Source organism: Epibacterium sp. HA2-3, assembly GCF_055693725.2.
This window is the reverse complement of the sequence record NZ_JBVFUL020000003.1, coordinates 1-115,343: the sequence shown is the minus strand read 5'-3', so window position 1 is coordinate 115,343 and position 115,343 is coordinate 1. Positions and strand designations below refer to the sequence as shown.

The following is a 115,343-nucleotide window of genomic DNA, read 5'->3' as shown; positions in this document are numbered from 1 at the left end:
GCCCACATTCGCCAGATTGCTGGTATGACTACGGGCTTATACTTGATCCGGCAAGAAAACGGCGATCGTGCCTTTAGCTATTGGAGAGAAACATCTGCTGCGCGGCAGCTCGCTGATGATCCAGCAGCCTTGGCACGAGCATTGCAAGAGGCCGATTTGGTCTGCCTGTCCGGTATTACACTAGCCATTCTATCACCCAAGGCGCGCGAAGTACTTTGGGCGGCAATTACAGAATCTGGTGCGCAGGTTGCTTTTGATCCCAACATCAGACCAACACTGTGGAGTAGCCAAGAAGACTGTCGTGCTGCTCTGACGTATGCGGCGGTGCGATCTGATGTGATCTTGCCCAGCTTTGACGACGATGCTGCGCTGTTTGGGGATGTCGCGCCTCAAGCGACGGTGGCGCGTTACACACGCCTCGGTGTAGGGGAGGTCGTGGTGAAAGATGCAGCGCGTCCTGCGATCTATTCCGGCTCTGACGGCACTTTAGAAATCGCCGCCGACAGACTGGCGGTGCCCGTTGTTGACGCGACGGGTGCGGGTGACTCTTTTAATGCGGCATGGCTCGCCGCTCGCTTGCAGGGCGCTGCACCCAAAGAGGCCTTGATTGCTGCGCACAAGCATGCGGCGTGCGTTTTGCAAGTGTCCGGAGCGTTGCTCGTTTCGTAACATCCCAAAGCTCTGGCCAAACTAACGCTCAGAACTTAAGGAAACCGCACAGCCGCGCCATTCAATTCTCATGAACCGTAGTACTCACATGCGCGACTTGAGAGTGGTATGTTTTCAGTCTCTTGCCGGCGACAGGCCCAGTGACAAACTGGAGAGGCTGTTTGTTCTTACTGTATTTTCCGCCGTATGGTGTAATAAATCTTACGCTGCCTGCCGAAGAAAAGGTCAAAGAACAGGGGCGTTGCGGTGACTGCCGTGTGTGATGCCGGTAGCCCTGTTGAGACGAGACGAAGGACGTTGCCATGAAGGTCGAAGATACAAAACTCTCTGGTGTGAAAATCCTGACACCGGCGCGGTTTGGTGATGCGCGCGGTTTTTTTTCCGAGAGCTGGAACCGCAAGCGCATGGCTGAACATGGCCTCGATCTGGAGTTTGTGCAGGACAACCACTCCATGTCCGCCGATGTCGGCACTATTCGCGGTCTTCATTTCCAGGCCCCGCCCCATGCCCAGGACAAGCTTGTGCGCTGTGGGCAGGGGGTGCTGTTTGACGTGGTGGTCGATATCCGCAACGGCTCGCCCACTTATGGAGAATGGATCGGAGTGGAGCTTTCGGCCGAAAATGGCCGCCAACTCCTGGTGCCCAAAGGTTTTTTGCACGGGTTCATCACCCGCGCGCCGATGACCGAGATCATCTATAAATGCACCGATTACTACGCGCCCGAGTGCGACGGGGGGGTGCGCTGGGACAGCTGCGGGATTGATTGGGGCTTTGATGGCCAGCCGATCCTGTCGGAAAAAGATGCCGCCGCGCCCAAGTTTGCGGATTTGCAAAGCCCCTTCGTATTCTGATCCGATGCCTGCCTTGACCGCGCCTCAAGCCCATCGCGCCTATCTGGAGCGGACCCGCTTTGGGGCGCTGGATGGGTTGCGGGCGCTGGCGATCGGGGGGGTCCTGATCCATCACAGCGCTCTAGCGCAGGAGGCGGGCGCGTGGTCGCGTGGTTTTCTGGGGGTGGATCTGTTCTTTGTGATTTCGGGATTTTTGATCACCACGCTTTTGTTGCGCGAGCGCGACCGGGAGGGGGCGATTGCGCTTGGGGCGTTTTACTGGCGCCGCGCGCTGCGCATCCTGCCGCTCTATTATCTGGTGGTGACCGTGGCTGGGATCTATTTTGTGATCGTCAGCGGCCATTGGGAGGCCCTGAAGATCTGGCCAGCCTATTACCTGTTTTTTGCCAATTTCCTCACCGAGCATATTCCGACGCTCTATCCTACCTGGTCCCTGTCAATCGAGGAGCAGTTCTATCTCTTGTGGCCACTGGTGCTGATCTGGTTGCCGCCGCGGCTCTGGGGGGCGGTGGTGCTCTTGGGGGTGGTGCTGAATGTGGTGGCCGTGAGCGGTGTACTCAGGACCTTTGGGGTCGTTCCGTTTGAGTTGGGCCCGCTCTGGGTGCATTTGCCCGATGCCACCTATGCGCCGCTCTTGTTGGGGGCGGGGCTAGCGTTAATGCTGCATGATCCGCGCGGGTTTGCACTTGTGTGGCGTCTTTTAGGTGGTGCGGGGATGCCTTTTGTGGGGCTTGGGGTTTTGTTGGCGCTGGTTTTTTTGCTGTTGCCGCAGGTACTGGCGGGCTGGCCCTATCTCTTGGTCCATTTGGCGATGACCGGTTGGCTGGCGACATTGGTGCTGCGTGAAGACAGCTGGCTACACGGGATGTTGCGTCTGCGTCCCTTGGTGCGCATCGGCATGGTCAGCTATGGTATCTACCTGTTGCATCTGATGGTTCTGCATATGGTGCGCCTTGCGGGCGAACCGCTTGGGTTTGCGCAGGACAGCGCGATCTTTCTTCTCGCATACTGGGGCGGTACGTTTCTTTTGGCGGAGGTAAGCTTTCGCTATTATGAGAGATATTTCCTGCGCTTGCGCCACAAGCCGCTGGGGCGGATGGGAGCCGTGCGCGCGGGACAGTCAGACTAACGACACCGCAGCCCTTTGGGTTTGTGGACCACAAATGGTTGGGCAAGGAGCAGACCCATGAAGATACTGGTGACGGGCGGTGCGGGCTTTATCGGCTCTGCGGTGGTGCGCCAAGCGATTGCGGCAGGCCATGAGGTGGTCAACTTGGATGCGCTGACCTATGCGGCCTGTCTGGACAATGTCGCCAGCGTCGCCGAGAGCCCGTCTTATGTCTTTGAAGAGGCCGACATTCGCGATCGTGCCGCATTGGACCGGATCTTTGCCGAACATGCACCGGATGCTGTGATGCATCTGGCCGCCGAGAGCCATGTGGATCGTTCCATTGATGGGCCCGGTGATTTTATCGAGACAAATGTGACCGGTACCTTCAACATGCTTGAAGCTGCGCGCAAGTTCTGGATCGCGGTGGGAAAACCTGCGCGGTTTCGCTTCCATCATATCTCGACCGATGAGGTCTATGGCAGCCTGCCGACCGACAAATCGGTGATGTTCACGGAAGAGACCGCCTATGATCCGCGCTCGCCCTATTCGGCCTCCAAAGCCTCGAGCGACCATCTGGTGCGCGCCTGGCATGAGACCTATGGGCTGCCGGTGGTGCTGACCAATTGCTCCAACAACTACGGCCCCTTCCATTTCCCCGAAAAGCTCATCCCGGTGGTGATTTTGAATGCGCTCGCCGGTAAGGCCCTGCCGATCTATGGCGATGGGTCCAACATTCGCGACTGGCTCTATGTGGAAGATCACGCCGATGCGCTGTTGCTGGTGCTGCAGAAGGGCGAAAACGGGCGCAGCTATAATGTGGGCGGCGAAAATGAGCGCACCAACCTTGAGCTGGTGGAAACGCTTTGTGCGATCCTTGATGACAAGCGCCCGCGCGAGGATGGGACATCCTATAAGGAGCAGATCACCTTTGTGACGGATCGCCCCGGCCATGATGCACGCTATGCGATTGATCCTTCTCGTATTCGCACCGAGCTGGGCTGGCGCCCCTCGGTAACTGTCGAGGAAGGTTTGGCGAAAACGGTGCAATGGTATCTCGACAATGAGGATTGGTGGCGTGCTCTGCAGTCCCGCAAGGGCGTGGGCGAGCGTCTGGGTGTTCAGACATAAGAGCGGCCCTGATGGGCAGCGGCCTCCGGCGGAGGTATTTGGGAAAAGATGAAGAAGGGGCGGATATGAGCATCCTTGTGTTTGGGGCAACCGGGCAGGTGGCTCGGGAATTGGCGCGTCATGAGGGGGTGATCTCTGTGGGGCGGGAGCAGGCGGATCTGTCGGATCCTGGCGCCTGTGCTGCGCTCATTCGCGAGACTGCGCCCGAGGCCGTGATCAATGCCGCTGCCTATACGGCGGTCGACAAGGCCGAAACCGAGGAAGAGCTGGCCACCGTAATCAATGGCGCGGCCCCCGGGGCGATGGCGGCGGCCTGCGTGCAGATGGGCATTCCATTTGTCCATATCTCGACCGATTATGTCTTTGCGGGCACTGGTGAGGCGCCCTGGCAGACGGATGATCCGGTGGCGCCGCCCAATGCCTATGGCCGCAGCAAGCGCGCCGGCGAAGAGGCGGTGATTGCGGCAGGCGGCACCTATGCGATTCTGCGCACCTCCTGGGTGGTCTCTGCCCATGGCAATAATTTTGTAAAAACCATGCTGCGCCTTGGGGCCGCGCGGGCGCAGGTGTCGGTGGTGGCGGACCAGATCGGCGCGCCCACCCCTGCGCGCGACATCGCAGAGGCCTGCCTCAAGATGGCGCGTCAGCTTGTGTTAGAGCCTAAAAAGTCCGGCATCTACCATTTTCAGGGCGCACCCTATGTGAGCTGGGCGGGCTTTGCGGCAGAGATTTTTGCCATCAGCAATCTGGCCTGCGAGGTTGTGGAGATCCCCACCACGGACTATCCCACCCCCGCTGTGCGGCCGCTGAACTCCCGACTGGATTGCACCACGTTAGAGACTGTTTTTGGCATCCCGCAGCCCGATTGGCGCCGCGGGTTGCAGGATATTTTGAAGGAGCTCGCAGAGTGACGCAGCGCAAAGGCATTATTCTGGCCGGAGGCTCCGGCACCCGGCTTTATCCGATCACCATGGCTGTCTCCAAGCAGCTCCTGCCGCTTTATGACAAGCCGATGATCTACTATCCGATCTCGGTACTGATGCTGGCGGGTATTCGCGAGATCTGCGTCATCACCACGCCGCAAGACGCCGATCAGTTCCAGCGGCTCTTGGGCGACGGCAGTCAATGGGGCGTCAGACTCACCTATGTGGAGCAACCCAGCCCCGATGGTCTGGCGCAGGCCTTCATTTTGGCCGAAGAGTTCCTCGCGGGGGCGCCCTCGGCGCTGGTGCTGGGCGACAACGTCTTTTTTGGCCATGGGTTGCCGGAGCTTCTGGCGGCGGCGGATGCCAAGGAGGCAGGTGGCACCGTCTTTGGCTATCATGTGGCGGATCCCGAGCGCTATGGCGTGGTGGCCTTTGATGGCGACGGGCGCGCCCATCAGATCATTGAAAAACCCGAAGTGCCGCCGTCGAACTACGCGGTGACCGGGCTCTATTTTCTGGACGGCTCTGCGCCTGCGCGCGCGCGCGAGGTCCAGCCCTCGGCGCGGGGCGAGCTGGAGATCACCGATCTTTTGCAGATGTATCTCAATGAGGGCAGCCTCTCGGTCGAAACCATGGGACGGGGCTATGCCTGGCTTGATACGGGTACGCATGGCAGCCTTCTGGATGCGGGCAATTTTGTGCGCACCCTCCACGAGCGTCAGGGTCTGCAGACCGGTTGCTTGGAGGAGATTGCCTATCACGCGGACTGGATCAGCCGCGACGCGCTGGCAGAGCGGGCGGAGCTTTTCAAAAAGAACAGCTATGGTCAGTATCTGAAACGACTGTTGGGCTGAGGCGGGGCGGATGAAGATCCTTTTTGTGCATCAAAACATGCCTGGCCAGTATCGCGAGCTGGTGCGCTGGCTTGCGGCACAGGGAGGGCATGAGCTGGTGTTTCTGAGCCAGCGTGGGGGTGTAAAAATCCCGGGTGTACATACGCTGGTCTATACGCCCTTTCATGTACCCGCAAAGGACGCTTTTGGTCTGTCCAAGGACTGGGAAGCCGCGGCAGGGGCGGGTTTTGGCGCCGTGCAAACGATGCAAAAGTTTGAGCGCAAGCACGGGTTTCGCCCTGATATCATTCTTGGTCATACCGGCTGGGGAGAGCTCAGTTTTTTTAAGGATCTGTGGCCGGATGTGCCGATCCTGGGGTTCTTTGAATATTACTACAGCATGCAAGGTGGCATGGTGGGCTTTGATCCCGAACAGCCTCCCGGACCCCATGCGCCCTACTTCAATCGCGCCCGCAATGTGGTGCCATGCCTCAATCGCGATGTGGTGGATCTGGGGCATGTGCCGACGCTCTGGCAGCGCGATCGCTTTCCGGCGTCCTTTCACGACAAGATGTATGTCTGCCACGATGGCATCCGCGCGGATCGACTGCATGCCAATCCCGAGGCGCAGCTCTCGCTGGGCCGGTTGGAGCAGCCCATTTCGCGCGGCGATGAGATCGTGACCTATGTGGCACGCAATATGGAGCGGGCGCGTGGCTTTCATATCATGATGCGGGCCCTGCCGGCCATTCAGGCCGCGCGGCCCAATGCGCGTATCCTGATGATTGGTGGCAATGAGGCCTCTTACGGGCGTGAAAGCGAACACCCCGGGGGGCTGCGCGGCGAGATGGAAGCGGAGGTCGGCCAGTATGTTGACTGGAGCCGGGTGCATTTCCTGGGCCGGGTGCCCTACGGGGATCTGTGCCAGATCATTCAGCTGTCACGCTGCCACATCTACCTCACCATGCCCTTTGTTCTGAGCTGGTCGCTCTTGGAGGCAATGGCGATGGAGGCGACGATCGTGGCCGCCGATGTGGAGCCGGTGCGCGAGGTGATCACCCATGGCGACACCGGGCTTTTGGTGGATTTCTTTGACCCCGAGGCGCTGGCGGCCCAAGTGGCCGAGGTGCTGGCGCGCCCGCAGGATTTTGCCAGCCTTGGCGCGCGCGCCCGGGCGCGGGTGATGCAGGACTATGATTTCCTGACCCGCTGCCTGCCTGAGCACCTCAGCCAGATCAACCGGCTGGTGCCCTCCGCGCGGCCGATCCCGCTCCCCGAAGGGTAGGGCGCGGGCGCAGCTCAAGGCCCCATTGGGGCCATGAGACGCCCGTTGGTCGGTACATTAACCGGCAACCGCGGTGGCGATGATCTGGTCGATCGTTCCATCCGCCATCATCTCGGCAAGGGCGCGATCCATTTCGGCGATGAAGCCTTCCGCCTCGGCGCCCTGCCAGCTGGCGCGAAAGCCGATCATGCTGTTTTCGACCGAGGTATCAAGCACCTGGGTGATGCCACTGATCCCCAGCGCGGTGATGGCGATTTCTGCGGTCAGCTGCTCTTGCACGTAGCAATCAATGCGGCCCGCGGCGAGTTTCTTCAGGTTGAGATCGGTGGTCGGCGCTTCCTGAAGCGAGATGAGACCACTGGCGACCAGATCAAAGAACGCCTGCCCCGGCGTGCCAAAGCCGGCGTTATTGCCAAATGTGAGTCCTTTGAAATCCTGCGGATAGGACCAGCCCGCCTCAGCAACCCCATCCCGGCAGTAGACCGCGACATTTTCGGTGAAGGGGGCGGTTGAATAGGTGCCGATCCAGGGGCGGCTGTCGGGTTTGTAATAGGTGCCAACAAGCCCATGGGCCTGCCCGCTCTCCACCAGGTTTACAGCGCGCGACCACGGCACAGCTTCCAGCACCACGTCATAATCGCCCTCGATGCGGCTCAGGGCCTGGGTGATCACCTCGGCCCAGATGCCGGTGGGTTGTTTGCCATCCTTGGTCATATAGGGGGCGTAGGCTTCATCTTGAACCAGACGGATGGTCTCGGCCCAAACGGGAGCAGAGCACAGGGTGCCGATACAGGTGATCAGGGCAAAAAAACTACGAAGGGGCATGCGCATTCCTTTCGATGGCAAGACTGCGGTCCCCGTTTGCTTATGCGATCTGCATTAAGATCCGCTGAAAGCGCAGGGGGGCAGTCTCTGCACTCTGGTTTCCAGAAACCGGCGCGCAGCGTCATGGGGAGCGGTTTTTATGGCCTGCTCATAGGCACAGCGGGCGTCCCCGATATGGCCTTCCTGTGCCAGCACATGTGCCATTGCCGCATGCCATGGTTGAAACTGTCCCAGGTCATCCTCTAGGGCACGCAAGTGGTTCAGGGCCTGAGCGCCTTGCCCCAGCTCTGCCATCACCACCGCCTGGTTGAGTGCCACCACCGGGGTTGGCTCAAACCGCCAGAGCGCCTGGTAGAGCAGCGCCATCTGCGCCCAATCAGGCTTTGGGCGCATCATGTGGCAATCCGCAAGGGCGGCCTTGATCTGAAACGCGCCGGGCTGGCGGCGCAGAACCGCCTGTGCCAGCAGAGCCTGCGCCTCGGTGATGGTCTCATGGTGCCAGAGGCTGCTGTCCTGGTCCTCGATCGGGCGCATCGCCCCATCCGGGCCAATGCGGGCGGCGCTGCGGGCTTCGGTCAGCAGCATCAGGGCCAGCGCCCCCTCGATTTCGGGATCATCCGGGCGCAGCGCGCACAAAAGCCGCGCAAGATAGATCCCCTCGCGACAGAAATCGCGCGGGCCTGCCTCCTCCTGCACATAGCCGGTTGTGAAGATCAGATAGAGCGTGGAGAGCACCGTGCCGAGCCGTTCGGACCACTGGTCGGGCTCTGGCACCTGAAACCCGATGCCTTTGGCACGGATCTTGGCCTTGGCGCGGGACAGGCGCTGGCCCATGGTCTGCTCGCTGTCGAGAAAGGCCGCGGCAATGTCGCGCGTGCTCAGGCTGCAGACCGTGCGCAGGGTCAGGGCGACGCGGGATTTTTCCTCCAGCGCCGGATGGCAGCAGGTGAAGATCAGCCGCAGGCGCGCATCTGGGATGGTCTCGGCCTGCTCTGCCGCGTCTTGGTCGGGGGCAATCAGCCCCAGATCCTCTGCCTTGCGCCCCTCGCGCTGGCGGCTGCGCAGCTGGTCGATCCCCTTGTTGAACCCTGCCCGCATCAGCCAGGCCAGCGGCGCATGAGGCACGCCGGAGCGGCCCCAGTGTTTGAGCGCCGCAATCACCGCCTCCTGCAGAGCGTCTTCTGCCAGCTGGATATCCCCGAGGCGGACGCTCAGGCCCGCCAGCAGCCGCCCCCTGTCGCGGCGCATCACATCATCGATGACCTGCTGCACGGCGATGGCACTGGGGACGGCATGTGTCATGTGCGTCAGCCTGCGGGGTTATAATCCATCAGGGGGCGCACCTCGATGGTGCCAAAATGCGCCACCGGGATCATTGCGGCATATCTGAGGGCGGTGTCCAGATCGGGCACATCAATCACGTAATAGCCGCCGAGATGTTCGCGGGTTTCGGCAAAGGGACCATCCATGGTTTCGACCTTGCCGGAGGTGATCCGCAGCGAGGTCGCGGTCTCGATCCCCTGCAAGCCTTCGCCGTCCACCATGACACCATCGGCGTTCATTTTTTCGCTGGTGGCGGCAAAACCGGCCATCATCTCATCGAACTCAGGCGTGCCATAGGCGGGTTCCCGGTCCGGGGCGGCATAGATCAGAAGCATGTATTTCATAATAAAATTCCTGTTTTTCTCTCAGTGTTCTTGGCCCGCGCTCCTCCCCTTTTTGCCGTCTCGGACGGGTCTGTGCCCGGGAGGCGCCCGGAAGGTGACCGGGAGGCGTCTGGGAGGTGTGGAACGGGACCATGCCCCTAGGACGTTTATGCGTCGCTTTTTTCGACAGGGGTGAAAAAAATTCTGCCCGGCGCAAGGCCTGCCTTGGGGGCCAGTGCTGCGCCGCCGCCCGGCAGGCGCGCGGCACTGGCCTTTCCCGGCCGTGCCGCCTACACAAGAGCCACATGCCACCCCGACGGAGACCGCGCCATGACCCCGCGAGAACTGACCTGTGATGAAACCCTTGCCGAAATGGCCCGCGTGCTGACCGTGGAGGCCGCCGCGCTGACTCAGATGGCTTCTGAGGTGGGCGATCCACAGCTCAAGGCGGTCGAGATTCTCGAGGCCATGGAAGGCCGTGTGATCGTGTCGGGCGTCGGCAAATCCGGCCATATCGGCAATAAGATCGCCGCCACCCTGGCCTCGACGGGGACGCCTGCGCAATTTGTGCATGCCACCGAGGCGAGCCACGGCGATCTTGGCATGGTGACGCCGCGCGATGTCTGTCTGGTGATCTCCAATTCCGGCGAAACCTCCGAGCTGGCCGATATCGTCACCTATAGCCGCCGCTTTGCTATTCCGCTCATTGCCATCACCCGCAAGGCCGACAGCACCCTCGCGACCCAGGCCGATGTGGTGCTGCTGCTGCCCGATGCGCCCGAGGCCTGCGGCATCGGCATGGCCCCCACCACCTCGACCACGGCAACGCTGGCGATGGGGGATGCGCTGGCGGTGGCCCTGATGAAACGGCGCGGCTTTGAGCGCGAGGATTTCAAGGTCTTCCACCCCGGCGGCAAGCTCGGCGCGCAGCTGATGCTGGTGGATGGGCTGATGCACACGGGCGAGGCGCTGCCGCTGGTGGCGCCAGAGACACCGATGACAGAGGCGCTTTTGATCATGACCGCCAAGGGCTTTGGCCTTGCGGGGCTGGTCGAAGGTGGCCGCCTCACGGGCATCATCACCGACGGCGATTTGCGCCGCAATATGGATGGTCTGATGGCGCGCAGCGCCGGCGAGGTGGCCACCCGCGGCCCCAAGGTGATCCGGCGCGGTTCGCTGGCCTCCGAGGCGCTCCACGACATGAACAGCCGCAAGATCTCGGCGCTGTTTGTGCTCGATAATGAGGACCGGGTGGCGGGCTTGCTGCATATCCATGACTGCCTGCGGGCTGGGTTGGCTTGATGTCGCCGCTTGCGTGCCTATTGGCGCCATCGACATTCTAGCACTGCGTCACCTCATGCCTGGCCAGTCCGCAGACTTTTGGTTTGAACTGGAACCGATGGAGACTATGAAAAGCCGACGTTGAGAAAGCTGGGGCCAAGCGTTTCAGTGGAGGATGTTGACCTTGAATATGCGTGCGTGTTTAAGGCGGTCGTATCGGATGCGGTAGCTTTTGAAGCTACCTAAAATGTTAAGGATAGTAGAAAATGGCCACACTGAACATTGACGGCAAAGAATACGATACTGAACAGCTATCTGAGGCTGCCCGCGAACAGTTGGCGAGCATTCAGCTAGTAGACCAAAAACTTGCTCAACTTCAGCAAGAAGCTGCGATCCTGCAGACTGCTCGCAATGCGTATGCGCAAGCCCTTCAGGCAGAACTGCCTAAAGAAAGCTGATAGTGCCTTTACGCACCGGGGGCCATTAGCCCTCGGAGTATGGCAGGGAAGCTTGCAAAATGGATATGGCTCAGGGGGCAGAGTTTAATCTTTTGAGGCGTTTTCTTGAGCAAGGATCATAGTCGGGGCGCAGGAGCTTTCTCTGCCACAGCTGTACTTGGCCAGCAGGGAGAGTGATCATCTATCAGCAGATGGAGAGGCGCAGTTGTCTTAAGGCCACTTACGCCTTGGGTCCCGGTATGCTCTTCTTTCCTTCCGGTATCTTTGATCCTTTCATCGTCGAAGATCAAAAGACCTGTGACTCGCAGTATGTGTCAGTGCCCAAGTTGCGAATGGTCGAGCACCTCCTGAGACCTAGGGGTTTGGCGTAGGGACTGGTGCTTGGATCGTGCTACTGGGAACACGGTTCTGTCAAACCAAATGATTTCAGTCTGCGAGACTGATCCGTGAGCCTTGTAAGCGCCTAAATGTCTGATTCAGGATCAAATCTAAAGGTGAAGATTTCACGGTGCGTAACTCAAGCAATTTGAAACACTAAGAAAAATTGACGAGCCTTCCAAGCTCATCTCGCTTGTTTACGCGATCAAAAACTAAAAGACAGCCTCAAAGCGGCGTCACCGTCGGCAGTGCATAAAGTGTGAGTGGTGGCACTAGCGTCAGAAAATATAACCTATATGTTAAGCACAGGCCCGAAGGCTGTCAATGATCAGCGTTGATACAAGCGGGGCAACGGATAATTCTAAGTTCGGTAGGTTTAAGCTCGTATTCCCTAAATAATCCACTGATTTCTCTGTTATAAGTGTGATGTTTTAATTGCAAATTATGGCGTTGAAGGTTGCGATGAGCACGTTGTGTGGGTCGCCCAGAGGGTACGGGCTTGCAGCGGTTAGATTGGGTCAATTTCGACCGCCGTGTGCGGGTGGCGTCTCGGGGGATAAGCCAACACTACACATTAAAAATTCTAATTTAGGAGGTCGTCGTGAGGGTTCCAAAGAATTTCAAAAAGAATGCAATGATTTGGACTGCGATACTTACATTTGTGGCAGTTATCTCGGTGGTCATTGATAAGCGTCTAGCTTTTGCGGGTGGCGATATTAGGGAGTTGGAAAACAAGCTTCAGGTCGCTCTTGAAAATCCAATTTACGGATCTAGGTTTAATGAATTTTCCATTTCAGTTGCGGAGTGTGAAATTAACTATTCTAGACGTGACAGTCATAGTTGTGAACATGATTCGAAGCTAATTGGCTACGATATTTTTGTTGATTTGTCAGTGTACGAGATAAACAATAATATTACAGAGGCTGAGGGGGTAGGGAGTGAATTTGTTGGGGTGTTAACGCTTACCCCAAGGCCGCCGCATTTGGAACTTGTGCAAAATATATGTAAGCGCTGTCGCCACCCCACGCCTGTTCAGCTTTACGGGGTGAAGTTCCAAGGTAGCAGCTCGTCGATCCTGCTGGCCGGGTGACCGGCGGCGATGGCTTCCAGGGTCGCCTTCAAATAGGCAAAGGGCGCGACGCCGTTGATCTTCGCGGTGGCTATCAGGGAGGCGATGCGGGCCCAGGTGCGGCCGCCCTCGTCGTGGCCGGCGAAGAGTGCGTTCTTTCTTGTCAGGGCGATCGGGCGGATCAGGTTTTCGACGGCGTTGGAGTCCATCTCGACGCGGCCGTCGTGGAGGAAGGTCTGCAGGCCGCCCCACTGGCGGTGGATGTAGGTCAGCTTCTCGCCGAGGCGCGACTTGGCCGAGATACGCAGACGCTGTGCCTGCAGCCAATCACCGAACTCGGCCACGAGGGGCGCGCTGCGGGCCTGACGGGCCGACAGACGTTGGCCCGGGCCCATGCCCCGGATCTCGGCCTCGATGCGGTAGAGCTCAGCGATCCGGCGCAGGCCCTCGGCGGCGATTTCCGAGCCGTCGCGGTCGAAGACCTCCTTCAGCTTGCGCCGCGCATGCGCCCAGCAGTGGGCCACCGTGATCGGCGCGCCGCCCTTGCGGGACGGGCGCGTCAGCCGGTCATAACCGGTGTAGCCGTCGAGCTGCAGGATACCGTCGAAGCCCTGAAGGATCTGTTCCGCGTGGGCGCCGGCGCGGCTGGGCTGGTAGGTGAAGACGACACCGGGCGGGTCTTCTCCGCCCCATCCGCGATCATCGCGGGCCAGGGCCCAGAGGTAGCCGGTCTTGGTTCGGCCGCGTCCGGGGTCGAGGACCGGAGCCGTGGTCTCATCCATGAACAGCTTTCCGGAGGACTTGATGTGTTCCGCCAGCCGGTCGACCACGGGGCCGAGGTGGAAGGCGGCGGTGCCTGCCCAGTCCGCCAGGGTGCTGCGGTCGACTTGGATGCCGGAGCGCGCCAGGATCTGGCCTTGGCGGTAGAACGGCAGGTGGTCCGCGAACTTCGAGACCAGCACATGAGCGATGGCGCCCTCGGTCGGCAGACCGCCCTCGATCAGCCGCGGCGCGGCGGGCGCCTGGGTGACCCCGTCCGAGCAAATGCGGCAGGCATACTTCGGCCGGATGTCGACCAGCACACGAAGCTGCGCAGGCACGATGTCCAGACGTTCGGTCCGATCCTCGCCGATCTGGTGCATGCGGCCGCAGCCGCAAGGACACTCAAGGCTCGCCGGTTCGATGACACGCTCGATGCGCGGCAGGTCCGCGGGCAGATGGCCGAGATTGCGCTGCCGTGTCGCGCGCGGGGTCTGGGTGGAGGGGGCGGCCTGCTCCCTGCGGGTCTCGACCTCGGCGACGGCGGTTTCCAGGTCTTCGAAGGCAAGCTGCCGGTCGTCATCACTCAGCTTCTCGGACCGTTTGCCATGCACGACATGGTTCAACTCGGCCACGAGATGCTCGAGCCGCCGGTTGGCTTCCTTCAGGGCGCCGTTTTCCTGCAGCACCGCCAGAACGGCGGCGCGCTGGCTCTCAGGGATCGCGGACAGGTCGATGGGCGGGGCGTCGGGCATGGCTGGATTATACCGGGCCCGGGGCGCCAATGCCCGGTTATTCAATAGGCTGAGTCACTCTGCCACAGCCGGTCGGCGCACCTCCAGAGATCGAACCCTGCGCCAGTCCAAACCGGCAAACAGGGCCTCGAACTGCGCCCGGTTCAGGGTCATTGCCCCATCGCGGATCGCGGGCCAAGTGAAGGTGTTTTCTTCCAGCCGTTTGTAGGCCATCACGAGTCCGCTGCCGTCCCAGAACAGGATCTTCAACCGGTCGGCGCGCTTCGACCGGAACACGAAGACCGTGCCCGTGAACGGATCCTCGGCAAGCGTCGACTGCACGAGCGCTGCCAGGCCGTCATGGCCTTTGCGGAAGTCCACCGGTTTTGTCGCAACCAAAATCCGGAGGCCCTGTGAGGGCATCAGCATGGCGAGGTCCCGAGCGCATGCGCGATCTCGGCGATCCGGGTCGCGGGCGTGCCGGGCGCCAGCTCGATCCTGACTTCGCCTGAGACGATCCGGATCACCTCTTTCGGTGCCGCCATGTCCGGTTCCGGCAGCACCTCCGGCACATCGCAGACTACCAGCGGGGCGAAGACCGGTTCGTCCAGCTCCGCTGCTGGCAACACCAGCTTCCCCTGCTTCGCCAACCGGCGCCAGGCCGACAGCTGGTTTGGCAAGACTCCATACCGCGCCGCCACGCCATTCACTGTCGCGCCCGGTTCGAGCGTATCCGCCACTGCCCGGGCCTTGGCTTCATCCGGCCACCGCCGGTGACCCGACGCGTAGATCTCCACGCCCAACGATTTGAGAAACGAATTTGTAGTGCACATTGCGAAACGCACTCCCCACTGTGAGATGTGCAAGATCTCGCAGTACGGGATAGGCGCTACAACGTGGGGCCGGGACAGCGCTTACAAATATATCAAGGGTTCGAGACGAAATTTTTGCGCTATATAGAGGGCAGTATGGACGGGGTTCAATATCGGCATCTCTTGCAACGCAAGACTTTATTTCAAAGTATCCGGTTAACACACTTCCAGCTTGGAAGCGCGTGGAAAACTGTAAGGAAGAAAGTTGGGTGCATGTCGAAGATATCAGGCTGCGAGTCAAGTATAGAAGCTTATCAGAGTTACGCGACTTAGTGGAGGCAATAAATAAAATATGCTCAATTCATAATTAGATTTCAATGTGGGATATTTTAAGATCTGTGCAACTGACCAAAGATAAATACGAGAGGACCGTACTAAACGCCCAGAGTGAGAACAAGCTGCAATTCTATATTTTGCAGTATTTAGGGAACATAGGTCAGCTTGACACCATTCCCAAAAAACATTTTCAAGTGACCGCTATTATGAATTGTTGTTATCCGCATATTGCCAGACCTCAGTTCTCCAAGGGCACTGCTTGCTCTTACTGGAACATCACTATACGCAGTGAGAGCGACAATATTGGTTGTGAGCTGGTCAGATTCTAGGGTAATTCCTTCAGTAGAATTCAAGACGACATTCCCTGAGAAATTTACCAAATCACTATGCTCTTCAAAAACCGCTCTATCCGCGGAAAGCGTCACTATACTTCCATCGATAAAGTCAAGTTGACCGGTCACTTCTTCAGCAATAGGTAGGCTGAGCTCTTCTCCTAGATACGTATGGTCAGCATTGATACGCACATTGTGGCCTTTGGCCGTAGTTGATAAGTAGAGAGGGGTGGTGGCTTGACGATGATTTATCCGACGTATGATCTCATCATGTGTATAAGGTATTGCGTTATCTTCGTTGAACTTGGGGCTCCAAAGAAAAAAAACCGTTGAAAACAATCCTAATGCCGCAGTTGGGAGTAGAACTTTCAAGTATGCGATGAATCTTGAATAATTATCCACTTCTACGACCTATGCTTTCAAGTAGGGCTTTTTCTATCCTTGTGCACGCGCGCTTCTTCTAGTTTCTGGTTTGAAGTGGCACCTCGCGGCCTGACAAAATCTGACCATCAACTTGTATAGTCGCCATGGTGCCAGAGCGATCTACAATGGTTCCGCGCGCATAAACTGTACCGATCTGAATGGTTGCCACGCGCAAATCTGACATAATACTGTGCACCTCAGGTACATAATCGGCTTCGTTTTCGAATGTCTTCATGATCTCTACCCCACTCATCTCTGAAAACTCATATCTGTTTAGTTGAGTGATGCCAACCTGCCTTGTGTGCGTTGACATGTTCCCTTGGCCTACCCTCTTGCGGTCTTTCTTACATAACAAGGGGCTGTATTTGGGTATTCCGGTTTCTGCTCTGTCGCAAGCGCGGGGCACATGCGTTTCCTGCTGCCCTAAGTTCGTTTTAGTTTGCACTGTCGTCGATCGGGAGACTTACCTCGTTGCAGATGTGGTGCCGCGTCTCATGCTTCACTCTTATGCCCTTGCGGGCCATGACCCAGCGGCAGTTGAACCAGCCTCGATTAGCCGCAGTTCACGGCATCGTCTTACGCGTCCTAGCACAGTCTGAAAAGTGTTTTGAGCGGAGGTCCGCCTTGAAGATGGATGCGGACAGGCCTGTGGGGGCGGCGTTGTGAGACATTTTGATATCACCCCATCCAAAGCGCCGCGTCTCGCCGTTTGGTCATCGTTCTAGATCTGTCAGAGTGGGTCTGACAAAACGATATATTCACGCATGGCACCGGCCAGCCGGTGCTTAAACTCGCACTCTAATCCTCCAAGGCTTTCAGCAGGGTGGGTTCTTATACTTCCAGGCCTCCATACTTTTATTTCAGCTTGTAGAAGGTTGCGCTGCTCAGGGCGTGGCCTCTGTGGTCGGCTTTCGTCTTCTCGCCCCTCGCTCACCCTTTCTACTTGTGCCTTGTTGAGCAGCTCTGTGAGGGCAGGCCAGTCATGGCATGCGGTGCCGGCGGGTAGAGGCATCCACCGCGCATCCTTCAATTTCGAGTATGTGTTCTGGAAATTTGAGTTCTGACCTCGTACTAACCAACCAATCGATTTTTTGGTCGTAAGAGAACAGCTATTAGGACCGTCTCATCATGGCAGAGACTTCCTCCGTCTGTGAGAAATCTTGGAGAACTACATGATTGCGCGCAGTTGGGACAGGTGGCGATCAAGCTACATCGGTCGCTTGGTCAGTGAAAGTATGCGCTCTCAAGGATGGCGTTACGGTGTGGCTGCATTGGCAATGATCATCGTTGCAGCCAGCTCTGCGGGTACTGCCTGGATGATGGAGAAAATCGTAGATGCGATGACCACTCCTGAGCTTCGTAGTAAAGTATATTTGGTTGCTGGAGCCGTCATAGGCCTCTTTTTTACTAAGGCTTTAGCCTCTTATGTCCAAGCATTATTCCTTGCACGTGCTGGGAACCGCATCGTTGCGAGCCAGCAGGAGAAATTGTATCGACAGCTCTTGAGGAGAGGTGTTGGATTTTTTGGCACGACTGACTCATCTGACTTGTTGATGCGTGTGACCCACGGTGCTCAAGCCGCGAGAGAACTAATAGACGTGCTTATGACTGGCTTCGTAAGGGATACTCTTACGTTGATTGGTTTGACGATAGTAATGGTTTATCAGCAACCTGTCCTATCAATGCTCTTCATCTTGATCGGACCCATCGCTCTATTGGGAGTCCGTCACCTTTTGAAGAGCGTACGGAATATTATGAGAGCAGAGATGGCGTCTCTGGCGGAGATTATCCGCGTCCTCCAAGAAACATCTGGCGGTATCAAAATTATTAAAGTCTTCGCCCTGGAAGATCGTATGGTCGAGCGGATGGATACAGCCATCGGACAAGTGGAGAAAAGAGCCAACGACATTGCGAAGTTACAGTCTATTGCAAGTCCACTAATGGAGCTTTTGGCAGGTGTGGCTATCGCGAGTATATTGGTTGTGAGTACGATGGGGATCGCCAATAGTGAACCGCCGACAGCTGGACAACTCATGTCCTTTATCACAGCTCTTCTGATGGCATATGAACCTGCTAAGCGGCTATCTCGCATGCGAGTGGGTATTGAAACGTGTATGGTAACCGTTTCTATGATGTTTGAACTTTTAGATCAGGATGAGGCAATCCAAGAGCGCTCTGGAGCGGTGAACCTTGAGCCAGGCAATGGATCTATTCAATTCAACAATGTTACGTTTGGGTATCATAGCGACTTTCCAATCATAAAAGACATGAATCTTTCGTTTGAGCCGGGGAAGACTACGGCCCTTGTTGGGCAGTCAGGGGGCGGTAAGTCTACGATATTTGGACTAATTATGCGTTTTTATGACCCGGATACCGGAGCCGTCGAGATTGACGGACACAATGTTAAAGACGTTAGTTTTGCTTCGCTGCGCCGAAAGATATCTTATGTTGGACAAGACACTTTTTTATTCTCAACGACTATCATGGAGAACCTGCGTTGCTCCGCACCAGAAGCGAGTGACGAAGAAGTTATTTCTGCGGCACGCGCTGCACACGCACATGACTTTATTTGTGAGTTTCCCGATGGGTATGAAACGCAAGTTGGAGAAAATGGTGTATTCTTGTCTGGAGGTCAAAAACAGAGAATTGCAATAGCACGTGCTATATTGAGAAAGTCCGAGATCCTATTGTTAGATGAGGCAACGAGCGCATTGGATGCAGAGTCCGAAGCACTCGTGAAAACGTCTCTTAAAACGTTAACCAAAGACGTTACAACCATTATTATCGCACATCGCTTATCTACTGTTTTGGAGGCAGACACCATTATGGTAATCAAGGATGGTAGAGTGATTGAGAAGGGTGATATGGACGAGTTGATGAAAAAAAATGGTAGCTTTCGCCAGCTGTTTGAGCAGCAGTTTAAAAAGTAGCTCTTTGGTTAATTATAGCCTTGGACGTGGCTTTTCTTGTGCGTACTGTTGCCAGTAATCTCGACCGCCAAATTGCGAAATTTACATCTGCACTTCTCTTATGAATCGTGTCTCAGCCCTCGGTTCGACTGAGAGTGTTCGTATGGTCTAGCTCAAGCAGTGGCGGGTATTATTGCACCTCAGTTTGGTGTGCAGTGATTGTGCCGTTTGAACTTACCATCTGGGAGAAATGAGTTGATTGAGGCCGGGCCGGTAGGTCATGCTACTCGCTAGTATGCGCTTCGTGCGAGATGCGCCGAGAAAGGTGAGGTAGGAAGGTATAATATGGCAGTTCCCAACGATCCTCTTTTCTCGACCCAGTGGCATTTGCAAAACACGGCCGTTGGAGAATATGATCTTAACGTCGTGGATGTGTGGGATGATTACACAGGCGCAGGTGTGACGATCGCTGTTATCGATGACGGAGTGGAAGCGACGCATCCCGACTTGATAGCAAATTACTCAACACGCAAAGACTATGATCTGCTGAATTCATCAGAAACGATCATATTGACGCCTGAGTCCTTTCCCGGTGCAGGGGATGGAAGTTTTCATGGGACCGCAGTTGCGGGCATTATTGCTTCTGTTGGCAATAATAATACAGGTGTTGTTGGTGTTTCCTACGGAAGCACGCTATTTGGTATAAAACTGGGGCAGGAGCTTGCTGCCCCCATCAAGCTCGTTTCCGGTCAGATTATGATCGGTGGGATTGACCGCTCTGCCGACATTGTCAGCATGAGTCTAGGAACTTTGAGTGCTGACAATTTTTTCGGCAGCCAAGACTCGTCTATCGAAACCGCGCTTGCGATGGCCTTCGGCGCGCGAACCGGTCGGGACGGCAAGGGTACTATTTTTGTGAAGTCGGCGGGCAACGAGCGGGACGCGGACAATACTGGAACGCCAGTCACTACCGAGACAAACGTCGCCGCTTGGAATGCAACGATGCATTCGATCGCGGTGGCAGCGGTCCAGCGTACAGGAGTGATTGATGATTATTCGACCCCGGGATCTTCTGTGCTTATCTCTGCTTTTGGATCGCCGGGTGAAATTGTCACGACTGACGTAACCGGTACGGGGTATACGGCAGGGTCTGACTACACTTCGGGTTTTAACGGCACGTCGGCTTCAGCGCCGCAGGTGTCAGGTGTGATTGCACTGATGCTTGAGGCCAATTCCAATCTTGGCTGGCGGGATGTGCAGACCATTCTGGCGTATTCTGCCCGCCATGTTGGTACAGAAATTGGCACTGGCGTAAGCGGTTCTGAGAAATATGCGTATGCGTTCAACGGGGCAGATAATTGGAATGGCGGGGGCCTACATTTCTCTCGTGATTACGGCTTTGGTTTGGTTGATGCAAAATCTGCAGTCCGGATCGCTGAAACTTGGGGAACAGACTTTGCGGGCACTGGTAATCAGGAGGTCGCAAGTATTGACCTGTTAGATACGCAGATGACGTTGACTGGAGATGGAACAGTTGACCGACTGAGCGGAGCGGCAAGTACCATTGTTGAGATCGAACATGTACAGCTCAAAGTTGATTTTGCGCAACTCTTTGATTTGCAGGATCTCGAGCTGCGCATAACGGGCCCGGATGGCACCCAGAGTATCGTTCTGGACAATGTCAGCGCTGATAACGATGAGAACGATACGAACACCTTAGAGCAGTGGGATTACTTTTTCAGCAACGCCTTCAGAGGAATGTCTAGCGAAGGCACATGGGCTGTGGAGCTAATCGACCTTGACAGTTCCGGGACCTCACCTGTGCAAGTTCAGAATGTAGAGCTGAACTTCTATGGCTCTGTGGCCAGCGACAATGATACCTACATTTTTACAGATGAGTTTTCTGACTATGCCGGTCGCTCGAGCCACAACACTGCGTTCGATGACGCAGCTGGGTTGGATGCGATCAACGCCGCTGCTGTAACCGCTGCAAGTACCCTGAACTTGAGCGAGGGTGCGGGCAATATCGATGGGGTTTCTATTACATTCTCAGGGATCGAGAATGTTTATACTGGGGACGGAAATGATAATCTGACCGGGGATGCAGGTAACAATGTTTTCCAAGCAGGCCGGGGGGATGACACCATCAATGGTGGTGATGGCATTGATCAAGCTGTGGTCTTGGCCAACCAATCCAACTATTCGGTCGCCATCAATAAGAACGGCGCGGTCACCGTCACAGACCGCAACGCTTCCGAGGGTGAGGATGGGCTGACCGATATTGAAATGATCAAGTTTGCCGATGCTACGCTGGACCTGACGCAATTTGTCAGCACCGCCAGTCTTACGGTTGATCAGTTTGAACCCCTTGCAGAAATGTACGCTGCCTATTTCAATCGCGCTCCCGATGCCACTGGGCTGTATTTCTGGGCCGACAAACTGGCTGAGGGGCTTTCTCTCAATCAGATTGCCGAGCTTTTCTTTGATCAGGCTGAGACGCGAGCGCTCTATACGGACCCGTCGAATACCGATGCCTTTGTGACTTCGGTTTATGATAATGTGCTAGGCCGAACACCAGACGCCTCAGGTTTCGAGTTCTGGAAAAGCCAGGTTTCGAACGGTAGTGTTTCTCAAGGTGCTTTTGTGCTGGAAGTGATCGGGGGAGCCAAGAATGGAGGCTCTGCTGAGGATGTGCGATATCTATCTCAAAAGACAGACTTGGGCATTTACTTCTCAGCTATCAAGGGAATGTCTGATGTCACAGATTCGGCTTCAGTGTTCCAAACCTTTGGAGATGCGAGCACCTCCAATCTTTCAGGCGCCCGTGCTGCGGTTGATCAGCACTATGCGGATGCCACAACGGCTAATGGGGGTGATTTTCTTTTCAGTCTTATTGGCGTAATCGATGATCCATTCTCTGCCACCTTTGTATGAGTTAGGTGTTGACCCGCAAGCGGTCCTTGTACGGGACTCGTTTTCCTGAGTGATCCCATATTGTGCGATCCTCCAAGCCTCGGGCAGCTTGACCGGAACGTTTTGGCTAGGAGGGAAACTACCATCGTTAAGATCCAAGCCAGGAGACCTTCATGTCGCGCGACTTGCCCAGGGGTGAGTAAATTTAGCCCATCGTGCCTAAAGGGTCAGATGTGGGTGGTCGAGGCGAGTATAGGGTGGCCACACACTGGGTACGATCAACTCAAGCTCGACCCACAATTTGATCCCACATCTGACCCGTCCGTTGCTCCAGTACTCTGAGCGCCATGAGGTCTAGCGCTTACTGGTCGGTAAGCGAGAAGCTGAAGCGGTAGAGATTCAAGCGCACCTGATCAGGTTCCTGCACATGGCCGTAGCTGACTTCACTACTTGAATGGGAGATGTGGATGGGCCAGAAGGCGGCATGAATTCTACCTTGTGTTCTTCCAAGGCAGAGCCGAACTTGTGATGCAATACCAAGGAGAAGGTCAGAATTATGAAAGTTATTAAGAGACTTGAACGCTATCTTTCAGCGGCATTTTCCTTGGGTCGCATTAAGAGTATGTCGAAGGATGCACAACGGGAAATTGCAGAGCTGCGCTTGGAACTGGGCACACTGTCTCAAGAGCTAAAGCATACCAGGCAAGAGACAGAACGAATGTGGGCATGGATGCGCCGGCACGAAGCTCTTGCGGATGATCTTGTATCGGTCTCCCGTCGAGAGGCTGAAGTCTTGAAACGTACAGGCCAATCAGACACTGCGCTGCTCTTGCGAATGTTTTCCGATTTGTCGCGTCGTATTGATGGAGGGGAAAGTGGCCGACCGGACGAAAAAGCTCCTAGCTCCAATGGCTTGCCCTCGTCCACAGGGTTCGAGATGTTCAAAGACGCATTCTACCATCGGTTTGAAAATCAATGGAGAGGCGCGCCTGAAGAAATAAGCCAACGGTTAAAAGTCTATCTACCGGATGTTGAAGCTGCATGGGCGCGCGCAGAGAATAAGCCGATTTTTGATATCGGGTGCGGCCGCGGAGAGTGGCTGGGCCTGTTGCGACAGCATGGGATGGAAGGGATTGGCTTTGATACCAATGCGGTACAGATTAAAGAAGGGCAAGCTGCGGGGTTGGATCTGCGCTTGGGCGATGCCTTGGAGGCACTCGCGCAGGCCGAAGACAATAGTTTGTCGGTGATTTCGGCGCATCATCTCATTGAGCACTTACCGTTTGATTCAGTAGCATGGCTGACACGTGAAGCAGGTCGGGTTCTGGCACCTGGCGGGCTACTACTTTTTGAAACACCTAATACGCGCAATGTATTGGTGGGGGCGACGACGTTTTACACAGATCCAACTCACTTAAAGCCAATGCCAGAGCAAGTGATGGGGGTTTTGCTCGAAACGGCAGGGTTTGAGCCCGTCGATATCAGACACATCAATCCACATGAACGGTTGGGAGAGTTCCTTGATCGACCGGGCTTCGACAATGAGTTGGCGCAGTTGATGTTCGGGCCGCAAGATCTGGCCATTCTTGGTATCAAATCAAAGGATAAATGATGCGAGTTGGTGTGCTGCGAACACAGGTTCCCTTTGTGAGTGGGGGAGCTGAGCGTCATAGTATGGGTCTGGTTAATGCTCTGGAGGCCAGAGGGTACGAGGCTACGGAAATTACACTGCCCTTCAAATGGTATCCCGGAAATGTCTTGGCCGACCATATTGCTGCTGCCAAGTTTCTCGATATTTCCGAGGTTGAAGGTGTCAAGATTGATTTGGCGGTGGGCCTAAAGTTCCCTGCTTGGCTTGCTCAACATCCGAATATGGTATTGTGGGTGATCCATCAGCACCGACAAGCCTACGACATGTGGGAGGCTGGCACCTCTGATTTGCTTGATGACCCACAGGGGGAGGCTTTACGTGCGCTAATTCACGAAGAAGATCGTGCTGCGTTTCTGGCATCCCCACATCCGATATATGCAAATTCATGCAATGTTGCCGATCGCTTGAAGCGACATCTCGGCACAGCGGCTACCACGCTTTATCACCCACCACCAAACGCAGAGCTTTTGCGGCAAGGAGATTATGGTGATTATCTTTTTGTGCCTGGGCGAATTAACGCGTCAAAACGTTTGGAATTACCGCTGCGCGCCTTGGTTCATGCCCCCGCAAGTCGCTTGATCATTGCCGGTGTCGCTGAGAATCCGGCGTATCAAAAGCGTTTGTATTCCTTGGCACATGAGCTTGGGGTCTCCGGCAGAGTTGAGTGGCTCGGGCGTGTGGACGATGAAACGCTTGTTCGGTATTATGCTAATGCTCGCGGCGTCGTGTTCACCCCTCAAGACGAAGACTATGGGTATATCACCCTTGAGGCGATGGTCAGCGGGAAGCCCGTTGTTACAACCAAGGACTCTGGTGGTCCATTGGAGTTTATTTCAGACGGAATAGAGGGATTGGTTGTTGATCCTGATGCCAAAGCGTTGGGGGATGCTTTTACGTTTCTGTCAGAAGACACCGCGACAGCAGAGCGTATGGGGCAGGCTGGGTATATGTGTTATGCCCAGCGTAATATTTCTTGGGATCATGTGGTTTCCACGCTAACGGGACAAGCCCATCTCCCTGTGACTTTTGACGCTGTGCAGAAGATTGACGCTCAAGCTCCAGAGCATGGGCACGAGGTCTGCACGGAAGATGCAGTGAGACAACTACGCGCCGCTGTAGCTCCTCCTAGCCGGCCTGACAATGTGCCGTTCGCCAACATCAATGAACTGCTTGAGGCTTATGCGTTTGACGAGTTGCCTGCAGCTCTTGGGCGCGATGAGCCTCCGATTGATGCAGGGCTCTCAGGTTATCTAGGTACACATTGGACACGGTTTATGTCGACACTGCGACAGCTGGAGGGGTTGGAAATTTCCTCTGCCCTTGATGTCGGTGTTTTTCCTCCGTTGGTTTTTCAGGCGCTTCTTGCCAATCAATTTCCAAACATCGATCTGCACGGGTTGTGGGAAGGGCCAAATCCTTACGCGCAGTCCGTGCGTCCACGCCCTGGCTACGATGTCGATGGATTTGAGATTACGCTAGAGGTTGCAAATGGCGAACGCGATCCTTGGCCGTATCCAGATGAGACCTTTGATCTTGTCACTGGGATGGAAATTTTAGAGCATTTGGCTCTAGATCCATATTTCTTCTTCTGCGAGGCTGCGCGCGTTCTGAAGCCCGGTGGCAATATTTTGATCACTACACCCAATGTGAACAGTCACCGCGGTGTCTGGAAGACACTCAATAACGTTGCTCCGTATTCGTTTGGTATTTTTGTGCCTTGTGGCGGTGTTTATGGGCGCCACAATCGTGAATATGCGCCAACAGAACTAGATATGCTGGGCCGATCAGCCGGGTTTGAGACTGTTCGCCTACAAACGTTTGATGTCTATGATCGACACATAGAACCGGAACTGGCCAACTTGTTAGTGTCCCGTGGAGATAATCTTTCTTTGCGTGGAGAGAACATTCAGTATTTGGCCAAGAAAGTCGGTTCCCCGAAAGGGGTGCCGCAGAGCCTATACCATGGTGACCCTGCGCGTATGCATGGTGAGCTACAAGTCGTTACACACGAAGAAGAAACGGGGCTGCTTACTATTTCTGTGCGCAATACGTCGTATGGCATTTGGCCTCTTGAGGGCGATCGCGCCACCTGTGTGCTGGCTGAATGGGTCGATGAGGCCGGAGTGCTTCGACATCAGCATCTGATGCAGCCGCTTACAGAGGTGTTGTCGCCCGGGGATGAAGGTCGAATTCGATTTACGCTTGACGCTCAGAAACAAAATTTGGGTGTTTTGCGTCTGCATCTGTATCAGTCCGGTGTTGGTGTCTTTTCCGGAAGAGGGCGAGCGGTTCCCTTATCGATCCCGTGTTCTCACAGTGCATTCCTGACGCTAGTTGATAAAACGCCTCTCCCGAGAGCGAAGGTCTGATGGTTAAAAGCGCGAAGCCTCGCATCCACTGGATTTCACCGGTCCCGCCGGCTGAAACCGATATTGCACATTATACTCACAGGATCTTGCCGGAGCTGGCTGAGGTTGCTGAGCTTGTTTTATGGACCGATGCAGCGGAATGGGACTGGAACCTACATAATATTGCACCGGTCCGCCATTTGGATCCTGATAGAGTTCGCCCCCGAGATTTCGCTCTTTCGGGCCGCGCTGGACGTGGACCAGAGCCTGGAGCGGAGGTGGTCTTTGTAAATATAGGAAATGCTTGGCCATTTCACGCGGGCTTCTTGCGAATGATACAGCGCCTACCTACGATTGTCGTGTTGCATGACATGGCTATCCAAGAGCTGTGTTTTGATGCGATGGAGCGCAGTCTTTTAGACCAAGATGTATATCTTGAGAATATGAGGAGGTCGCATGGCCAAGCGGGGGTGGAGGCCGCCAAACTCGTTCTGGGGAATGAAATGGAAGCCGGTGCTCTTGCTCGTAAATATCCCGGGTTTGAGCTGGCCTTAACGCATGCTGTTTCGGTTGTAACACATAGTCGCGTTGCTCAGCAGAGTGTAGATACTGTATCAAACGTTCCTACGTATTTAATGGATTTGCCGTTTCGCCCCTCCTTGAGGCGGCCAGAGGTTTATCGTTCTGGATTAGGGCCTCTGCGCCTTGTCCAATTTGGCTATACCGGACCTAATCGGCGGCTTGAGAGTGTTCTAAGAATTTTGGCTTCTTTGAAACATGAAGTCGATTTCCGTTTTGATGTGATGGGAAAGCTATGGGATACTGGGTACCTTCGCAATTTGGTTAATCAGTTAGGAATTGAAGCTCGAGTAACCTTCCACGGCTTTGTGGACGAAAGTTTTCTCGATCAAAAACTCCAGCAAGCTCACTTGGTGTTTAACCTAAGATCGCCAACCATGGGAGAGGCCTCTGGCAGCCAGTTGCGTATTTGGAATGCTTGTGCTGCCTCCGTTGTAACCAACTTAGGTTGGTATGCGGACCTACCCGACGAAACAGTTTTTAAGATTAATCCTGATCGGGAAGCTGAGGAGCTTAAATCTATAGTTCGCAGCTTGTATGCAGATCCGTCTCGCGGAAACCGTAAAGCTCTAGCTGGGCGGGAGCGTCTGGAGCAAATACATAACCCAGCTCGCTATGCTGCTGCCATTAAAAAGGTAGCTCAAAAATTCTCTCAAGACGCAGCACACAGCTTGCTAGGTTCTAGATGTTCATTTCCGAAATGTAGAACACTGGATCAACGATGAAGCTGTTAGCTCTGATCGCTATGTACCTCAAGACGCTAGCCAGCGGGTGAAGTTGCAGGTCTCTATGAAGCTCGCTAAGTGCGTTCTGAGGCGGCCATGGCTATCGTAGTCATGTCGCTTAACTGCCCCTTTGCCCAAGAGTGATTTGGCTGGGTCAGTCGGTGCATGCTTACTGGTTAAGCAGTATGTGTTCGGCACTATTTTTGCGTTAGATCACAAGATCAAAAGCAGCAAAGTCGCTTTTTAAACCTACAGCAGAAATCACAGATCCATCTTCGAAGGACCAGCTACGAGCATAGATCGCGTCCGTTTGACTATCGATTGCATCAAAGTCAAAGAGTACAACTTCGTTATCGTAGTCAGACCGTTTGGTCTCATCCCCTTTGCTCATCAAGAATACAATAAAACTGTGCGCATCATCGTTAAAGATCGAGAAGCGTGCTGCAGTCTCGGAGGCAGCATTGACGGTGTCGGGCCCTGACGCAGGCGTGGGCACAGTTTGAGAACCCTCACTGGCAACAACCGCTTGGAATGAGCTACTGAGCATTTGGGCGAAGAATGGTAGGTCAGAAAGCTGTGTAGCTATATTGCTAAAAGCGTCGGACGTAAGAGAGAAGTATTCAACCTCGTCAAGCTCTTGTAAAACATATCTTTTCTCAATGTCTACTGGTGTAGAGCCAATCTGAGATGCCTCTGTTTCCTCCGGGCGGTTCGCCTGAATATCCCGGAACTTGATGAGCTCACCATCTATCTCTTCAGAAAAAGCTACGTCGCCTTGAACGTTTTTAGTTTTGATTGCGCTCCCAACTTTTCCATTTTCAACAGCGTTAGCAACGCTATCCGGCATGGATGCCAAGTCGACAGTAGGAATATCTTGTTTTGGCGATTGAGCCAAAGCCATTGCCTCTGAGTTGCCCTCTATCGCTGCACGAACTGTGGATAATATGCTATCTAGCTCCGACAGATCGGCAAGCTGCTCAGTTTCTTCATCCGATATATCTTTGATTACTTCGGCGACTAGCTGAGATGCCAGTGTCGCTTGTTCGAGCAAGCTCTCACCTGAAACCCAAAAGTACATGCCATTCGAGATGGCTATAGCGCTCAATCCCATTCCAACCGTCTGCACGGTAGTAAATGTTGCTGCCACTTGAGCGCTTGAGGGAGCTTGAGTGTGTGTATCCTTTTCAGTGCTTTTGAGATCTGCTGAATTATCTTCAGATGTATTCGTAGCCAATTCTTCCGAGGGGGTGACCCGGATTTGAGAGGGTAGTGCGGTGACTTCATCGGCCTCTGACGTTGCAGTCACATCCAGCGCAGCACTAAATGATGGAACTGCAAGTTCTCCTGATTGGATATAGATTGTCCAGATAAGAGCAGCCAAGGTTGCGCCTGGATGTAGACGTACTTTTGTTTCTCGCAAGGCGACGAAGGGAACAACTGTGGCAGATGTTGAGGTGTGGTCAGCACTGTCCACCGGTGTAGTGGTTTCTGCAAAGGCAGAAATCAGTTCATCCAAGCTTCCGGCTTTTGCAATTTCCTGCTGGATGATACTATCAAGGATGTAGACTTCGCCGATGCGCGCGAAATGCGCGAATACGTCTCCATCTTGATTTACGAAAACAAACCAAGGGTCACCTTCGTCGGTCACTCCGCGCTCTGTTTCCAAGGAGAGACCCGCAATGGCAAGCAAGCGATGTGCTCGCATGAAGCTCGCAATTTCTTGATTGGTCCAATCAGGCGTGACTGCGGTTTGATTGGGGAGGTATGAGAGGCTCCCTGATGACCGGTCAACCATTCCGGTGGAAAAATCCGCCGCGCCATCCGTCAGGGTGCCCAGCTCCAATACGTCTTGAGTGTTCTCACTAAGCGAGGGGTGCGTTTTTTTTCCAAACGGAAGAACGTTGTTCATAGGTTACGCTTACTTAGACGTTGCTAGAATACTGCAAAGATCAAGCGATCATGCTGACACGGCAAGGCATTTCAGTTAGACAGCATCACCGAACAAAATTTCGTATGTAAGGGGCTCATTATAAGACAGAAGCTTCTTCACGAAGCTTCTGGGCTCTACCTGCAACGCCGTCGCCCAATCACGATATCTCGCTGGTGGTATGCGCCCACGTCCATTCTCCAGTTGGGAAATGAAAGTATAATAGTCAAGATTCAACGCATTCGCTAAATCTCTCTGGGACATTCCTTGCTGCTCTCGCAAAGACTTCAGCCAAAATCCCATCTCTGATCTGGCGTCGCGCGCCGCGTCAGATGTGTGGGTGCCTTGTTTTAGAAGCATAACTCAACCTAGTTTCAGTGCTTTGGGTAGCAGCAAGTCGTGACCGATTAGTGTATCTACCATACAGCCCTAACTCACAGAATCAAGGTGTAGTGTTGGGGTTACTATACACCTAACCGCTTAGCCCATTCAGGCGCTCTGTCATCAAGGCGCAAGCGTTTTGTGGCATCTTTGCCTTCAATGATTGCAGGTATGCAAATTACTGTACACGCACTTGATCGGAGAGTGCGAGGTGTGTACAAGGTCATCAGCGGCAAACAGCGCCCTCATTCTCCCCGTTGCACCCTGAGTGTTGCAGGGGAGGTAGTCGAAGGCGTGGGCTGCATGGCGACAGGGGGAGCATGCTGTGCTGTTTCCTGTTTTATGAAATGAGTATAGGAAAATAGACCATGGCAATCAGTGCTGAAGACAAGAATTTCCTCGTCTCGCTCTATGTCGGATATTTCAACCGCGCTCCGGATCCTGCAGGCCTGCAGTTCTGGATCGATCAGGTTGAGGCAGGGCGTGACACAAACACTATCGCAGCAGACTTCGCAGCTTCTCCCGAAGCAAAAAGCCTGTACCCGTTCCTGACGACGCCGGATGTTTCGTCCCCCACGTCTTTCATCACGGCTGTTTATGCAAACCTCTTCAACCGTGCACCTGATGCAGCTGGCCAAGCTTTCTGGGAAGCTCAGCTTTCCTCTGGCGCTGTGAGCCCAGCGGATGCGATTGACGCGATCATCAAAGGTGCGACCACTGCGCCTGACTCGACAGTCCTGTCTAACAAGATCGTTGTCGGTCTCGACTTTGCTACAGACGCAGGTAACACACCTGGCTTCACGTTCGACCTGAATGGTGCGTCTGGCAATGCTGCTAAGGACGCTATCTCTGGTGTGACCGAAGATGCTGCAACCGTTACAGCTGCGCAAGCGGCTACAGACGCATACCTGAGCGGCGCCTCGAACCCAGGCCAAAGCTTCACGCTCACTACTGGCGTGGATAGCACCTCTGGCGGAGCGGGTAACGACACGTTCATCGGCGGCGCATTGGCGCCCGACGGTGTTACTGCGGCGACAACACTGAACGCCCTTGACAACATTGATGGTGGCGCTGGTACCGACACCCTGCGCCTCGATACGACTGGGAACCAGAACCAGTCCATCCAAGGCACCATCACCGGCGTTGAAAACCTTGAATATATCGGGTCGGGTGCTGCCATTGGCACGGTCGATGCTACCAACTTCTCGAACAAGATTGAGTTCCAGCAAACTGCGGACACGACTCTTTCGGTTTCCAACGCTACCGGCCAAACTCTTGAGCTGGATCGTGTCGCTAACGCCACCACGCTGACCGCTGGTTATGCGGCAGCGCAGGCAAGCGCAGAGCTTACGTCTTCGGCTGTCGTGGGTAGTGCGACTTTTAGCATCTCCGGGACAGGCCTTAAAACCGCGACGCTCAACATCGATAAGACAGCTACAAAGTCGTCAGTAACCGTTACCGATACTGGTAATACGACTGAGACCTTTAATGTTGCTTCGTCTGGTGCGAGCACTGTTGTGCTGAACTCTACGGCAGCAAAATCTGTAGCAGTCTCGGGTGCTGGCGCAGTTAATCTGACCACTGGTACTGCTCCGACGACCAGCGTTGACGCATCCGCTTCGACTGGTGGCCTGACCCTAGCAACCGCACTTGCGAACACTGCAAGTTTCACGGGCGGCTCGGGCAACGACACTGTCACCGTCGGCGCGAACACCAAAGCCATCGCAATGGGCGACGGTGACGACTCCCTTACCTGGACTGCCGCGGCTCTTGGCTCGGGTGGTTCAGCAGACGGTGGGGCAGGCACGGACACCGTGACCCTTAGCGCCGCGAACGCAGCGACTGCGACGTCCAATGCGACTCTGGGTGCGGCCTTCCAGAACTCGATTTCGAACTTTGAGGTTTTCGGGATCCAGGACACGGCTGGTGCCGTTACGGTTGATGCCACCTATCTTGATGGCATGACCACCATTTCCAGCGCTGGCACCACCGGCGGTGCGTTGACGCTGAACAATCTGGCGGCAAACTCGACGCTGATTGTGACCGGCGCGGCGGCAAACGCGATCAACGCAAACCTGAAGACGGCCACCGGTACGGATGATGTCCTTAATCTTTCGTTCAAAGCGACAGATGGCTTCACGAGCGCGGGTGCTATCGTCGCACCTGGTGTCGAAACGCTGAACATCACCACGGACGACACCGACACCACGGCTCCTACAACCGTGTTCACTGCTCCGATTACGGCAGCTGCTGTTAAGAGCGTGACGGTTTCGGGTGACGTTGGTATCGATCTGTCTACTGGCCTTGGCGCAACTACGCTGACGTCGTTCGACGCTTCGGGTGTTACTGCTACGGGTGCAGTTGGTGCAGTGTCGCTTACCACAGGCGCAGTTACCGACAACCTGACCGTCAAAGGTGGCGCAGGTAATGACGTGCTGAATGCGGCGGCGGCGGCTACCACTGGCAAGACTGTGACCATCGACGGCAATGGCGGGAACGACACCATCACTGGCTCGTCGACTCTTGCAAACACCCTGAACGGTGGCGACGGAAACGACATCATTACTGGTGGCTCGGCCGTGGACACTATTGATGGTGGCGCTGGTGACGACGTGATCACGAGCGGCAATGGCCTCGATATGATCACAACCGGTGCTGGTAATGACCGTGTTGTGGTTTCGACCAACACAAACGGTAACATCTATCAAACTGTGACCGACGCTTCTGTAGGGGATATCCTTGACTTTGCAGGTGGTGCTGCAGGCGCGTTCAACTCTACGGCAATCACGCTCGGCGGTACGGCAGTTTTCCAAGACTACCTGGATGCTGCTGCTGCGGGTAATGCTACGGACGATGTATCTTGGTTCCAGTTCGGTGGTGATACTTACGCGGTGCAGGATAATGCGGCTGGTGCGACCTTCACCGGTGGTACCGATTTGGTGGTCAAGTTGGTCGGCGCTGTCGATCTCAGCAACGCAACCATCGATGGCGCAGGGACGAACTATCTGACCCTCGCCTAATCCGACCTGATGAAACGAACATTGAGCCGGCCCTTCGGGGCCGGTTCTTCTATTAGAGACCCGACACACCAAGGAGGACACGCTACGGCGACGCTAGCGGTCGACGGGCGAGAATACGACACTGAGCAGCTGTCCGAGGCTGCGAAGGCCCAAGTGACGAACATGTAGCTAGTCGATCAGAAGCTTTCCCAGTTGCAGCAGGAAGCCGCTATCATGCAGACTGCGCGAAACGCCTATGTTCAGGCGCTGCAAGCTGAGCTGGCGAATGGAAGCTGACCTCTGCCGTTCGTGCACCCCGGTTCACAATCCCTTTTTTTGATAACGGGTAAACGCACGAAGTCCGGGAAATGGGTTTGTCTCAGCGGATGTCTTGGGTTTGGCCTTCAGAGGCGGGGATTGCAGCTCAGGGCGCGCGACCTTTCATGACCAACGCAGATATTCGGCCAGCGGGGATATTCTTGATCAGGTGAGATTACGCGGTTAACTCAGGGAACAGCATTGGCCCGTAGGGTCACTTCGTACCGCCGGATCAGGGCGGGGACTTCTGGGTTGGCTGGATCAAGGGCCGCAAGTTTGACCAGAGTACTCTCAAGGGCGGCACGCGATTTCTTTGTGAGACCCATCATGTGATTGCGCGGCTCAGAGGACTGGGGCGCATTGGCGCTCGCTGTGAAACGCCACATCTTGCCTCGGATAATCTTGGAGATCGCGGCGACTCTGAGGCAATGGCGCTCAGCCAGCACGCGCATGTTGACGTCACGCGACCAGTAGCGATAGCTGTGCCGGATTTCGGGCGTGTCTTCATCGGGGAGCTGGGCTCGTGTTTTAGGCCAGCAACGCGAGACGCGGGATAGCTTAGATGTCTCACACGGCCCTGCGCCTTGGCGGCACGATAGTTGGCCTGCGTATGGCGACCAGCACCAGACCCACGCAGAGCGCGCGCTGTGGCGCGGCATTAGCCAGTCGGAGCAGCCTGGGCGGTGTTTGCGGCCTTCATAACCTCAGCGCAATGGCTTCAGAGCGAGATTCTCGTCTTCCCTCCTATGGTCCAGGATACTAAGCGCTCAGGGCCGCGTATCGCGGTGGGTGATGGTTTATCAGACACCTCCGGTAGCAACGGTCGATTGCCCTGAATCGGAGCTCACCGACGCGCTGGTTCGGTGGGGTGCCTATCGACCCGATAAAGCTCTAAGGCCAAGGGTAAGGAGAAATGTTTCTGAGGATTTATCCTGAAATGTTTCATTACTGAAATTGGTCGCCGGGACGGATGACAGTCCTGATTTTCGGGGGCTTTGTTTCTTTAGTAATATTTGGATTGCTGTCGAGCGACATCCTGTGAAAATAGGGGCCTCTTCTCCTTTTTTTCAGGATAGGTTTCGGTTAATCACGTAACGATCTCTTCCAAGACGAGAAAGCAGAACACCGATGTCTCAATGGTCCTCCGGCTACAATGTCGATGTTGGCTACACCTATGGATTTTACCGGGAGCTGTCTCCGAACTGGCTGGACTACGTCGCCACCGTCCAAGGCGTAAGCTCACCCAAAGGCAATGCGCGTTTCCTGGAGCTCGGCTGTGGATATGGTCTAGGCCTAGTCCTTTTGGCTGGGATGCACCCTGACTACGAGTTTTTGGGGATCGACTTTAATCCGGTTCATATCGCGCATGGTCGCAAGCTGGTGGCCGAGGCTGGTTTGACAAACGTCCGCTTCGAAGAAGCCGACTTTGTCGATTTGGCTCAGGGGTGGCCTCAAGCGTGGGGGCTGTTCGATTACGTCACTGCTCATGGCACCTATACTTGGTTAGGCAAGTCCGTTCGTGAAGCCATGGTACAGACCATTAAGCACGCGACCAAACCAGGCGCCATCGTATATTTGTCCTACAACACGTTACCAGGGTGGACCTCGACCCAACCTGTACAGCACCTCCTGCGCCTCTGGCAGACGACCGAAGAAACACAGAGTATCAAGGCTATTTCTCAGGGCATAAACCGCTTCAAGGTGCTAGCGGACGCCAATTCAGGAATGACGCAGGCCTTACCCACTTTGAACACTCGCATCGAAGATATGGAGAAGCATGATCGCTCTTATCTCGTCCACGAATATCTGCATGATAACTGGCACCCGCTCTGGTTCAGTCAACTGGCCGACGAGATCAGTGCGGCGAAGCTGGCGCATGTTGGGTCTGCAAGTGTAGGCGACTTATACTTGCAGGCTGTTTTGCCTCCCGCGCAGAAAGATATTTTGGCGCAGTATGAAGACCCGGTCGTTCGCGAGGTGATGGTAGACGTCCTCGTAAACCAGACTTTCCGAAAGGACGTGTTTGTGCGAGGAAAAACGCCCATGTGGCCCGCAGACCAGAAAGATGCCATACTAGACACGGCTTTCGTTCTGATGAACCGACCAAAAGATGAAGAATTTACGTTCAAGCTGTCTGCAGGCGAGGTGTCTGGGAAAACTGACGTCTACAAACCTCTGCTAGAAGCCCTTGACACCGGACCAAAGACTATCCGTGACCTCATGTCAGCCCCGTTTCCCAGCCCCCGAACGCTAGGCGATACCCTTCAAGCAATGACTTTCATGCTACATGCAGGCTTCGTTGGCCTTCACAGCCCCATTGCGAAAAAGAAGCCAGCCAAAGCCTTGAACCGCGCAATCGTAAAAAGCGTGGCGCAGGGCGCGCCTTACAATTATCTCATTGCACCGGAGATCGGGAACGTCCTGCAAGTAAAGGACACGGACATGATAATGCTGCACGAGGTCCTGAACAACCCGGCTACAAAAGATGCGAATAAGCTAGGACAAAAACTCGTGACACGTCTGCTCATCCTCGGCAAAGGACTCGTGCAGGAGGGGCAGGCTCTACGAGACAATAATTCAATGGTCCCTTATGCTGTAAAATTGGCTGAAGGGTTCCTTGAGACCACCTTCGAAAACTGGAAGAAGCTAGGTGTAATCTGAAGGCGCTAGGGCCTCTGCCCACTCTTCGTCAACCCAAGTAGGAAAGGCTGTGACGACGCTGATCATTAGTGTGTTAATGAGATTTCACTCTCCCTCCAGCCCGGGATGATACGTGCAATACTCTTGTCTAATACGGTCCAGTGTTGACATGTCGAAGCGCCACAGTTTGTATTTCACCTCTAGACTGTGTTGACATGCCTTGCCACGCCTTGTTTACCACATCATGCCTATGGCATGATGAAGTTTGTTTGTTCGAGCTCTGATCGGAGACCTTATCTTGATGAAATCCGGCTCCTCGCTGACGCAAGCTTACGCAAAGTATCGCTCGATCCTTGCAGCTACCGTTGTGTTTAGTTTTTTTGTAAACCTGCTGATGTTCGTCGGACCGATGTACATGCTGCAAGTTTATGATCGCGTTTTGGCTAGCAGGAATGAGACAACTTTGGTGATGATTTCGATTATCGCTCTAGCGCTATTGGTTTCGTATGGTCTGTTAGAATTTACCCGCTCTCGCATGTTGGTTCGCGCAGGCTTGCAGTTTGATCAAGTGCTTGCGAGCCCCCTCTTTTCTCGTGTGGTTCGTATGCAGCTCGCTAACCCCGCCTCTTCGGGGCGTAACGCACTGAGCGACGCAGACCGCGTGAGAGATTTCATTACAGGACAAGGCGTTCTATCGTTTTTTGATGCTCCTTGGACTCCTTTGTTCTTGGTTTTGTGTTTTGCTTTTCATCCATGGCTAGGTGTGGTTTCTACTGTAGGCGCTGTGATCATCTTTGCGCTTGCATTGCTCAACGAGTTCATGACTCGGCAAAGTTTGCAGGATGCAAATCAGGCTGGTGCCGCTGCATCCAATTTTGCTGGCGCGACCCTGCAGAATGCAGAGGTTATTCGGGCTATGGGCATGGTAGACCAGCTACTTAACCGCTGGCTTGGGAAGCGCGATGAGATGTTGGCTGCACAAGCGCGGGCAAGCGACCGCGCTGGTATCGTGCTTGCATGTTCGAAATTTGTTCGGATGACATTGCAAGTGGCAATTCTGGGCGTCGGCGCCTATTTGGCCATGAAGCAACAAATCTCTCCTGGGATTATGATCGCAGCATCAATCGTTATGGGACGAGCCCTTGCGCCCGTTGAACAAGCAGTCGGCCAGTGGAAGCAATTTGTCGCAGCTCGTCAGGCAAACGGTCGGTTGAAAAAGCTCTTTGAGAGTCTTCCGGATGAGACTGATCGAACAGAGCTGCCATCACCAAAAGGAAGAGTTTCAGTTGCGGGGCTGACCTCCGCCTTACCTGGTGTGAAAGAGCCCATCTTGAAGGGGGTTAGCTTTGATATTGACCCAGGTGAAGTTCTTGCATTGGTTGGCCCATCAGGCTCTGGTAAATCAACTTTGATACGACACTTGGTAGGTGTGGCGCGAGCATCAGTTGGAAAGGTTTCGCTAGACGGCACCGATCTTCAACACTGGGACCCCAAACAGCTTGGTCATTCGTTGGGATATCTATCTCAAGATATCCGCTTGTTCGGTGGAACGGTGGCAGAGAACATTGCTCGCTTCCAAGAAGACGCTGAAGACAGAGAGATTGTTGCGGCTGCAAAATTGGCAGGCGCTCATGATATGATTTCTGGCTTGAGTAACGGTTACCAAACTGAAGTTGGAGATGGTGGAAGCCAGTTGTCAGGCGGGCAAAGGCAGAGAGTTGGGCTGGCGAGAGCTATCTTTAGGTTGCCTGCAGTCGTAGTTCTTGATGAGCCTAATTCCAACTTGGATAGTGAGGGCGAAGCGGCGCTGGCTGCCTGTCTGGAGCAGCTTAAGGCCATGGGAAGAACGGTTATCGTAGCAACGCACAAAGCTAACCTACTGTCGCTCTCCGATAAGACACTTATTTTGAATGCAGGTAGTGTCCAACGGTTCGTCCCGACGAAAGAACTTCTCCAGCCACAACCACCCAAAGCTGCACATCCGCAAACTGTTAGTGCGGTCACCTCTCGCTAGAATGACTTGATGCAGTCGTGAAAGGCGTTTCTCGGCCGTCGACCTGTCTACACACTGAGTATATGGACACTCTCCAAATGCGTGACAAAATTTCAAGATACTCGAGTCCGCAACGCTTTAGCAGAATTGGCTATGCAATCGTTATCCTGACCTTCGGGGTTCTTGGAGGTTGGGCGGCTTACGCACAAATTGACTCAGCGACTGTTGCGCCGGGTATCGTCGAGCTTGAAGGTAATCGTAAGGTGGTTCAACACCTTGAAGGTGGGATCATTCAGACGATCCATGTCAAAGAAGCTGAAAGTGTTTCTCAAGGTGAAGTTCTCATCACTCTGGAGAGCGTAGAGGCTCGCTCAAATGTTGAGCGCTTCCGAAACCGTTTGGAAGAAGCCATGGCAATTGAGGCTCGGCTTTTAGCCGAGCAAGCGCTTAGCGAAGAAATCGATTACCCTGAGAGCCTAACGTCAAATCCCTCTCCGGCACTCAAGAATGTACTGGATCTTCAGAGCACGATTCTTGCAGATCGTTTGGCTATCTTTCGCTCTGAGCAGGAAATCCTGCAGTTCCGGATTGAGCAGCTTGAAGGCCAAAAGGCAGGTCTTGGCCTTCAAAAAGACGCATATGAGCGACGATTGAAACTGCAGAGCGAGCTTGTTGAACGTTTGACCCGCGGTGCGGAGAGCGGCGTCATTGAAAATAACGTCCTCACAGGGCGAAAAGATGCATTGATCCAAGTCGAGGCCTCCCTAGGGGAAGCAATCTCAGATGAAGCTCAAGTGGGGGTTGCTATTTCAGAGGCACGCCTCAATCGGCTTAAGTTGTCGCAGGAGTTTAAAGAGCGGGCCAACCGAGAGCTTCGAGATATTCAGACCGACCTCAAGGAAATACGTGAGAATCTTACGGTAGCTCAAGATATCTATCACCGCACCGAGATCCGGGCGCCAAGCGATGGAGTGGTCCAAGATATCCGTGTGACAACTGAAGGGTCTGTTATTCGACCAGGCGAAATTCTGATGGAGATTGTTCCACCTGATGACAATTTACTTATCGCAAGCCGTGTCTCGCCGCTGGACATTGACAATGTTGTGCCAGGTCAAGAGAGCGAAGTACGGTTTTCTGCCTTCAAGGCGAAACTGACACCTGTTGTGTTGGGCTATGTGGAAAGTGTTTCTCAAGATATCATCACGCCAGAGCGCAGTGATGAGGAACCCTATTATTTGGCTCGAGTTCGTGTTCCAGAAGAGAATATGAGCGAAGAGATGCGACAAGGCCTGACAGCGGGAATGCCTGCCGATGTTGTTATCGTAAATGGTGAAAGAAGTGTCTTGAACTACCTTGTCTCCCCTCTGACAGATGCGATCGCTTTGTCGCTGAAAGAAGAATAAGCAAGGCTTTGAGGTCACAGCTTGTTCGTCCCAGTATCCTTGGGTAGAGGAGGGGCACAGCACACCAACAGGGCTTCATCGCATGCAGACCTACTATTTTGATGTCACGGATATCGTTCTCTACGTCAAAAAAGAAACGACAATATCCGGGATTCAGCGCGTTGCTCTGGAAGTCATTAGGCGTGCAGTGCGTAAGCTCGGGTCTAAGCGCGTCAAGGTAGGCATGTGGGACAAAGGTTCTCAATGCTATCTCGCGATGGATGCCGATTTCCTTCTAGAGCGGGAAGAATTTGACCCGGATTTTCTAGCTGCTGCTTTGCTGGGGAAGGCTGTGCGCAAGGTGCAAGCAGTACCCAGTATTCTTACCCGGTATCGCAACCAGCGCGCGAAATACTTGTATCATTGGCTGCGAGCTAACCTGGAAGAATACAAGCGAAACCATCGTTATTTTGAGCGACGCGGCACTACTTTAGAAGGTTGGGTGCTCGAGAAAGAAAGAGCCCATAGAAACTCTAAGGAGCTGCCGGTTCTCGCGCCTGCAGCATCGGTACAAAAGCGGGTTCCGCTCGAAGACGTGGCGCAATCAGGCGACCGTCTGATTATTTTAGGTGCGACTTGGGGACTGCAGGACCTCAACGACCATCTTAATGGATTAAAAGAGAAAATTGGAGTTGAAATTGATCTCCTTATTCACGATCTAATCCCGCTTGTCGCGTCAGAACATCTTGCGGATGATTTTTCTGAGACATTCTACCGCTGGCTGGAGGGATCTACTCTCTATTGTTCGCGCTATTTTGCAAATTCTCAGAACACGGGGAAGGATTTACGATGCTTTCTAAGCGAAGTTAACTCCGACCTTCCAATCGATGTTGTGCCGTTGGCACAAGCACTGGGAGATGACCGTGCCGCCCTAGATACTCAAAGCTTTAGATCCAAACTGAACGCGACAAAGGGTGTGCGCAGATCGTTTCTGAACATGACAAAAGTACCGTATGTTCTCGTTGTTGGTACGCTTGAAACAAGAAAGAATATCTGGCGTTTAGCTCAGGCCTGGCAGCAACTCATACAAGATCCTCAAGTAGAACCTCCGCGCCTAATTTTTGCAGGAAAGAAGGGGTGGTACATCGATGAATTTCTGGATTGGATGAAGGCTAGTGGAAATCTTGATGGCTGGATTAGTATCGCGGATAGACCGACTGACAAGGAATTAGCCTTCCTCTTCCATAATTGCGTATTTACAGCAAACGTCTCCACATATGAGGGATGGGGTTTGCCAGTGGGAGAAGGCCTAAGCTTCGGGAAAACAGGTGTTGTCGCCGAAAATTCCTCACTGACAGAGGTCGGTGGAGACATGGTCGAGTACTGTGATGCTCATTCGATCAGCAGTATTCGAGACGCGTGTAAGCGCTTGATCATGGAAGATGATCGGCGAACGGAGCTAGAGAAACGGATACAGAACACACAGTTACGTAGTTGGGATGATGTGACCAACGATCTGCTGGAGTACCTTAACTAGAATACTTGCATATTGTGGTATGGGTGAACAACCTCTCTAAGGAGAAGCCTAGATCTCGGCCCTTAGCGCGAGAGGCGAGATACAGCAGCTACGATATCTTCTGCTACATTATCCCAGGTTCGCAATTTTGACTTGTGCTCTGAAATACGCATGCGCAACTCCGTCGAAAACGCAGAATCCGTGAGTAGGCGGCGAATGTATTCTGCCAGTTCATCTGCTGCGTCAGGATCAAAGTACAATCCTAAATCGCCGCAGACTTCTTCAAGCACAGAAGCCGTAGAGCATATAGCAGGTGTGCCACACCAGAGAGCCTCTCCCGCTGGCAAACCCCACCCTTCCATGCGGCTTGGCATAATGACCGCTGTGGCGTTTTCATAAAGGGTTACGAGATCAGTTTGATTTGGGTTCTCGTAAAAGAGCACCAGATCCCGAATGCTGTCACATTCCGCACTTGCGACATAAGTTCGTGTGCGCCCCCTTGGCGCACCGGCCAAAACCAGTCTCGGCAATGGGCTGCCTGCCCTCTGCAACACACGCAAAGCCTCGAACACAACGTCTAAGTTCTTACGGCCCAGCATCGAGCCGACAGTCAAAATATATGGAGAATCGGGGGGAGCTTGCTCTGCGGGTTCTGTCCCTACCGGGCACTGATGTACCAACGGGACGGCAATGATTTCGGGCACTGCCGGCAACACATCGCTCTGCGAAAAATCTATAATTTCTTGGCGCGTAAACTCGGATACTGACAAGAGGCCTTTTGCCCTCTCGATGACGAACCTGTTGTCGCCGACAAAATTCTTCGGAAAGCTTGCCCTTTGATGATGAAAATCATGCAGGGGTATCATGTCATGCAACATTGGGATGACGTCACATGACACGCCTTGCTTCGCCATAGCGCACAAAATTTCAGTGATCACTTTGGGGCGGGAGCAGGTGACAAACGTCTTACCCGCCATCTCTATTTGAGGCATTCCAGGCGCAATCTCATCCCAAAACAACCGATTTTTCCGGTCGATCAGCGGTCGAACTGCTGACAGAATAAGGTCTCTAAGCTTCGACCTGCTATAGTGATGGCTGCGCATACGAATTTGCCGAATGCCCGCAGGAACGTTTAGTTCTACACTGCCGTCTTCGCGTATTTCCGGAAAGACCTCAAGTAGTCCCCGGTGGCCCTGCGAGAAGACAGCGAACCGAATGGACGCGTCCAGCTTCCGAAGCGCGATACCAGCTTCTGCAGCTACGCGTGCAATTCCATAATACCGAAGTTTACCCGTCGAAGCCAAAAGGACTTCCGTTAGATCAAAAACAATCTGCGGCTTTACCATAGTGTTTGGGCTCGACATAAGATCTCTAATTCAGTGTCCAGTGTTGTTTGCTCGGCTAGACGGTTAAGGGGGAGGCAAAACGCATGTTTCTACCCACTGCTCGCCAGTTCCTTAGCCAAATCAAGCTAGAGCACAAACCTCTGAAAGACTTTGGGCAACGATTGAGTGTAGCTTGAAGCACAATTCCCGCGGTCACACAATCAGTTCCCTAAACAAGAGCTATGACCTGTGGCCGATCCAGTCAGGTTCTTCGTTCATAACGAGAGCCTGTAGGCTAAAAAGACTCCCGCAAGATGGGGCCGGCGAGGCTCGGATGGGCGATGGTGCTGATAGTTCGCCAGCAAGAGAGATGTTTTGCTGAACCCGAAGCTGCAGTGCAGCGAACTCGCGTATCTGGTTTCGGTGGCAGAGAACGTTTGATTCATCAGCGTACTTCTGACGTGAGCGCACTGGAGGTGGTACTGCAATAACGTGTGTATGGAGATGTGTCGCCCCAAGGAATCCTGATCCTGGAACCGAACGGCAATATGTACAAAAACCGACTTTAGGTTTCCTGAAGTTTCAGAGACATAATTTAACATAAACTTCATTATGCGTAGTTATACTTGATGTTGCAATAGTATATTATCGTATGTATGCTGGACTCCTGTCACGGAGGTTTCGCAGCATGCACTATCTGATCAAGAAGCTCCTCCCCTCGGTCGCAGTCGCTTTGACCGTGACTGGTCTTTCGCTGCCGGCGCCCGCACGCGCGCAGACCTATCCGATCGACTGCGCGATACTCTTGTGTCTGTCTGGCGGTTGGCCAGCTTCAGTACCATGCGCCCGGGCTCGCGCCGAATTCATTCGGCGGATTACCCCTTGGCCGGTGGAACCGCCACTGCAGATCTGGCGCTGTCCCATGGGCGCCTCCTATGAGAGCGATCGGCAATCAAACAACGCTGGCCGCATCTTTGAAGCCTTGTACCGACCCGATAGCCGTCAACCGCTCCAACCCTTACGAGTCGACGATGTCATTCCCACCGACCGAGCCCTCCGGCTCATTCAAGATCGCGCGGACATCGATATCAGTGGACCTGAGTTCAATTTCGTGCGGTCCATCCGCATCTTTGATGTTCGCTATGCCCGGCAGCATGAATCTGGACGTGACAGCGACTGCAACCGTAGCGCCACCGTGGTCCTCGGCACCTATGGGATCCAAGGCGATTTTTCCTGGCAACGATCTTCTATAACTGCCCTGCCGGAGGCCCATGTCGGTCTCGAACGTTGGGGCCAGAATTGCCCGGGTATCTACCACCGATCTGTCTTCGTCGATTGGCGTGACTATGAGGGCAATTACGGGTTTGAGCAGGTGAACTACTAAAGCCGACTAAGACAGCATTGGCATTCATCCGTGTCTGCCCAAGTACTCGGAGCTACTCAATCACCGGTCGTTCGCTGCTGTCGATGTCAAGGTCAGCTGAGCGGGACAAACTGAACTTTCGCTGCGGCTGCGCCAAGTTCCGCTTGGAATACAGCGCGTCAAGGTTGAATGATCGCGAATTCTTTGTGGACCAACGCTACCCGACACCTACGTCAAACTCCCCCGCAAGCTTTCCGCAAACAGCTCAGAAAAACGTTTTGTTGCTGCAGATCGAAATTGAGTGGGTGGGTAAACAGCATAAATTCCTCCGGTTTGAAGTCTCCATTCTGGGACAAGCCGAACCAATGTTTCGTTTTCAATCTCTTTCCTGACGAAGAAGTCAGGCAGAACCGAAATCCCAGCTCCTTCTAGTACCATCGCCTTAATCGCAGGCGTTATGTCTGCTCGCAGAGCGGGGCTCATTTGAACATCAGCGATCTCACGCTTGGAATCTGAAAATTGCCAATGCAATGGGTTTGAAAGGGCCCGATGCTCTATGAACGGAAATTCTGCCAGTTCACTCGGCAGGCCTGGCTGCCCTAATCGTTCGACCAATTCCGGCGCAGCCACGACAATTTGCTGAAAGCTGACCAGCTTGCGCGCGACGTTCGCGGAATCGGCCAGCCATCCCACGCGATATGCAATGTCAAACCGGGCCTCAACCGGATCAAACCGTGCATCGCTGAGCGTCAGATCCACCGTGACCTCTGGATAGGCGATGCGGAATTCGGCAGCCACCGAGGCGACATGTGCCACACCTAGATCGAGGGGCGCGGTGATACGCAGATTTCCGGCTGGCTCGTCCCGACCCTGCTTTACCATCTCATAGGCTTCGTCGGCTTGTGCCACCGAGGCGCGCGCCGCCTCATAAAATGAGTGTCCGACTTCTGTGAGATGCAGATGGCGCGAGTTGCGCACAACAAGTGTTGTGCCAAGCTCCTCTTCCAACAGCTGAAGCTGTTTACTCACGACGGCCTTGCTAACCTGCATGCGCTCTGCGGCAGCGGTGATGGTTCCCGCGTCTGCAATGGCGACAAAATACTCCAGGCGGTTTAGGTTTGATCTCTTCATTTATCGTCACCTTTTAGATGACGCTACATCTACAAAGTCTATCTTTAGATTACAACGCCAGTGTCCTATCTGTGGTCTACCAAAAACGGAGACTGCAATGACGCGTTTCACATATGTTTACGACACCTATTGCGGCTGGTGCTACGGCGCTTCGCCCGTGATTGATGCGCTGATTGAGAGCGGTGCGGATGTCACTGTGATGCATCGCCATTTGTTCCAAGGCGCAAATGCGCACCGCATGGGCGATGGTTTCGGCAAAATGGCTTTGCAATACGACCGCCGTATTGAACAGCTGACCGGCCAAGAATTCAGCGACGCCTATGTTCAGAATATCTTGGGAAATCCGGATGAAGTGCTCGACTCCGGCTTGACTGCACAAGCGGCTGCGCTGGTCCATGACCTGGGCGCAAAGGCTGAAATCAAGCTGGCACGCACTCTGCAACGAGCACGCTATGTCGACGGCATTTCTGCTCGAAACAGTGACGTGGTCCGCAAGGCGTTGGCTGAGTTCGGCGTAGAGCTCTCGCTGGAAGACGGCAAAGACCAAGCCCGGAAAATCAGTGCTGAAGCTGCAAACTTGCAAGCCAGCATTGGTGCGCAAGGCGTTCCAACACTCTTGAAGCACACCAGCGGCAAAACAACCCAAGTCAACATTTCAACCTACTATGAACTCCCAGAGGAGATCGCGGCGCTAGCCGCATAAATGCAAGGAGCATCCCTATGAAAACGATCCTCACTTCTGCAGCCGCAGCACTGCTTTCTACCTCGGCCTTTGCGGCTGACCTCACCATCACCGCTTTCACCCCCAACGAAGGCAGCCTGTTTCCGGTTGCATCCAGCCTGATCGAAGGCCCGAATGAGGTTATCCTCGTCGATGCACAGTTTGAGAAAGACGATGCCGAACAGCTGGTCGAGATGATCAAGGCGACCGGCAAATCCCTGACCACCGTTTATGTCAGTCACAAAGACCCCGATTTCTATTTCGGCCTGGACACGATCCGAGCAGCCTATCCGGATGTCAAAATTGTCGCGACGCCTGAAACCGTGAAAGGCATCGAGCAAACCATCCAGATCAAATATGACTTCTGGGGTCCGGTCCTGGAAGGCAACGCCCCTTCGGAGTTGATTGTTCCAGAGGTTCTGGAAGGTGATAGCCTGACCGTCGATGGCGAAACTGTGCAGGTTGTCGGCCTTGACGGCCATGACCCGGTGCACACGTTCTTGTGGGTGCCTTCCGAGGAAACCGCGTTGGGCGGCGTTGTTCTTTATGAAAACCTGCACGTCTGGATGGCCGACACCGCAACGCCGGAAAGCCGTGACAACTGGCGCGCCACGCTGGATCAGCTTGTTGCCTTGAACCCCGCACGGATTATTCCGGGTCACGTCATTGGTGAAAGTGCCGAAGATGCAAGCATCGTCGACTTTACCAAAGAATATATCGCTGCCTTCGAAGCTGCCGCAGACAAGGCGGGAGATTCAGCAGAGCTGACTGCCGCGATGCAAGCCGCTTATCCGGAGTTCAAAAACGTGCGCGACCTGGAGCTTGGCGCCAAAGTAGTCAAGGGCGAACGTTCGTGGCCATAAGCGCCGGGTTTGCGTCAAAGGCTGATCATTTCGGCTGCTGAAAAATGACAAGCGGTGTGGGTGCCTCAAGCTCCCACACCCGATCAGCAATCACTTCCTGGGAGCGAAGAAAATGATAGTGACACTTAATAAACAATCCGGCCGGGTTCTCAGCATCCTGCGGATTATTACAGGCCTTCTGTTTCTGGCGCATGGGACCCAGAAAATCCTGAGCTTCCCTGCACCGCCAGAGTGGGAAGTTACCGCTTTCTCGATGCCATGGATTGCTGGTATCATGGAGCTGTTCGGTGGTGCCCTGATTGTTTTGGGCCTTTTCACACGTCCAGTGGCATTCCTGCTGTCCGGGTTGATGGCCAGCGCCTATTTCATCGCCCATGCCCCACAGAGCTTTTATCCGATCCTGAATGGCGGCGATGCTGCAATTCTATACTGTTTTGTTTTTCTTTACTTCGTGTTTTCCGGCCCAGGTCGCTGGAGCTTTGACACGAAGATAGGTCGCGAATAATCGAGGAGAAGATTGATGGCCCATTCAAACTTGCGTTGTAAAATTCTGACAGCCATGGCTTCTGCTACAGGAAGTCTGCTATTGTCCCGGACCGCGCTGGCAGCGGAGCTGACACCGCGCGCTACAGAAGGGCCGTTTTATCCAACGGGCTCCATGCGCATGAAGGACACAGACAATGACTTGGTGAAGATCGCAGGGCTTGTGCGCGAAGCTGGCGGGGAGATCATCACGCTTAAGGGCAAGATTTCCGATCGAGATGGAGTTCCGATGACCGGTGCGCGGATCGAAATCTGGCAGTGTGACGTGAAGGGAAAATACCTGCATCCCGGTGACAATCGTTCGGTTCCCTATGATCAGGGCTTTCAGGGCTTTGGTCATGACATCACGGATGATGCGGGAAACTATGCGTTCCGCACCATCAAGCCGACCAAATACCCGGGGCGCACGCCCCATATCCATGTGAAAGTCTTCGACGGAGACCGAGAGCTGCTGACCACACAGTTCTACATTGATGGCGACCCCGACAACGCGAGAGACAATCTGTATCGCAGAATGTCAAAAACGGAAGCTGAGGCTGTCTCCATGAATTTCTTCAAAGGGCCGAACGGCCCAGAGACCATTGTTAACATTGTTGTCTGACGTTCTCCGTTAGATCCGTAGAGGAACGGAAGATGAAACACATATTATTCTCGGCTGCTATGGCACTCCTGTCACCAGCCGTCGCAGCTGCACGATCCGCTGATGCCTTCACCCATGTTGCGGGCAATGTCTATTACTTCCAGAACGGCAGCTACAATTCCCTTGTTGTGGCAACCGATGAAGGGACCGTTGTTGTCGATCCGAACGGGCGCACGGCACGGAAGCTGCGGGACAATCTTTCTGCGCTGACGGATCAACCCGTGACTCATCTGATTTTCTCGCATTCGCATGGCGATCACGCCTCGGGCGGCGAGGCTTATGGTGACGTTGAGGCCATCGCGCATTCGAATGCTCCGCCTAAGCTGGGCGGCGTCGACCTGGATGTTCAATTCGATCAAAATCACAGCTTTCAGCTGGGCTACAACACGATTGAGCTGACCTACCTTGGACCAGGTGATGAAGAGGATATGATCGCCACGGTCGTGCGCCCTGAAAATGTTGTCTTTCTTGTCGATGTCGCTGCACCCGAACGCATGTTCTACACCAGCCTGGGCGGTGACAACGTAGAGGATTGGTATCAGCAGATTCTCACTGCCGAAGCGCTGGACTTCGATATCTTCGTGCCGGGACACGGGCGAGTGGGCAATCATGGCGACCTGACAAACGTCAAGCTCTACATGGAAGAGTTGCGCACAGATGTTCTGGCGGGGCTAAAGGCCGGGAAATCAGCAAACAAATTGGTAAACGAGCTCACCTACCCCGAGCGAAGTCACTGGCAGCAATATGATGCCTGGCGACCGAGTAATGTACGCGGAATGGCAGAGTATCTGATCAACAGCGGCGCTGTTGACTAATGAAAATTCAGCCGGTTTCGGGTTTGCATAACCCAGACCGGCAATCCCTTGAAGAAGCGCTGATAGCGATACTCTTTACCATCCCAATGTCTTGAGCAGTCATTCAAACAACCTGCAGAACCGGTTGGTTTGGGCTCAGAGTCCGCATTCGCCGCGTACGCCCCCGATGTCCGGTATGCCGACCGGCCCCGACCATCAAATATGAACTGGCGGCTAGCTTTGGAACCTATCCGCCTTCGCCGCCTCCAATCCGCTTCAAACGGTCAAAGTCAATTTCTAGCTTCTGTTCGTGACTTATATCCGGCCAAATCGCCGAAACCGGCTTGGGGCCATGGACGCCCCACATCACCGCATGCCCACCTGTGCTCCAGCGATACACCCAGCCAACAATACTACACCCATCGGTCCCGATAAGGTTCGCGATGGCGATGCCGTCACCATGCTCTTCATTCAATGCTCAAAGACTTTCCACACCTAGGTGCCAAACTGTTGGCATACTCATAAACAACGTTCATCAGCTCGCATGTTTTACCGACAAGGGTGTAGACAAGCTGATCCTTTCGAAAACCACCTAGGGACAAGGCCGCTGAGGTAGGGCAACTTAGCCATTCTTCGTTTTCAGATTTTGTGGTCGGGCTCCGTGGCGGCTTCGACGATCGCCAATATCTCGAAAGGGTCAAACCCAATGGGACGGGAGAATGCGATGAGCTCAACGACGTTGATCCGGCGCGATACGCTTTCGGCATGTACCACTCATGATTAGTGATGTCTGCGTTTGACTGCCAGTTCTGTTTGGCTGAGGTTCGCTTTATTCTGGACCTCGAGCAACGCCAGACACAAAGCCTCCTGACCTTTGCTTCTGATTGTTTTCGCCACGCGCCACATGTCTTTTGTGACGTCGCTTTCCAGTGAAATCCACATTCCCTAAAGTGGATGAGTGGGTGCATTATCCGTACCTGGTCTCCACGAACTAGAAGGCTGATGCATTCCCAGTGGCCCATCAATCCCCCACCAGCTCCAGGAACCGACCGTAGTCCTGACTGACTTCACCGGCTTCCTCAAAAGCACGCGCACGCTCCCGCTCGAGGCAGTGGAAGTATTGCTGAACGTCCTTGATATAGGCCTCAAAGTCGCGCCGAATGATGTCAGCGAAGTCACTGCTTGCTTGCGAATCGCTTGGGACGAATGGCCGGACAGGGGCGAGACAAGACCCGGCCTGGCCTGCAACCATAGCGGGTATCAAAAATGCTAATAGACGTGCAATAGCCGACAAAAACAACCTTAGGTTTTCAATCACCCTATTTCCCTTGATAGACGCTAACAGCAGTGCCTAGAGTTTGAGCAGCTGAGATACAGCCGCAATACTCAAAATATACCTTGCGGCAAATAATATACTATCGTAGCTCTGGGCTTCAAGTGAGAATGCCCGGATGTTGCGCGTTTAAAGAAAGCGTGAGCCGGGCCATGAACTGGGACATCGAAGCACCAAATGTGGTTACGGAAGCACGTTTCCGCGAACTCGTGGAAAGCGGCTATAGCGCTGAAATCCTGTGCCAAGAGTCGGCACATAAGAAGGGCCCGAGTTACTACGGGGTTTGGATTATGCGCGCCGTCTCTGACGAGGGCATTGAAAAGCTTCTCGTCACTGCCCGTACTCGCACGACCTACAACGACATCAAGATCCGTGAGTTTAAAACCATCACGGGCGTGGTCTCTTTCCTCATTGGCATTGGCTTCTCCCATGCCGATGTCCCGCTCGAAGAAGGCCAGCGGACAACACACAAGCTGGCTGCGACCGACAAAGGCGGCAGCAAGTAGCCTTCTCCTGTTCTGGTTTCTCGCCGGCTCAACATCTGCGCAGATGGTGCTGGTCTTGGAGAGCGATGGCTCTCTGACCCCGTCCCGCTCCCAGGACAGCTTTGCCCGCAACTACAATGACGGGATCGGCCAGGGGTCCGCGGCTGATGAGCTGGCGATCCTCGGTGAGACTGACCTTGGGCCAGACGAAATCCAATTGGCAGCCCTTGCGTGGCCCGTTCCCCTGCCCCGCGCCGATGTTCTCACGGCTATCGAAGCCACCGCCCTTCGCTATGCCGGACATCCTGGGCTGCGCCGCGCGGGGCTTTCCGTGACCGATTGGCTGGCTCTCTATCGGGCTAATATCGAGGTTGAGAGCGCCTATCGACAGGATGCGATCTCGAGCGCGGGCGCTATAGGCCTTGGTCAATTGATGCCCGCGACGGCGCGCGATCTGGGTGTTGACCCGCGTGATCCACTTCAGAACCTCGATGGTTCCGCCCGCTATCTTGCAATGATGCTGCAGTCGTTCAGCGATCCGCGTCTTGCCCTCGCAGCCTACAACGCCGGACCCGAAGCTGTGCACCACTACGGCAGTATTCCCCCCTACCGAGAAACCCAGAACCACGTGACCCGTGTCATGGCAGTTGTGGCCCGATTGAAAGCACCAAATTCATGAAGCACATTTCACACCTATTCGTCGCCTCTTTGGCGCTCTTCCTGCTCATTGCCGAACCCGCCCTTGCGCAAAGCATCGATCTCTCGCCGATTCAGAGCCTTCTACAGGGTATCGTCGATGCGTTGACCGGCCCGCTCGGCGTGGTGATCGCCACGCTTGCCGTGCTGGGCGTTTTCCTCAGCTGGTTCTTTAACATCATCGATCTGCGCCAGGCGCTCTGGGTGCTTGTGGGCATCGCCGGCGTCGCTGCCGCCCCCACCATCGTCGCCGCGGTTTTCGCCGGTGGCTGAGCGCTCGCCTCTCTTCCTCGGGCTCGTGCGCCCGCCCAAGCTTTTGGGCTTGCCCATCATGTACGCGATGGTCTGGCTCTTCGGCTCAGTGCTTCTCTTCGTCTGGGTCCAGCATATCGTGGTGCTGGGCGTGGCCGCCCTGCTCTACCCGGTGCTTTGGAAGGCCGCAGACTGGGATCCGCGCTTCATCGACGTGATGATGACGGCGCTGCAGGAAACCCCGCCCACGCGGAACCGCAGCATTCACGGCGGGGACAGCTATGCCCCGTGATGCTGCGCTCGATGCCCGCACAATGACGCCAGACTGGTATGCGCGCGAGACCCGCCTCGCGCACATGCTGCCCTATGTGAGCCTCGTCGATGACCAGACCGTGCGGACCCGGGTCAACGAACTGTTCCAGTGCATCCGGCTCGACGGGGTCAATAGCTACACGACCGATGACGCCTATCTCGACAAGGTGACCGCGCTCTTTGCCCGGATCATTGCGCAATTGGGGCCGGAGTTCAGCTATTACATCCATAAGGTCTCGAAGGCGATCACGCCGGACCTCGAGCCGCTGCGCGAGGACAGTTTCGCAGGAGAAGTCGACCGGCTCTGGCGCAAGAAGCTAGAGACCAGCGGACTGCGCGACAAGACGCTCACCCTTACGATCATCCATCGCCCGCCTCCAAAAAGCGTCCTGCCATTCCTGAACCGCAGCGCGCCGGAACGCCTCAAGGAAGCAACCGAGAAGCGCCTGCGCCGTCTCGGCGAGGCCGTGAGTGTGTTCGTATCAGGCTTGAGCGAGCTGAACCCGCGCATTCTCTCTGCTGAGAGTGGCGAACTGATCGGCTTTCTCGGGGCGCTGAATACTGGCCAGGAACTGCCGCTCTATCCGGCAAACACCTACGGGTTCCTGTCTTTTAATGTCGCCAATACCCGGGTGACGTTTCAGGGGGATCACTTCGAGCTCTCCGAAGGAGTCGTGGGGCATCGCTACGGCAAGAGTTTCACCATCGGAGAATACTCCGAAGGCACCTCCTGCACCATGTTCGACATGCTGAACCTGCCAGTCGACATGATCGTCACCCATTCCTTCACGCCCATCAATTCGAACCTCATGGCGGGCCGCATCAAGCGGCAAAAGCGTCAGATGCAGGCCAGCCAAGATGCGGCGCTCTCGCTGATGGAAGCACTCGACATCGCAGCAGATGATCTCGAGGCCAAGCGCCAGAGCTTTGGCGAACACCACATGGTCGTGACCATCTTCTGTGACACGCAGGACGAATTGCAGACTCTTAGCGCCGAGATCGTAAACGCCGCCGCCGCCGAAGGTGTTAAGATGATCGGTGAGCGCGTCGCTGCCAAGGCGCATTACCTCAGCCAGCATCCCGGGAACCAGCCAAAACGCGTGCGCGCAAGCGCCGTCACCAATCGCAACTTCGCGGATTTCGCGGCGTTCCATCGGACCCAGCTCGGCAAGCCGGCAGGGAAAACACCCTGGGGCAACGTCATCACTTATCTGCCCACACCCGAACAAAGCGCCTACCGGTTTTCCTATCACGAACAGGGTAGCCCCGAAAAAGAGCCGACCAGCGGGCATACGCTCATCATGGGACGGCCCGGGTCGGGCAAGTCGGTGCTCTCGGCATTCCTCATGACGCAGGCCCGTCGAGCAGGGGCGCGGATCTTCGTCTTCGATTACCGTCTCGGTATGGAGATGGCAGTCCGCGCCAATGGCGGGCGCTACGCGTCTTTGAAAGCCGGACAACCCACCGGCCTAAACCCGCTCTGGACTGAGGTCGACGCGCGCGGCACGGCCTGGCTTTCAGACTGGCTCGCCACCCTGCTCTACCGCGCAGACAAGCCGCTGACGCCGGCACAGACCAACCGCATCCAGGAAGTCGTGCGCCAGAATGCCCAGGCCTCCAATCCGGCCTTGCGGAACTGGCGGGATTTCGCGTCACTTTTTGTGTCCACGGATGATGGCGGCGATCTGCATCAACGCCTGTTTGAGTGGGCCGAAGAGGGCCGCTACGGCTGGATTTTCGGGCAAACTCTGGAAGACACCTTCTCGCTCGAAGGCGATGTGGTAGGCTTCGATCTGACCGGCATTCTCGACAGTGAGGCCGAGAAGGAACGCATGGCGGTCCTCTCCTATCTCTTCCGCCGGGTCGAGCGGGAGATCGAAGGCCGCCGTCCCACCATCATCGTGATTGACGAGGCGTGGAAGGCGCTCGACAACGCGTATTTCGCAGAGCGGCTGTCTAACTGGCTCGTGACCGCGCGCAAGCAGAACACCGTCGCGGTGATGATGACGCAATACGCCAGCCAGCTCGAGCGCACCCGGACCGGCAAGACCATCGTCGAGGCGGTGCCCACGCAAATCCTGCTCCCAAACATCCGCGCCCATGCCGCCGATTACGCGATGCTGAACCTCTATGAGAAGGAGCTCGACGTTCTTCTCAACACCGGCAGCGACAGCCGCCTTGCGCTCATCCGCGACGACCAGGGATCCATCGTCGTCGATGCCGATCTGAGCGCCCTCGGACCCAATCTCACCATCCTCGGCGGCATGGAAAAAGGCGAGGCCCTCGTCGGTTCCGACTACCGCAACCGCCCGGACTTCTGGAGGCTTTCATGATCCGCATATTTCTAGCTTTTGCCGCGCTCGGCGTGCTGGCTTCCTGCGCTCAATACCAGGAACCAAAGGCAAACTGCTTTACTTTCCTCGCCTCGACGGCCCCCGTCGCGCCAGATTGCACCTTCACGCCCCTTGGCGCGCCGGAGGGCGGCATTGAAGTCTAAACTGCCCCATATTCTCGTGCTTTGCCTGCTGCCCGGAATCGCCCTTTCCCAAGGCGTGCCGACCAATGACAGCGGGCTTACTGCACGTGACATCGTCGAGACTGGTGACCGGGAGGCAGACCTTGCCATCCAGGCTGACAAGCTCTCCGTGCGCGAACTTATCGCTGAGATCGAGCGCGAACAGCTGGAAACCCTGCAACGCATCCTCGATGCCCAAACCAGCTTCGGCGGCCAAGGCCTACCCGCGATGGTTTCAGGGCTGGAAAACGGAAGCGGCGATCCAGCCCGTTCCGTCGAAGCGGTCTATGGCAATGCCGAGATCGACCCCAATCCCGGCGGCGCACAGATGTTCGGGGATGCGGCAGAAAACATCGAGCAGCTCATCATCCGCGTCGCCCAGGAAACCAGCGGGTTTGCGGGCGTCGGCCGCGCGGGCCTCTCCCCAGTCCAATGGCGAGCGCTGCTGCAGGCTCTCATCTGGCAGGAAAGCCGCTTCACCATCGGCGCCCGCTCACCGGTCGGCGCCTTTGGCCTCACCCAGATTATGCCCGGTACGGCCAGCGATCTCGGCATCAACCCGGAATATTATGACAGCCCCTACCTGCAGGTGCATGGCGGCGCGCGCTATCTCGCCACCCAACTCAACACCTTCGATGGCAATATCATCAACGCGCTCGCGGCCTATAACGCCGGACCCGGTCGCGTGTTCGAATATGGGGGCGTGCCACCCTTCCGCGAGACCCAGCACTACGTTCAGGTCATCCCCGAACGCTACAATCTCTACCTGGGCCGCATCGGCGGGATCGAAGCGCTCGGTACGATCGACCCCGCGCTTCTGGCAAATGCAAACCTCTCCCTCACGGGTCATGGGGCGGCCTTTTATGGCAACAACTCACCCGCTGCGATCAGGCAGGCCGCCCTGCGCATTGCGGACATCGTCGAGCGGATTTCCGACACCGAAGACGTGCAGGAAAGCATCGCACTCAACACCTATGCACGCGCCGAACTCGTGCGCCTCGTGGCTACCCGCGTCCGGCTGCAGGCCGCCCGCACCCGGCTGCTCTCCGCCGAAGAGCTGGCACAGGCCAGCGCCCGCATGGCCGAAGGCGCGTTCATGGATTTTACGATTAGGGAGATAGACTGATGAGAGATTTGCTCGTGAGAACGGCCTTGGCCACAACGCTTGGGGCTTGCCTGCATCTCGGCACCATCTCCCCTGCCGCAGCGCAAGGCGTGCCGGTCGTCGATACCCAGAACATCGCGCAAAACATCCAGCAGCTCCGGCAGATGATCGAAGACGAGATCCTGCAAAACGAGCAGCTGACGCAGCTCCGCGAACAGCTTGCGACACTCACGGACCAACTCGCGGAGCTGCAACGAACCTATGAAGCACTTACCCGTCTTGCTGAACTTCCCGAAATCATCCGCACCGAGATGGAGGATGAGCTGAATGGCCTTCTCGACCAGGAGTTCGGGGACATCCTCGCCACCATCGAGGCCATCAAGACAGGCGACTTCTCCGGCCTGTCCGGCTCCGGTGCGGGCGAGATCGAAACCCAGATGGACCGGGTGCTAGCCGATCTCGGATTTGACGACGACACCCTCTCCGAGATGGCCACCAGCGGAAATCCCGGGGCCAATCGTGTGGCGACGCAAGCGACGACCGGCGCGCTCGTCTCGGCAGCTGCCCAGAACAGTTATGAAGACGCAGGCCAATCGCTGGAACGCGTCGACAGGCTGGTCGGTCTCATCGACGACATGGACGAACTCAAGGAAAGCATCGACCTCAACACGCGGGTGACGGCGGAACTGGCAATTGCGCTCGTCGCCATGTGGCAGCTCGAAGCGGTGCAGACCGTGGGCGACGGCACAGGCGGCGTGATTGATGCCGCCACAATCGCCGAAGAACAGCGCTTCATGGATTTCACCTTGCCGAACCTTCGGGCCGAGTAATCGTGGGGGCATGAATGGTGGCGAGTGAACAAGAAATCATCGAGGAAGAACTGGTCTACGGTGCCTTGCGCCGCGAACGGCTCTGGCAACGCCTTGGCCTGATGGGCCTTGTCTTCGGTGTCATCGGCTGTCTGAGTGCCGCGGCTGTCTCGATCCTCGATGTCGACCCACCCCCCGTCGTTGTCCCCTATGATCCCGCCACCGGCTTTGCACTCCCCGAAGCCTCGGTGGGCGCCTCCTCGGTGACCGCCAACCAGGCGATCATCGAGGCGGAGGTGTTCCGCTATGTGACCGACCGGGAGGTCTATAACCAGCTCGACAACGATCTGCGCATCCGCAGCGTCCTGCGCCGCTCGGACGGAGCTGCCGAGAGCGGGCTGCGCCAGATCTGGAACAGCGCCAACGAGAATTACCCGCCGACGGTCTATGGCCCCAATGCCAGGCTTGATGTCGAAATCCTCAGCATCAACCGGATCGGCACAAACCGCGCCACCGTGCGCCTGCGCAAGCGCCTGACATCCCTCAATGGTGTCCAGACAGGCCTCTTCACTGCCACGCTTCTCTTCGAGTTCCGCCCCGAGACCCGCCGCTCCATAGATGAGGTCTGGACCAACCCCTTCGGCTTCACGGTTCTCGAATATTCCATCCGCTCCGACAGATTGGAAAACTGACGTTGTTGTTCACAAGATCGCTTGTTTTTGTCATTGCCCTGTTGCCCGGCCTTGCCTCCGCCGAAGCCATCCCGCGCAGCGGCCCCAATGACAATCGGGTTCGGCTGGCAACATATCAAGAAGGTCAGGTCTACCGCCTCAGCGTGTCGCTCACCCATGTGACCACCATCGAGTTCGGGGACGGCGAGAGCATCCGCTCGATCATCGCAGGCGACACGGAAGGCTTCGAGATTGACGGCGTTCCGGGCGGCCAGGCCTTCGCGATCAAACCCGTGGCGCGCGGCGTCCATACCAATGTGACCGTCTACACGAACAGGCGGAGTTACTACTTCAACGTCCAGGAGACCCGCAGCCCGACCTTTTACGTGGTCCAGTTCCGCTATCCCGAGGACAATGCGCGGCCCACGCGTGCCATCGCGGCCCAAGCGCCGAACTACAATTACGGAGCCAGCGCGCGCACCGAGTTCACCCCGACCCGCGTCTGGGATGACGGAACCTTCACGTATTTCGAATTTCCGCGGAACGCGCCGGTGCCTGCGATCTTCCGCTACGCGAATGGCCGAGAACGGACGGTCAACACACAAGCTACCGAGGACGGCGTGATCCGGGTTTCCGGGGTGAACAGTCAATGGGTGCTGCGGATCGGTGACGAGGTGGTTTGCATCGAGGCAACGCCGCCTGCGGGGGTGGGATCATGAGCGACACTGGAAACGCGGAACTTGAGAAACGCCTCGCTGCTCTCGAGCAAGGCAAAGGCGCAGCATCGCCCCCTACCCCTCGGCGCTCGCCACTGCTCGCATTGGCCGTTGTCCTCGTGATAGCCGCTGGCGGCTCCCTACTCTATCACCTGTCCCAACCCGAGGAAGAGGAAGCCCTGCCCACAGCGACACCGGACGTGTTCCAGAACGAAGGCGACGGGTTCGGCGCCATCGAGACCTTACCCCCGCCCGAGCCCGAGGTTGTGTTCGTCGCACCCGATCCGATCGAACCCAATGCTGAGCTTTTGGCGCAGATCACCGCCCTGCAGGCTCAGATCGAGGAATTGCGCAACGCCCCTGAACCGGTCGTCGAGGAAGACACCGCCGCCGCCGAGGCGATCGACGCGCTGACCGCTCAGATCGCTGCGCTGCAAACCGCGTCGGAAGCCGCGCAACAGCAGTTTCGCGATGAACTCACGGCGCGCGATCGCGAGCTCGAGCAACTCCGCATGGACCTCGAACTTGCGCAGCTCGAAGCCAACCGCCCCCTTCCGGCACCCATCGGCCCCACCGAGGACGAGTTGCGCGCGCGGGAAGAAGAACGGCTGCGCCGCGAGGAAGAAGCACGACGGCTCGCGGAACTTGAACGCCGCGCCGCGGAGGAGCGCGCGTTTCAGGAACGCCGGATCGCCTCGCCCACCATCGCATTTGGCGGCACCTCGGGCGCGAATGAAACGGCACTGACCGAGCGTACCTTTGGCGAGGTGACGGATTTCGTGCTGAACGGCGCGCTGCCCACGTCCGTGACGCAAGCTGAGGTCATCGCCAACCCGTCCAACACCGTCATCCAGGGCACGATCATCCAGGCCGTCATGGAAACCGCGCTCGACAGCTCCCTGCCCGGCCAGACCCGGGCCGTGGTCTCAGAAGATGTCTTCAGTTTCGATGGTTCCCGCCTCCTGATCCCGCGCGGCTCCCGTCTGATCGGGCGGTATCGCTCTGGCGTTGATATCGCGCAGCGCCGGGTCACCATCGCCTGGGACCGGATCATCCTGCCTGACAACCAGACGATCCAGATCAGCTCCTTCGGCGGTGATGAGTTGGGCCGCTCAGGTGTGACCGGCTTTGTCGATACCCGCTTCGATGAGCGCTTTGGCTCTGCGGCGCTGATTTCTCTGATCTCAGCGGCCCCAAGCGCTGCCGCCGCAAACGTCCAAGACGAAACCGCCGCGGATGTGCTGGAAGACGTGGGCGATGATCTGGCCGATGCCACGGACAGCGTCATAGGCGATTACCTCTCGATCGGCCCCGTCATCTATGTTGACCAAGGCGCGCGCGTCACCGTGATGGTCGATCGCGATCTAGAGATATTCTGAGCCCATGTCGCTGAGCTATCTCCAGACCTCGCTTGATCGGATTGAAGCCGCCGCCCGCGACGATGTCATCGAGATCTGCATCAACCCCGACGGGACCTGTTGGGGAGAATTCCAAGGCGATCACTTCATGCGGAGGCTGGACCAGGCATTGACCGCAACAGAAGTCAAAGACCTCGGCAACCAGATCGCCTCCTCTGCCAACACAACGATGAGTAAGGACCGCCCGATCGTCTCGGTTTCGATCACCTACAAGGGGCGGCCAATCCGGGCGCAGGTCATCACTCCGCCTGCCGTGCTAACAGCGATGTCGATCAGCCTTCGGTTCTTCTCGAGCCTGCCTCTCGATGGGATCACGCTGGATTTCCTCTATGGCAACGAACGCAAGCTCGAAGAACTCCGTCTCGAAAAGACGCGAGAGCTGCGAGAGGTGGTGGCTGCGGGCGTGATCGACGATGCCTTGGCCTTCTGCGTAGACAACAAGCTTAACATGATCGTCTCGGGCGGCACCTCCACCGGCAAGACCGTCGCCGCGCGCAAGATCCTCTCTCATGTGCCTGCTGACGAACGCATCGTTACCATCGAGGAAGCCGCCGAGCTTCTGCCGACCCAGCCGAATGCCGTGACCCTGATCGCCAACCGCGATGCGGAATTCCAGTCAGCCGATGTGCTGCTCACCGCAACGCTGCGCATGCGCCCCGACCGGATCATCCTGGGCGAGGTGCGCGGCAAGGAGGCCATGACCTTCCTTGAAGCCATCAACACCGGCCATGGCGGCTCCATGACCACGCTGCACGCAGAAACCCCGCAACTTGCCGTGCAGCGTCTGGCCATCGCAGCACTCAAGACCGAGATCCCGATGACCTATGCCGACATGATCCAATACATCGAAAACTCCATCGATGTGATCATCCAGGCCGGTCGCCACGACGGCAAACGCGGCATTACTGAATTCTACCTCCCCGGCGCAACCGAGATTGGAGCTTCCCAATGACGACCTTTGAATATGACATCCTGTTCTTCCAGATGAAAAAGCAAAAGGACTACAACGCGATGCGAAGCGCCTTGAATGAGCGCGGAGGGGTGGGATGGGAAGTCATCACAGCTGAAGCCGGTGACTACAGCTATACCACGTTCTTGAAGCGAGAATCTTTGGCGACGAAGGCGGCTTCAGAATGATGCGGGTCCTTGCGACTGCAGGCCTGCTCGTTGTCCTCGGCGCAACCGCTGGCGTCGCTGAACGGAATCTGATCCCAACTCTCGACAAACAGCCAGATGTCTGTCCCGACCAACCCCCGGAGCCACAGTGGATGCAAGACATCGATGTACGCGATTCCCACAAACGGCTCCTGATCCAACAAATCTATCGTGCTCAGAGCATGCAACGCATCGTTGAAGCCCAAAGCTGTGAATGTCCGACGCGGTATCCGTCTTGGGAGGCAGCCGAAGGAGTCTTCGTCGGGCATTTCGCCGCATCTGAATACTGGGACATCGTGGAAGCGACGTCAGAATACCGACGGCAGGCAAATGAGCTTCGGCGCGAAGCCATGCCAATCTGCAAAGCTGCTGGAAACTGGTAGGGTTTCATGAGTGTCGTCACCTACTTCGTAGAAACGGCCGAAGGCTATCTCAATACCGCTGCTGAGACGCAATTCGGTGCGGTCGCCGCAACAGTCGGAACGACGCTGGTTCTCGGCACCACACTTGTTGTCATTCTTGTTTTCATCAACACTATCTACCAATATCGCGCCATGGACGGGCGCACGGCCTTTTGGCTGGCCGTGAAAGTCGGGCTGATAGGTGTCTTTGCAACGAACTGGGTGCAGTTCAACATCCTTGCCGCGTCGATCCTGAACGGGATCGATAGCATTGCCGGGTCGCTCGTGGCCTCTGTCGGCGGCGGGTCACCTGGCCCATCTGGCACCTTCGCGGAGGAGTTCGATGACCTGATCGCGGCGCTCGGGGACTACCTGAATGCTGCGGGATCTGAACTGAATTGGATGGCCGGTGCCCTACTAGACACCCTTGGGGTTTTGTTACTCTCGATCCTCGGCGGCTTAGCCGCGTTCATCGTGGTCGCGTCGCGGCTCATGATCGCTCTTCTGATCGGGATTGCGCCGGTCATGATCTTCCTGACCCTCTTTGAAGTGACCAAGGATTATTTCGCACGCTGGCTATCGGCGCTAATTTCCTTCGCAATGTACCCCATCGTTGTTGCCGGTGTGTTCGCGACTATCACGGGTGTCTCGCGTGCGCTTCTTGCTGAGTTGGGCGACCCTGAGGGCGCCTCTAACATCGGCGCACTCATCCCTTTCTTCATGATGGTGCTCATGGCAAAGGGCTTCATCATAGCAACGCCCTTCCTGGTTCGAGCGATTTCTGGAAACATCATGATGCCAGCGCTCTCAGCCGGGTTCGGGGGCAGCTATGCCTTTGCCCGTGGACTTGCTGGGGGCCAACAGATCTACAACCGATACGCGATCGGTGGGGCGACGGGCGCGGAATACGCAGCTCTACGCGCACGTCAATTCTTTGGTGTGCAAGCGTTGCCAAGCAGATCGAACTCAGCAGGCAAACCAACAGATGTGCCAGCAAGCAGCGTGACTGGAACCGGTACCCGTATGCTGGCACAGCTTTCAAGGTTGGGGCGTCTCGGTAAACGGTAACAGCCCACTGCAATCACTCATCCTCAAGACCCGCTGCGGCGCAGCGTTACAACGCTAATATTGGTCTGCTTAACAACGAAATCAGTGCATAGCCGCACGTATTATGGAGACAGACGTTGTTCACCAACGTTCCGGCGCGCCGGGCTAATCCTACCGTAGCCCCAACGCGTCATAAAGCTGAGGACTAACTTGGTGAACCGGTAAGCTATCTTCCTTCAGCAGCCCAAGCTTTGCCGCACGCTGAACAGTTTCCATGTCGTTGCGTGTACCCAAAGCCCTGCGAACTCGCTGCATGTGGCTGTGAATAGTTTTGGGGTTATCGCGCTGGATTTCATACAGGATTTCTTTCATCCGCAGGCCCTGCGCTTTCAAACGCAGTACTTTTAGGTTCATCTCGCTCAGGCCCATCTGAACAATTATGTCGTCCGACCAATCACTGCACATGTGAAGATAATTTGCGAGCGTCTGGATGGTCGTCCTGTCCCTTTCAAAACGCGCATCATGTTTGAGGATATCACCGGATGGATCAAAAAGACCGATAATGCCTCTCATCCCATTGGCCTGTAGTGGGAGGACAACCCCAGAGGATACGAAGTTGCGCACCCCTCCAACGACGCGCGCGAAGTTTTCGGGCAACTCATTTGCGTCCAATGCGCGATAAAAGCTTGATTGCAGAATTGGTTTTCGAGTCAGAGCCCCCATCCGCATACCATAGTCGTCCAGAGCATAGTTGTTACGCTGATAGATTTCGCGCCACTCATTAGGCAGACCTGATCGCTTAGAGACATGATTGTTGTGAATGGCATGTAGCGACCGCGTATCTAGAAACAGGCCATAATTGACGCCGACATAACCATACTCCGCTTCCATAAAGCCTGAAAAAACCTTGTATTTTGCATCAAGTGTCGGTGCATCGGTGATATCTCGGATTAGATCAAGGGGCGCATACATAGTTCAGTCTTAAGTCTACTTGCGGCTTTGTTGCCGGAATACAAAGACTGAAATAACAATTGTTTCAACGATGTTTAGGGGGAAAATCTTCGCAGCATCCGCGCCTCACCTTTTAGGCGAAACCGCTTCACCGCACTCTCTGATAGCATGATTTCCTTAACCGCCAGCTGGATAAACAGGACAGAGTCACAAAACCTCGCAAGAAAACGGTATGAAAGGCACGCAGAAAGCAGAGCCTTTCATGACCAACATACTACCGCTGGAAGCAATATACAGGCTATTTACCCTCGACCTGAAGGGGGGGCTAGGCTCCAGCCCACCACTGCCGGAACATTCCACAGCATGTCCATGTACTGTTGAGGTTTACCGCCGTCGGCGTAATACACGACCTTACGCGCATAAGCTGGACCTGCATCTGATCGGGCAAAATCGACAACCGCATCGCGTTTCCGGTTCATCCAACGCTCGCAGAGGATGGCTGCCGGACTGATTGGAGAGCCAAGAAACCTCTGGTTTTCCTCCAATGCAGAACTCGGCAAGCCCGCAGGGGTCAGGACAGTGGCATCCTCCGTCATCAGGAAGCACAGATCTAACGCATCCTCAGCGGTATCGAAGGTGCCGAATGTCGGTGTGACCTCGAACAATACAGCAAGCCTATCTTCCAGGAATTCCGGGGAGGACATCTCGATGGCCGCATCTTCAAAAAACGTGGCCTGGCCAAGCATCAACACGCGATCCAGACCTTGCTGCTCACCAAAGACGAGGATCCGCATCTCGTTATCTTTTTGATAGCGCATCGTCCACATCACGCGCGTATCCGAGCTAGAAAAGGAAAACTCGTCCTTCCAAAGTGCGCAGCCTTTTTCATCAAGTTTTCCATCGTCAGGATCCATGACGCCCATGCGTTCACAGCGATAGCCCTCTGCCTCAAAAGTTGCGCGGATTTGTGCGGAAGATTGGGAAAAATTGGCACCGCCGATGGTTGCCAGATCTGCGGCAGACGCTGCGCTATGCGAGAATATCAATGCGACGGTTGTCGCAAGAGCCCGATTGAAAGTCATCAAGGTATTCCTGGAAAATGGATTGAAAAACAAAGTCCTGCTATGGGTTGACCCGCAGCAAGGGCAAATCTCAGATCATTTTGACACTTCGCTCAGATCTACAGGTACGCAGATGCCGGATTGCTGGCCCTGCTCGCTGTGGGACACATTGAGTTCAAGCGTATCGTAAGAGACCGAAAGGGTTAGCTTGTCGTTCAAGCGCATGACCTGCTCAGACCCGGTGTCGGTGGTGGTCCGCGGCCCCGATCCCGGTGACAGGGTCAAACGCAGCTGATCGTTTTCAATTGTGACGGCTCCGTTATCGGCGCGCGCCATCACAAACCGAAAACCACCGGCCTGACAAGCAAGCGCTTGTGGGGGGGAAAGCTCTGACGCCGGGCCAGAGTTCTCTGCAAGTTGAGACAGGCGCACATAGCCGGAGCTACACACAGCGCCGATCGCATCTGGAGCGTTCAAATCGCACTCAAACCCATATGACTGAAACCGTATCCCCTGCCAGCCCTCAACCGGAGCGCCACAGGCGCGAACGTTCTGATCCACCGGTATGACCTCGGTTGTGATCTCCTCAGGCCCGAGGTGAATCGGAGTGACGCTCTTATCCTCCATCCAGTCCGCAGGCCGCAGGTCATGGATCGGCCCGCAGTTCGGAGACACCTCGGGGAAGGATACAACCGGCGCGACCCGGCCTGTAGTCAGGGCAAACTGGTCAAGCACTTGGAAGTTATCGACGATTGAATCCGGATTACAGGCCTCCTCGTTCGCAGGTAGGAAATCATGCGCCAGTCCCAGAGACACGGAGGCGAATTCCAGATCCCGATCTACGCCCACAGTGAAAACCCGTTTTCCTTCATAAAAACGGATGTAGCTAAAATCTTCTTCGGATTGCGCGAGACCAGTTGAAAGGTAGGGCATGAACCGCACGGGCATGGACAGGTCATAGACAGGGTCAGACAGGTCAGGACCGCCGCGGAACTGAACGGTTTCATTTTGCAGGCACACCTGGACGCGAGAGGCGTTCTCCGTGTCACAATAGAATACCTGTGTCCCGCCGGCCCCACAGTCGGCAAACGCCGGAGCCGCACAGACGGCGAAACTCGCCACGATAAAATAGCGCTTCATCTGCGTTAGCCCCCAAAGCCGGCAATATTGCCTTGTTTCACCCACGCGCTAGAGCAGTTGCCCCAATATGCTCGGTCTTGCGGCCAATCATCGGCCGTCATGGAGCACGCAGCCAGTCGTGCCTCATAATCGAGCTGGGTCATATAGCCGCCGGCACCGTCGCCTTTGTCGGGGTCTACCCAGATGATGCCAGAGAAGCCGTCCTCTGAGACGCATTCAAAAGCGGAGCCGAGGTCGGAAGGAAACGCATAGCCAAGGATCGCAGCCTCGTCCGATGGTGCCGCAAAGAGCGCGATCTGGCCGTTTTCGGTGCCTTCATTGCTTAACACGCCGGCGACTTCTCGACAGTTATAACTGCCATGGGGCGTGGCACCGGAGATGGGCTTGCTCGGCTGGTAGAACGGAGCGCTATCGGCGCTTGGCCCCGTGCGCATGGTATTCATTGAGACACGACGCAACGCCAAAAGGTTTTCGATTTCCGCACTCAGGGCCGGTTGCATGCAAGAGAGGCTGCGATCTGGGGCGGTTCCGCGTCCAAACAGATCCAGCCAAATCTCCGCATCAGAGGTGTCGTCAGTATCCATGGGTGTTTTCACACTGAGTACAGCGCGCCCGCCCTCATGCAGGAAAGAAAACTCATGCACATCCCACGGGAACCCACCCGTACCCGGCGCCATGCCGAAAGGTACATCGGCGGCAAGCCGATAGATCGGGCCATCCGAGATCTGAGGCGTCACGTGGAGTTCCAAAACCGGATCTCCTATTTCAGGGTGCTGACTGCTGCAGACTTTAATTTCATCTGCATCCTCAGTAAGACACAGCACCTGTGTCGCCAGAATGTCGTCGCAAAAGGCCTGCGCCATGCCCGCCGAGCACAGCAGACTGACCCCGAATTTTGTCAAAAACGATCGCACGTTTAGTTCTCCTTTGAGGCTGGGGCATAGAGTGCCGCTTCGTTCAGCTCCGCAAGCGATCCATTCACTGTGCCGGTTGCACAGGTATATGAAGAGGTTCCACCGCCGTCCCGGATCAGGTTCATGCCTGCAACCTGTCCGGATACGTAAACTTCATAGCCCGCCCCCACGCCGCGCAGCGTGGAGGACGCCCAGTCAGCGGCGGTAAGGCCGGTCACATTCCCCAAGGGAACGCTGACCTCGGCGGGAACGCCAGGTTCCTTGTCAAATGCCAATCGGGCGTCTTGCGGCGTCCAGCAAAGCTCCAGATGCCCTCCACTCGGCAAGGTGCATGATAGGGCCTGGGTTTCAGGCGGCAGGCACTCCGCATGACCAACGACAGGCGCAAAGGCCAAAAAACAAAGCAACTTCGAACGCATGAGCCTGCTCACCCTGCAAAAGCAGTGCAGACATCGGGGGTGACCGATCCTTCGGGAATCCACCCCGCCCCTGTCTCCGTCTCGACGAACTCAAACCCACCCCATGGTTCAAAACGAAAGTGTACCGTAGCGCCGTCTTGTATGGTGCCTGTCGGATAGCTGTCACGCATGCCAATGCCGCTGGTCAGGGTAACCGGTGCGCCCGTGTAGCCGACACAGGAGGATTCAAACTGTGACAGCGTCGGCAAGAGGTCGATATCATCCAGCTTTCCGATCAACGAAGAGGCCAAATGGCGACCTTTGGTATTAATCTTGCAGCTATAGCTGGCTTCTAATTGTTTATGTGCGCTGACCATTCGCTGATCCCAGTCATTCAGGCTGGGAGATTTCGTCGAACACTCTGCACTAAAAACCGACTTACCCAGGGCAGAGCCAAAGCAATAACCTGCTCTGTCGAAGGCCATATTCCGCAAATACCACGCGTCCTCACACAAGGCACTTGCAGTGCCCGCAGTGCAGGTAAGGGCTGCAGTTAGAACCAGTGCTTTCATCGTCATCTCCTTAAACAAGCGCGGGGCATGTGCCTGGCTTGAGGCAAATGGAACCACGCGCCACATGCCTGCGGTGTTATTGTATTTGCTGAAGATAGGCGCCATCGACCCAACCTGTGGCACAGGGCCCGTTATAGGGCTGGCCAAGGGCTTCGGGCCGCAAGAAGCATTCCGTCATGCCCAGTGTTGGGATGGCAACGGCGACGAAATCATTTTCACGATCAATGATATCAACGATGTCGCCGGGCTGTAGCATCCACCAGATCGGGGTTGCGGCCGAGGGGCGTGCCGCGGCATAGACCGGCAGGCCCTCGAGGTGGCCAGATGTGTCAGCCACCCGTGCCACCCCTACCGTATTTACGCGCGGGATGATCTCATCCTGGGAAAAGAACGCGGCAATCGGGCCGCGGGTATCCTGGGCGCCCCACAGTGCCTCGGGGTCGGCGTAGATCGTTTCCGGCGCGCATAATGTCTGATCGACATGAGCGCGCCAATGCGGTGATTGCAGCCACATGCTGTACTCGCCGGTCGCTGCAAGCGTTTCCTCCATGTCGTCCCACGGCAGCGACGCATGCAGGGTTACGGGCTCTGCCAGGTCGGTGCTCCAGAACCCGATTTCCAGCCGCAACTGATCGTCCTCGGACCAGCTGAACCACGTTGTATTCGCATCGGCGATCAGCGGCGTGTCATAGTACATTTCGCCCGACGCCAACGCGTGACGTGTCAGAATATAGCTGTGATCCTTTGCGCAGACGGTAATCTGCTCGCGAAAGTCGGCGTTGTCCGTTGCACATTGAAACAGCACCTCGCCGCCGCAAACAGGTTGCGCGTTGGCTGTGCCGGACCACCCGGTCGCCATCATCATCATGACAGCCGCTGACAGAGTTCTTGGCAGCATCACAACAGCCCTTACTGCGCCGCTTCGATCAGTTCGATGAGCGAAGACAGGTCGCTGTTTACGCTGCCCGCGTCACAGGGAATATCAGCGATCAGCGCGCCGTCTTTCAGAACATTGACCCCGCCCATTTCGGTGGCATCTGCCGCGCGTTCGCTGCCCCACCAGACCTCATAGGCGTAGCCGCCACCACCATCAAAGGTCACGGACTCGCTCATGAAATTCCCCATGCCATTCCAGGGCGACGCGGTGATCGTGGCCATGTCCTGCAGGATCTCTTTTTCCACCGCCCCGTTGGATTTGAAGAACCCGTAGGCAGCCTTGGTGCCATCTGCCCAGACCGCGTTGCAGACCTCGACACCCCGCGTGCCGCCCTTCAGCGTGCAGGTGAACATTTCGGTGCCGTCAAGTTCGCAGAATTGCCCGGCCTGAAGCGCGCCTGCGCCAAACATCAGCGCAATCGAAAGGTATATCTGTTTCATATTGTGTCCTGTCTCGCGGAATGGGTTCAAAATTCAGGGTGTCTTGGGTGTCTCGGGCGCCGCTTTCCGCAGCCAATAGGCGCTGGCGGCTGCTCCGGCCAAAGCGACAGCAATGATAAGGAGCGCCAGAACTGGGCGGAAATAGACCCAAGCAATCGCTATCGTGGTGCCACCGACAACCAGCGTAAGAGCGACGCTGATCAACGAGGTAACAGAGGCCGTGATCCATCCCAGAAAAGGCAGAATGCTGGCAATCACGTCCACCACCCCGAACAGCGCCTTGAAGCCCAAAAACAGCAGGACCATGAGACCAATGCGCAACATCCAGGTTTTGAAGGTGTTGTTGGAAACTGCTGTCTGGAACATCTCGTCCGCGGTCTTCAGTCCTTCTTCCACCAAGTAGACCTTGCGTCCATTTTGGGCAGTGTAGGGCACCAACGTGTCGCCGCGCTGTACACCGACCACGCTTGCCTTCTCGATTTCAGACGCGTGATAGCTCACCCGGATATCACCAAGCTGCGGAGCCGTGACATCTGCACCAAAAACCACCTGCCCAGCGACCAGTTTCGCCGGTTGCTCCAACGAAAGAGCCCGCGCGACATCCTCCGCCTGCTGTGAGTCCAACAGCATTGGTGTTGAACCGCCCAGATCTGAAATCTCATCATCTACGGTAAAAGCACCAATTGTGCCCTCTGGCTGTCGGATCACTTTCGATGCGATTGGCATCGGCGGGTTCATATGCCCCTCGGGGACCCGAAACTCTGCTCCACTGGCTGGCGCATCCGTCCAATCCTGACGATAGGTGTATCGCGTGGTCTTTTCCTGCCCGCCACCTAGTTTTGTCTCCGTCTTGGTTTGCTCGTCTTCGATCCAGGCAAATTGCTCTACCTTGCGTTCAAGACGCACGGTTTGTGCAGACGCAACCACCCCCAGCGCCACATCCGCCAGCGGCACCTCAAGCGCAAGCGGGCCGCTTATGTGCAGAAGGCGATCTTCGTTTTGCGGATCTATTGCCGTGTGGTCGACCGACACGACCTGGTTGGCCCCTTCGGCAAGCGCCCGAGCTGTACGCACGGCATTGCCTTCGTTCCAAAACAGAAAATATACAGCAATACCGATAAAGCTGATACCAAGCCCGATGCCCTTGATGGCGTTTTTAAGCCGGGCAAACAGGCCAACTTGCGTTGTTTCTGTGAACTGAGACACGATTTGAGCCTTTTGAGGTTAGTGCAAACTTCGGGTCAGGTGCTTTTGCCAAAACCCAAGGTTTTGATGACTTCGGCAACATCTGCCATGCTGGGCCCAACAGCGATCGGCGCATCGGGGACGCCCAGCCAGTCGTTGATTTTCTGCGCCGTCACAAGATGGCGCCTGCTCGTCGTGTAACCATGGGACAGCGCAACACGCTGCCGGTTCGGGGCAGCACCCGTCACCACGCACAGCCGGTAGGTATAGCTGGCGTGCAGCCGGTTGTTGCTACGTTCATTGCGTTTCAGATCAACATCGGCCTGCTTCACGTTTTCAAGCGTGATAGTGTCCTCGCGCGTGCCATGCAGCATTGTTTTTCGCAGGGTCAGCACGTTGGATACGCGATCAAACACAACTTCTGTTTTGTGGTAGACCAGCCATAAAATACCTCCACCGATGCAAACAGCTCCAGCAGCAACGCCCCAGCCGGCGGTGTAACCAGCCATGGCTGCGCTCACGCTGAGCCCAACGACAACAAGAAGTATGATGCACAACACAACCGAAATGACATTTGTTGTGCCCTTCAGGATCAGGTGATCGGGTTGATTTAGGTAGACTTTCATTTGGCGAGGCTCAGATACTCAAAACTCTTCTTAAAATGGGTACTGACCTGTTCGGTTTGGGCTAACCCGAAGCCAGCTGAACAGGTTACTCTTTAGGACCTTGATTTGCGCGCAGGCGACGTCTGTCAGGCACAAACGAGGCAGATAATTGCACCTGTCAGCGCCGACCTGCGCAGCAAACCATTGGTTACAGAAGCGATGTCTTGTTTCTTGTCGTGCTTGCCGTATTCCGGGTACCCCTGCCGACAGTAGTGCCGCGCTCCTGGGTATCTGCAGTGGATGCGGGCGCGCTTTGTTTTTCGGTGCCTTTGGCGTCCTGCGCAAAGGCAGGCGCGGACAGCGTCAGCGCAAGCGCAGAGAGAATAGTCATGAATTTCATGGTATTTTGCCTGTGTAACTCTTTCGCAAGCGCTGAATAGCCATCGGCCGCAGATACAAACATATGGATATTTCTCCATATTGCGGCTGGGGGAAATCTCTGCCTGTGGCCCAGGTGAAATTTCCTCAGCTGTATAAGAACGGTCGAAGTAGAGCACATGGTCCACTACCTCAGCCGAAAGCTGCAAGTTCACCAGTCGCTTTCTCCATAGAAACGACGGCGGCAGCTGCGCTGTATGCAGCTCGCGTCGCACTAACGATCTAAGTGATTGCTTTAGTTGGCTTCTTTTGGACACGAGTGATCTCTGGTACAGGAAAGGCTCTATGAGGATGAGCTAATCTCTAGGTATACTCTCCGAGCACTCGCGTCAGCTTCGAGCAGCGAGCCTGCGCCATGCCCGTCACATGATCCACGCCTGGCGCGACGACTACAATCATCACTGCCCGCATTCGAGCCTCGACGGGCTCACCCCGAGGGAGTATCACCAACGGTCAGGAGAGGACCAAACCCTGAACAGAGCTAACTGAAAAACGCGGACTCTAAGGGGGGCACGGCAGAACATGTCAACATCGCCAGCGCGAAAGCGATACTAGAAGCTTCTGCGTATTTCTACTTCTGATATGTCGAACTACTCAGCGGGAATAGCTTTGACCATTTTGCTCAAGGTATCTGTCACAACCTGCGCCGAAGGGTCCGCCATAAGCCAACCTTCTGATCCAAACCTGTAAGTTTCAAAGTCGATCTGTACAAACCCGAAGGCGTCTTGCGTGACTCGATTGTATATAGCGCCAGCCATCAGTTCGGCGCACCCCGATGGGCCGCAGGAAAGTCCGACGTAAATGTCACCAACGTGCTTGTTGTGCGGTAGATAGACAGTCTCATAGAAACGATCTGATAAAGCTTTTTGGATAATTTTTGCATCGTCGGAGGCAGCAATCGCTGACTGCACTGAATCCTGAGCGAGGATGTCAAAGACATTTCCATCGTCGAGCTTCCCGGTGGGGGTTGCAGGTTGGCGCCTTCTAGCAAGGGCAGCTTCTTTTTCGGCTTGCATATCCGCCTCTCGGATCTGAGCTTCTTCTTTCGCCGCTTCGGCGGTAGCGATGCGTTGTGCCTCTGCAGCACGGCGCTCAATGGTTTTCCAATCTTCTTCAGACACGGACTCAAAATCGACAGACGGCCCCGAAGTGACGGATACCCGCAATGGATCAATGTCGTCACTTCGGTATGGGAATATTTCGAAGGTACTCGGAATACCCTCTTCAGGAGTGATAGTCGTCACGACCCGAGATCCCTCGTAATGTACCTCGACATCCTCCGCAGCGGTACAGGCTCCAAACGGCTCTGACAAAACACCGTGATCAGATGCCTGAACCCAAAGCCAGCGATATGCTTCAACACACCCTTTGGGCAATAATGAGCCCGAAAAACGAATTAAGGCCAACGCTTCGCTTACCGCCACGATGCGTGCACTGTCAGGTACAAATGAGGGTATAAGTATACGCCCACCGATCCGTGGGGATCCGTTTTCAAAATCCACACGTGTTTGTCCGCGTTTATCCCGCGTACCGAGCTTTTGGACCTGCAGATCAGCCGAGCGGCCGAACCATAGGTATTCTACTTCGGGCAAATCTAGTACCGGTTGGCTTTCGTTCTCTGCATTTGTTGGCCCCGTCGCAGAGGATACGATCCGCCCAGTGTCTTGTGAAACCGCCCGCTCCATCGCTGCTTTACAGTCGCTAGTCCCATAAAACAAAGCCCCATCAGTGCAGGCTTCGCTGGCAAGAGCTTCGTCCATTGCCTTGTTTGTGGGCTCCGCTGTGTCGGAGGTATCCAGCTCAGCTTCCGCATTTGAAGTGTCGACGTTAGCTATCTCCTGCGATTGCTGAGCATCTTTAACAGGTGCTGGACGAAGCGGTGACGTAAAACGCCCGAGGGCAATATAGATCAGAAAACCCTCGAGCCGGTCACTGTTGTCCTTATAAAGCGCAAGTCGATCATCTTCGATCTGTACATTTACACATTCCTCCTGAAGACAGATCTGGCGTGGACCATAAGAAACCGTCTCAAGCTCGCGTTTACCGCGTTCATTCAGCAGCGTTCCGGTCCCGTCAGGCCCTAATTCGACTGCAAAAATTCCAGTTCCCGGCCGGTCTACATAAACCGTCCCAGGGAGCATATTGGTCAAGTCACCAGTGAAAGAAGCAGGGTTGTGGCGAATGAAACCCGGCCAAGCTCCGAAGATACGGGATGAACCATGCGGATCCTCCTGAAAGGGACGCCACGTGCCGTCATCTTGCAGATAGACCGTGGACCACCCGCTTCCGATGCCGTAGGCGCTTCCGCGTTTGCACACCTCTTCACCACTCGCTTCGAAGTCAAAACAAATGACATTTTGATCGGCGATGCGCCATGCAGCTTCTCCACGTCCTCCGCTGGCATAAGTGAACTTTGCAGTACCATTTGGTGAAAGGTACACAGACCAGATCGCATAGCTACCAACGGTCGCTCCTAGCAGCGTATGCCCCGACAGATCGGACAAGGGGGGCATAGGTTCTGAGTGGGCGGGTTCAGTGCCCTGCAAAAGAGCGGTGAAGATGAGAGCAGCGAGACTCGAACGAAACAACAAATTTGAGCGCAATAGTCTGCGGTAGAGTGTGTTCGTGAAAATGGACATCGTAATAATGCTGACTTGATATTTTTTGTTGGAGACGTCAGATGTGACAACCTCTGATCGTGCAGAACTCTTCATCCTAACAATCTCAGATGCAAGCAATCTGTACACGAACGGTCCTGACATTTGTTCTTAAAAGATCACCTTGACGCGAGGCGGCCTCGTTTCTTCTTTGTAGCCCGGAGGTGGTCATGATGCATGGTGCCTCCGCTACGAGGCACGGTCCGAGGCTGTCATATCTTGTGCACATCAGCAAGAAATCCTGTACGAACGGGGGCTAGGCCATCGTTCAATCAGGATTTGAGATCTTTGCAAGCTTTAGAGCGGCAGCCTGATTGACTGAGCAGGCATGCCGGGTCGGCAAGGTTAGTTCTCTTAGCTAAAAACTCTTGACGGCCAAGACCCGGCTCCCGAGCTCCTGCCTCCGGCCACATCCTCTAATATCTGCTGAACAAAAACAAAACCGCAATAAAGTGCCGCGCGGTGTCGCACCGGCGTGAGGCGGGAATTGAGGCGATCGGCTGAACGTGCTGCTTTGACAAAAGCAACGGCGCGCGTGTGGTAGAAGTACAGACCGAAACTTGCTCGCACTCGCTTTTCAGGAGTGTGGAGATTTTTGAACTTGTAAACCTCACCCGCTTCATGTGCTCGCAACCGGAACACGGAACCGACGACCAGGCGACGCCTTCGGAGGCTATGACCGATGACACCGATCGGCTCCGTCCTCTCGAACCACGCGGCTTACCGGATGGACACAAATGGCAAGCTCGCCGATAGGAAAGGAGTGTCGGTCAAGCCAGTTACCAATCGGATGCCAGGCCTCAAAACGTGCTGGACGCTGATTTTCAACGATTAAAGGCGTGTCGCATCACGTTGTGCCTCAACGTGAGATGCTGGTACAGGTCCGGGCACTGGCTACAAATACAGAATAGCTAGGGGACACCATTCCGGCTCCCCCAGCCTTTACATCTTTTCGAACTTAATTCATGCCGTAGTTTGCGCGATCCAGCTTGTCATAGATCTCGGCCTTTGCCAGGGCGGCTAGCGCATCGGTGTCGGTTTGGTCCACATTGGCTAGCAGTTCGGCCCAGCGATCCACGATGCGTTTATAGTCTTCTAGAAGCGCTTCAGGGTCATCGATCCCGCGGCTTTTCGCATTTTCAATCAGCACGGCCTCATCCGCTTTGACAAACTCTGCCAGTGCGTCTTTCAAAGCCTGGTCTGGCTCAAAGACTTTCATACCGCCCTCTTTGGCTGCGGAGACGGCTTTGTCGACATCCTTGTCAAACTCAACGCGGTGTTGAGCAAGGTAATAGGCCATCTGATCAAACAACACGTTGCGCGTCTCTTCGGAGAGCCCCTGCCAAAAAGCCGAATTGTAGCCCCACTCGAAACCAGCGTAGTAATTCCCCACGGCAAGCTTGTTCAAATGCGTTACCACATCCGAAAGCGAAAAGGAATCGAGCGCGTCGGCAGCAGCGACGGCACAATCGAGTGAGCCTGTATCGAGGCCGGTATACATCTCACTTGATGGGATTGAGACGGGCACGGCACCGACATGTTCGGCAAAGCGCGACCAAGCCCCCCCCGCCATGCGCAAGCGCTTACCTTGGATATCTTCGTAGGTGGCGACGGGCGTGTTACACATCATATAATATTCGGAGGTCGAATAGCCGCCGCCGAAGACCAAGCCATTCTCTTTCCACTCGGCCAAAGCGGATTCATTGGTCAGACCGAACTCGGTCGAGGCAAAAGCCATGACCATAGGGTCTGTATTGTAGAATGCGAAGTTTCCGATCAGATTCGCGACGGGCAGCTCGGAGGGTGTGTAGGTGCCGGCGTGATAAGTCACCTGAGCCACACCATCCCGCACGCCTTGCAATGAAGCCGCGGGTGGTAACAAGGAGCCACCGGAGAAGACAGTGAAGTTTAGCTCACCATTGGTTTCCTCGGCCACACGTTCAGCAAATTCAACGTAAGGACCGCGCACCATCGAATGACGCTCTGCGAAAAAGTGGTTCGCATTCTGTCCCGCGGCAGCAGTACCGAGGCCACAGACCGCGAGAACCAGAATAGATGTTTTGAGTTTCATGTTGTCGTCTCCTCCGAATAAAAAGGGTCACTGCGCCATGAGTGAGGGCAGGAATAGGCTGATCGCGGGAAACGCGATCAGGATAACAAGCGTCACGATGTCCATGGCGATGAACCAAGTTGTGCCTGAGATAATATTGCGCAGCGTTACCTCGCCCGAGAGCGCGCTGTGCAAAACATAAAGGTTCAATCCAACTGGTGGTGTCACCAAACCGATCTCTAGAAGCTTGATGCAGATAATACCGAACCAAATCAGATTGATATCAGCGGCCTCCAGCACCGGAAGCAGGATTGGCAATGTCAGCAGGATTAATCCGATGGAGTCGATCACCATCCCCAAGATCACGAAAAGCACTGCAATCATTAAGATAATCACGATCTGATTGTCGGACACGGAAAGCATCATGTCGGTTAGTGCACGTGGCACACCAGACAGCCCCATGAAACGAGTGAACATCACCGCACCGATGGAGAGAAAAAAGATAGAAGACGTCGCCAGCGTGGTTTGGCGGATCGCCTCGGCCAGCGCTTTACGGGTCAGGGAGCGGCGCAACATAGCGACCGCCGCCGCAAGAAAGGCACCCACAGCACCGGCCTCAGTCGGAGTGAAAAACCCGCCGAAAATGCCACCCAACACGCCCAAAACCAGGACCGGAAAGGGCCAGACCGACCAAAGCAGGCCAATCAATTGCGCCCGATCAACCTGCTCGACAACGGGCGGAGCCAACTTGGGTGCGATCGAAGCGCGAACCGTGATCATTGCCATGTACACAAGGGCCGAGAGTACACCGGGAATGACGCCCGCGATGAAGAGCTGGCCAATCGATTGTTCGGTAAAAATGCCGTAGAGGACCATAAGGATTGACGGAGGGATCAGGGAGCCAAGCGTACCCGAGGCTGCGACGACACCAGTGGCCAATGACGGATGGTACTTCGCTTTGAGCATCTCCGGCACGGCAATTTTCGACATCGCGGCAGTCGTTGCGATTGAAGATCCGGAGGCGGCGGCAAAGAGACCGCAAGCACCGACACTTGCGGAGGCCAGCCCGCCGGGTATTCGCGCCAACAAGACGCGCAATAAATCGAAAGCGCCTGCAGTAAGTCCGGTATTTGCGGCGATGAACCCCATGAACAAGAACATCGGAATTGCCGTCAGCGACCAGTCTCCGATCAAGTTGAAAGGCATGGCGCTCACGATGCCGAAAGCAGCTTGCAAGTTGAGCATCACGGTAATGCCAACGAATGACACTGCCATAAGGGCCGTACCGATGGACATCCGAAAAGCCAGCAGACCAAAGAGCGCACCCACACCAATCCAGCCGATAACGAGGTTGCTCATGACATGCCCCTATCAAACTCGGACTGGATGGCAGGCTTCCCGCGCAGAACCAATGTCGCACGCAGCAAGGCGGCGAGGCTGGCTAAACCAAAACCCAACGGCAGAGCCATGCGCGACGGCCAAACAATGACCTCACGCCCCCCCATCACGACCTCCCCCACACGCAGTGCTCGCAAGGCATCAAGCCCCGTGCGCCAGGTCATCACGGCCAAAATGGCGGCTGCGGCAACGCAGCTGCAAATTAGCGCGAGTTTCTGAAGCCATGCCGGGAAGTGGTTGAACAGGAGATCGACGGAGATTTGCTGATCCTTTATTTCGACAAACGCCATCGGCAGCATGACCAGCGCGACCATATAATAGTAGGACGACATCTCGACCGTACCTTGGATCGGCGCGTTCCACACCAGCTTAGCGACAACATCGGCAACAATATTCAGCATCATCGCAATGACACCGAAGCCACCGATAAACATCAACCAAGAGGATACTCTGTTGAACAGCGCTAGCATCGGGCCTCCTCCCCATACCAAGACGGGAACCGGGCCCGTAATTCCGATTCAACCTCACCGCTTGAGGAGCAGTTGACAAATAGCGATGGCTGATCGAGTGATAACGAAACACGATCAATGCGGAAAAGCCGATGAATGACCACAGGAAACCCACAAGGCTCGATCTTCGGCATCTGCGATACGCTTTGGCCGTGGCCGATGCCCAAGGGTTTCGCGCCGCAGCTGAGCTGCTCAATATCGCGCAACCGGCCATTTCGAAAGCCGTGAAAGACACTGAGGTTGATTTGGGGTTTCGGATATTCGACCGCAGCGGCCCACGCGTGATCCCTACACCGGAGGGCACCGTTTTCCTCGATGACGCGCGCCAAGCGGTGGCGCAGTTCGAGCGAACAATTCGTGCCTCTCGCCAGAATGCCGCCGGCGCGCGCGGGCATATCATCGTGGGCTATTCCGCCCTTGCCACCTCGCGGCAGATTTCGGAAGCGCTGGATGCGTTCCACCAGAGCGTACCCGGTGTGCAAGTTGAGATGCATGTGATGTCAACGGATAATATGCTGAGAAATATAAGATCCGGCGTGATCGATCTTGGCTTTTTGTTGTCTCACCCCACAGTTGGCGCACCGGGGATCGACCAGATGCCTGTCTGGAGTTCGCGGATCGGTGTGGTTACCCCCGCAGGCGAAGCCCCCGCTCAGGTGGCTGATTTGGTGGAGATGCCATTCGTGATGGGGCTGCGAGAGAACTGGCGATCGTGGCGTGCCCTACTCGACAGCGCTTGCGAACGCGCGGGCCTTACTCCCGTGGTGGTGGATGAAGCGTGGGATGTGCAGGTAATTTTGCAGCGCGTGGCCGAACGCAGAGGTCTGACCTTCTTCCCCATGAGCATGGCCGAAAGCCTACCCGCCGCGCTAGAACTGGTGCCTGTTACCGGGTTGGATGCAGAGGCAACAATCTCGATGGCGTGGAATATCAAGGCCGATACCGGGCTACTGCGCCAGTTCCGCAATCATTTCCCCCCGCTCGGTTGATCGCGTTCGGTTATCGCACGATACCACAAGTCTATTTGCGTGGCGCAAGGGTAACGCGGTCATATGCGCCTATGAAACAAGCCCGGATCGCCCCCTTCGACCTGCCCGAAACGCAGCCTTTTCTTCTCGACGGCAACGATACAGGATTCCTCTTTTTCCATGGGTTCACCAGCACCCCGCAGAGCGTGCGAGAGGTCGCCCACCAAGTTCACGCGGCGAGCGGATCCACCGTCTACTGCCCTCTATTGGCCGGGCATGGTGATACCCCTGCAGCCTTGGCAAGGACGACCCAAACCGATTGGGTGAGTTCAGCCGAAGCGGCCCTAAAATCCCTGTCGCCCCGCTGCAGGCAGGTGATCGTCGGTGGCCTTTCATTGGGCGCGACACTAGCACTCAATCTCGCGGCCCGGTTTCCAGACAAAATACACGGCGTAGTCAGTATCAATGGCTCAACGGGCCTCTATCGTCCCGAAGTGGTTGCACCGCTATACAAAACGGAAGGTGCAGACTTTATCACCGGTATTGGATCCGACATCGCTGAACCAGGTGTGGCCGAGATATGCTATGATCTAATTCCACAGGTAACGTTGAAAGAGCGTTTTCTCCTGACCAATGCCACCGGTGCGCTGCTACCACTGATACGACAGCCGATCTTAATCCAGCAATCGCGCCGCGATAATGTAGTTGACCCAGAAAACGCACCTCGCATTGCGACATCGGTGGGGTCAAGCGAGATACGCCTTGGTTGGTTGGAGCGGTCCTTTCATGTGGCCACCCTAGATTATGACCGCGGGCTAATTGCTGAGCGTATTAGTGAATTTCTGAGGGAGCCAAAGTTTCATCATTTTGGAACGCCAGCTACCGCGTAATTTTGGCTCAAATTGGCTAATGGCTTCGGATGCTACTGTACATGTTGCATCCGAAACGCTCGACGACGAGGAACGCTTTGGCCGGGGCGAACAATGAGCGTTTCCAACATCCGCGCGCTCCGATCTTTACGAGGGGTCGAAAGACTCTGGCGGGCTGTTAACTTACCATTTTTGCGCGCGCAAACGATCCCCCCCAGAGAATGGACGAGTGCTGGGCTTTCGATGCACTACAGTCAAACGTCCGTTTCGTGCCTTCATGACTGAATATTCTGGTGTGTCGAACAGGATCTCGCGCCATGCTCAGATCGCGGCGAAATTGAGACAGGCTCCCTGGGTTGATGGTATAAGACTACGTTTCAGATAGATATTTATGCTTTTTACGACGTTTGGGGCAGATTGATAGCGCGTCAGCGCATCATCGAGCCGACCATCTGCGACATGTGTGAAACTGAGATATCCCAGAAGCAAGCCGACTGCTTGGCTCGGCCCCTGTGTGATCCCGACGGGACTGTGCCGAGCCGTCCGATAACGTTCTCATCACAGAAACGGGAGCATCAGGAACAACATTGGATGTGGCGTGTTGTTGGGGTGGAACGAAGGCGCAAGCCGTTTAAAACATACCGCGATCCTGAAAAGGAGGACAACACAATGAAACGTTTCGCACTGACCACCGCCGCAATCTCCGCCCTGATGGCTGCCCCGGCAATGGCCGATCTGAACTCTGCGGGCGCGCAGACTTTTAAAGAGATGCAAGAGACCTATCCCGCGATCGACCGCAAGATCTTTGCACAGGTCGACGTGAACAAGGACGGTGTCGCAGATATGGCAGAGGTTGATGCGGCCGAGCAGTCGGGCGTGCTGAACGTAGACATGAGCGCGACCGAGGCCAGCGGCACCTACGACCCATCGCCATATGGCGTGGAGGAAGCTGGTGCGCTGACCTTCGCTGAGTTGAAGGATGAATATCCATCGCTCACCAAGAAAGTCTTTGAAGAAGTCGACGTGAACAAGGACGGCGTCGCAGATATGGCGGAAATCGATGAGGCCGAGCTCTCTGATGTTCTGGAGCCGGGGATTGGGAACACGGCTGAAGGACAATCCTACAATCAAGGATAACTCCCCCGGCTGAGCCACGCAGCATAGCTGGTGGCGAATACCAAAGAGGCCCCTTCCCACTGCGGGAGGGGCCTCTTCTTGATGAGAGCAACACTCTAGCTGATACGCAAGCCCTGCGCAGGGACGGCAAGGGATGACCGTTGCCGAGGTACGCTGATGACCGAACTACAATATTTACTCTCTCTTAGGAATGGGACTGGTATCGACACTCTAACCAGTTTTTAATTTTGGATATTGATATGCCTCGTGTGCAGCACAAACTCGGCTTCACAGACCTCTTGGTCGCTCTGTCAACGGCACTCTGGTTTATCCCCACATATATCGCTGCCGAACCTCTAAAAGTCGCGTATACTGAGTTTCCCCCTTATAGTTTTACCAACGAAGCGGGGGCGGCTGACGGTTTCTCGATCGACGTCATCCGGCGCGTTTTAGAAACAGCCGGTCATCAGCCTGAGTTTGTGCATTCCACCAATCCCGGACACACTTTGGAATTGCTGTCCTCCGGCGGGGCTGACCTGAGTACATTTATGGTAACAACCCCTGCGCGACTGGAGGAAGTCCTTGCAACGCAAGAGGTTGGCAGTATCAAGCTGGCCGCATTCACTCTGAGGACAAGTGGGTTTGCCCGTAGCGAAGACTTGGCAGGAAAGCGCATTGGTGTTGTGAAAGGCAGCGCCTCAACCTCAGCGGCCAGGATGATCCCTTTCGCTGAAATCGTAGAATTTCAGCAGACAGACGATTTGATCGTTCCGCTTTTGCTTGGTGAGGTCGATGCGGTGGTGTCTGGGCAAGAGGCGTTTACGGCCCGACTACGAGAGGCAAATGTTTTTGGCAAAATCATCACCTTGGAGCCAAGCCTCGTCTCGATGCCCTATGCAATATTGGTTTCCGAGACGCACGCGGATCTTTTGCTCAACTTAAATCAAGCCTTGGATCGGTCTTTATCGCCTGCCACGATCAAAGCCCTCAGGGAAAGTTGGTTCGGGCGCGATACCTACCTCTATGAGAAGCCCGCCTTCTGGTTCGTAGCGATCGCCATTGCGCTGTTCACGGCGGTGACCGGCTATTTAGGAGTACGTGTTCTTCGCTATAAACGCGAAGCGGCACGCGCACTCCGGGCCAACCAGGCAAACGACCTACTCGTCAACGCGTTGGATGAGCTCAACGCTGCGATCGTAATCTATGACCAAAACATGCGCGCCGTGCATCGGAATGCTGGTTTCGCAAAGAGCTTTCCTCGTCTCGTACCACAGGTCGACGCAGGCGCAACGATGGCTGACCTGATCGGTGTGTCTTACAAAGCGGCAGTTGTTGAATTCGGCGTGAATGACAAGTCGATTGATGAATTTGTTTCAGATGTGATCGCCTCTGTAGAGGCAGGGATGGACAACAGGCGGCTGGTCAAGGCTAAGAATGGCTTGGTTTATGAAGCGCGCGATTTCCGACTTGGCGCGGATCACTATGCGTCGATCAGGGTCGACGTGACCGCCCAAGCAGCCCTGCAGGAGACTATCGTGCAACAGGCCGAAGAACTAAAGCTTGTCAACGCGCGGTTGGAATCTTTTGCCGCGATTGCAGCACATGACTTACGGAGTCCACTTTCGAGAATTGCGCCTCTGGTCGAGTTCATCATTGAAGACCTCGACGAGGCAAAAATTCAGGTTCCACAGCAGGTCGAAGAGTACTTGGGGTTGTTGACGCAACAAGCCGATGCGATGAGCACATTGGTTGAAGACCTGCTCACATATGCTTCGGCTGGAACGCAAAATGGGCGACCTGAAAGTTTTGATCCCTGTGATCGCCTCGCAAACGTTTTGAAAATTATCGAGCCCCCAGAAGGATTCACGATTAAGACGCCTCAGGCAATGCCCCAGATTTTTGCAGATCCCATCGCCTTCGAAACAGTGATGCGGAACTTAATCAGCAACGCACTAAAGCATCACGGCAAGGGAGTTGGGACCGTTGAGGTTTTTGCGACGGAAAACCTCGGCCATGTCCAAATTCACGTGTCCGATGACGGTGTTGGTATCCCCGAGAAATATCAAAATACTGTATTTGAGCCGTTCAAAAGACTGTCGTCTACAGTCTCAGGAAGTGGCCTGGGCCTCGCCTTTGTTCAGAAGACGGTTGAGAGCTGGGGCGGAAGTATTTCGCTTTCGTCTTCACCAGGTGAGGGGTGTACATTCTCTATAACAGTTCCTCGTGGTCAGCAGGTTGAGCATATTCTTGCATCTTAGGTCGCGACAGAAGCTGCACATCGAGAAGCTCGCAGAATAGATATTATACCCCTTCGCGCCATGCGCACGCGGAGCCTCCAGTGGGAGGCAGATCACTTTGAGCCGTTCGAGGGATCCGCTCTCGAACGACTTTCTCACCTGTAGTCTTATCATCGTGGCGTATTGCGCGCGTGTCATGATTGGGTTGTAACAGACCCAGCTCGACGACACACAGGATCTGCGCACGCTACCGACCAACCAGCTTTTGACCGCGATCCTCCTGCAGCATAGCTTCCATGTCGTTCAAACCATCGACAGCGGAGCGCATCTGGGCCTCATCAACGATGCGCGCGGCCTCAGCGTCAGCAACTGCACCTTCAAGATCCATTTCCATCTGTCGCTGCGCCTCGGCGATCACAGCTTGAACGATGGGCGCGGTCTTCTTGGGAACAGCGCCAGATGGCCCAGACGATTGGCCGTCAGCAGTCTGGCGTGCGGCCTTACCGTCGGCCTCGGGTCCGCTTGACTCGTCCGGTGGCGGTGCCATCGGCATCGCGCGCATAGTAAGTGGCAGCTTACCCTGCGCCCCCCCCGGCTCTGGAAACGGCAAGTCTCCCGTCTGTGCATCATGGATCGTTTTGAACAGGCGGTCGTCAAAATACTGGATTCGCTTCGCCCGGACCGGCATTTGGGCATCAATCACCATGACGATCTCGTCGAGCGGCAGGCGGCGCGCTTCATCTTCAGGCAACAACGAGCTTTCTTCGGTTCGTGTGGATTGGCTGCGCCCTTCAAAGGGGTTCTTGCCGATGGATTGCGAACGCGTGATGACGGTCTTCGTGGTCTTGCCAACCGCCTTGCTCAGCTCTTCGACGGTTTTTTCATCCGAGGGCGTGAGGTAGAGCTTCACCCCCGCGTTGCCCTGCAGGGCTCGGCGGGTATTCTCACCATAGATTTCATCGAGGGCGGGAATCGTCTGGGTGACGACGGCCAGATGACCGCGATAGCCGCGGAGGGTCTCGATGCTTTCGACCACGATAGGCATTTTGCCAAGACGGTTGAATTCATCTAGCATGATCATCACGGGCCACGGCTCATCCGGCCCGGGGTCCTTTTCCTGCATGGCCGAGAGAAGATCGGAGAAAAACAGCCGGATCAGCGGCGCCAGCGGCTTCACCATCAACGGCTGGACGACGAGATAGACCGAGAAGGGTTTCTTGCGGATTGTCCGGAAATCAAAATCCGAGACCGCCGTCGCCTCATCGATCGCCGGGTTCTGCCATTGATCCAGTCCCGAGGTCATCAGGAGTGAAACATAAGACGTCAGAGTATCGTTGTTGGTGGACGCCAGCCGCGTGAAGATCAGTTTGGCCGCCCTGTTGTCGACCTCGTGACCCCGCGCGAAATACTCCTTCTGCTTGTTCCCGCCCGAGGCCGCGATGCGGTAGATCTCGCCCAAGGTCGGACGCTTGCGCTGGAACGCCAGCAGGCCTGCTGCCACAAAGAGATCAATCCCGCCTTTGAGGAGGCCCTGCACCCGGTCGTTGTCGCTCTGTAAGAAAAGCGTAGCAAGAAGTTGCAACTCCATCTGTTGGCGCGCGGGATCTTTCAGTTGATAGATGCGCAAGAGCGGGTTGTAGCGATGCGTGCGCTTGCCCTCCCAATCCGTCGGAGCAAAGCGATAGACCTTGTCGCCCTGGGCGGCGCGGTGGCGCGCCGTGGCCTCGAAACATTCCCCCTTCACATCGAGCGTCACGGCGGAGCCTTGCCAGGTCAGCAGGTTCGGAATGACGAAGCCCGTGGTCTTGCCGCGCCCGGTGGGGGCCACGATCAGCGCGTGCGGGAAGACTTTTGAGCAGACGTATTTCGCGCGGGATTTTGGAGTCCCGAGCTTACCAAGGATGAACCCGGTCCCGGGAGCGCCGAAAAACCCGTTGGCCTTCATCTCGCGCCCAGACTGCCAATGGGTCTGGCCAAAGCGTGTGAGGGTCGAGCCCGACAGGGCAAGGCTCAGCATCAGGCCGGCAGCGGCGAAGCTGCCGATGCTCAGGTGGATGAGTTGCGCGTCCTCCGGGCGGCGATCGAGGATCGCCAGATAGTTCTGCGCGATATAAGCAAAGTCGATCTCGGCCCCGAAGCCGAGATCCTGGTAGCTCAGAACCGCCGAGGCGATGGTATATCCCATGGCCCCGGTCACCAGCGTGACGAGCAAGATCCCAGTTGCAATCCGCGCTTTTCCCATGGCGTCGCTCAATGGACCTGGCCCCGCTCGGTCTCGCCATCCACGTCTGTCGCGCGGTGTTTTTCGTATTCGGCATCGGCGAGATCATCGACCACCTGGCGCAAGGCCTCCGTGTTGGCCGTCGCATCATCGGATTGCAGATAGACCTTGGCCACATAGAGCCGGTCGAGACGGTCCTCGAGAACCTTGTCCAGCGCATCGGCATCACCGGATGTGAGCCGCTCGCGTTGGCGAACGTCCAGGACCCGCGCGATCTCGTCGCGGAAAGCGTTCCGCTCCGCCTCGGTCTCGAAAGGGGCGGACAACTCCCCCGCCCGCTCATGGTCCAGGACACGCGCAATCTCGTCTGCAAGACGGTCGGTACGGTCAGTCTGCGGCGCCGTTTCACCGCGGGCTGCGAGGAGGTCGTCGCGCTTGGCAGACCCAAGCCCCTCGCGCAACTCGTTGTCGCGGCGAACCTGGTTGATGGCCTCCGTGTCGCGTATCTCGACGACAGCCGCATAGGTCGCGCCGAGCCCACGGGCGAGGTGGGAGGGCATGTCCGGATAGCGGGCGTGCAAGTCATCTGCGACAGCATCCGCTACTGGCGTGCGGAGGTCGCGTCCCTCCATGATCCGGTCGACTTCGCGGGTGATCTCACCGGCGCGGGTCGCATCGGTGATCGTCTCCTTGTAGGGCTCAGACCGGTCGATCACATCGCCCGGGCGTGCGAGCAGCTCCGGATGTGCCTCGAGATACGCGCGCTGCTCCGTCTCGATCCGGCGCTCCGCCCGCGAGACGACCTGCCAATCCCGGTCCTCGATCTGCTGCGCTGTCAGGCCGTCTGCGCGCATCTCCTGTCGGATTGTCCCTTCCATCGCCCGGACCGCGTCCTCGTGATAGTGGAACCGCTCGCTGACCGCTTTCTCCTCCACGACCCCATCCCGGCGCAGCACGTTCTCCCGTTCCAGAAGCGTGCCAAGCTCGACATGCACGTCATTCAGGATGTCACGCGCCTTTTCCAGGTCGGCGCGGCGTTCAAGGTTCAGGTCCCGCGCCTCGGCCACGTTGGAGAGATCATTGGCGATCCATTGATGCTCGAGCGCTGCATTTGAGGCGCCCGTCTCGATCCGGGCCACCACTTCCGATGTGCTGATCCCTGTGCCCCGCAGGGCGGTGTCTATGCGCGACCGCAAGTCCGGCTCGGAAAGACGTTCTAGCTGTTTGGCGTCGATATTGGCCTCAGAATAGATCCCGCCTTCCGAAGGAGCCTCGGAGAGCGTGGATGATCGCAAACCGAGAGGCTGCATGTGCTGGACCTGCGCCTGGATCTCGATGAGGCGTTTTTCCAGCACGGGCCGCTCGGCATCGGGTTTCTCGGCGATCATGCCCTGCACCCGTGCGAGCTTCTCCGCATAGAGGCTTCTCAGATCCTCGAAGCTTTGATCCTCGGCCATATACACATCTCCTGTTCGGTCCACCTGCCCGCCATGCGCCAGCACCTCGCCCGCGCGGAAGAGGGCTGCGGCAATTTCCTCGCAGGCTTCGCGCGAAGCCTCAGCGGCAAGCGAATGGTAGACGGTTCTGGTGTTGGCGATCTCGGCCAGCGTCCGCGTCAGGTCGGCCCCCACGCGTTCACGCTCGCGGGGCGCGCGGCCCTCTTCTTTCGCCGCATAGACCTCGCGGGTAGTGGCGGGGTAATGCACAACCCCGCGATCCACCCGCCGCGTGGCTTCCAGGCGTACGCCATACTTTTCGGCCTCCTCGACCATGGCAAGGCGGAAATCGTCATAGTTGAAGCGATGGTTGCGCCCGAGGAAAAAGAACTCGCCTTCTTGCGAGCGGCGGTTCAGCACCACATGCGCATGAGGATGATCGCGGTCCTCATGCACCGCGATGATGTAGTCGAAATGCCCCGCGTCACTCTGGAAGAACCGCTCGGCCACATCCGTCGCGATGTCTCGCACATCCTCGCCCCGCGTGCCGATCGGGAAGGACATGAGCATGTGCGTGGTCTGGCCAAGCTTGGGTTTGAAGCCTGCATCCCATCGCTTGGCAAAGCGCTCGGTCAGATCCTTGATGTCCTTTGCCTCAAGCTTTGCCTTGCCATCCAGGAACCCACTCGAGTCCACGATATGGGTGGACTTGGTGGTCAGATAATCAAGCTGATTTGCGAGTTGCGATTTGGTGTGCGTCCCCCCGCCCCGGATCGCTTTGAAGACCGCCGGGCGGTGCCCGGCTGCCGCACGCACAAGCTGGCTCTGCTTGGCGACATGCAGCCCCTGCATCGAGCCCCGGATCCGGCTCCAGCCGTCCCGGAAAACCTCGCCCGTGACAGCGTCAACCGCATCATTCAGCCGCATGGGCAAACTCCCTTAGCGCGGCCGTGGCCTCGAGCTGCATCGCGTCGCGCCGACGCCGCAGAAGCAGATCGATCTCATCGGCGGAATCCAGGATGAACCGCGCCAACCCGCGCATCTGCGCAAGGCGCGGCTCAGAAAACTCGGCACTCATGGAACCGTCAGCGCCCTGCCCCTGCCGGTTGGCCCGCGTCATATGCTTGGCGATCTGCGCGACCCCATTGCCGACCTCGTGCAGTGAAGCCCTGTATCGCGCCATCTCTGCTGCCATCTGCGCGTCCGGAACGAACACCCCACTCGCCGCCTGGATGAGCCGCCGCAGCCCCTCGGCACGGCTCTCGATCCCGGCCTTCGCCAACACCTCGTCGAGCGCCGCAAGCTCCGCAGCGGTGACCTTCACACTGACCGCCGAGACCGGGATCGCGGCATCCGTCTGGCGCTCGGCATCGGCTTTCAGGACGTAGCGCACGGCCCGCGATGTGACCTCGAAACGCTCAGCCAGCTCAGACGTCGACACACCCTCCGCGGCCTCGCGGACGATCTGCATCTTCTCGATCTCTGTCAGGCGTTTTGTTCGGGACATGCGGAAGAAAGACCCCCTATTTCCTGCCACCTTCCACCAAGGCTGCCCCCACCTTACGATAATATACCTAGCAGTCAATTATATACTTACGTCACACTCAGGCTCAGGCAGCCTTGGTGTCCGCTTCCCCCGCGGCCCGCAGGGACGCGGCTCTGCCACCCTCACCATCGGGCGACCCACCTGTCCAATGGGTCCCCTTCCCCAAAACCGCCCGAAGGTCTGGCCGAACACGCATGTGTTCGGACGGAACCGCGGGCGGGCGCAAACCCCACCGACAGGGCGGACAGGCAGGGTCAAGGAGGGCCAGATTTGGCTCGGCCAAATCTCTGCCGCAAAAACCGGGAGGCCCTGGCCGATAGGTTTTTGTGGATGGCCCCCTTGAGGCTGACTGGCCGGTCTGTCGCGGCCTGATCATTCCGGGGGGAGTGCGTCCCTTGAACGCGCGGCGACCGGCACCAAGAGGAGGTCGCTGTAGGCGATCACACGCGCCAGTGACGGCATCCCTGGAACAGGGGTCGGGCCGCCCCAAGATCGTCCTGGGGCGGCCCATCCTCGTCAGAGGATTCAGTCTTGGGGATCCTTTGCGCTCGGCGGAAACACCACCAGCTCCGAGACCGCGACGGGAAAGTCGAGCTTGAGGCTAAAGAACTCCGAGCCATCCCCGCCCCGGGTGTTGCGGAACATCGCACCCACGCGCTGAAAACGGGTGCGCTCCTGGCCATCGGTGTCGGTAAACTTGACCGGGACGGTTGCGACGTAGTGGTTGGTCATTTGGGTTACTCCTTGTTGCGATGGGGATCACCCGGCACGGGGGCAAGAGGCCCGGTCGCAAGCGCAAATGCGGAGGGTCCGCGGCTCCGCCATGGAAGCCGCATTTGTGCTTGCCGAAGCGAAGCGCAGGGCACGATTGGGCCGACCCCGTGCGATCCACATCTATGAGCAAAAAGGAATGATCCGGATGATCCTTGCCATCACGCCGCAGCCACCTTCCGCGTCCTAGTTCCGCCGATCCTGGCCGGGGTGTGCCCAAAGGCCACCCGCCGCTGCCTCGCTCATCATCTCGATAACACTCACGATTTATCGGAGGTGCAGAAAGCGCGCTTGCGCCTCCTCAATTGCGGTCTCGGCGATCTCCGATCCATCGTGGGATTGTGCCAGCGCGCCGATCCTGTCGGAGGTGCGGTAGCCCTCTTTGCTGAGCACCACATTGCGGCGCTGTAGGATCGTGGCGATCCCATGCGCCAACGGATCGATCTCTATTTCAAGCCCGGTCCCGCGCAGCTGCCCGAAAAGAGACTCGAAGCTCTAGCGGATGATGTGATCGGTCAGGGTATGATCCTCAGGGGTCGGAAGCTCTGCATCCTTCTCGGTCAATCCGAAAAGCTCGATGGTCTCGTGAGTGCTGCAGTGTCCTACGCCATGTCTGGCCTCCAGTGTTCGGCTCCAAGGCCACCACGTGAGTGTGGGGACATGGCCGAATGCTTGGTGTCCGAATATGCTTCGATCAGAGACGGCGTAGCCGCCGGCTTGCCGGGAACAAAAGTTTTCTGCGCGCCGCAACAGCCGCCTGCGCGACCTTACACACGGGACCACTCCGCGCCATAGGCCCGCCCTCGCCGAACGTTCTGCGATCCTTGAGGCGGGCTGATTTGGGGTCATCCGGAGGATATGCTCACGCGACGGGCAAACCGGGATGCTGGGGCGGCCGACCGCACAACCCTATGGATCGGCAAACCCTGAGCCTTGCGCAGCGAAGTACGGCGCGATGATCTGCATAGAGTTCGGTTTCGACTTTACCGGCACGACCACACTCGCACGTCATATGAAGAACCAGGGACCTGTCCATACACTCCGAGAATTGAAACGTATGCGGAACACAGTTGCCGATGCCTAGCAGAACTCAGTCGCAGTAAGGGGCTCTTTTAATCCGCGATCGGGCCGAAGGAGTCTCCAGGTTGCGGTATCTGCCGCCTGAATACCGCCGGCAGTCTAGAGCATGGCCAGCCTCGATTACCGCAGCGCCAATGTCTTCTCCATCCGCGAAGCATATCCCGACCCACCGGTCATAGGTGCGCTCTCCGTTCAGCTTGCAGGTGATTGACTTACCGCGGAGATAGTTGACCACCCATCGCTTGGCGTCCTTGCCCGCTGAGGTCTTCAGCTCAGGCGCATCAACACCGTTTAGACGAACAGGAGTACCATCGACAATAATGGTATCAGCGTCCCGTACATGCAGGGAGGCCGAGAACACAGAGGTGGCGCAAAAGACAACGACAATAGCGATCAAGACACGCAAAGTGCGCCTCCTTATTACGGTCCATCAAGCCAAACCGAAGACACCACGCAACGATAACCTTCGAACGGGGGGATGCGAGCTAGGGTATTCGGCAAATAGTCTTAGTACTCGCCGATAGCAGATCGACCATCGGGCGTCGCCATATAGCATGTCGTACGCGACAAAGGAGGAAGCTTACCCCTGTTTTTAAGGACGACACCAGCCGGGCAGGCCGGAAGGTTGACATAGCGATATCCCCTATCTGCAAGACACTGGTGATAAACGCGTGACCGCAAATTTGCATTGGCATCCACCGAGTAGGTACCACCGCCATATGTCTGGCCACCGGAAGTATTGCAGAAGACTTGCGTACCAATATGGTTACAAGTTGTCTGAACTGGTGTCGTGTAAGAGGAGCTTGTTCGGATAACTTGATTTTGTGGGACTTGCTGGGCCGCATACACTTGGCAGTTGGTTACATCCCTATTTCGGGACGCTTCGGTAGCTCCTGCGAGATAAAGTACATTCTCCGCAGGTAAACCTGCCTTGTACCGGTCATAAATCGTTTGTTCGGCGCAGCCTGAGAGGCCTAGAAAGACCACACCGGTGATAAAAAGACTTTTCTTTATCATGTCGCTTTTCCTGTGGATCGACCATACGGAAGAAGCATGCGTGTGAGCGTTGACCAAACTGTGTGAAAGCTATGACCTTAATGTGGAATTCGTAGCGCCATACAAATGTCTAATTTCAGTTTGAAAAGGGCAGTAAAGGCCTCGAAGCGTAACTGCTGCGATACCGTAAATTTGCGGGGCAACCACACCAACCAGCCCTGAGCGAGTATCGAAGTTTTACCGAGCGAAGGTCCAAGTATTCTTTTTTCACGTTGCAGAACGCTGACTGAACCACTTGCAAGCTTTTAGCACAACTGTTCTGGACACAGACGTGCCCGAACCTCTCGAGAGAAGTAGACACATCAAATTTTGATTTGGAGATCTTCATGCGCCACGTATTTCAGTTCATTTCAGCACTAGGCGTTGCACTGTTTCTCACAACCTGCGTCAACGCGGAGACTATCGGCCCTCGTGAAGCAGCTCAGAACATAGGAAGCTACTCGACGGTTGAAGGAGTGGTTTCTCAAGTGTCGAGAAGTCGGAATGGCACGACCTTTATCAACTTCGGCGGTCGCTTTCCCAATCATGTCTTTTATGGCGTCATTTTCAAGAAACACGCGCATAAGTTCCAAAATCTAGACGGTCTAGTTGGGAAATCCGTAGCTATAGGTGGAACCATCAACCTCTACAAAGGTAAGCCCCAGATCATAGTGTTTTCACCAGAACAGATCACACAACGATAAGTTGCGGTCCGGCTGTCCGACAGACGCCAGCCATGGAGAAACATAAACCGCCCCGGATTTGCCGAACGCTTCAGCATCAGTGATGCCACTCGTCAGGCCTACACTCGAGATCCGTGCAAGGCTTAGAACAAGCACGCCTGCACGCGCCAAGGGCTTTCAAAGAGCGGATGTTTAAATCACCTCAGCTGACCAGGAAGATGTTCCCCTTCGCGCAAGTATCAGCGTCGCGCAGATAGCGCTCTTTGCAACGTTTGGAAGGCTGCAACCAGGGCGATGCCCTCTTGCTGCAGGAGCAACGCAAGGCGCTGCCCCTCCCCGCAGGTCTAGACAATCAATATCGGCACGCACGGAGGGGAAGCGCAACTTTGCTGTCGTTGCTCGAAGTACTTGTACTGACCCTTAGAAGCCAAAAGCGATCTATAAGCTCTCAATCCGCAGCCTGAATGATCGGCACTTCCTGTGACTTCGACCACGCTATATCAAGGCCTAATAACAATGCATCAATCGCTTCATCAAGCAATAGCCCGTCCTCAGAAATCACAGGTGTTCCGTGTTTCCAAATTGGCCTGTGAGAATGGTCGGATACCGAGACCAGAAACTTTGCAGATCTCAAAAAGCCCTGCCGTTTCCGTGTAACACGAACATTTACATCACAGTCTTGCTTCTGCCAGCTCGTTTGCCAGATCGGCAACCTGATATCGAACCCACTACCTCTCCAACTGGGACCTTCGGAGAAACCCTTGTTTTTGATATCTTCAACAAACTCCTCGATCGTCGTTTTCTCCCGGCCGGAAAAACTCGCGTACTTTGGCCCAGTTCCACTGCGCTGCCAACGTTTTGGCAACTGAGATGGCAAGGGCATAGACAGGAAAACCGTCCCTTGGATGTGCTCAGAGCAGCCGTCTTTCAAGGCTTTCGAATTGAAGGTGTCAAAGAGAAGGCCACAACCTATGTTCTCGAGATAACAATCAACCGGCAGAGTGCGCCCATCCTTGAGCCTTACAGCACCGTAAACCAAGTCTCGCTCGACCCTATCATGGAGCCACTCGATTTGCGCGTGTTGTTCATTGTCGAGAAAAACTGTGATCGTGTCACCTTTTACCAGCTTGGAGAAGTCGCTCAAGTTGACCTTTTCTGCTTCCGTGGGGTGGCCGAGAAAGGCTGCTTCGATTGCGCTCATGTTCGTCCCCGTTCAACTCAATGCACTTCGGCTTCGCCGAAGTGCAAAGTACCGAGAGGTCATGGCAGAAGCAATTGATCCAGATATTAAAACCGTCCTCCAATACACCACAGGCAACCAAGGCCCTCTTCATACTGTAAAAAGGCGAGCGGTTCGAAAACGGTTCCAGCTTTGCCGCGTTCGATGGTTCAAAGTTGGGGGGGCAAGGCACAAACTCGCAGACTATCTTCATACGCAAGGGGCCGGCGAAGGGGGCAGGTCAGGCGGATAACCGTAGTCCTACTGAAGTCTATGGTTGCACTTCAACTTGCCTGACGGCGCCAAGTCAGACGTCAGGTGCACGCAGCTGTTCTTCCACCGAGTTAACAATACACCGCTCGATCATTCTTGATATGACGTTCTATCAATTTCTTGGCCTGCCGGCCCTTTGGCGTGAACCTGGCCAATGGTCGGCGCGTCGAGAACTGATCTCCCAAGATCAGCATAATCTCTTCTAGTGCCTCTGGCGACATCGCTTTCATCGCCTCTGTACCCGTGTATAATGTCTCAGCGAATGCGCCATCTGCCTCGATGATCTCATGATTGTCGCACAACAAATGATAATAAGTCACTTCGCGCATTTCGGCAGCAATCGACACATCCTGTAGGCCAATCAGGTGCTTTGCAGGCACAAGTATTTCTTGCGTGTCAAACATTCGGATTGCGATCTTGGACCGAACAACGATCCTGTGTTGTGGAGAAACAATCAGATCACGTGAAGGCATCCCTTCGCCCAATGCGCCCGCTTTGATGCGGATGGGTTTGAGCTTTGGGTGGGCGTCTAGTTTGTCTTCACTCAGCGTCCGCTTGCCGATCCACCGAATAGACTGCAGGCCATTGTCTTTGGTTACGAGCTTGTCGCCAACTTGCAGGCTCTCAATGTCGCGAATACCATCACTTGTCTTGATCTGTGTTCCTTTTGCGAAACACACAATCAGATTTTCAATTTCGGTGAAGTTGACAGTCGTTCCATCTGCATAAACTGCTGTACCGCTTGTTGAATTACCGTCTGTGTCGGTGGTCTGTGTGAGAGTGAACGTACCAAAACCAGTCAGGTCCAAGCTATCATTGTCAACTCCGTCGATCTCGGTAGTTGAGCCGTCAATGGTAACGACCATTGATCCGTCAGTGCTGGTTTGACCAAAATCCAACGTAAAAGTATCAGCGTCCGCACCACCGGTAGCTATATCACCACGACCTACTGTGATGGCATCATTGCCACGCCCACCTTCGATTGTGTCATTACCATCTCCGCCATCAATGGTGTCGTTAAATGCAGTCGCTGCTCTCAGAGCGTCGTAGTCGGTTGCGGAAATGTTCTGAAACCCACTACGAGTATCAAGAACAGTTCCGGGCACGATGGCCGGGCCACCGATCTGTATGAGGATATAGCCGTCTTCATTGGCATCTTGGTTGGAGCCGTCCCCATCAAAGTCGACATCGAGCACTGCAAACCGGTAGACAGTGCCCGTGGGATCTTCAAACGTAACGCTGAAATCCAGATTCGCCCCATATTCGACCCCATCAATCTCAACCCTCTGAAATGTCGGGTCTGCCCTGACTTCATTTGCCCCGTCATCACCACCCAAGGATGTGTCATCATCCAGAAACCGTATTGTGACGGGATCAGTTGTGACTTGAATTTCACTCGCTGTGGGGCCCGCAAAATCGCCTGACCCGGTGATGGTATAGTTTTCGTCGGCAATGTAGGCATTGCCCACATAAAAATATTCATTCCCCGCACCGGGGTCGAACTCGTCTCCAAATATGATGTCATCACCAACACCACCAGTGATCACATCATTGCCTTCACCACCTGCAATGATGTCGTCTTCCTCGCCCCCGTCTATGGTATCGAGCCCAAATCCACCATCGATCGTGTCTGCCCCCCTGCCGCCATCAATGATGTCGTCACCCGCACCTCCGTTGAGCGTGTCGTCGCCTCCATCGCCCCAAAGGGTGTCATTTCCCGCACCTCCGCTGAGAAAGTCGTCTCCCTCAACGCCAGCTGGTACGCCCGTTGTCGAATAATCAGGGTCCGGGGGCACCCCCACCAGGCCACTGTCATTTATATTGACCGCCCCCGTCGACCCAGGCGGGTCGACTGTAACCTGAAGAACGTCTGCGCCCTGATTTTCCCAATACCGAACCTGGATCGTATAAATTTCATTACTGTCGAGCGTGACTTGACCAGATCTTGTCGTAGCTGGCTGGTGAAAGTCGTTGTTCATGTAATCCGCAGTTGTCCCATCCTGCGTGAACGTGACGGGAGTACCTGCGCTGTCGAATATCTGGATTGTCGAACCGTCGTCAGAATTGGTCGCGAACGTATAGACGCCACTATCGGTAATATTCAGCGTGCTGGTGTAGATAACACCGAAATCGCCCGGGTTTCCTGTCGTTCCGCGAATAGCGTTTGTTAGGCTGGATTCATCAAAGTCAGTGACATAACCGGACCCTGTGCGCTCGCTTGCATCACCTCCAAAGTCAAAAGCTTGCCCATTCGCAGAGGTAAAATTGCGATCAAAGGTTTCATAGTGCCAAGAACCTGCAATTGGACCGTCACCACGCAGAACATCGTCACCCGCGCCACCCGTGATGACATCATCACCAAGCCCGCCAGATAGCTGGTCGTCCGCTCCGGTTCCTGTGAGTGTCTGATTGCTTTCGGTAGCTGGAGTGCCACTGTCGTTATCTGCCATCTCACTAACTGCTCCGCTGAACGCACTAATTGGAAAAGGTCTTTTGGGTTATTGCATGCGCTGTTGAAGTAAGGCAACGCGACTGGCGATCAAAGTACGAAGCTGGCTGAACGCTGCTGTAATTCCTTGATACCAGTGCTGTTCGTCCCGTCCCCGCACAAGTGCACGTAGCCGCCATTTGCTGTGATCTGGAAACTGAGAATTCTGGGCTCAGAAGCGGCTTTCGCCGCTGTAAACACGAACAACAGCGAAGTGGGCCCTAGCTAAAAATGGAGACCACATAGGAAACGGGGAACCGTGTCTCCACAGCCCCCTTCGGCACACTACGCCTAATCTCACAGGCGGGTCGTACGACCAGTGATTACCCTGCGTCAACGCCCTGGGGCGGCTCACCGCTGCCTATGAATGGAATGACCGAGATCGACCGCTAGGAGCTCGGAGTGACCGATGCTGCACTGCGCACGAACGTCTGCTCTCGAGAAGTGTGCCAAAAACGATCATTTGTGACACATGCGATTTGACATGGGGTTTGGCATTCCAGTTGCCCGCAGCTCTCATTTTGAATTCCCACTGGTTTTTCCAAGATCGCTGAAGCATGGTTCCATGACGAGACTACAGGATGCAGACCCTTTTGACCGATACCAATGATATCGAAAACGCGATCATGCGTGTGGGCCTTGGGGATCGGGCGGCGTTTTCTTTCCTGTATGATGCGACCTCTGCGAAACTTTTTGGCGTCTGCCTCCGTGTCTTGGGAGATAGGGCTGAAGCTGAGGACACGCTGCAAGATGTTTTTGTGAAGGTCTGGCACAAAGCAGGCCGGTATAAAGCCAATGGTTACAGTCCGATGACTTGGCTGATCACCTTGACGCGGAACACGGCCATTGACCGGCTGCGGGCTCGAAAAGCGGGCAACGTGGACATCGACGATGCGCACGATCTGTCGGACGGGTCACCGACACCCGAGGCGGAGGCGATAGCCTCGTCGGAACGACAAAGGCTGAATGCCTGCTTTGAAGAACTTCAAGCAGATAGATCAGAAGCGGTGCGCCGGGCCTATCTGGACGGCGACAGCTATAAAGACCTCGCGGCACGATACGATGTTCCGCTGAACACAATGCGAACCTGGCTGCACCGCAGCCTGCTGACACTAAAGGACTGCCTGAGCCGATGAGCCAGCAAGGAGATCATAACGACGATGCGGCCTTGGCCGGTGAGTACGTCTTGCATCTTCTTGAAGGGGATGAGCGGGCTGCCTTTGAAGCGCGGTTGGCCTTGGAGCCAGCCTTGCGCGACCTGGTGCGCGATTGGGATGAGAGCTTTGTCGCTATGGCCGAAGGAATTGCGCCTGTCGCCCCACCGGGGTCGGTCAAAGACGAACTCAACGCCGCACTTTTCCAGGACACAGTCAAACCTAAGCGGTCCTTGTGGTCCTTGCTGGTCGGTGGTGTGACCGTCGCTGTGATTGTGGTGGGGGCTGTCTTACTGACCCCTGTACTGATGCAGAATCCAAGCTTTGATCCCACCTTCACTGCGAATGTCGTAGCGGACGACGGCACGCTCGTTGTTGCGGCGCGCTTCATTGCAGAGACGGGTGCGCTTGAGTTGACCCGCGAGGCGGGTGCCGCGCGCTCGGGCCGTGTGCTGGAGCTTTGGTTGATTGCCGAGGGTACAGATACGCCTGTGTCCCTGGGCGTACTGCCTGCTGAGGTGGAAACACAAATCGACGTGTCACCAGACATCGCTGAGAGACTGGTAAATGGTCTATTGGCTATCAGCGATGAACCTCCTGGCGGCTCGCCGACAGGGGCGCCTACTGGTGAAGTTCTGGCGGTTGGGCCTGTGACAAGCACCTAATAAGAAGAGAAAATCAGATTTTTTGCAAAAAATCAGATTTTTTCTGAAACTTCTCTCGCTCATCCCCCGTGTCTTCTCCATCGCAAGGCCAAACGGCCTCGCTTCAAAAAGGAGAAAGACCATGACATTCAAGACACTTGTTGCCTCATCGACCGCTGCAATCGCCCTGGCCACTGCGGCTTTTGCCATGAATCCCACCGTTGGTGGCGCGCCAATGCTCGAAGAGCGCAACATCATCGAGAATGCTGTCAATTCCCCGATCCACACCACTCTGGTTGCCGCCGTTCAGGCAGCTGATCTGGTGGACACCTTGCAGGGCGAAGGCCCATTCACCGTGTTTGCGCCAGTGAATGACGCGTTTGCCAAACTGCCCGCTGGTACGGTTGAGACACTGCTAAAACCTGAAAACAAGGCAATGCTGCAGAAGGTGCTGACCGCCCACGTCGTGGCTGGTGACTGGTCGGCAGCCGATATCATCGCGGCAGCCAAGTCGAGCCCTGATGGCTTTTATCATTTCAACGCCGTGTCCGGGGATGCTCTGTCCGCCAAGGTTGTTGGTGGCAACGTCTTCATCTTCGACGAAAGCGGCAATGCGGGCAAAGTCACCGTGGCCGATGTGGATCAATCCAATGGTGTGATCCACGTGGTGAACGCGGTTCTGGTCCCGAAATAAAACCGCTCACTGCGCTAACTCTCCCCTCGAGTTGTGCGAGGGGAGTCTTTCAAACGACCAGGAGGCACCGATGAAACGCCGGACACTAATCGCCGGGATGTTGTGCTCTGCCGCTGTGCCGCTGCGCGCCGCTGAAGGACCTTTCGAGATCACACGATCCGAGGCCGAATGGCGCGCGATGCTGACGGATGTGGAATATGCCGTGATGCGTGAAGAGGCGACGGAGACGGCTTTTTCCAGCCCCTTGGATACCGAAACCCGCTCAGGCACCTTTCACTGCAAAGGCTGCGATCTCCCGCTTTATAGCTCTGCCCACAAGTATGACAGCGGCACCGGTTGGCCGAGCTTTTGGCAAAGCCTGCCAAACGCCGTGGGCACCAAGCCCGACAACAGCCTTTTTGCCACCCGGACAGAAGTGCATTGCCGCCGCTGTGGCTCTCACCTGGGCCACATCTTTGAGGACGGGCCGCAGCCAACCGGCAAACGACATTGTCTCAATGGCGTCAGCCTGGCCTTCCGCACCTGAACAAATGCCGTGCCCCTGCACAGCCCCAAAAGAAAAGGACACCCAATGTTTCGTTTTACAGCTTTGACCTCAACCCTCGCCCTTCTTGCGGCTCCGGTGATGGCCGACGGCCACGCAAGCACGATGGGCTACGCCCTGTCCGGCGATGGCACCAGCCTGATGGTGATGGACAGCATCGCCACGCCAGATCAAGTGCGCAGCATCACGCTGTCTACACCGGTTCGGTCCATAGCTTGGCGTCCGGTGACCCGCGAGTTGGTTGGGTTCGCCGATGGCATGATCGTGACGATCAATCCCATGACCGGAGAGACAATGGACCAGTCCGCCACGTTCACGGACGACGCCATTATAGCTGACGGCTCTGTGGTTGCGTTCGACTTCAACAACAAGATCGATGCGGTGCGCGCGGTTGGCTCCACGGGCGAGAACCTAGTCTATTTCCCAAGTGACTTTGGCGATAAGCGCGCGAACTCCGTCCGCCGCTTCACAGATCTGTTTTATGCTAAGGGTGACATGTCGGAAGGCGTCGAGCCTTTGATCTTCGCAAACGCCTACACAAACGCTATCAACGGCGCAAAGGCGGGCGGCACCTTCCAATACGCACTAGACGCGCGCGCTAATGCGCTCGTGAGCCTGGCAAACAACGCCGGAACACTTGAATCCATCAGCCTGATCACAATCGGTGGTGAACCGGCCGACGTTTTGCCGGTTGGCGGCTTCGACATCGTCTCGCCAGAAGAGGGCGCGGACGCGGCCTACGCTGTTCTGCAAATCGACGGGCAAGATACAGCCGGGCTCTATGCAATCGATGTGACATCAGGTGCGGCAACCCTGCTCGCGGATTTGGGCACGTCGGACGTCTCTAGCTTTGCAGTGTCGACGGGTATGTAACCCGCAAGCAGTAGGTAACGAGTTAATGGCGGCGCACCTTCGCGCCGCCTTTTTTGCTTAGGCTCATAGCATTGATGAGCAATCGACCAGTCAAAACCCTTATGTTTCTGTCACCGGCAAAGACGACATGGTGTGATTGCGGCGGCCGCTCTCCGGTGGCGAACGAGGTCCGGTATGTTGGCCTCATGGATAAATGCCGTGAGGAGAACGACCTATGGAATACTATGCCGGTTTGGATGTGTCGCTGAAAGAAATTTCGATCTGTGTTGTGGACAGGGATGGCAAGACAATCGCACGAGGAACCTGCCCCGCCGATCCCGACGGTGTGGCGGGTTGGTTTCACAACCGTAAATTCAATCCCCTGCGGATCGTGCATGAGAGTGGTCAGCTCTCGATCTGGCTGCAACGCGGTATGGCTCGGCTGGGTCTACCAGCCTCCTGCATCGATGCCCGCAAGGCGCACAAGGCTCTTTCGGCCCGGCTCAACAAATCCGATGCCGCTGATGCTGAGGGGCTGGCGCAGCTCGCCCGCACCGGCTGGTTCACGCCTGTCCATGTCCGCAGCGAAGAGGCCGACCAGTTGCGCAGTCTGATCGGTGCCCGTGAACGGATGATCCGTCTGCGCAAAGACCTCGAAGGGCACATCCGGGGCGTGCTGAAAACCTTTGGCATTCGCATGACAGGCATCGGCCAGGGTCGGCAGCGTCAGGCGTTTCGTGATCAACTCGCGGAAGCCGGGGAAACCGACCCGGTGCTGCGCGCAATCGCCGATGGCTTTATCACCGCCCACGCCACGCTGTGCCAGGCGGCTGATGATCTAGATAAAGCGGTGAAGCAGAAGGCCAAAGGCCACCCGGTCGCACGCCGTCTGATGACGATCCCAGGTGTTGGGCCTGTGAACGCGCTCAGTTTCATCGCCTTGGTCGAAGATCCGAACCGGTTCAGCCGAACATCCGATATCGGCGCATTCCTCGGATTGACGCCAAAGCGGCATCAGTCCGGCGAGGTGGACTGGTCAGGCCGCGTCTCAAAATGCGGGGACGGCGCGATGCGCGGTCTGCTGTTCGAAGCCGCTTCCTGTCTGATCCGCCAGGTCAAACGCTTCTCACCGCTGAAAAGCTGGGCGGTGCGACTGGCCGGGCGGCGCGGGTTCCGTAAAGCGGCGGTCGCAACGGCGCGCAAGATCGCCGTGCTGATGCTGACGCTTTGGAAAACCGAAGCCGACTATCAATGGACAAAGGAGGCCGCTGCCTGATCTGAATTTCCGCCGCTGAGAAGGCGGGAAGCGAAGTCCCAACGGGACGGAGGTAGGTCGATCTCGTACAAACGGTTGGGATGCAGGCTCGCCTGCTCACCCCGCAAACGACATTGGAGACGATCCGCCACCGAACACCACCATGAGGCGCTGATGCGGCGACCTCGGAGAGAACCATGACCCCGGACGGACAAACCGCTAACCCGCTTGACAAAGCCGCAATCAGAGAACCGTTTGTGGAACGGTTAGCACAACCGGAGGAAATTGGCGCGCGTGCTGCAAAGGCCAGTTAAGTCAGCTCTCCGGACAATGGTCAGCTTATGAGTGGAGACCCCCAGCAGGCCCCAATCGGCGATTTAGGGCATCAATGCCCGTCCACGCGAAGCGTCGGGCCTGTCGGCGGGTGGCTTTTAGGTTGCCCGCCGACAGGTCATCCTGAAACCACCCCCACTTGGATCACGCCAGAACGCAAAAGGCCCCCGCCTTCTGACGGAAGCCTCGATCATTGCGGCGGTGCGGGCTGTTACTCGGCGGCCATCCGATCGGCCTGCGCGGTACGCTCCATGATATAATCCACGGCCTTCTGCGCTTCGGACGCAGCGCGGAAAATCGCGCGGCTGTCTTCCTTCATTGCCTCCAGCCATCCTTCAACATAGGCGGCACTTTGCCCAAATTCAGGCTCCACCCCGATCTGGGCGCAAAGCATGCAATTGCCAATCTCGGCGACCAGTTCCTCGAACGCGTAGAGCTTGCGGTCATTGAACCGGCCCAAGCGGTCCAGCCGCTTTGTTGCCCCTGTCCAGTGGGTCAGCTCATGCGCCAAGGTACCGTAATATCCTGTGGCTCTGTGAAAGGTCGCGATTGGCGGCATATGGATGCGGTCGGTCTTGATGCTGTAGTAGGCGCGCGGCTCCTTGGTCACATCGATCTGCGCGCCGGTCGCGGCAAAGAAAGCCTCCAGCGCGGGATCTGCCACGGTGCCAAGATCACGGGGCGGATCGGGCAAGATGTAGAACTCGGCGGGCAAGCCGTCGATCTGGTCGGCGTTGAACACGCGGTAGGCCTTGGCATAGGGAATCTGGCGTTCCTCGCCGTTCTCGTCCTCGCGCTCGACGGTGCCGTATTTCACCACGGTAGCGGATTTCTCACCCTTGCGGACATGGCCCCCAAGCTGTTTGACCTGATTGAACGTCATCCAGCGGGCTGAGCTGTAGTCTTTCGCCATCGCTGTTGCCCAAAGCATCAGGATGTTGATGCCCCGATAGGCCTCGCCGTTGAACCGTTCCGGCAAGCTACCCCCTGTCCCTCCGCCGGTCCACGGCTTGCGCCAAGGCGGCGCCCCCGCCTCGATTTGCGCGATGATCTGATTGGTGACATGGGAATAAACGTCAAACTTCTCTGCGGTCATTTGTGACCCTCCTTCGCGTGACGCGGGCCGGGTCTTTTCCCCTTTCCGCCAATGGGCGGGCCTTCCTTCTCTGCTGTCTGGAATGCCCATGCATTCCGGACGGCAGAGCGGGTAAGGGCAAAGCCTGTCCTGCGGCCTGGTGGGGCCGTGACAACCGGGTGAAGGGCGAGAGTTTGGGAGGGAACCGCGCGCCTGCGCGTGGGAGGAACCGGAATTCTCAACCGGAACCGACGCCAAAGGCGGCGCTTGCCGGTTTTCTCGGACCTGCCGGGATGGCAGGCGGATCAACAGGATTAGAAACTGTCAGGGTTGAGGTGAGCGGGCGTCAGTCCGTCGATCCCCTGCCCTGTCTACTGCTGAAAGCGAGACCGGCACCTTGCCGGGATCACAGGATTTCTCTCGAGCTACAGGATATGCTTTTGCTCGATGCAAAACATTCTGAGATGGCGTTGTTCTCGCCAGCCAGGAATAGATGAAAAGCGTTCAGCGACTAACGTCTTGCAGGTCACTGGAATGGTCAATCCGGACCATTCACTTCTCGGCAGCATCCTACACCCTCAGGCTAAATTTGGAGATATGTGGCGCTCTGCAATGATCGACGCCCAAAGTTCTTACGTTGACCATCATCCTCGCAGATCTCATCGTGCAATGGTTATATATTCTCACCCAGATCGCTCTGTTTAAGGTTTGATCCACTGACATCGCCTTCGTGCCAGCGAGGAATAGTTTCTTATCTCTCGTACGAGCATGGACGGTGCGTCGCGTACAGTTCTGAGCTGGCGGCTTTTACACAAAATGCACGCCGACTTCTGCGGCGAGGCTCTGAAAAAGAAAGCCATCGTCAAATATGGTCCGCCAGCGATAAAGAACTCAGCCAACCACACAAGTTCTGCCCACTCTCGGCGGGCACACCCCAAATAGAGATCAACTGGATGTCATCTCTCCCTCGAGCCTGTCAATCATCCGAAAACGCAGGATGGCGAGCGTTGCACACCCCCAAGAAGAACCGATCACGGTAACATGGTGGTCGTTGACCCATCTGTGCTAAAGTGCACTCATCAGGCAACGATCAAGCGCTCTGCCTGCGCTCTCTTCTTGGTTCCGATAGTTGCCAAAAGTAGCGTCCACCGGATAGTACAGCTTTCAGCCCTGTTGGACGGCTATCGTTGATTCAACGTCAGTGAGCTTACAGGATTTACTATATGGGCATCAAAAGATGTTCGTCGCAGCTAAGTTAGAAGGGGCAGTGCGTCAGGTGATACATCCTATTTTGCTATGCGGAGGCTCAGGAACGCGGCTGTGGCCTTTGTCGCGAAAAAGCTACCCCAAACAATTTGCGCCTCTTGTTGGGGACATCACGCTTTTTCAATCATCAGCTCAGCGCTTGGCCGGAGAGGGCTTTGCCTCTCCGATGGTTGTAACCAATTCTGACTTTAGGTTTATTGTAACCCAACAAATGGCAGAAGTGGGTATTGACCCGGGTGCCATTTTGATTGAACCGGAAGGTCGAAACACTGCACCTGCAGTTCTGGCAGCTGCTCTCTTTCTCCAGAAACACGATCCTGATGGGCTGATGCTTGTAGCGCCGTCTGATCATGTTGTACCAGATTCAGAGGCGTTTCGTGCAGCCATTGCAGCCGCAGAGCCTGCGGCACAAGCTGGGCAACTGGTTACATTTGGGATAAAGCCGGACCGTCCAGAGACTGGCTATGGGTATCTTGAGCTTGCTAGTAAGCCTGAAGATTTTGAGCCTAAAGTTATTGGTCTGAAGCGGTTCGTCGAGAAACCAGATTTAGACACTGCCAAAGACATGCTCCGATCTGGAAACTTCTTATGGAATGCAGGTATCTTCTTGTTTTCCGTTGAGAGCATAATCCAAGCGTTTAAAGCTCACTGCCCACATATGTTAGTGTCTGTCCAAACGGCATTAGATCTTGGAGAGCACGATCTCGGCTTCTTGCGACTTGATCCTGATGCTTGGTCAGGCGCTGAAGACATCTCCATTGACTATGCCGTCATGGAGCGGGCAGAAAATCTTGCTGTTGTTCCCTATGCAGGTGGCTGGACTGACCTAGGCGGTTGGGATGCGGTTTGGCGTGAAGGAGTTCCAGATCAGGATGGCGTCGTCATTCACGGTCGGGCCAGTGCAATAGACTGCACGGACAGCTTGCTACGCTCCGAAGATGAACGTCTTGAGGTTGTCGGTATTGGCCTCAAGAATATTATTACGGTCGCTATGCCAGACGCAGTGCTTGTAGCTGATGTTTCCCGTGCTCAAGATGTGAAAAAGGCTGTTGAAACACTAAAAGCAAAATCTGTTCGACAAGCTGAAGCGTTTCCCAAAGATCATCGCCCTTGGGGGTGGTTTGAAAGTCTTATTGTAGGCGAGCGGTTTCAAGTAAAACGCATTCACGTCAATCCAGGTGCTGCCTTGTCTCTACAAAGCCACCATCACCGTTCTGAGCACTGGATTGTTGTCGAAGGAACTGCGCGAGTTACCGTAGATGATACAGTCAGTTTAGTAACGGAGAACCAGTCCATCTATGTTCCGCTTGGAGCAGTTCACAGGATGGAAAACCCTGGGAAGGTTCCCATGGTGCTTATCGAAGTACAGACCGGTAGCTACCTTGGTGAAGACGACATCATCCGCTACGAAGACGTGTACGCTAGGGCCTAGTATTGGCTCTCACGGCTTGATGGGGTCTTAGTGAGGGATTCACGACGTGAGGCCAGCGTGGTAGTTGGATGTCATGAGCAGTTGGACCGCCCGAAGCTGGATTTTTCCGGCTGTATCCCGATGACGGGCTGGTGACGCCATCGGGAGAATGCATGGCAATCGGGACATTGTCTCCGATTGCACTGTGAAGTCTGTCCTCGTTGTAATGTCTACGCCAATCCTTCAGCTTTTCGCGGGCGTCCGCAAGGCTCATGAACCAAGTGCGCGTTCAGGCATTCCGCCCGGAGCTTACTGTTGAAGCTTTCGACAAAGCCGTCCTGCATGGGCTTGCCGGGCGTGATCTACTGCCACACGACCTTCCGGTCTTCCTGCCATTGCAGTATGGCACTCGACGTAAGTTCGGTCCCTCCCGCCATTGTCCTCAGACCAAGTATGGATGGCCGCTTGGCAAGAGCTTTGTTTGGGTTTTGCATTCCAGTCGGTCGCGGCCGTGTATACGGCATCTCTTTGCAGCGCGTTGGCTGTGTGAACCGCGCCGGGTTTCTCGCATTGCCTGTCTCCTAGTTTGGAGAACAGGCTAAACTCAAACCGCGGGCCTTTCAGAAGAGCACGTCAGATCGAAAGCTTTGAATGCGGCGCTGAGCCTGTTTAAAGTTGTTTAAAAGCAATAGGATATTCATCGTTGGTTGTTATCTAAGAATCCGGTAGCGGCCCTTTCACGCATCCATTTTGACATTACTTAGCACAAAACGATCAGCTTTCATTGCTGTGGTTAACTTTTGCTGAGTGTCAGCTGACACCGGTAGCCCCCCTGAACAGGGGGTGCACACCTCTCAGACGTTTCCTTACGATTTCATCGACGACACCACAAACGACTATGATTTGAGCAACGAACTTTAAACTAGGGGAACCACCGTGCTTGAACTCACCATTGGCGATATCCGCCCTCTACTGTCCTTGACTACGAGTATTTTCAACAACTCAGAGTCTATCGCAGCTCAACTGCGTAGCCTCATTACAAGCCTGAACGTTCCTATTACAGCAGAGCTCGACGCTGCTCTCACCATCATCGAGCAAAATCCAATCTTGATTAAACTAGGTGTTGATGAGTTCAATGCAGGCGTAGCGGGCTTTCCTGACAGCACGCCCCTGTCAGACATCCCAGCTTTTTCTGATGTTGGAGGCAATTCAGGTGGCGGTGGCGTCATCACACCACCAACAGTTACAATAGATCCGAACGGCAACGAAATACAGACGTTCTCTCTTCCCTACTCTGATGCGTCTATTGTTATCACAGGAGAGACCGTAACGGTCACACCAGCTGGTGGGGAGTCACAGAGCCTCGTAGGCCTTGATCGGATCGTATTTGACGATGGAACACTATATCTGGACACTCAAGATGGCGCGGGGGCATTAAAAACCGCGTATAATGCTGTTCTCGGCGTAAGTACTCCCGATGCAGCGGGATTTGAGTTTTGGCTGAACGAAATCGAATCCGGATCTTCCACCTTATTTTCGGTCATGGAAGCATTTGTGAGGACTGAAAGTTTCAATGCAAAGTATGGGGATAAGTTGACAGACACATCCGCTCTCTTGGATGCCTTCTATATGGATATCTTTGGACGAGAAGCTGATGCTGCAGGAAAAGCGTTCTGGCAGGAATATATTGAGAACGGTGGGCTCGGTGTTTTGGATGAAACCCTCGCCTACTTCCTCCAATCAGACGAAGTAACGAACATCATTGGTAGCAATTTCTCTGATGGTATCTTCATCTAACAGCATACCTCTCAGAGCCCCCAAAAGCTCTGGGAGGTACAGTTGTCACCACAACCCCAACCTTTTCGAATGCCATGCAGCTTCAGCACGGGACGAGATGCCAAGCTTTGAGTAAACCTGTTTGATATACCCAGACACTGTATTTGTGGATATATTCAACTCTGCAGCGACCTCAGCATTTCGCAAACCTCTTCCAATGAGAGACAGCACCTCTGCTTCCCTTGGTGTAAGAGGCGCTTCGCCAGAAACCATGACTGTTTCTGAGAAGTGCCTCATGAGCCTTTGTGCAATTGCTGGGGAGAGTGAGGGCACTCCCATCGAAATCTGTTTCAACTGCATTGCTAAAGTGGCATGCGGTTGATCTTTTAATAGGTACCCGTTGATACCGTAGCTCAACGCCTCAACAATACTAGCATCATCTCCTGATACGGTCGCAACCACGCAAATTGCATCGTTAGACTGTTGACGAATATGAGGAACCAAAGCTGTTCCCGCCCCGTCTGGCAAATTCAAATCAAGCACATGCAAGTCGAACACTTCACTTGTCAGTAGCTTTTGGGCCTGTTTGAGAGACCGAGCCTGAGCACACACACTGTCAGGGAACGCAAGATGCACAACCTTCTCCAGCCATGCGGCGACTTCAGGCACGTCTTCGACGATTAATACAGAAACTAAACTACCTACCATGTGAGATATCTTTAAGTGGTAGAGCGGCTAGAACCTTAAATTTCCCTTCGGTTGTTTTTTCGAAGGTCACTTCACCACCTAACGAATTGACACGATATTGAATATTTTCAAGACCGTGCCCACGCTGCTCACGGTCATGTTGAACAGTCTTTGTCGAGATCTCTTCTGTATTATCATTTATAATGTTCAGGAATAACACGTCATCAGAAACATGCATGTCTATTGAAACCTTCTTGGTATCAGCATGCTCTAGTGCGTTGCTGAGGCATTCTCGCAAAATTGCCCGTAGCGTTTCACAAGCCTTGCTCGAGACTTCAACGCCTAATGTATCGCTAAGTGGCCAATCGGTCGTCACATGTAGAGAGTCAAGCAAATCGAAGGTCTCTCCGCGCAGGCTACCAACATACTCAGATAATAGCGTACGCCCTGTGGAGTTCGCATTAATGATACGCCGCATATCTGTTAGCGCAGTTCGTATAAGCTCATCTTTTCTTCCGACACTATGACTATGCAGTGCCGTTAACAGGCCTACGCTGAGGTTGTCATGCAAATCACGAGCTATTCTTGAACGTTCTTGATGAACGCCAATTGAATGAGCTGCCTGCCCTTTCAACAACTCTAACACCATGTCTCGCAGTTGATCTAAGCTCTTGCGATCTTGGCTGTCAAAAAGTCGCGCCCCATTGGATGCCCAAACCATTTCAACACATATAGTATGGTCTCTAATAAAAGGGATCTGTATGCCTTCACCATGCCGAACGATCTTCGCTTTGGAGATGTTGTCGGTGTTGGGAACATAGGAGAAGCCCAGAGGTCGGTAGATGTTCGCGAGTACCTCCTTCCAGCGTACTTGCATTTCTTGTGCATCATGGGATCTTGCCACGAAGTCCGCAAAGCCCAAAAAAGCGTTGGTTTTTCTAAAAGCTCTTCCTGTGAGTTTTGCTTGGAACCACTCACGCAAGGGTAAGTAAAAAAGTGTGACTGTTAGCAATGACACGCTCAGGGCAGATATCCTGTCGAATGACAGGCCCCAGATCAAAAGTGCGTCTAAGGACACGAGCAACAGAGCGCCACAGAAGTAATAAAGAAGTCTTGCAGACCAGATCGGCAGGTCAAAGACGTGGTATCTTTGAACCGATATCGCGACAGCAAGATACACAAGCGTAATGAGCACAAAGCTCTCTCCTTGAGAGACGAAGCCAGGCGCTCCAAACAATGTGGGAAGTGCTCTTGTTATCACGAAGCTTCCAGACCCAATGAGAGCCCCAAGCCCCAACAAACCCAGCGATCTACGGTCAACAATGTTATGTCTGCTATAGAGATATTGAACTATGATCAGCAGTAGAATTACTAGAAATATTACAACAATCGCCTGGTAGAATATGTGCAACCCACCAATCATAAGGGCTGCCGGAAGGAGCACCATAATCAGAAAAAATGAAACACTTGCTCCTTCTTTTGCCAGTTTAAGCACCTTGGGGAACGTCAAGAAAAGGCTTACGAGGCCAAATCCAAACAAAAGCGTCCCAAATAGATTGGTAACATGTAGAGCAAAAAATACTTTTTCCGAAAGCGCGATTTCACGAGTGCTATAGATTGCCGCAGTTGTCGCAGAAATTTGCAAGCCAAAGCCCGAAAGGAGCAGCGAGATAGTTGATTGTTGTTTTGGCCTCAGGCTCCAAACCCAAGATCCGATGAGCACTGCAAAAAAGCCAGCACCTGTTTGCAACCAAAAATCAACAGGTAGTGTCCCGATAGGCCTGCTTTCCGTCGCAAAAACTTGGATCCACTCTTGCTCGTTACCGCTCGTCTCTAACGCAAGTTGGAGAGGCCCGATCTCTAGGGCTTCAAAAAGCAGGCCACTTTGAAAAAAAGCATACAGCATTTCCTCCCGACTGGGCAAAATGTCGGGTTCTTCCAAGAAGGCGTGATAAGTAACCAGAAGCTCATGGCCATAAACGTCCTTGATCGAGGCGACTGTCTGCCCGACCGATAAGTCGCTGCTCTTGTCAGTTACACTAGTAATGACAACCTGTTCATCCCCCTCCACCCCTAACGAAAAACCTACGCTAGGTTGGTTAGTTGCGAGCATTATAGCCAGAGCCAAAATCGCTGTGCACAAGAAGAGTACCATGGCCATAAGCCGTACTGGCGCCAAAGCGACATTTTTGAGCTTGTTGATTACATTACCAGGCATCACAAATCGCATCACTCTCATACAGTTCCGAGATAGCAGATTGTGAACCAACACGTCGCGGGAAATAAGCACCTCGTACCTTCTTAAAAGATCTATACACGACCGGACAATACCGATCCTGGGCGTCTAGTCCCAGACTGTGATGGAGTGGATCGAGCTTGAAACGCTGACCTTGGGATGCCCAGATTTTGTAAATGCACTTAAACGGTGCCGCGTATTCAAAGGATAGCAGCGCGGAACGCTTCTATCACGATCTGCCAAAGCATGTCTCACAGGCCTGACCGTATCTCAGAGCGCGCAGAGTTCAGTCATTGGGAGTGCGATCTGATGATTTGCTGCAAAGAACATGGAAAGGTGAACGTGACATTGCTCGCCGAACGCGTGAGCCGGTAGACTGTCGTGATGCGCAACGAGGGCCGGCAATCTAAAGCGATCCTAGAGGCGCTGACCAACGGCCTGGCGCCCCTACCCGCCGATGTGCGTCAAGCAACCACCACCGCCCGCATTCGAGCATCGACGGACTCACCTCGCGAGACTATTGCCAATGGTCAAGAGAGGACCAAACCCGGAACAGAGCTAACTGAAAAATGCTGCCTCTAAAGGGAACACGTCCTTACGAATGCATCTGTAAACTCTGGACAGCAGAGCCAAATAAATTCATCATTCAGCCTATCCAACGAATATTGCGACGCGGCCTAAGCGAGGTTAGACACATAGGCCTGTGTCGAGCTGGACTTTTGGTCTACACTCCATATCATTCAAGCTTAAAGCAAAGCATTTCTAAAAAAGGATAGATCCATGCCGCACCCGGTAGATATTCATGTCGGGAAACGCATTCGAACCCGGCGTTGGACAGTCGACGAGACGCAAAAGTATCTTGCGGAAAAAGTTGGGGTCAAGTGTCAGCAAATACAGAATTATGAGGTGGCATCGAACCGTGTCAGTGCCTCTCGACTATGGGATATCTCAAAGGTTCTTGGCGTAGATGTGACGTATTTCTTCGAAGGTTTTGATCCGAGACAGGAGACATCCGACACGCATGAATTTCATAGAACCGCATCTCAAGAGAAGGAAGCCATCGCACTTGTGCAGAGCTACTACAAGATCCCGAAACATCAACGACCCATTTTCCTCCAGCTTGCCAAAAGCTTAACGGACAACACACCCGCAGACTAGTTTTGCCGCAGCCCCCGCAAAACATTGATGAGTGCAAACAACCGCGCGCCCAAACAAACAGTTCCCGCCCTGTTCTTGATTAGACGTCCTAGATTGCACGGACGCCCCCCACCGCGATACCTGCCCCGAGCGTTCTGCAAGTCATCAAGCGTCTACCGATAATTCCGGCTCTAGCCACAAACGAAGCTTTGGGAAGAGATACGACACCCCAAAACCAAAGTGCCGCAGCCCTCCCCTATGCCGGTACTTTGAGCGAACAGATCTTGGGTGGCCTGAGAGATACTCCGCGCAAGCCTGTGCTCAAGCGACACGGCTAAAGTGAAACTAGGCCGTACACATCTCTGGCCAACAAATGCCGCGACAAGTGCGCCGAGCATTTGAGCAATGTAACAACGCCAGGACTGCCGCACTTGCGCAAAACGGAGAAGCAGAATACCAAAATCCAATCTGCGGAGGCTCCTTGCGACCGAAGGATATCAAAAGGGCAGATCCTCATAATATCAAGAGCAATAATCCACCAGAACTTGAGAGAGGTTTGCACTTGCAGAGTTTTTTCGCAGAAGTTAGTGCATACGCCAAAGCCCCTATAGCTCAGCTGGTAGAGCAACTGATTTGTAATCAGTAGGTCCGCGGTTCGAGTCCGTGTGGGGGCACCATAAGGCACCGGAGAATACCTGTTCCTGCGTTTGCCTCACATATCTTGTTTCCAGCTTTCTACCATCCCTGAGTTGTGCTCTCGCAGGGAGCATTGACACCCCCGTCCACACAGGCCACCTAAGGGCCATGCGAACCGCTCTCATCACCGGCACGGCTGGCTTCATTGGCTACCATCTTGCGACTTATCTTCTAGCCTCAGGCTGGCAGGTTGTAGGGCTCGATTGTCTTTCACCTTATTATGACATCGCCTTAAAAAGGCGCCGCCACGCTATGCTGGAGGTCAACGATAATTTCATCCCTGTGATCGGCAAGCTCGAAGATCCAGGGCGCTTAATGGGCCTACTCGCTGACCACAAACCCAATGCGGTGATCCATCTGGCCGCTCAAGCCGGAGTGCGCCATTCAATTGACGCGCCGCGCGACTATCTCGAGGCCAACCTGATAGGTACTTTTGAAGTGCTGGAAGCTGCCCGCGCGCATCCGCCCGAGCATATAATGATTGCCTCCACGTCTTCGGCTTATGGTGCCAATACCAACATCCCTTTCGATGAGCACCAGAAAGCAGATCATCAAATGTCATTTTATGCCGCCACCAAAAAGGCGGGCGAGACGATGGCTCATTCCTATGCACACCTCTATGGCCTACCAACCACCATGTTCCGGTTCTTCACGGTGTACGGCCCCTGGGGTCGACCGGATATGGCGTTGTTCAAGTTCACCAAAGCGATAGAGGCCGGTGAGGCGATCGATGTCTATAACCATGGACGCATGAGCCGAGACTTTACCTATATCGATGATTTGGTGGCGGGTATCACCGGACTGATTGAGGCAGTGCCCGGTGATACGCCTGTCTCTACGCAAGACACCCTGAGCCCAGTTGCCCCTTTCAGGATCGTCAATATCGGGGCCTCAAAACCCACGCCGCTGATGGATTATATTGCTGCGCTAGAAACCGCGCTAGAGACCACCGCCCGAAAGAACTTGATGAAGATGCAGCCAGGAGACGTGCCGGCAACCTGGGCAGACACCACTTTGTTGAGCCAGCTTACCGGCTATGAGCCTCAGGTTAGTGTCGAAGAGGGTGTCGCCCGTTTTGTCGCTTGGTACCGAGGCTATTATGCCAGCTGACCAGAAAATAGATGCTGCTTCCACGCCGTGAGCGGTCTAATCATCCAGTTACCTCCCCAAAGTTAAGCGATATGAGCTTTCGAACCTTCGCACCACATAAGTCATAAATACTGACCTATTGTTTCGCGCGCGAAACAATAGGTACGAATCGGACCTATCATACCGACACCTTTTTGCCTCACCTGCGTGCCCTCAATTAGCTTATGATCCGCGCAAGATTTTGGCTCTCACCTCGGTACGCACATATATACCTTTCCCAACCCTTCACCTGATGAAGCGTGGGGCAAGAGGTTAAAGCGAAGAACCGCTCTGATACGCGTTGCAATAGTTGGCACACGACATACTGGAGTTTTCCCTGTCATCTACCTTTCTAATTTCGAGCACGAGAGTACGGTCAAGTTCGCGCGACAGCAGACAGACGACATATCGATTTACAAGCCGGATATGGGGATCGGTTGGCACGCAATGCCGCTAGTGTTCTGACCAATAATCTGACCGCGACTATCGCCGAAGTTGATGCCGTTGAGGAGGTTCATGCCACGCAGACACTCTTCACCCACCACAACTACACATTGCTTGATCTCCATTTTCCCAAGGTCCAAATAGGTCAGCAAATATGACCTATTGTTTCGCGCGCGAAACAATAGGTCCGAAGCGGAACTAAATCATCCACGCCATATTGCTTTACGTCTGCGCCTTCATCAGACTGTGATCCGGATAAAATTTCGGTTCCAGCTCTTCATGCCCAGGTATATGTCTGATCCCCAACACTCCGCCTGCTCAAGCAGGGGACGATGAGGCTACAACAAAGGACCATCCCCATGCGCATTGCAATGATTGGCACCGGATATGTCGGATTGGTCTCCGGCGTCTGCTTCTCCGATTTCGGCCATGATGTGACCTGCGTCGACAAGGACGCAACAAAGGTCGCGCGACTGCAAGCAGGCGAGGCGCCGATCTACGAACCCGGGCTTGAGGATCTGATGGCTCGCAATGTCGCAGCCGGGCGGCTATCATTCACTGATGATCTGGCCACCGCCGTTGCCACAGCTGATGCGGTGTTCATCGCAGTCGGAACGCCGACGCGGCGCGGCGATGGTCATGCTGATCTTACGTATGTGATGGCCGCCAGCGAAGAGATCGCCGCCGCCCTGCAGGGCTATACCGTGGTGGTGACCAAGTCCACCGTGCCGGTGGGCACCAACCGGCAGGTGAAACAGGTGATCGCCAAATCAAACCCAACGGCAGAGTTTGACGTGGCCTCCAACCCGGAATTCCTGCGCGAAGGAGCGGCGATTGATGACTTCATGCGCCCGGACCGGGTGGTGGTGGGGGTGCAAAACGAACGCGCGGCCGAGGTCATGGCAGAGATCTACCGGCCACTTTACCTGCGCGATTTCCCGATCCTCACCACCGATCTCGAAAGCGCCGAGATGATCAAATATGCTGCCAATGCATTCCTGGCGACCAAGATCACCTTCATCAACGAGATCGCAGGCCTCTGTGAACGGGTGGGGGCCGACGTCAAGGAGGTCTCGCACGGGATGGGGCTGGACGGGCGCATCGGCAATAAGTTCCTGCATGCAGGCCCCGGCTATGGTGGGTCGTGCTTTCCAAAGGACACCGCCGCGCTGGCCCGCATTGGCCAGGATCATGGCTATCCGATGCAGATCACCGAAACGGTGATGCGCGTCAATCACGAGATTAAGGCGCGGATGCTGGAGAAACTGCGTGACGCCTGCGACGGCAGTTTCAACGGCAAGACCATCACGATTTTGGGCGTGACGTTCAAACCCAATACCGATGACATGCGCGAGGCGCCGAGCCTCACCATCGTGCCAGCCCTCATCGGCGGCGGCGCCAAGGTGCGGGTGGTGGACCCGCAGGGCGAAGCAGAGGGGCGCGATCTCCTGCCTGGCGTCAAATGGGAAGAGGATCCCTACAAGGCTGCGCGCAATGCCGATCTGGTGGTGTTGCTGACCGAATGGAATGAATTCCGCGCCCTCGATCTCAAGGCTCTGGCGCGAAAGATGGCACAACCTCGCATGGTTGACCTGCGTAATATCTATACCGCCAAGTCTGCCCGTCAGGCAGGTTTTGAAACCTATATGTCAGTAGGGCGCTGAGCTGGTTGACCGCTGCCGTATTTGGATATTCTTTCAAAAGTAAGATCCTGATACAGAAGCATCAGGATCTTTTACCTTGTCCTGTATCCCTGAAGGATTCACTTTCAACGCTGTCGCAGCCAGTCTTTGAGGGCAGTCAACAGAGCCGTATCAACACCTGGACCAGTTAGCTCGATACGCTGATGGGAAGGAGAATAATCTAGGTGTACACCAGTGCTTACGGGCATGCTCCCCCGTTCACTATCTTCGTTCTGATCAACCGGGTCCAAATTGCGTACCTGCGGCATGAGAGTAGGGCTGTCCGAGGTGGGAGGAGTCTGGGGCGTTTCTTCGGGATCAGATCCTGCAGGGGGTGTTTCAGTTACATCCGCGATTCCACTTTGCTCATGCGCAGCAAGGAGGTCGCTCAGAAGTGCCTGTTCTTCCTCGGCATCGACACAGGGACGCTCTCTCAGCTTCTGCGCTACTTCCTGTGCAAATTGCGGAGTTTGCGCAAAAGCGCGCGCCAGTCCCAGCCCTAGCTTTTCGGGGATCGCGGTGGGATAGCGCAGCACATCGTCCAACGCCTCGACCAGCGTCACAAAGCTCGCAATCTTGGAGCGCTTGGCACGGGGCACGTTTTGAAACAGCCCCAGGAGCGCCTTGCGTTGATCCGGATAGACCCCTTCGGCCAAAGCCTGCACCGCGATGCGGGCGCGCTCATAATGGCTGAGGTTCACCCGGATTTCGTTTTCCTCGACCATCGCCAGATAGGCATCCGCCGCGCTCTCGGGACGCACCACCAACGCCTTGATGGTGGCGAACTTGGGATCTGATGTCTCTTCATAGAGTCTGCGCAGCGCCGTCAAACGCCGCCAGCCGGAGATCAGCCCATGGGTTTTCTCACCGTGAGCGTCTTCGCGTTTGACCACCTCGATTGGAGTATGCTGGCCGCGCGCCTTGAGCGACTCCATAAGCCCTTGCATGTCATCTTCGCCCTGCACGATGCGGTCCCGCACAAGGTAGGTCTCGTCGATCGCGCCAAGCGGCAGTTCTTCGATCATCAGCCCCTTGGTTCGGGCACGCTCCAGCACACCGGAGAGTTCTTCGAGCGCCGCCGACGCCGAGGTATCAGACGCCACTTGCGCAATTGGAGCCGCCCCCATCGAGAGCGGACCAGGGGCACTGGCCCCAGCTTTTTCATTGCCGCTGAGATAGGTGGGCTGGGCTGGGGTCAGCCGTTTGCGTTTTGCCATTGTTATTGTCCTTCCTCATGCCGCTACTCGAAGCCACAGGCCCAGAGCATCGCAGCCCGATCCTAATACCGCCTCAGGAGGCCGCTCGTTCTTCCTGCACCGCCAGCTCTTCACGCCTCCAGACGCCATTGAGCAGCCGCTTGAACGCCGCATAGGTTTCATCAAATGTCTCGCGGCCTCGCGCATAGGTCTCACGGTTGAAGTCACGGTAATCCGCCTCGTAGATCCCGTTGACCTGCTCGCCGGCCTGACCGATCAGCGCGGTGAAGTCCTGGCGGTGCGGCGACAGGGTTGGCCCCATATAAGCCTGCACCAACCCCGCCAACTCGCCCTGCTGGGCGCCGTCGTAGCGGGTGATCACCGCCCGCACCGCATCCCATTCAAAGCCGATCTCGGGGCGACCCAAAGCACGGGCCGCGAGGTTTTCGCCCTCCTCAATGGAAGCAAAGGTGGAATGTAGCATGTCAAAGAAACGGCCGGTGGAATCAAACTCTAGGAAAGACGCCCCCATCGGCACCAGCAGAATGTCCGCCGCTGAGAGCCCATTGATGGTGAGGTAGCCAAGCGCCGGGGGCGTGTCGATGAAGACCACATCGTATTGATCGAGCACCCCGTCCGCCTCGAGCCGGTCGGTGAGCGCGTCCCACAGTTTCCACGAGCGCGCCGCCATCCGCCAGACTGGGATTTGGAACTCCGCCCAATACAAATTCAGCTGGGCGCCGATGAGGTCGATGTTGGGCCAATGGGTGGGCTGGATCACATCCTTGGCCGTCATCTCCATCGCGGCGGTGAGACTCTCGTCGAGGGGCTGCGGCGCATCCCCCCGATCCAGACGGCGCTGGTTTTCCACCCGCAGGTGTTCGCCGTAGTGCCGTGCCAGAAGCGGGAAGGCGGTCTGCCATTCGTCCTCGATCTTTCCTCCAAAAATGGAGGTCATCGAGCCTTGAGAATCCAGATCAATGACCAGAACCTTGTAGCCATCCAGCGCAGCCGACATCGCCAGATGCGCCGCGGTCGAGGTCTTGCCAACGCCGCCTTTGAAGTTTGCCACGGCCACCAGTTTGGCGGGCAGACCTTCGGGGCGGTAGGGGAGGTAGTTCTTGGCCTTGGAGCCTTGGGCCGCAAAAAACGCCCGCAGGCGCAGTACCTCATCCAGGGTGAACCATTTGGCACCGCCCTCGGTTTCCGAGCGCCCCTGCGGCAGGTCCGGATTGGCCTTGAGCACGCGGCGGAAATGGGCCTGCGCGACGGGGATCAGATAGCGGGTGATCTCCCAGGTGGAGAACAGACGCAGGTTCTTGGACCCCTCTTCATTGAGACCGCGACTGGCGAGATCCGCACGTCCCCGCGCGCAGCCTTCGGCAATCTCGGCAAAGCGCGCGGTGTCGGTCGGCTGGTCGAGCTCCGCCATCGCGGCATCGGGATCGATATTGAAATAGGGGGGCAGGGCGGCGCCTGCCTTGCTGTGGATATCTTTGGCCAT

The 115,343-nt window shown here is 55.6% G+C and carries 99 protein-coding genes, 1 tRNA gene and 4 pseudogenes (1 of these 104 running past the window's edge); 60 read left to right on the top strand and 44 right to left on the bottom strand.

Features of this window, described 5'->3' with window-relative positions; genetic code table 11:
* The 7 genes from ACZ1HH_RS19035 to ACZ1HH_RS19005 all read left to right on the top strand — a co-directional run.
* Positions 1–669 carry the 3' portion of a sugar kinase gene (locus ACZ1HH_RS19035; RefSeq protein WP_011536640.1) on the top strand. The gene continues 219 nt to the left of window position 1, outside the view, so only the last 669 of its 888 coding nucleotides appear in the window; the start codon falls outside the window, past its left edge; its stop codon occupies positions 667–669.
* A 302-nt stretch (positions 670–971) separates the two neighbouring features.
* Complete coding sequence (gene rfbC / locus ACZ1HH_RS19030; protein ID WP_011536639.1) at positions 972–1,520, top strand: dTDP-4-dehydrorhamnose 3,5-epimerase; 549 nt, start codon at positions 972–974, stop codon at positions 1,518–1,520.
* Between the two features lie 4 nt (positions 1,521–1,524).
* Positions 1,525–2,649: an acyltransferase family protein gene (locus ACZ1HH_RS19025; RefSeq protein WP_011536638.1), complete on the top strand. Its 1,125-nt coding sequence runs from the start codon at positions 1,525–1,527 to the stop codon at positions 2,647–2,649.
* A 57-nt stretch (positions 2,650–2,706) separates the two neighbouring features.
* The gene (gene rfbB / locus ACZ1HH_RS19020; protein ID WP_011536637.1) at positions 2,707–3,759 is read left to right on the top strand and encodes a dTDP-glucose 4,6-dehydratase; all 1,053 of its coding nucleotides are present in this window, start codon (positions 2,707–2,709) and stop codon (positions 3,757–3,759) included.
* 65 nt (positions 3,760–3,824) lie between these two features.
* Positions 3,825–4,670, top strand: coding sequence for a dTDP-4-dehydrorhamnose reductase (gene rfbD, locus ACZ1HH_RS19015; RefSeq protein WP_044026421.1), 846 nt, complete (start codon positions 3,825–3,827; stop codon positions 4,668–4,670).
* The gene (gene rfbA / locus ACZ1HH_RS19010) at positions 4,667–5,539 is read left to right on the top strand and encodes a glucose-1-phosphate thymidylyltransferase RfbA (RefSeq protein ID WP_011536635.1); all 873 of its coding nucleotides are present in this window, start codon (positions 4,667–4,669) and stop codon (positions 5,537–5,539) included. The genes rfbD and rfbA overlap by 4 nt, the downstream gene beginning before the upstream one ends.
* Before the next feature lie 10 nt (positions 5,540–5,549).
* Complete coding sequence (locus ACZ1HH_RS19005; protein WP_011536634.1) at positions 5,550–6,803, top strand: glycosyltransferase family 4 protein; 1,254 nt, start codon at positions 5,550–5,552, stop codon at positions 6,801–6,803.
* Positions 6,804–6,860: 57 nt separating this feature from the next.
* On the opposite strand, the gene ACZ1HH_RS19000 is transcribed toward ACZ1HH_RS19005, so the two are convergent.
* The 3 genes from ACZ1HH_RS19000 to ACZ1HH_RS18990 are packed head-to-tail and all read right to left on the bottom strand — an operon-like array spanning position 6,861 to position 9,295.
* Complete coding sequence (locus tag ACZ1HH_RS19000) at positions 6,861–7,628, bottom strand: substrate-binding periplasmic protein (protein ID WP_011536633.1); 768 nt, start codon at positions 7,626–7,628, stop codon at positions 6,861–6,863.
* A 54-nt stretch (positions 7,629–7,682) separates the two neighbouring features.
* A complete protein-coding gene (locus ACZ1HH_RS18995) occupies positions 7,683–8,930 on the bottom strand; it encodes an RNA polymerase sigma factor (RefSeq protein ID WP_011536632.1) in 1,248 nt (415 codons plus the stop codon).
* A gap of 5 nt (positions 8,931–8,935) precedes the next feature.
* On the bottom strand, positions 8,936–9,295 hold the full coding sequence (locus tag ACZ1HH_RS18990) for a YciI family protein (protein ID WP_011536631.1): 360 nt from the start codon (positions 9,293–9,295) through the stop codon (positions 8,936–8,938).
* A gap of 309 nt (positions 9,296–9,604) precedes the next feature.
* Between ACZ1HH_RS18990 and ACZ1HH_RS18985 the strand changes: the two genes are divergently transcribed.
* The 3 genes from ACZ1HH_RS18985 (at position 9,605) to ACZ1HH_RS18975 (ending at position 12,481) form a co-directional block, all read left to right on the top strand.
* The gene (locus ACZ1HH_RS18985) at positions 9,605–10,576 is read left to right on the top strand and encodes a KpsF/GutQ family sugar-phosphate isomerase (RefSeq protein WP_011536630.1); all 972 of its coding nucleotides are present in this window, start codon (positions 9,605–9,607) and stop codon (positions 10,574–10,576) included.
* Between the two features lie 245 nt (positions 10,577–10,821).
* Positions 10,822–11,013 carry a DUF6447 family protein gene (locus ACZ1HH_RS18980; RefSeq protein ID WP_011536629.1) on the top strand — a complete coding sequence of 64 codons (192 nt, stop codon included), beginning with the start codon at positions 10,822–10,824 and terminating at the stop codon, positions 11,011–11,013.
* A gap of 979 nt (positions 11,014–11,992) precedes the next feature.
* Entirely contained in the window at positions 11,993–12,481 is a 489-nt protein-coding gene (locus ACZ1HH_RS18975) for a hypothetical protein (protein ID WP_487320531.1), read from the top strand.
* Here the strand turns inward: ACZ1HH_RS18975 and tnpC are convergent.
* The 5 genes from tnpC to ACZ1HH_RS18950 all read right to left on the bottom strand — a co-directional run bounded on the left by tnpC (position 12,430) and on the right by ACZ1HH_RS18950 (position 16,091).
* Complete coding sequence (gene tnpC, locus ACZ1HH_RS18970; protein ID WP_168610441.1) at positions 12,430–13,974, bottom strand: IS66 family transposase; 1,545 nt, start codon at positions 13,972–13,974, stop codon at positions 12,430–12,432. The two genes, ACZ1HH_RS18975 and tnpC, sit on opposite strands and share 52 nt — an antisense overlap.
* 54 nt (positions 13,975–14,028) lie before the next feature.
* Positions 14,029–14,382 (bottom strand): IS66 family insertion sequence element accessory protein TnpB, encoded by a 354-nt coding sequence (gene tnpB / locus ACZ1HH_RS18965; protein ID WP_168595277.1) that lies wholly within the window; start codon positions 14,380–14,382, stop codon positions 14,029–14,031.
* Positions 14,376–14,786, bottom strand: a complete 411-nt coding sequence (gene tnpA / locus ACZ1HH_RS18960) for an IS66-like element accessory protein TnpA (RefSeq protein ID WP_472635111.1) — start codon at positions 14,784–14,786, stop codon at positions 14,376–14,378. The genes tnpB and tnpA overlap by 7 nt, the downstream gene beginning before the upstream one ends.
* A gap of 461 nt (positions 14,787–15,247) precedes the next feature.
* A complete protein-coding gene (lptC, locus tag ACZ1HH_RS18955) occupies positions 15,248–15,805 on the bottom strand; it encodes an LPS export ABC transporter periplasmic protein LptC (RefSeq protein WP_487320530.1) in 558 nt (185 codons plus the stop codon).
* 88 nt (positions 15,806–15,893) lie between these two features.
* Positions 15,894–16,091, bottom strand: a complete 198-nt coding sequence (locus ACZ1HH_RS18950; protein WP_166485479.1) for a hypothetical protein — start codon at positions 16,089–16,091, stop codon at positions 15,894–15,896.
* A 937-nt stretch (positions 16,092–17,028) separates the two neighbouring features.
* Here ACZ1HH_RS18950 and ACZ1HH_RS18945 point away from each other — a divergent pair.
* The 5 genes from ACZ1HH_RS18945 (at position 17,029) to ACZ1HH_RS18925 (ending at position 26,981) form a co-directional block, all read left to right on the top strand.
* Positions 17,029–18,786, top strand: a complete 1,758-nt coding sequence (locus ACZ1HH_RS18945) for an ABC transporter ATP-binding protein (RefSeq protein ID WP_416369488.1) — start codon at positions 17,029–17,031, stop codon at positions 18,784–18,786.
* Positions 18,787–19,110: 324 nt separating this feature from the next.
* Positions 19,111–21,699, top strand: a complete 2,589-nt coding sequence (locus ACZ1HH_RS18940; RefSeq protein ID WP_416369489.1) for a S8 family serine peptidase — start codon at positions 19,111–19,113, stop codon at positions 21,697–21,699.
* A gap of 535 nt (positions 21,700–22,234) precedes the next feature.
* Positions 22,235–23,290, top strand: coding sequence for a class I SAM-dependent methyltransferase (locus ACZ1HH_RS18935; protein WP_011536622.1), 1,056 nt, complete (start codon positions 22,235–22,237; stop codon positions 23,288–23,290).
* Between the two features lie 146 nt (positions 23,291–23,436).
* Positions 23,437–25,698, top strand: coding sequence for a glycosyltransferase (locus ACZ1HH_RS18930; protein ID WP_472635108.1), 2,262 nt, complete (start codon positions 23,437–23,439; stop codon positions 25,696–25,698).
* Entirely contained in the window at positions 25,698–26,981 is a 1,284-nt protein-coding gene (locus ACZ1HH_RS18925) for a glycosyltransferase family protein (RefSeq protein WP_472635107.1), read from the top strand. The genes ACZ1HH_RS18930 and ACZ1HH_RS18925 overlap by 1 nt, the downstream gene beginning before the upstream one ends.
* A gap of 208 nt (positions 26,982–27,189) precedes the next feature.
* On the opposite strand, the gene ACZ1HH_RS18920 is transcribed toward ACZ1HH_RS18925, so the two are convergent.
* Both ACZ1HH_RS18920 and ACZ1HH_RS18915 read right to left on the bottom strand, forming a co-directional pair.
* A complete protein-coding gene (locus tag ACZ1HH_RS18920; RefSeq protein WP_487320529.1) occupies positions 27,190–28,890 on the bottom strand; it encodes a hypothetical protein in 1,701 nt (566 codons plus the stop codon).
* A 75-nt stretch (positions 28,891–28,965) separates the two neighbouring features.
* Positions 28,966–29,268, bottom strand: a complete 303-nt coding sequence (locus ACZ1HH_RS18915; protein ID WP_487320528.1) for a helix-turn-helix domain-containing protein — start codon at positions 29,266–29,268, stop codon at positions 28,966–28,968.
* 389 nt (positions 29,269–29,657) lie between these two features.
* On the opposite strand from ACZ1HH_RS18915, the gene ACZ1HH_RS18910 reads away from it, so the two are divergent.
* Positions 29,658–32,309 carry a DUF4214 domain-containing protein gene (locus ACZ1HH_RS18910; RefSeq protein WP_472635105.1) on the top strand — a complete coding sequence of 884 codons (2,652 nt, stop codon included), beginning with the start codon at positions 29,658–29,660 and terminating at the stop codon, positions 32,307–32,309.
* Between the two features lie 485 nt (positions 32,310–32,794).
* Here ACZ1HH_RS18910 and ACZ1HH_RS18905 read toward each other — a convergent pair whose 3' ends face one another.
* The gene (locus tag ACZ1HH_RS18905) at positions 32,795–33,058 is read right to left on the bottom strand and encodes a hypothetical protein (RefSeq protein WP_472635104.1); all 264 of its coding nucleotides are present in this window, start codon (positions 33,056–33,058) and stop codon (positions 32,795–32,797) included.
* 676 nt (positions 33,059–33,734) lie between these two features.
* Between ACZ1HH_RS18905 and ACZ1HH_RS18900 the strand changes: the two genes are divergently transcribed.
* The 4 genes from ACZ1HH_RS18900 (at position 33,735) to ACZ1HH_RS18885 (ending at position 40,158) form a co-directional block, all read left to right on the top strand.
* Positions 33,735–35,267 (top strand): class I SAM-dependent methyltransferase, encoded by a 1,533-nt coding sequence (locus ACZ1HH_RS18900; RefSeq protein WP_472635103.1) that lies wholly within the window; start codon positions 33,735–33,737, stop codon positions 35,265–35,267.
* Positions 35,268–35,547: 280 nt separating this feature from the next.
* The gene (locus tag ACZ1HH_RS18895; RefSeq protein ID WP_472635102.1) at positions 35,548–37,260 is read left to right on the top strand and encodes a type I secretion system permease/ATPase; all 1,713 of its coding nucleotides are present in this window, start codon (positions 35,548–35,550) and stop codon (positions 37,258–37,260) included.
* Between the two features lie 77 nt (positions 37,261–37,337).
* Complete coding sequence (locus tag ACZ1HH_RS18890) at positions 37,338–38,642, top strand: HlyD family type I secretion periplasmic adaptor subunit (RefSeq protein WP_472635101.1); 1,305 nt, start codon at positions 37,338–37,340, stop codon at positions 38,640–38,642.
* An 82-nt stretch (positions 38,643–38,724) separates the two neighbouring features.
* Positions 38,725–40,158 carry a glycosyltransferase gene (locus tag ACZ1HH_RS18885; protein ID WP_472635100.1) on the top strand — a complete coding sequence of 478 codons (1,434 nt, stop codon included), beginning with the start codon at positions 38,725–38,727 and terminating at the stop codon, positions 40,156–40,158.
* Positions 40,159–40,220: 62 nt separating this feature from the next.
* On the opposite strand, the gene ACZ1HH_RS18880 is transcribed toward ACZ1HH_RS18885, so the two are convergent.
* Positions 40,221–41,501 carry a glycosyltransferase family 4 protein gene (locus tag ACZ1HH_RS18880; protein ID WP_487320527.1) on the bottom strand — a complete coding sequence of 427 codons (1,281 nt, stop codon included), beginning with the start codon at positions 41,499–41,501 and terminating at the stop codon, positions 40,221–40,223.
* A gap of 649 nt (positions 41,502–42,150) precedes the next feature.
* Here ACZ1HH_RS18880 and ACZ1HH_RS18875 point away from each other — a divergent pair.
* Complete coding sequence (locus ACZ1HH_RS18875; protein WP_472635098.1) at positions 42,151–42,846, top strand: hypothetical protein; 696 nt, start codon at positions 42,151–42,153, stop codon at positions 42,844–42,846.
* Between the two features lie 207 nt (positions 42,847–43,053).
* Here the strand turns inward: ACZ1HH_RS18875 and ACZ1HH_RS18870 are convergent, their stop codons facing one another.
* Complete coding sequence (locus ACZ1HH_RS18870; protein ID WP_472635097.1) at positions 43,054–43,956, bottom strand: LysR family transcriptional regulator; 903 nt, start codon at positions 43,954–43,956, stop codon at positions 43,054–43,056.
* Positions 43,957–44,053: 97 nt separating this feature from the next.
* Here ACZ1HH_RS18870 and ACZ1HH_RS18865 point away from each other — a divergent pair, with 97 nt between their 5' ends.
* From ACZ1HH_RS18865 to ACZ1HH_RS18845, 5 genes are all read left to right on the top strand, one after another.
* Positions 44,054–44,659, top strand: a complete 606-nt coding sequence (locus ACZ1HH_RS18865) for a DsbA family protein (protein WP_472635096.1) — start codon at positions 44,054–44,056, stop codon at positions 44,657–44,659.
* A 17-nt stretch (positions 44,660–44,676) separates the two neighbouring features.
* Positions 44,677–45,540 carry an MBL fold metallo-hydrolase gene (locus tag ACZ1HH_RS18860; protein ID WP_472635095.1) on the top strand — a complete coding sequence of 288 codons (864 nt, stop codon included), beginning with the start codon at positions 44,677–44,679 and terminating at the stop codon, positions 45,538–45,540.
* Positions 45,541–45,652: 112 nt separating this feature from the next.
* Positions 45,653–46,045, top strand: coding sequence for a DoxX family protein (locus ACZ1HH_RS18855; protein WP_472635094.1), 393 nt, complete (start codon positions 45,653–45,655; stop codon positions 46,043–46,045).
* Positions 46,046–46,126: 81 nt separating this feature from the next.
* Positions 46,127–46,684, top strand: a complete 558-nt coding sequence (locus ACZ1HH_RS18850) for a dioxygenase family protein (protein ID WP_472635093.1) — start codon at positions 46,127–46,129, stop codon at positions 46,682–46,684.
* A gap of 32 nt (positions 46,685–46,716) precedes the next feature.
* On the top strand, positions 46,717–47,538 hold the full coding sequence (locus tag ACZ1HH_RS18845; RefSeq protein WP_472635092.1) for an MBL fold metallo-hydrolase: 822 nt from the start codon (positions 46,717–46,719) through the stop codon (positions 47,536–47,538).
* Positions 47,539–48,538: 1,000 nt separating this feature from the next.
* On the opposite strand, the gene ACZ1HH_RS18840 is transcribed toward ACZ1HH_RS18845, so the two are convergent.
* On the bottom strand, positions 48,539–48,769 hold the full coding sequence (locus ACZ1HH_RS18840; protein WP_044026403.1) for a hypothetical protein: 231 nt from the start codon (positions 48,767–48,769) through the stop codon (positions 48,539–48,541).
* A 233-nt stretch (positions 48,770–49,002) separates the two neighbouring features.
* Between ACZ1HH_RS18840 and ACZ1HH_RS18835 the strand changes: the two genes are divergently transcribed.
* The 15 genes from ACZ1HH_RS18835 (at position 49,003) to ACZ1HH_RS18765 (ending at position 60,453) form a co-directional block, all read left to right on the top strand.
* Positions 49,003–49,356 carry a hypothetical protein gene (locus ACZ1HH_RS18835; protein ID WP_011536601.1) on the top strand — a complete coding sequence of 118 codons (354 nt, stop codon included), beginning with the start codon at positions 49,003–49,005 and terminating at the stop codon, positions 49,354–49,356.
* A gap of 43 nt (positions 49,357–49,399) precedes the next feature.
* Positions 49,400–50,014 (top strand): lytic transglycosylase domain-containing protein, encoded by a 615-nt coding sequence (locus ACZ1HH_RS18830; protein WP_487320540.1) that lies wholly within the window; start codon positions 49,400–49,402, stop codon positions 50,012–50,014.
* The gene (locus ACZ1HH_RS18825) at positions 50,011–50,304 is read left to right on the top strand and encodes a TrbC/VirB2 family protein (RefSeq protein ID WP_011536599.1); all 294 of its coding nucleotides are present in this window, start codon (positions 50,011–50,013) and stop codon (positions 50,302–50,304) included. Before ACZ1HH_RS18830 ends, ACZ1HH_RS18825 begins: the two co-directional genes overlap by 4 nt.
* Positions 50,297–50,575, top strand: coding sequence for a VirB3 family type IV secretion system protein (locus ACZ1HH_RS18820; protein ID WP_472635091.1), 279 nt, complete (start codon positions 50,297–50,299; stop codon positions 50,573–50,575). The genes ACZ1HH_RS18825 and ACZ1HH_RS18820 overlap by 8 nt, the downstream gene beginning before the upstream one ends.
* On the top strand, positions 50,565–52,928 hold the full coding sequence (locus tag ACZ1HH_RS18815; RefSeq protein ID WP_472635090.1) for a VirB4 family type IV secretion/conjugal transfer ATPase: 2,364 nt from the start codon (positions 50,565–50,567) through the stop codon (positions 52,926–52,928). The genes ACZ1HH_RS18820 and ACZ1HH_RS18815 overlap by 11 nt, the downstream gene beginning before the upstream one ends.
* Positions 52,925–53,092, top strand: coding sequence for a hypothetical protein (locus tag ACZ1HH_RS18810; protein WP_472635089.1), 168 nt, complete (start codon positions 52,925–52,927; stop codon positions 53,090–53,092). The genes ACZ1HH_RS18815 and ACZ1HH_RS18810 overlap by 4 nt, the downstream gene beginning before the upstream one ends.
* On the top strand, positions 53,082–54,236 hold the full coding sequence (locus ACZ1HH_RS18805; RefSeq protein ID WP_472635088.1) for a lytic transglycosylase domain-containing protein: 1,155 nt from the start codon (positions 53,082–53,084) through the stop codon (positions 54,234–54,236). Before ACZ1HH_RS18810 ends, ACZ1HH_RS18805 begins: the two co-directional genes overlap by 11 nt.
* Entirely contained in the window at positions 54,236–55,045 is an 810-nt protein-coding gene (locus ACZ1HH_RS18800) for a type IV secretion system protein (RefSeq protein WP_472635087.1), read from the top strand. Before ACZ1HH_RS18805 ends, ACZ1HH_RS18800 begins: the two co-directional genes overlap by 1 nt.
* Positions 55,046–55,059: 14 nt before the next feature.
* On the top strand, positions 55,060–55,716 hold the full coding sequence (locus ACZ1HH_RS18795; protein WP_472635086.1) for a VirB8 family type IV secretion system protein: 657 nt from the start codon (positions 55,060–55,062) through the stop codon (positions 55,714–55,716).
* Between the two features lie 2 nt (positions 55,717–55,718).
* Positions 55,719–56,414, top strand: coding sequence for a TrbG/VirB9 family P-type conjugative transfer protein (locus tag ACZ1HH_RS18790; RefSeq protein ID WP_472635085.1), 696 nt, complete (start codon positions 55,719–55,721; stop codon positions 56,412–56,414).
* Positions 56,411–57,790, top strand: a complete 1,380-nt coding sequence (locus tag ACZ1HH_RS18785) for a TraB/TrbI/VirB10 family type IV secretion system protein (protein ID WP_472635084.1) — start codon at positions 56,411–56,413, stop codon at positions 57,788–57,790. Before ACZ1HH_RS18790 ends, ACZ1HH_RS18785 begins: the two co-directional genes overlap by 4 nt.
* 4 nt (positions 57,791–57,794) lie before the next feature.
* Positions 57,795–58,781: an ATPase, T2SS/T4P/T4SS family gene (locus ACZ1HH_RS18780; RefSeq protein WP_472635083.1), complete on the top strand. Its 987-nt coding sequence runs from the start codon at positions 57,795–57,797 to the stop codon at positions 58,779–58,781.
* The gene (locus ACZ1HH_RS18775) at positions 58,778–58,966 is read left to right on the top strand and encodes a hypothetical protein (protein WP_472635082.1); all 189 of its coding nucleotides are present in this window, start codon (positions 58,778–58,780) and stop codon (positions 58,964–58,966) included. Before ACZ1HH_RS18780 ends, ACZ1HH_RS18775 begins: the two co-directional genes overlap by 4 nt.
* 131 nt (positions 58,967–59,097) lie before the next feature.
* Positions 59,098–59,367, top strand: coding sequence for a hypothetical protein (locus ACZ1HH_RS18770; RefSeq protein WP_472635081.1), 270 nt, complete (start codon positions 59,098–59,100; stop codon positions 59,365–59,367).
* 6 nt (positions 59,368–59,373) lie between these two features.
* Entirely contained in the window at positions 59,374–60,453 is a 1,080-nt protein-coding gene (locus tag ACZ1HH_RS18765; protein WP_472635080.1) for a TrbL/VirB6 family protein, read from the top strand.
* 150 nt (positions 60,454–60,603) lie between these two features.
* Here the strand turns inward: ACZ1HH_RS18765 and ACZ1HH_RS18760 are convergent, their stop codons facing one another.
* The 11 genes from ACZ1HH_RS18760 to ACZ1HH_RS18710 all read right to left on the bottom strand — a co-directional run bounded on the left by ACZ1HH_RS18760 (position 60,604) and on the right by ACZ1HH_RS18710 (position 69,035).
* The gene (locus ACZ1HH_RS18760) at positions 60,604–61,404 is read right to left on the bottom strand and encodes an autoinducer binding domain-containing protein (protein WP_472635079.1); all 801 of its coding nucleotides are present in this window, start codon (positions 61,402–61,404) and stop codon (positions 60,604–60,606) included.
* Between the two features lie 281 nt (positions 61,405–61,685).
* Positions 61,686–62,465, bottom strand: a complete 780-nt coding sequence (locus ACZ1HH_RS18755) for a hypothetical protein (protein WP_487320539.1) — start codon at positions 62,463–62,465, stop codon at positions 61,686–61,688.
* Positions 62,466–62,540: 75 nt separating this feature from the next.
* Positions 62,541–63,584, bottom strand: a complete 1,044-nt coding sequence (locus ACZ1HH_RS18750; RefSeq protein ID WP_487320538.1) for a hypothetical protein — start codon at positions 63,582–63,584, stop codon at positions 62,541–62,543.
* Between the two features lie 5 nt (positions 63,585–63,589).
* Positions 63,590–64,498 (bottom strand): hypothetical protein, encoded by a 909-nt coding sequence (locus ACZ1HH_RS18745; RefSeq protein ID WP_011536583.1) that lies wholly within the window; start codon positions 64,496–64,498, stop codon positions 63,590–63,592.
* A 2-nt stretch (positions 64,499–64,500) separates the two neighbouring features.
* Positions 64,501–64,773 (bottom strand): hypothetical protein, encoded by a 273-nt coding sequence (locus ACZ1HH_RS18740; RefSeq protein WP_044026401.1) that lies wholly within the window; start codon positions 64,771–64,773, stop codon positions 64,501–64,503.
* Between the two features lie 152 nt (positions 64,774–64,925).
* Positions 64,926–65,468 carry a DUF4453 domain-containing protein gene (locus ACZ1HH_RS18735; RefSeq protein WP_472635075.1) on the bottom strand — a complete coding sequence of 181 codons (543 nt, stop codon included), beginning with the start codon at positions 65,466–65,468 and terminating at the stop codon, positions 64,926–64,928.
* A 76-nt stretch (positions 65,469–65,544) separates the two neighbouring features.
* The gene (locus ACZ1HH_RS18730) at positions 65,545–66,366 is read right to left on the bottom strand and encodes a hypothetical protein (protein WP_472635074.1); all 822 of its coding nucleotides are present in this window, start codon (positions 66,364–66,366) and stop codon (positions 65,545–65,547) included.
* Between the two features lie 11 nt (positions 66,367–66,377).
* Complete coding sequence (locus ACZ1HH_RS18725) at positions 66,378–66,845, bottom strand: hypothetical protein (protein WP_472635073.1); 468 nt, start codon at positions 66,843–66,845, stop codon at positions 66,378–66,380.
* 33 nt (positions 66,846–66,878) lie between these two features.
* Positions 66,879–68,051: a TMEM43 family protein gene (locus ACZ1HH_RS18720; protein ID WP_472635072.1), complete on the bottom strand. Its 1,173-nt coding sequence runs from the start codon at positions 68,049–68,051 to the stop codon at positions 66,879–66,881.
* 35 nt (positions 68,052–68,086) lie between these two features.
* Positions 68,087–68,656: a hypothetical protein gene (locus ACZ1HH_RS18715; protein ID WP_472635071.1), complete on the bottom strand. Its 570-nt coding sequence runs from the start codon at positions 68,654–68,656 to the stop codon at positions 68,087–68,089.
* 187 nt (positions 68,657–68,843) lie between these two features.
* Entirely contained in the window at positions 68,844–69,035 is a 192-nt protein-coding gene (locus tag ACZ1HH_RS18710; protein ID WP_472635070.1) for a hypothetical protein, read from the bottom strand.
* A 383-nt stretch (positions 69,036–69,418) separates the two neighbouring features.
* Here ACZ1HH_RS18710 and ACZ1HH_RS18705 point away from each other — a divergent pair.
* Positions 69,419–69,562 (top strand): annotated as a pseudogene (locus ACZ1HH_RS18705) (integrase core domain-containing protein); the annotation flags it as partial.
* 101 nt (positions 69,563–69,663) lie between these two features.
* On the opposite strand, the gene ACZ1HH_RS18700 reads toward ACZ1HH_RS18705, so the two are convergent.
* The 4 genes from ACZ1HH_RS18700 to ACZ1HH_RS18685 all read right to left on the bottom strand — a co-directional run bounded on the left by ACZ1HH_RS18700 (position 69,664) and on the right by ACZ1HH_RS18685 (position 75,648).
* Positions 69,664–71,787: a hypothetical protein gene (locus tag ACZ1HH_RS18700; RefSeq protein WP_472635069.1), complete on the bottom strand. Its 2,124-nt coding sequence runs from the start codon at positions 71,785–71,787 to the stop codon at positions 69,664–69,666.
* Between the two features lie 901 nt (positions 71,788–72,688).
* The gene (locus tag ACZ1HH_RS18695) at positions 72,689–73,801 is read right to left on the bottom strand and encodes a C4-dicarboxylate TRAP transporter substrate-binding protein (RefSeq protein ID WP_487320537.1); all 1,113 of its coding nucleotides are present in this window, start codon (positions 73,799–73,801) and stop codon (positions 72,689–72,691) included.
* Between the two features lie 27 nt (positions 73,802–73,828).
* Positions 73,829–75,139 (bottom strand): TRAP transporter large permease, encoded by a 1,311-nt coding sequence (locus ACZ1HH_RS18690; protein ID WP_472635066.1) that lies wholly within the window; start codon positions 75,137–75,139, stop codon positions 73,829–73,831.
* Positions 75,136–75,648, bottom strand: a complete 513-nt coding sequence (locus ACZ1HH_RS18685) for a TRAP transporter small permease subunit (protein WP_472635065.1) — start codon at positions 75,646–75,648, stop codon at positions 75,136–75,138. The genes ACZ1HH_RS18690 and ACZ1HH_RS18685 overlap by 4 nt, the downstream gene beginning before the upstream one ends.
* 131 nt (positions 75,649–75,779) lie before the next feature.
* Here ACZ1HH_RS18685 and ACZ1HH_RS18680 point away from each other — a divergent pair, with 131 nt between their 5' ends.
* From ACZ1HH_RS18680 to ACZ1HH_RS18665, 4 genes are all read left to right on the top strand, one after another.
* Positions 75,780–76,676, top strand: a complete 897-nt coding sequence (locus ACZ1HH_RS18680) for a LysR family transcriptional regulator (protein ID WP_472635064.1) — start codon at positions 75,780–75,782, stop codon at positions 76,674–76,676.
* A 71-nt stretch (positions 76,677–76,747) separates the two neighbouring features.
* Positions 76,748–77,545: an alpha/beta hydrolase gene (locus ACZ1HH_RS18675; protein ID WP_472635063.1), complete on the top strand. Its 798-nt coding sequence runs from the start codon at positions 76,748–76,750 to the stop codon at positions 77,543–77,545.
* A gap of 648 nt (positions 77,546–78,193) precedes the next feature.
* On the top strand, positions 78,194–78,661 hold the full coding sequence (locus ACZ1HH_RS18670) for a hypothetical protein (protein WP_472635062.1): 468 nt from the start codon (positions 78,194–78,196) through the stop codon (positions 78,659–78,661).
* Between the two features lie 227 nt (positions 78,662–78,888).
* On the top strand, positions 78,889–80,898 hold the full coding sequence (locus tag ACZ1HH_RS18665) for an ATP-binding protein (RefSeq protein ID WP_472635061.1): 2,010 nt from the start codon (positions 78,889–78,891) through the stop codon (positions 80,896–80,898).
* A gap of 226 nt (positions 80,899–81,124) precedes the next feature.
* On the opposite strand, the gene ACZ1HH_RS18660 is transcribed toward ACZ1HH_RS18665, so the two are convergent.
* The 7 genes and pseudogenes from ACZ1HH_RS18660 to ACZ1HH_RS18630 all read right to left on the bottom strand — a co-directional run bounded on the left by ACZ1HH_RS18660 (position 81,125) and on the right by ACZ1HH_RS18630 (position 88,948).
* Positions 81,125–83,119 (bottom strand): type IV secretory system conjugative DNA transfer family protein, encoded by a 1,995-nt coding sequence (locus ACZ1HH_RS18660; RefSeq protein ID WP_487320536.1) that lies wholly within the window; start codon positions 83,117–83,119, stop codon positions 81,125–81,127.
* A gap of 8 nt (positions 83,120–83,127) precedes the next feature.
* Positions 83,128–85,461, bottom strand: a complete 2,334-nt coding sequence (locus tag ACZ1HH_RS18655) for a relaxase/mobilization nuclease domain-containing protein (protein WP_472635060.1) — start codon at positions 85,459–85,461, stop codon at positions 83,128–83,130.
* Entirely contained in the window at positions 85,448–86,041 is a 594-nt protein-coding gene (locus tag ACZ1HH_RS18650; RefSeq protein ID WP_487320535.1) for a transposase, read from the bottom strand. Before ACZ1HH_RS18650 ends, ACZ1HH_RS18655 begins: the two co-directional genes overlap by 14 nt.
* 564 nt (positions 86,042–86,605) lie before the next feature.
* The gene (locus tag ACZ1HH_RS18645; RefSeq protein ID WP_011536569.1) at positions 86,606–86,812 is read right to left on the bottom strand and encodes a hypothetical protein; all 207 of its coding nucleotides are present in this window, start codon (positions 86,810–86,812) and stop codon (positions 86,606–86,608) included.
* Positions 86,813–87,121: 309 nt separating this feature from the next.
* Positions 87,122–87,475, bottom strand: a pseudogene (locus tag ACZ1HH_RS18640) (DUF2493 domain-containing protein); the annotation flags it as partial.
* A gap of 466 nt (positions 87,476–87,941) precedes the next feature.
* Entirely contained in the window at positions 87,942–88,292 is a 351-nt protein-coding gene (locus ACZ1HH_RS18635) for a thermonuclease family protein (RefSeq protein WP_472635112.1), read from the bottom strand.
* A gap of 146 nt (positions 88,293–88,438) precedes the next feature.
* Positions 88,439–88,948: a hypothetical protein gene (locus ACZ1HH_RS18630; protein WP_011536567.1), complete on the bottom strand. Its 510-nt coding sequence runs from the start codon at positions 88,946–88,948 to the stop codon at positions 88,439–88,441.
* 365 nt (positions 88,949–89,313) lie between these two features.
* Here ACZ1HH_RS18630 and ACZ1HH_RS18625 point away from each other — a divergent pair, with 365 nt between their 5' ends.
* Positions 89,314–89,670: a nucleotide-binding protein gene (locus ACZ1HH_RS18625; protein ID WP_011536566.1), complete on the top strand. Its 357-nt coding sequence runs from the start codon at positions 89,314–89,316 to the stop codon at positions 89,668–89,670.
* A 427-nt stretch (positions 89,671–90,097) separates the two neighbouring features.
* On the opposite strand, the gene ACZ1HH_RS18620 is transcribed toward ACZ1HH_RS18625, so the two are convergent.
* Together ACZ1HH_RS18620 and ACZ1HH_RS18615 are read right to left on the bottom strand one after the other, a co-directional pair.
* Positions 90,098–90,850, bottom strand: a complete 753-nt coding sequence (locus ACZ1HH_RS18620; protein WP_011536565.1) for a hypothetical protein — start codon at positions 90,848–90,850, stop codon at positions 90,098–90,100.
* A gap of 362 nt (positions 90,851–91,212) precedes the next feature.
* Positions 91,213–93,591 carry a Hint domain-containing protein gene (locus ACZ1HH_RS18615; RefSeq protein ID WP_472635059.1) on the bottom strand — a complete coding sequence of 793 codons (2,379 nt, stop codon included), beginning with the start codon at positions 93,589–93,591 and terminating at the stop codon, positions 91,213–91,215.
* A 619-nt stretch (positions 93,592–94,210) separates the two neighbouring features.
* Between ACZ1HH_RS18615 and ACZ1HH_RS18610 the strand changes: the two genes are divergently transcribed.
* The 6 genes from ACZ1HH_RS18610 (at position 94,211) to ACZ1HH_RS18585 (ending at position 98,793) form a co-directional block, all read left to right on the top strand.
* Positions 94,211–94,765 carry a sigma-70 family RNA polymerase sigma factor gene (locus ACZ1HH_RS18610; protein WP_472635058.1) on the top strand — a complete coding sequence of 185 codons (555 nt, stop codon included), beginning with the start codon at positions 94,211–94,213 and terminating at the stop codon, positions 94,763–94,765.
* Complete coding sequence (locus tag ACZ1HH_RS18605) at positions 94,762–95,448, top strand: anti-sigma factor (protein WP_472635057.1); 687 nt, start codon at positions 94,762–94,764, stop codon at positions 95,446–95,448. The genes ACZ1HH_RS18610 and ACZ1HH_RS18605 overlap by 4 nt, the downstream gene beginning before the upstream one ends.
* A gap of 121 nt (positions 95,449–95,569) precedes the next feature.
* Complete coding sequence (locus ACZ1HH_RS18600) at positions 95,570–96,121, top strand: fasciclin domain-containing protein (protein ID WP_011536561.1); 552 nt, start codon at positions 95,570–95,572, stop codon at positions 96,119–96,121.
* Positions 96,122–96,191: 70 nt separating this feature from the next.
* Complete coding sequence (gene msrB, locus ACZ1HH_RS18595) at positions 96,192–96,647, top strand: peptide-methionine (R)-S-oxide reductase MsrB (protein ID WP_011536560.1); 456 nt, start codon at positions 96,192–96,194, stop codon at positions 96,645–96,647.
* 45 nt (positions 96,648–96,692) lie between these two features.
* Positions 96,693–97,538 carry a DUF4394 domain-containing protein gene (locus ACZ1HH_RS18590; RefSeq protein ID WP_472635056.1) on the top strand — a complete coding sequence of 282 codons (846 nt, stop codon included), beginning with the start codon at positions 96,693–96,695 and terminating at the stop codon, positions 97,536–97,538.
* Between the two features lie 214 nt (positions 97,539–97,752).
* Positions 97,753–98,793 (top strand): IS110 family RNA-guided transposase, encoded by a 1,041-nt coding sequence (locus ACZ1HH_RS18585; RefSeq protein WP_472635055.1) that lies wholly within the window; start codon positions 97,753–97,755, stop codon positions 98,791–98,793.
* A gap of 523 nt (positions 98,794–99,316) precedes the next feature.
* On the opposite strand, the gene ACZ1HH_RS18580 is transcribed toward ACZ1HH_RS18585, so the two are convergent.
* Positions 99,317–100,201, bottom strand: a complete 885-nt coding sequence (locus ACZ1HH_RS18580) for an ArdC family protein (protein WP_472635054.1) — start codon at positions 100,199–100,201, stop codon at positions 99,317–99,319.
* A gap of 1,216 nt (positions 100,202–101,417) precedes the next feature.
* On the opposite strand from ACZ1HH_RS18580, the gene ACZ1HH_RS18575 reads away from it, so the two are divergent.
* On the top strand, positions 101,418–102,878 hold the full coding sequence (locus tag ACZ1HH_RS18575) for a mannose-1-phosphate guanylyltransferase/mannose-6-phosphate isomerase (protein WP_166485477.1): 1,461 nt from the start codon (positions 101,418–101,420) through the stop codon (positions 102,876–102,878).
* A gap of 154 nt (positions 102,879–103,032) precedes the next feature.
* On the opposite strand, the pseudogene ACZ1HH_RS18570 reads toward ACZ1HH_RS18575, so the two are convergent.
* A pseudogene (locus tag ACZ1HH_RS18570) lies at positions 103,033–103,213 on the bottom strand (integrase core domain-containing protein); the annotation flags it as partial.
* Between the two features lie 580 nt (positions 103,214–103,793).
* On the opposite strand from ACZ1HH_RS18570, the gene ACZ1HH_RS18565 reads away from it, so the two are divergent.
* Positions 103,794–104,654 (top strand): DUF4214 domain-containing protein, encoded by an 861-nt coding sequence (locus ACZ1HH_RS18565; protein WP_472635053.1) that lies wholly within the window; start codon positions 103,794–103,796, stop codon positions 104,652–104,654.
* A gap of 45 nt (positions 104,655–104,699) precedes the next feature.
* Here ACZ1HH_RS18565 and ACZ1HH_RS18560 read toward each other — a convergent pair whose 3' ends face one another.
* Together ACZ1HH_RS18560 and ACZ1HH_RS18555 are read right to left on the bottom strand one after the other, a co-directional pair.
* Positions 104,700–105,341: a response regulator gene (locus tag ACZ1HH_RS18560; protein WP_472635052.1), complete on the bottom strand. Its 642-nt coding sequence runs from the start codon at positions 105,339–105,341 to the stop codon at positions 104,700–104,702.
* A complete protein-coding gene (locus ACZ1HH_RS18555; protein WP_472635051.1) occupies positions 105,331–107,538 on the bottom strand; it encodes a sensor histidine kinase in 2,208 nt (735 codons plus the stop codon). Before ACZ1HH_RS18555 ends, ACZ1HH_RS18560 begins: the two co-directional genes overlap by 11 nt.
* Positions 107,539–107,796: 258 nt before the next feature.
* On the opposite strand from ACZ1HH_RS18555, the pseudogene ACZ1HH_RS18550 reads away from it, so the two are divergent.
* The 5 genes and pseudogenes from ACZ1HH_RS18550 to ACZ1HH_RS18530 form a co-directional block, all read left to right on the top strand.
* Positions 107,797–108,042: pseudogene (locus tag ACZ1HH_RS18550) on the top strand (IS30 family transposase); the annotation flags it as partial.
* A 294-nt stretch (positions 108,043–108,336) separates the two neighbouring features.
* The gene (locus ACZ1HH_RS18545; RefSeq protein WP_011536556.1) at positions 108,337–108,714 is read left to right on the top strand and encodes a helix-turn-helix domain-containing protein; all 378 of its coding nucleotides are present in this window, start codon (positions 108,337–108,339) and stop codon (positions 108,712–108,714) included.
* Between the two features lie 580 nt (positions 108,715–109,294).
* Positions 109,295–109,370 (top strand) — tRNA-Thr (locus ACZ1HH_RS18540).
* A gap of 127 nt (positions 109,371–109,497) precedes the next feature.
* Positions 109,498–110,499, top strand: coding sequence for a GDP-mannose 4,6-dehydratase (locus ACZ1HH_RS18535; protein WP_472635050.1), 1,002 nt, complete (start codon positions 109,498–109,500; stop codon positions 110,497–110,499).
* Between the two features lie 821 nt (positions 110,500–111,320).
* On the top strand, positions 111,321–112,625 hold the full coding sequence (locus ACZ1HH_RS18530; RefSeq protein WP_472635049.1) for a UDP-glucose dehydrogenase family protein: 1,305 nt from the start codon (positions 111,321–111,323) through the stop codon (positions 112,623–112,625).
* 104 nt (positions 112,626–112,729) lie between these two features.
* Here ACZ1HH_RS18530 and ACZ1HH_RS18525 read toward each other — a convergent pair whose 3' ends face one another.
* Both ACZ1HH_RS18525 and ACZ1HH_RS18520 read right to left on the bottom strand, forming a co-directional pair.
* The gene (locus tag ACZ1HH_RS18525) at positions 112,730–113,860 is read right to left on the bottom strand and encodes a ParB/RepB/Spo0J family partition protein (RefSeq protein WP_472635048.1); all 1,131 of its coding nucleotides are present in this window, start codon (positions 113,858–113,860) and stop codon (positions 112,730–112,732) included.
* Between the two features lie 73 nt (positions 113,861–113,933).
* The gene (locus tag ACZ1HH_RS18520; protein WP_487320534.1) at positions 113,934–115,343 is read right to left on the bottom strand and encodes an AAA family ATPase; all 1,410 of its coding nucleotides are present in this window, start codon (positions 115,341–115,343) and stop codon (positions 113,934–113,936) included.

Excerpts from the sequence above, each read along its gene's own strand:
- rfbC (WP_011536639.1), top strand. The coding sequence starts at position 972 with ATGAAGGTCGAAGATACAAAACTCTCTGGTGTGAAAATCCTGACACCG.
- ACZ1HH_RS19025 (WP_011536638.1), top strand. The coding sequence starts at position 1,525 with ATGCCTGCCTTGACCGCGCCTCAAGCCCATCGCGCCTATCTGGAGCGG.
- rfbB (WP_011536637.1), top strand. The coding sequence starts at position 2,707 with ATGAAGATACTGGTGACGGGCGGTGCGGGCTTTATCGGCTCTGCGGTG.
- rfbD (WP_044026421.1), top strand. The coding sequence starts at position 3,825 with ATGAGCATCCTTGTGTTTGGGGCAACCGGGCAGGTGGCTCGGGAATTG.
- ACZ1HH_RS19005 (WP_011536634.1), top strand. The coding sequence starts at position 5,550 with ATGAAGATCCTTTTTGTGCATCAAAACATGCCTGGCCAGTATCGCGAG.
- ACZ1HH_RS19000 (WP_011536633.1), bottom strand. The coding sequence starts at position 7,628 with ATGCCCCTTCGTAGTTTTTTTGCCCTGATCACCTGTATCGGCACCCTG.
- ACZ1HH_RS18995 (WP_011536632.1), bottom strand. The coding sequence starts at position 8,930 with ATGACACATGCCGTCCCCAGTGCCATCGCCGTGCAGCAGGTCATCGAT.
- ACZ1HH_RS18990 (WP_011536631.1), bottom strand. The coding sequence starts at position 9,295 with ATGAAATACATGCTTCTGATCTATGCCGCCCCGGACCGGGAACCCGCC.
- ACZ1HH_RS18985 (WP_011536630.1), top strand. The coding sequence starts at position 9,605 with ATGACCCCGCGAGAACTGACCTGTGATGAAACCCTTGCCGAAATGGCC.
- ACZ1HH_RS18980 (WP_011536629.1), top strand. The coding sequence starts at position 10,822 with ATGGCCACACTGAACATTGACGGCAAAGAATACGATACTGAACAGCTA.
- tnpC (WP_168610441.1), bottom strand. The coding sequence starts at position 13,974 with ATGCCCGACGCCCCGCCCATCGACCTGTCCGCGATCCCTGAGAGCCAG.
- tnpB (WP_168595277.1), bottom strand. The coding sequence starts at position 14,382 with ATGCTGATGCCCTCACAGGGCCTCCGGATTTTGGTTGCGACAAAACCG.
- tnpA (WP_472635111.1), bottom strand. The coding sequence starts at position 14,786 with ATGTGCACTACAAATTCGTTTCTCAAATCGTTGGGCGTGGAGATCTAC.
- ACZ1HH_RS18950 (WP_166485479.1), bottom strand. The coding sequence starts at position 16,091 with ATGAAGACATTCGAAAACGAAGCCGATTATGTACCTGAGGTGCACAGT.
- ACZ1HH_RS18945 (WP_416369488.1), top strand. The coding sequence starts at position 17,029 with ATGATTGCGCGCAGTTGGGACAGGTGGCGATCAAGCTACATCGGTCGC.
- ACZ1HH_RS18940 (WP_416369489.1), top strand. The coding sequence starts at position 19,111 with ATGGCAGTTCCCAACGATCCTCTTTTCTCGACCCAGTGGCATTTGCAA.
- ACZ1HH_RS18935 (WP_011536622.1), top strand. The coding sequence starts at position 22,235 with ATGAAAGTTATTAAGAGACTTGAACGCTATCTTTCAGCGGCATTTTCC.
- ACZ1HH_RS18925 (WP_472635107.1), top strand. The coding sequence starts at position 25,698 with ATGGTTAAAAGCGCGAAGCCTCGCATCCACTGGATTTCACCGGTCCCG.
- ACZ1HH_RS18920 (WP_487320529.1), bottom strand. The coding sequence starts at position 28,890 with ATGAACAACGTTCTTCCGTTTGGAAAAAAAACGCACCCCTCGCTTAGT.
- ACZ1HH_RS18915 (WP_487320528.1), bottom strand. The coding sequence starts at position 29,268 with ATGCTTCTAAAACAAGGCACCCACACATCTGACGCGGCGCGCGACGCC.
- ACZ1HH_RS18910 (WP_472635105.1), top strand. The coding sequence starts at position 29,658 with ATGGCAATCAGTGCTGAAGACAAGAATTTCCTCGTCTCGCTCTATGTC.
- ACZ1HH_RS18905 (WP_472635104.1), bottom strand. The coding sequence starts at position 33,058 with ATGCGCGTGCTGGCTGAGCGCCATTGCCTCAGAGTCGCCGCGATCTCC.
- ACZ1HH_RS18900 (WP_472635103.1), top strand. The coding sequence starts at position 33,735 with ATGTCTCAATGGTCCTCCGGCTACAATGTCGATGTTGGCTACACCTAT.
- ACZ1HH_RS18895 (WP_472635102.1), top strand. The coding sequence starts at position 35,548 with ATGAAATCCGGCTCCTCGCTGACGCAAGCTTACGCAAAGTATCGCTCG.
- ACZ1HH_RS18890 (WP_472635101.1), top strand. The coding sequence starts at position 37,338 with ATGCGTGACAAAATTTCAAGATACTCGAGTCCGCAACGCTTTAGCAGA.
- ACZ1HH_RS18885 (WP_472635100.1), top strand. The coding sequence starts at position 38,725 with ATGCAGACCTACTATTTTGATGTCACGGATATCGTTCTCTACGTCAAA.
- ACZ1HH_RS18880 (WP_487320527.1), bottom strand. The coding sequence starts at position 41,501 with ATGTCGAGCCCAAACACTATGGTAAAGCCGCAGATTGTTTTTGATCTA.
- ACZ1HH_RS18875 (WP_472635098.1), top strand. The coding sequence starts at position 42,151 with ATGCACTATCTGATCAAGAAGCTCCTCCCCTCGGTCGCAGTCGCTTTG.
- ACZ1HH_RS18870 (WP_472635097.1), bottom strand. The coding sequence starts at position 43,956 with ATGAAGAGATCAAACCTAAACCGCCTGGAGTATTTTGTCGCCATTGCA.
- ACZ1HH_RS18865 (WP_472635096.1), top strand. The coding sequence starts at position 44,054 with ATGACGCGTTTCACATATGTTTACGACACCTATTGCGGCTGGTGCTAC.
- ACZ1HH_RS18860 (WP_472635095.1), top strand. The coding sequence starts at position 44,677 with ATGAAAACGATCCTCACTTCTGCAGCCGCAGCACTGCTTTCTACCTCG.
- ACZ1HH_RS18855 (WP_472635094.1), top strand. The coding sequence starts at position 45,653 with ATGATAGTGACACTTAATAAACAATCCGGCCGGGTTCTCAGCATCCTG.
- ACZ1HH_RS18845 (WP_472635092.1), top strand. The coding sequence starts at position 46,717 with ATGAAACACATATTATTCTCGGCTGCTATGGCACTCCTGTCACCAGCC.
- ACZ1HH_RS18840 (WP_044026403.1), bottom strand. The coding sequence starts at position 48,769 with ATGGTTGCAGGCCAGGCCGGGTCTTGTCTCGCCCCTGTCCGGCCATTC.
- ACZ1HH_RS18835 (WP_011536601.1), top strand. The coding sequence starts at position 49,003 with ATGAACTGGGACATCGAAGCACCAAATGTGGTTACGGAAGCACGTTTC.
- ACZ1HH_RS18830 (WP_487320540.1), top strand. The coding sequence starts at position 49,400 with ATGGTGCTGGTCTTGGAGAGCGATGGCTCTCTGACCCCGTCCCGCTCC.
- ACZ1HH_RS18825 (WP_011536599.1), top strand. The coding sequence starts at position 50,011 with ATGAAGCACATTTCACACCTATTCGTCGCCTCTTTGGCGCTCTTCCTG.
- ACZ1HH_RS18815 (WP_472635090.1), top strand. The coding sequence starts at position 50,565 with ATGCCCCGTGATGCTGCGCTCGATGCCCGCACAATGACGCCAGACTGG.
- ACZ1HH_RS18810 (WP_472635089.1), top strand. The coding sequence starts at position 52,925 with ATGATCCGCATATTTCTAGCTTTTGCCGCGCTCGGCGTGCTGGCTTCC.
- ACZ1HH_RS18800 (WP_472635087.1), top strand. The coding sequence starts at position 54,236 with ATGAGAGATTTGCTCGTGAGAACGGCCTTGGCCACAACGCTTGGGGCT.
- ACZ1HH_RS18795 (WP_472635086.1), top strand. The coding sequence starts at position 55,060 with ATGGTGGCGAGTGAACAAGAAATCATCGAGGAAGAACTGGTCTACGGT.
- ACZ1HH_RS18785 (WP_472635084.1), top strand. The coding sequence starts at position 56,411 with ATGAGCGACACTGGAAACGCGGAACTTGAGAAACGCCTCGCTGCTCTC.
- ACZ1HH_RS18780 (WP_472635083.1), top strand. The coding sequence starts at position 57,795 with ATGTCGCTGAGCTATCTCCAGACCTCGCTTGATCGGATTGAAGCCGCC.
- ACZ1HH_RS18775 (WP_472635082.1), top strand. The coding sequence starts at position 58,778 with ATGACGACCTTTGAATATGACATCCTGTTCTTCCAGATGAAAAAGCAA.
- ACZ1HH_RS18770 (WP_472635081.1), top strand. The coding sequence starts at position 59,098 with ATGCAAGACATCGATGTACGCGATTCCCACAAACGGCTCCTGATCCAA.
- ACZ1HH_RS18765 (WP_472635080.1), top strand. The coding sequence starts at position 59,374 with ATGAGTGTCGTCACCTACTTCGTAGAAACGGCCGAAGGCTATCTCAAT.
- ACZ1HH_RS18760 (WP_472635079.1), bottom strand. The coding sequence starts at position 61,404 with ATGTATGCGCCCCTTGATCTAATCCGAGATATCACCGATGCACCGACA.
- ACZ1HH_RS18755 (WP_487320539.1), bottom strand. The coding sequence starts at position 62,465 with ATGACTTTCAATCGGGCTCTTGCGACAACCGTCGCATTGATATTCTCG.
- ACZ1HH_RS18750 (WP_487320538.1), bottom strand. The coding sequence starts at position 63,584 with ATGAAGCGCTATTTTATCGTGGCGAGTTTCGCCGTCTGTGCGGCTCCG.
- ACZ1HH_RS18735 (WP_472635075.1), bottom strand. The coding sequence starts at position 65,468 with ATGAAAGCACTGGTTCTAACTGCAGCCCTTACCTGCACTGCGGGCACT.
- ACZ1HH_RS18730 (WP_472635074.1), bottom strand. The coding sequence starts at position 66,366 with ATGCTGCCAAGAACTCTGTCAGCGGCTGTCATGATGATGATGGCGACC.
- ACZ1HH_RS18725 (WP_472635073.1), bottom strand. The coding sequence starts at position 66,845 with ATGAAACAGATATACCTTTCGATTGCGCTGATGTTTGGCGCAGGCGCG.
- ACZ1HH_RS18715 (WP_472635071.1), bottom strand. The coding sequence starts at position 68,656 with ATGAAAGTCTACCTAAATCAACCCGATCACCTGATCCTGAAGGGCACA.
- ACZ1HH_RS18710 (WP_472635070.1), bottom strand. The coding sequence starts at position 69,035 with ATGAAATTCATGACTATTCTCTCTGCGCTTGCGCTGACGCTGTCCGCG.
- ACZ1HH_RS18700 (WP_472635069.1), bottom strand. The coding sequence starts at position 71,787 with ATGAAGAGTTCTGCACGATCAGAGGTTGTCACATCTGACGTCTCCAAC.
- ACZ1HH_RS18695 (WP_487320537.1), bottom strand. The coding sequence starts at position 73,801 with ATGAAACTCAAAACATCTATTCTGGTTCTCGCGGTCTGTGGCCTCGGT.
- ACZ1HH_RS18690 (WP_472635066.1), bottom strand. The coding sequence starts at position 75,139 with ATGAGCAACCTCGTTATCGGCTGGATTGGTGTGGGTGCGCTCTTTGGT.
- ACZ1HH_RS18685 (WP_472635065.1), bottom strand. The coding sequence starts at position 75,648 with ATGCTAGCGCTGTTCAACAGAGTATCCTCTTGGTTGATGTTTATCGGT.
- ACZ1HH_RS18680 (WP_472635064.1), top strand. The coding sequence starts at position 75,780 with ATGAATGACCACAGGAAACCCACAAGGCTCGATCTTCGGCATCTGCGA.
- ACZ1HH_RS18675 (WP_472635063.1), top strand. The coding sequence starts at position 76,748 with ATGAAACAAGCCCGGATCGCCCCCTTCGACCTGCCCGAAACGCAGCCT.
- ACZ1HH_RS18670 (WP_472635062.1), top strand. The coding sequence starts at position 78,194 with ATGAAACGTTTCGCACTGACCACCGCCGCAATCTCCGCCCTGATGGCT.
- ACZ1HH_RS18660 (WP_487320536.1), bottom strand. The coding sequence starts at position 83,119 with ATGGGAAAAGCGCGGATTGCAACTGGGATCTTGCTCGTCACGCTGGTG.
- ACZ1HH_RS18655 (WP_472635060.1), bottom strand. The coding sequence starts at position 85,461 with ATGCGGCTGAATGATGCGGTTGACGCTGTCACGGGCGAGGTTTTCCGG.
- ACZ1HH_RS18650 (WP_487320535.1), bottom strand. The coding sequence starts at position 86,041 with ATGTCCCGAACAAAACGCCTGACAGAGATCGAGAAGATGCAGATCGTC.
- ACZ1HH_RS18645 (WP_011536569.1), bottom strand. The coding sequence starts at position 86,812 with ATGACCAACCACTACGTCGCAACCGTCCCGGTCAAGTTTACCGACACC.
- ACZ1HH_RS18630 (WP_011536567.1), bottom strand. The coding sequence starts at position 88,948 with ATGATAAAGAAAAGTCTTTTTATCACCGGTGTGGTCTTTCTAGGCCTC.
- ACZ1HH_RS18625 (WP_011536566.1), top strand. The coding sequence starts at position 89,314 with ATGCGCCACGTATTTCAGTTCATTTCAGCACTAGGCGTTGCACTGTTT.
- ACZ1HH_RS18620 (WP_011536565.1), bottom strand. The coding sequence starts at position 90,850 with ATGAGCGCAATCGAAGCAGCCTTTCTCGGCCACCCCACGGAAGCAGAA.
- ACZ1HH_RS18615 (WP_472635059.1), bottom strand. The coding sequence starts at position 93,591 with ATGGCAGATAACGACAGTGGCACTCCAGCTACCGAAAGCAATCAGACA.
- ACZ1HH_RS18610 (WP_472635058.1), top strand. The coding sequence starts at position 94,211 with ATGCAGACCCTTTTGACCGATACCAATGATATCGAAAACGCGATCATG.
- ACZ1HH_RS18605 (WP_472635057.1), top strand. The coding sequence starts at position 94,762 with ATGAGCCAGCAAGGAGATCATAACGACGATGCGGCCTTGGCCGGTGAG.
- ACZ1HH_RS18600 (WP_011536561.1), top strand. The coding sequence starts at position 95,570 with ATGACATTCAAGACACTTGTTGCCTCATCGACCGCTGCAATCGCCCTG.
- msrB (WP_011536560.1), top strand. The coding sequence starts at position 96,192 with ATGAAACGCCGGACACTAATCGCCGGGATGTTGTGCTCTGCCGCTGTG.
- ACZ1HH_RS18590 (WP_472635056.1), top strand. The coding sequence starts at position 96,693 with ATGTTTCGTTTTACAGCTTTGACCTCAACCCTCGCCCTTCTTGCGGCT.
- ACZ1HH_RS18585 (WP_472635055.1), top strand. The coding sequence starts at position 97,753 with ATGGAATACTATGCCGGTTTGGATGTGTCGCTGAAAGAAATTTCGATC.
- ACZ1HH_RS18580 (WP_472635054.1), bottom strand. The coding sequence starts at position 100,201 with ATGACCGCAGAGAAGTTTGACGTTTATTCCCATGTCACCAATCAGATC.
- ACZ1HH_RS18575 (WP_166485477.1), top strand. The coding sequence starts at position 101,418 with ATGTTCGTCGCAGCTAAGTTAGAAGGGGCAGTGCGTCAGGTGATACAT.
- ACZ1HH_RS18560 (WP_472635052.1), bottom strand. The coding sequence starts at position 105,341 with ATGGTAGGTAGTTTAGTTTCTGTATTAATCGTCGAAGACGTGCCTGAA.
- ACZ1HH_RS18555 (WP_472635051.1), bottom strand. The coding sequence starts at position 107,538 with ATGCCTGGTAATGTAATCAACAAGCTCAAAAATGTCGCTTTGGCGCCA.
- ACZ1HH_RS18545 (WP_011536556.1), top strand. The coding sequence starts at position 108,337 with ATGCCGCACCCGGTAGATATTCATGTCGGGAAACGCATTCGAACCCGG.
- ACZ1HH_RS18535 (WP_472635050.1), top strand. The coding sequence starts at position 109,498 with ATGCGAACCGCTCTCATCACCGGCACGGCTGGCTTCATTGGCTACCAT.
- ACZ1HH_RS18530 (WP_472635049.1), top strand. The coding sequence starts at position 111,321 with ATGCGCATTGCAATGATTGGCACCGGATATGTCGGATTGGTCTCCGGC.
- ACZ1HH_RS18525 (WP_472635048.1), bottom strand. The coding sequence starts at position 113,860 with ATGGCAAAACGCAAACGGCTGACCCCAGCCCAGCCCACCTATCTCAGC.
- ACZ1HH_RS18520 (WP_487320534.1), bottom strand. The coding sequence starts at position 115,343 with ATGGCCAAAGATATCCACAGCAAGGCAGGCGCCGCCCTGCCCCCCTAT.